This window comes from Sphingomonas sp. Mn802worker, from assembly GCF_000382485.1.
Classification (GTDB): domain Bacteria; phylum Pseudomonadota; class Alphaproteobacteria; order Sphingomonadales; family Sphingomonadaceae; genus Sphingomonas.
The window spans coordinates 1-112,580 of the sequence record NZ_AORY01000004.1; the positions used below are offsets into that span (position 1 = coordinate 1).

Annotated in this window: 106 protein-coding genes, 3 tRNA genes, 2 pseudogenes and 1 riboswitch (1 of these 112 running past the window's edge); of the genes and pseudogenes, 42 read left to right on the forward strand and 69 right to left on the reverse strand. The window is 67.9% G+C overall.

Annotated elements, in window-relative coordinates:
- Window positions 1-326: hypothetical protein (locus SMN802W_RS16295; RefSeq protein WP_037523126.1), on the reverse strand; the 326-nt coding region annotated here is incomplete at its 3' end.
- A gap of 201 nt (window positions 327-527) precedes the next feature.
- Here SMN802W_RS16295 and SMN802W_RS16300 point away from each other — a divergent pair.
- Window positions 528-1,905, forward strand: a pseudogene (locus SMN802W_RS16300) (transposase).
- Between the two features lie 108 nt (window positions 1,906-2,013).
- Here the strand turns inward: SMN802W_RS16300 and SMN802W_RS18950 are convergent.
- The 12 genes and pseudogenes from SMN802W_RS18950 to nusB form a co-directional block, all read right to left on the reverse strand.
- The gene (locus SMN802W_RS18950) at window positions 2,014-2,229 is read right to left on the reverse strand and encodes a malate:quinone oxidoreductase (protein ID WP_443208576.1); all 216 of its coding nucleotides are present in this window, start codon (window positions 2,227-2,229) and stop codon (window positions 2,014-2,016) included.
- A pseudogene (locus SMN802W_RS16305) lies at window positions 2,142-2,993 on the reverse strand (FAD-dependent oxidoreductase). The gene SMN802W_RS18950 and the pseudogene SMN802W_RS16305 overlap by 88 nt, the downstream one beginning before the upstream one ends.
- Before the next feature lie 1,367 nt (window positions 2,994-4,360).
- Window positions 4,361-4,436 (reverse strand) — tRNA-Phe (locus SMN802W_RS0103455).
- A gap of 31 nt (window positions 4,437-4,467) precedes the next feature.
- Window positions 4,468-4,641 carry a DNA gyrase inhibitor YacG gene (locus tag SMN802W_RS17795; protein ID WP_083925580.1) on the reverse strand — a complete coding sequence of 58 codons (174 nt, stop codon included), beginning with the start codon at window positions 4,639-4,641 and terminating at the stop codon, window positions 4,468-4,470.
- Window positions 4,638-5,585 carry a hypothetical protein gene (locus tag SMN802W_RS0103465; RefSeq protein WP_019515498.1) on the reverse strand — a complete coding sequence of 316 codons (948 nt, stop codon included), beginning with the start codon at window positions 5,583-5,585 and terminating at the stop codon, window positions 4,638-4,640. The genes SMN802W_RS17795 and SMN802W_RS0103465 overlap by 4 nt, the downstream gene beginning before the upstream one ends.
- The gene (locus SMN802W_RS0103470; RefSeq protein ID WP_019515499.1) at window positions 5,578-6,144 is read right to left on the reverse strand and encodes a Maf family protein; all 567 of its coding nucleotides are present in this window, start codon (window positions 6,142-6,144) and stop codon (window positions 5,578-5,580) included. Before SMN802W_RS0103470 ends, SMN802W_RS0103465 begins: the two co-directional genes overlap by 8 nt.
- A 32-nt stretch (window positions 6,145-6,176) precedes the next feature.
- Window positions 6,177-6,422 carry a translation initiation factor IF-1 gene (gene infA, locus SMN802W_RS0103475; protein WP_026325702.1) on the reverse strand — a complete coding sequence of 82 codons (246 nt, stop codon included), beginning with the start codon at window positions 6,420-6,422 and terminating at the stop codon, window positions 6,177-6,179.
- A 190-nt stretch (window positions 6,423-6,612) separates the two neighbouring features.
- On the reverse strand, window positions 6,613-8,784 hold the full coding sequence (locus tag SMN802W_RS0103480; protein ID WP_019515501.1) for a sodium-translocating pyrophosphatase: 2,172 nt from the start codon (window positions 8,782-8,784) through the stop codon (window positions 6,613-6,615).
- 85 nt (window positions 8,785-8,869) lie between these two features.
- Window positions 8,870-9,769 carry a thiamine-phosphate kinase gene (gene thiL / locus SMN802W_RS0103485; protein ID WP_019515502.1) on the reverse strand — a complete coding sequence of 300 codons (900 nt, stop codon included), beginning with the start codon at window positions 9,767-9,769 and terminating at the stop codon, window positions 8,870-8,872.
- Window positions 9,770-9,773: 4 nt separating this feature from the next.
- Window positions 9,774-11,312 (reverse strand): cation:proton antiporter, encoded by a 1,539-nt coding sequence (locus tag SMN802W_RS0103490; protein ID WP_019515503.1) that lies wholly within the window; start codon window positions 11,310-11,312, stop codon window positions 9,774-9,776.
- Window positions 11,313-11,369: 57 nt separating this feature from the next.
- Window positions 11,370-11,549 (reverse strand): DUF4169 family protein, encoded by a 180-nt coding sequence (locus SMN802W_RS0103495; protein ID WP_019515504.1) that lies wholly within the window; start codon window positions 11,547-11,549, stop codon window positions 11,370-11,372.
- Window positions 11,550-11,551: 2 nt separating this feature from the next.
- A complete protein-coding gene (gene nusB / locus SMN802W_RS16310) occupies window positions 11,552-12,043 on the reverse strand; it encodes a transcription antitermination factor NusB (RefSeq protein ID WP_051083489.1) in 492 nt (163 codons plus the stop codon).
- Window positions 12,044-12,195: 152 nt separating this feature from the next.
- Here nusB and SMN802W_RS0103505 point away from each other — a divergent pair, with 152 nt between their 5' ends.
- The gene (locus SMN802W_RS0103505; RefSeq protein WP_019515506.1) at window positions 12,196-12,714 is read left to right on the forward strand and encodes a YciE/YciF ferroxidase family protein; all 519 of its coding nucleotides are present in this window, start codon (window positions 12,196-12,198) and stop codon (window positions 12,712-12,714) included.
- A 46-nt stretch (window positions 12,715-12,760) separates the two neighbouring features.
- Here the strand turns inward: SMN802W_RS0103505 and hisD are convergent, their stop codons facing one another.
- A complete protein-coding gene (gene hisD / locus SMN802W_RS0103510) occupies window positions 12,761-14,056 on the reverse strand; it encodes a histidinol dehydrogenase (protein ID WP_019515507.1) in 1,296 nt (431 codons plus the stop codon).
- Window positions 14,053-14,745 (reverse strand): ATP phosphoribosyltransferase, encoded by a 693-nt coding sequence (gene hisG, locus SMN802W_RS0103515; RefSeq protein WP_019515508.1) that lies wholly within the window; start codon window positions 14,743-14,745, stop codon window positions 14,053-14,055. The genes hisD and hisG overlap by 4 nt, the downstream gene beginning before the upstream one ends.
- 59 nt (window positions 14,746-14,804) lie before the next feature.
- Between hisG and SMN802W_RS0103520 the strand changes: the two genes are divergently transcribed.
- Window positions 14,805-15,905, forward strand: coding sequence for a DUF2332 domain-containing protein (locus tag SMN802W_RS0103520; RefSeq protein ID WP_019515509.1), 1,101 nt, complete (start codon window positions 14,805-14,807; stop codon window positions 15,903-15,905).
- A 20-nt stretch (window positions 15,906-15,925) separates the two neighbouring features.
- On the opposite strand, the gene SMN802W_RS17475 is transcribed toward SMN802W_RS0103520, so the two are convergent.
- The 5 genes from SMN802W_RS17475 to SMN802W_RS0103545 form a co-directional block, all read right to left on the reverse strand.
- Entirely contained in the window at window positions 15,926-16,852 is a 927-nt protein-coding gene (locus tag SMN802W_RS17475) for a helix-turn-helix domain-containing protein (protein ID WP_019515510.1), read from the reverse strand.
- 99 nt (window positions 16,853-16,951) lie between these two features.
- Window positions 16,952-17,869 (reverse strand): pirin family protein, encoded by a 918-nt coding sequence (locus tag SMN802W_RS0103530; RefSeq protein ID WP_019515511.1) that lies wholly within the window; start codon window positions 17,867-17,869, stop codon window positions 16,952-16,954.
- Window positions 17,850-18,329: an NUDIX hydrolase gene (locus tag SMN802W_RS0103535; protein ID WP_238560097.1), complete on the reverse strand. Its 480-nt coding sequence runs from the start codon at window positions 18,327-18,329 to the stop codon at window positions 17,850-17,852. Before SMN802W_RS0103535 ends, SMN802W_RS0103530 begins: the two co-directional genes overlap by 20 nt.
- Window positions 18,319-19,020 (reverse strand): glutathione S-transferase, encoded by a 702-nt coding sequence (locus tag SMN802W_RS0103540; RefSeq protein ID WP_019515513.1) that lies wholly within the window; start codon window positions 19,018-19,020, stop codon window positions 18,319-18,321. The genes SMN802W_RS0103535 and SMN802W_RS0103540 overlap by 11 nt, the downstream gene beginning before the upstream one ends.
- A 2-nt stretch (window positions 19,021-19,022) precedes the next feature.
- Entirely contained in the window at window positions 19,023-19,334 is a 312-nt protein-coding gene (locus SMN802W_RS0103545) for a BolA family protein (RefSeq protein WP_026325705.1), read from the reverse strand.
- Window positions 19,335-19,389: 55 nt separating this feature from the next.
- Here SMN802W_RS0103545 and SMN802W_RS0103550 point away from each other — a divergent pair, with 55 nt between their 5' ends.
- A complete protein-coding gene (locus SMN802W_RS0103550; protein WP_238560119.1) occupies window positions 19,390-19,983 on the forward strand; it encodes a J domain-containing protein in 594 nt (197 codons plus the stop codon).
- A gap of 5 nt (window positions 19,984-19,988) precedes the next feature.
- Here the strand turns inward: SMN802W_RS0103550 and SMN802W_RS0103555 are convergent, their stop codons facing one another.
- Window positions 19,989-20,357: a DUF1428 domain-containing protein gene (locus SMN802W_RS0103555; protein ID WP_019515516.1), complete on the reverse strand. Its 369-nt coding sequence runs from the start codon at window positions 20,355-20,357 to the stop codon at window positions 19,989-19,991.
- A 488-nt stretch (window positions 20,358-20,845) separates the two neighbouring features.
- On the opposite strand from SMN802W_RS0103555, the gene cobS reads away from it, so the two are divergent.
- From cobS to argB, 5 genes are all read left to right on the forward strand, one after another.
- A complete protein-coding gene (cobS, locus tag SMN802W_RS0103565) occupies window positions 20,846-21,850 on the forward strand; it encodes a cobaltochelatase subunit CobS (RefSeq protein ID WP_019515518.1) in 1,005 nt (334 codons plus the stop codon).
- A complete protein-coding gene (gene cobT, locus SMN802W_RS0103570) occupies window positions 21,851-23,677 on the forward strand; it encodes a cobaltochelatase subunit CobT (RefSeq protein ID WP_019515519.1) in 1,827 nt (608 codons plus the stop codon).
- A gap of 5 nt (window positions 23,678-23,682) precedes the next feature.
- Complete coding sequence (locus SMN802W_RS0103575; RefSeq protein WP_019515520.1) at window positions 23,683-24,372, forward strand: aspartate/glutamate racemase family protein; 690 nt, start codon at window positions 23,683-23,685, stop codon at window positions 24,370-24,372.
- Window positions 24,369-24,629, forward strand: a complete 261-nt coding sequence (locus SMN802W_RS0103580) for a ribbon-helix-helix domain-containing protein (RefSeq protein WP_019515521.1) — start codon at window positions 24,369-24,371, stop codon at window positions 24,627-24,629. The genes SMN802W_RS0103575 and SMN802W_RS0103580 overlap by 4 nt, the downstream gene beginning before the upstream one ends.
- Window positions 24,630-24,725: 96 nt before the next feature.
- Window positions 24,726-25,625 carry an acetylglutamate kinase gene (gene argB, locus SMN802W_RS0103585; protein WP_026325706.1) on the forward strand — a complete coding sequence of 300 codons (900 nt, stop codon included), beginning with the start codon at window positions 24,726-24,728 and terminating at the stop codon, window positions 25,623-25,625.
- Window positions 25,626-25,638: 13 nt separating this feature from the next.
- On the opposite strand, the gene SMN802W_RS0103590 is transcribed toward argB, so the two are convergent.
- Window positions 25,639-26,064 (reverse strand): hypothetical protein, encoded by a 426-nt coding sequence (locus SMN802W_RS0103590; RefSeq protein WP_238560098.1) that lies wholly within the window; start codon window positions 26,062-26,064, stop codon window positions 25,639-25,641.
- A gap of 97 nt (window positions 26,065-26,161) precedes the next feature.
- On the opposite strand from SMN802W_RS0103590, the gene SMN802W_RS0103595 reads away from it, so the two are divergent.
- The 3 genes from SMN802W_RS0103595 to SMN802W_RS0103605 all read left to right on the forward strand — a co-directional run bounded on the left by SMN802W_RS0103595 (window position 26,162) and on the right by SMN802W_RS0103605 (window position 28,055).
- On the forward strand, window positions 26,162-26,473 hold the full coding sequence (locus SMN802W_RS0103595) for a YggT family protein (protein WP_019515524.1): 312 nt from the start codon (window positions 26,162-26,164) through the stop codon (window positions 26,471-26,473).
- A 66-nt stretch (window positions 26,474-26,539) separates the two neighbouring features.
- On the forward strand, window positions 26,540-27,409 hold the full coding sequence (gene folD, locus SMN802W_RS0103600; RefSeq protein ID WP_019515525.1) for a bifunctional methylenetetrahydrofolate dehydrogenase/methenyltetrahydrofolate cyclohydrolase FolD: 870 nt from the start codon (window positions 26,540-26,542) through the stop codon (window positions 27,407-27,409).
- A 25-nt stretch (window positions 27,410-27,434) separates the two neighbouring features.
- Window positions 27,435-28,055, forward strand: coding sequence for a MarC family protein (locus SMN802W_RS0103605; RefSeq protein ID WP_019515526.1), 621 nt, complete (start codon window positions 27,435-27,437; stop codon window positions 28,053-28,055).
- A 267-nt stretch (window positions 28,056-28,322) separates the two neighbouring features.
- Here the strand turns inward: SMN802W_RS0103605 and SMN802W_RS0103610 are convergent, their stop codons facing one another.
- On the reverse strand, window positions 28,323-30,128 hold the full coding sequence (locus SMN802W_RS0103610; protein ID WP_019515527.1) for a hypothetical protein: 1,806 nt from the start codon (window positions 30,126-30,128) through the stop codon (window positions 28,323-28,325).
- A 76-nt stretch (window positions 30,129-30,204) separates the two neighbouring features.
- On the opposite strand from SMN802W_RS0103610, the gene SMN802W_RS0103615 reads away from it, so the two are divergent.
- The 5 genes from SMN802W_RS0103615 (at window position 30,205) to SMN802W_RS0103635 (ending at window position 35,394) form a co-directional block, all read left to right on the forward strand.
- Window positions 30,205-30,651, forward strand: coding sequence for a GtrA family protein (locus SMN802W_RS0103615; protein WP_338010594.1), 447 nt, complete (start codon window positions 30,205-30,207; stop codon window positions 30,649-30,651).
- Window positions 30,651-31,379, forward strand: coding sequence for a class I SAM-dependent methyltransferase (locus SMN802W_RS0103620; protein ID WP_019515529.1), 729 nt, complete (start codon window positions 30,651-30,653; stop codon window positions 31,377-31,379). Before SMN802W_RS0103615 ends, SMN802W_RS0103620 begins: the two co-directional genes overlap by 1 nt.
- Before the next feature lie 69 nt (window positions 31,380-31,448).
- Window positions 31,449-32,198, forward strand: coding sequence for a trehalose-phosphatase (otsB, locus tag SMN802W_RS0103625; protein WP_019515530.1), 750 nt, complete (start codon window positions 31,449-31,451; stop codon window positions 32,196-32,198).
- Window positions 32,195-33,988: a glycoside hydrolase family 15 protein gene (locus SMN802W_RS0103630; RefSeq protein ID WP_019515531.1), complete on the forward strand. Its 1,794-nt coding sequence runs from the start codon at window positions 32,195-32,197 to the stop codon at window positions 33,986-33,988. Before otsB ends, SMN802W_RS0103630 begins: the two co-directional genes overlap by 4 nt.
- Entirely contained in the window at window positions 33,985-35,394 is a 1,410-nt protein-coding gene (locus SMN802W_RS0103635) for an alpha,alpha-trehalose-phosphate synthase (UDP-forming) (RefSeq protein WP_026325708.1), read from the forward strand. The genes SMN802W_RS0103630 and SMN802W_RS0103635 overlap by 4 nt, the downstream gene beginning before the upstream one ends.
- A 41-nt stretch (window positions 35,395-35,435) precedes the next feature.
- Here the strand turns inward: SMN802W_RS0103635 and SMN802W_RS0103640 are convergent, their stop codons facing one another.
- The 3 genes from SMN802W_RS0103640 to acs all read right to left on the reverse strand — a co-directional run bounded on the left by SMN802W_RS0103640 (window position 35,436) and on the right by acs (window position 40,256).
- The gene (locus SMN802W_RS0103640; protein ID WP_019515533.1) at window positions 35,436-35,990 is read right to left on the reverse strand and encodes an isochorismatase family protein; all 555 of its coding nucleotides are present in this window, start codon (window positions 35,988-35,990) and stop codon (window positions 35,436-35,438) included.
- 193 nt (window positions 35,991-36,183) lie between these two features.
- A complete protein-coding gene (locus SMN802W_RS0103645) occupies window positions 36,184-38,247 on the reverse strand; it encodes a M13 family metallopeptidase (protein WP_083925583.1) in 2,064 nt (687 codons plus the stop codon).
- A gap of 71 nt (window positions 38,248-38,318) precedes the next feature.
- A complete protein-coding gene (acs, locus tag SMN802W_RS0103650; protein WP_019515535.1) occupies window positions 38,319-40,256 on the reverse strand; it encodes an acetate--CoA ligase in 1,938 nt (645 codons plus the stop codon).
- 139 nt (window positions 40,257-40,395) lie between these two features.
- Between acs and SMN802W_RS17480 the strand changes: the two genes are divergently transcribed.
- Window positions 40,396-40,779 carry a PilZ domain-containing protein gene (locus SMN802W_RS17480; RefSeq protein ID WP_156818712.1) on the forward strand — a complete coding sequence of 128 codons (384 nt, stop codon included), beginning with the start codon at window positions 40,396-40,398 and terminating at the stop codon, window positions 40,777-40,779.
- On the opposite strand, the gene SMN802W_RS0103660 is transcribed toward SMN802W_RS17480, so the two are convergent.
- The gene (locus SMN802W_RS0103660) at window positions 40,764-42,152 is read right to left on the reverse strand and encodes a helix-turn-helix domain-containing protein (protein ID WP_019515537.1); all 1,389 of its coding nucleotides are present in this window, start codon (window positions 42,150-42,152) and stop codon (window positions 40,764-40,766) included. The genes SMN802W_RS17480 and SMN802W_RS0103660 overlap by 16 nt on opposite strands.
- Before the next feature lie 100 nt (window positions 42,153-42,252).
- On the opposite strand from SMN802W_RS0103660, the gene SMN802W_RS0103665 reads away from it, so the two are divergent.
- From SMN802W_RS0103665 to SMN802W_RS0103715, 11 genes are all read left to right on the forward strand, one after another.
- On the forward strand, window positions 42,253-43,779 hold the full coding sequence (locus tag SMN802W_RS0103665; protein ID WP_019515538.1) for an acyl-CoA carboxylase subunit beta: 1,527 nt from the start codon (window positions 42,253-42,255) through the stop codon (window positions 43,777-43,779).
- Between the two features lie 58 nt (window positions 43,780-43,837).
- The gene (locus tag SMN802W_RS16325) at window positions 43,838-44,125 is read left to right on the forward strand and encodes a hypothetical protein (RefSeq protein ID WP_019515539.1); all 288 of its coding nucleotides are present in this window, start codon (window positions 43,838-43,840) and stop codon (window positions 44,123-44,125) included.
- Window positions 44,122-44,334 carry a hypothetical protein gene (locus tag SMN802W_RS0103675; RefSeq protein ID WP_019515540.1) on the forward strand — a complete coding sequence of 71 codons (213 nt, stop codon included), beginning with the start codon at window positions 44,122-44,124 and terminating at the stop codon, window positions 44,332-44,334. The genes SMN802W_RS16325 and SMN802W_RS0103675 overlap by 4 nt, the downstream gene beginning before the upstream one ends.
- 8 nt (window positions 44,335-44,342) lie before the next feature.
- Window positions 44,343-44,762 carry a methylmalonyl-CoA epimerase gene (mce, locus tag SMN802W_RS0103680; RefSeq protein WP_019515541.1) on the forward strand — a complete coding sequence of 140 codons (420 nt, stop codon included), beginning with the start codon at window positions 44,343-44,345 and terminating at the stop codon, window positions 44,760-44,762.
- Between the two features lie 14 nt (window positions 44,763-44,776).
- Complete coding sequence (locus tag SMN802W_RS0103685; protein WP_019515542.1) at window positions 44,777-45,565, forward strand: enoyl-CoA hydratase-related protein; 789 nt, start codon at window positions 44,777-44,779, stop codon at window positions 45,563-45,565.
- 101 nt (window positions 45,566-45,666) lie between these two features.
- Window positions 45,667-47,829: a methylmalonyl-CoA mutase gene (scpA, locus tag SMN802W_RS0103690; RefSeq protein WP_026325709.1), complete on the forward strand. Its 2,163-nt coding sequence runs from the start codon at window positions 45,667-45,669 to the stop codon at window positions 47,827-47,829.
- A complete protein-coding gene (locus SMN802W_RS16330; RefSeq protein WP_019515544.1) occupies window positions 47,826-48,203 on the forward strand; it encodes a lysozyme inhibitor LprI family protein in 378 nt (125 codons plus the stop codon). The genes scpA and SMN802W_RS16330 overlap by 4 nt, the downstream gene beginning before the upstream one ends.
- Before the next feature lie 11 nt (window positions 48,204-48,214).
- Window positions 48,215-49,204 carry a biotin synthase BioB gene (gene bioB / locus SMN802W_RS0103700; RefSeq protein ID WP_238560099.1) on the forward strand — a complete coding sequence of 330 codons (990 nt, stop codon included), beginning with the start codon at window positions 48,215-48,217 and terminating at the stop codon, window positions 49,202-49,204.
- Complete coding sequence (locus tag SMN802W_RS16335; RefSeq protein ID WP_238560100.1) at window positions 49,177-49,437, forward strand: DUF4160 domain-containing protein; 261 nt, start codon at window positions 49,177-49,179, stop codon at window positions 49,435-49,437. The genes bioB and SMN802W_RS16335 overlap by 28 nt, the downstream gene beginning before the upstream one ends.
- Before the next feature lies 1 nt (window position 49,438).
- Window positions 49,439-49,681, forward strand: coding sequence for a DUF2442 domain-containing protein (locus SMN802W_RS0103710; RefSeq protein ID WP_019515546.1), 243 nt, complete (start codon window positions 49,439-49,441; stop codon window positions 49,679-49,681).
- Entirely contained in the window at window positions 49,681-51,696 is a 2,016-nt protein-coding gene (locus SMN802W_RS0103715) for an ATP-binding protein (RefSeq protein WP_019515547.1), read from the forward strand. Before SMN802W_RS0103710 ends, SMN802W_RS0103715 begins: the two co-directional genes overlap by 1 nt.
- A 34-nt stretch (window positions 51,697-51,730) precedes the next feature.
- Here SMN802W_RS0103715 and SMN802W_RS0103720 read toward each other — a convergent pair whose 3' ends face one another.
- From SMN802W_RS0103720 to SMN802W_RS16340, 10 genes are all read right to left on the reverse strand, one after another.
- Complete coding sequence (locus SMN802W_RS0103720; RefSeq protein ID WP_019515548.1) at window positions 51,731-52,939, reverse strand: ABC transporter permease; 1,209 nt, start codon at window positions 52,937-52,939, stop codon at window positions 51,731-51,733.
- Complete coding sequence (locus SMN802W_RS0103725) at window positions 52,939-53,748, reverse strand: ABC transporter ATP-binding protein (RefSeq protein WP_238560101.1); 810 nt, start codon at window positions 53,746-53,748, stop codon at window positions 52,939-52,941. Before SMN802W_RS0103725 ends, SMN802W_RS0103720 begins: the two co-directional genes overlap by 1 nt.
- Window positions 53,669-55,072: an efflux RND transporter periplasmic adaptor subunit gene (locus SMN802W_RS0103730; RefSeq protein WP_019515550.1), complete on the reverse strand. Its 1,404-nt coding sequence runs from the start codon at window positions 55,070-55,072 to the stop codon at window positions 53,669-53,671. The genes SMN802W_RS0103725 and SMN802W_RS0103730 overlap by 80 nt, the downstream gene beginning before the upstream one ends.
- On the reverse strand, window positions 55,072-56,568 hold the full coding sequence (locus SMN802W_RS0103735; protein WP_026325712.1) for an efflux transporter outer membrane subunit: 1,497 nt from the start codon (window positions 56,566-56,568) through the stop codon (window positions 55,072-55,074). The genes SMN802W_RS0103730 and SMN802W_RS0103735 overlap by 1 nt, the downstream gene beginning before the upstream one ends.
- A 185-nt stretch (window positions 56,569-56,753) precedes the next feature.
- The gene (locus tag SMN802W_RS0103740; RefSeq protein WP_019515552.1) at window positions 56,754-57,383 is read right to left on the reverse strand and encodes a nucleotidyltransferase family protein; all 630 of its coding nucleotides are present in this window, start codon (window positions 57,381-57,383) and stop codon (window positions 56,754-56,756) included.
- Window positions 57,380-58,351, reverse strand: coding sequence for an XdhC family protein (locus SMN802W_RS0103745; RefSeq protein WP_019515553.1), 972 nt, complete (start codon window positions 58,349-58,351; stop codon window positions 57,380-57,382). The genes SMN802W_RS0103740 and SMN802W_RS0103745 overlap by 4 nt, the downstream gene beginning before the upstream one ends.
- A gap of 20 nt (window positions 58,352-58,371) precedes the next feature.
- On the reverse strand, window positions 58,372-60,576 hold the full coding sequence (locus tag SMN802W_RS0103750) for a xanthine dehydrogenase family protein molybdopterin-binding subunit (protein WP_019515554.1): 2,205 nt from the start codon (window positions 60,574-60,576) through the stop codon (window positions 58,372-58,374).
- An 82-nt stretch (window positions 60,577-60,658) separates the two neighbouring features.
- Entirely contained in the window at window positions 60,659-62,914 is a 2,256-nt protein-coding gene (locus SMN802W_RS0103755; protein ID WP_019515555.1) for a xanthine dehydrogenase family protein molybdopterin-binding subunit, read from the reverse strand.
- Window positions 62,911-63,876: an FAD binding domain-containing protein gene (locus SMN802W_RS0103760; protein ID WP_019515556.1), complete on the reverse strand. Its 966-nt coding sequence runs from the start codon at window positions 63,874-63,876 to the stop codon at window positions 62,911-62,913. Before SMN802W_RS0103760 ends, SMN802W_RS0103755 begins: the two co-directional genes overlap by 4 nt.
- Window positions 63,873-64,436, reverse strand: a complete 564-nt coding sequence (locus tag SMN802W_RS16340) for a 2Fe-2S iron-sulfur cluster-binding protein (RefSeq protein ID WP_019515557.1) — start codon at window positions 64,434-64,436, stop codon at window positions 63,873-63,875. The genes SMN802W_RS0103760 and SMN802W_RS16340 overlap by 4 nt, the downstream gene beginning before the upstream one ends.
- A gap of 115 nt (window positions 64,437-64,551) precedes the next feature.
- On the opposite strand from SMN802W_RS16340, the gene SMN802W_RS0103770 reads away from it, so the two are divergent.
- The gene (locus SMN802W_RS0103770) at window positions 64,552-65,550 is read left to right on the forward strand and encodes a glycerophosphodiester phosphodiesterase (protein WP_037523254.1); all 999 of its coding nucleotides are present in this window, start codon (window positions 64,552-64,554) and stop codon (window positions 65,548-65,550) included.
- Between the two features lie 67 nt (window positions 65,551-65,617).
- Window positions 65,618-65,833: a hypothetical protein gene (locus SMN802W_RS0103775; RefSeq protein WP_238560102.1), complete on the forward strand. Its 216-nt coding sequence runs from the start codon at window positions 65,618-65,620 to the stop codon at window positions 65,831-65,833.
- Between the two features lie 43 nt (window positions 65,834-65,876).
- On the opposite strand, the gene SMN802W_RS16345 is transcribed toward SMN802W_RS0103775, so the two are convergent.
- On the reverse strand, window positions 65,877-66,260 hold the full coding sequence (locus tag SMN802W_RS16345) for a hypothetical protein (RefSeq protein WP_156818713.1): 384 nt from the start codon (window positions 66,258-66,260) through the stop codon (window positions 65,877-65,879).
- A gap of 25 nt (window positions 66,261-66,285) precedes the next feature.
- A complete protein-coding gene (locus SMN802W_RS0103785; protein ID WP_019515560.1) occupies window positions 66,286-67,851 on the reverse strand; it encodes a L,D-transpeptidase family protein in 1,566 nt (521 codons plus the stop codon).
- A 285-nt stretch (window positions 67,852-68,136) separates the two neighbouring features.
- Between SMN802W_RS0103785 and SMN802W_RS0103790 the strand changes: the two genes are divergently transcribed.
- Window positions 68,137-68,210 (forward strand) — tRNA-Gly (locus SMN802W_RS0103790).
- Between the two features lie 22 nt (window positions 68,211-68,232).
- On the opposite strand, the gene SMN802W_RS0103795 is transcribed toward SMN802W_RS0103790, so the two are convergent.
- Complete coding sequence (locus SMN802W_RS0103795) at window positions 68,233-68,610, reverse strand: hypothetical protein (protein WP_019515561.1); 378 nt, start codon at window positions 68,608-68,610, stop codon at window positions 68,233-68,235.
- Between the two features lie 105 nt (window positions 68,611-68,715).
- Between SMN802W_RS0103795 and SMN802W_RS0103800 the strand changes: the two genes are divergently transcribed.
- Window positions 68,716-69,483 (forward strand): SDR family oxidoreductase, encoded by a 768-nt coding sequence (locus SMN802W_RS0103800; protein WP_019515562.1) that lies wholly within the window; start codon window positions 68,716-68,718, stop codon window positions 69,481-69,483.
- The gene (locus tag SMN802W_RS0103805; RefSeq protein ID WP_019515563.1) at window positions 69,480-70,430 is read left to right on the forward strand and encodes a hypothetical protein; all 951 of its coding nucleotides are present in this window, start codon (window positions 69,480-69,482) and stop codon (window positions 70,428-70,430) included. The genes SMN802W_RS0103800 and SMN802W_RS0103805 overlap by 4 nt, the downstream gene beginning before the upstream one ends.
- A gap of 5 nt (window positions 70,431-70,435) precedes the next feature.
- Here SMN802W_RS0103805 and SMN802W_RS16350 read toward each other — a convergent pair whose 3' ends face one another.
- On the reverse strand, window positions 70,436-71,143 hold the full coding sequence (locus SMN802W_RS16350) for a CbtA family protein (protein ID WP_037523138.1): 708 nt from the start codon (window positions 71,141-71,143) through the stop codon (window positions 70,436-70,438).
- 16 nt (window positions 71,144-71,159) lie between these two features.
- A complete protein-coding gene (locus SMN802W_RS0103815) occupies window positions 71,160-71,390 on the reverse strand; it encodes a CbtB domain-containing protein (protein ID WP_019515565.1) in 231 nt (76 codons plus the stop codon).
- Window positions 71,391-71,582: 192 nt separating this feature from the next.
- On the opposite strand from SMN802W_RS0103815, the gene SMN802W_RS0103820 reads away from it, so the two are divergent.
- Entirely contained in the window at window positions 71,583-72,152 is a 570-nt protein-coding gene (locus tag SMN802W_RS0103820) for a histidine phosphatase family protein (protein ID WP_019515566.1), read from the forward strand.
- Here SMN802W_RS0103820 and bluB read toward each other — a convergent pair.
- The 7 genes from bluB to cbiE are packed head-to-tail and all read right to left on the reverse strand — an operon-like array spanning window position 72,149 to window position 77,899.
- Window positions 72,149-72,790: a 5,6-dimethylbenzimidazole synthase gene (gene bluB / locus SMN802W_RS0103825; protein WP_019515567.1), complete on the reverse strand. Its 642-nt coding sequence runs from the start codon at window positions 72,788-72,790 to the stop codon at window positions 72,149-72,151. The two genes, SMN802W_RS0103820 and bluB, sit on opposite strands and share 4 nt — an antisense overlap.
- Window positions 72,787-73,536: a precorrin-6A synthase (deacetylating) gene (cobF, locus tag SMN802W_RS0103830; RefSeq protein ID WP_019515568.1), complete on the reverse strand. Its 750-nt coding sequence runs from the start codon at window positions 73,534-73,536 to the stop codon at window positions 72,787-72,789. Before cobF ends, bluB begins: the two co-directional genes overlap by 4 nt.
- A complete protein-coding gene (gene cobA / locus SMN802W_RS0103835) occupies window positions 73,533-74,252 on the reverse strand; it encodes a uroporphyrinogen-III C-methyltransferase (protein ID WP_019515569.1) in 720 nt (239 codons plus the stop codon). Before cobA ends, cobF begins: the two co-directional genes overlap by 4 nt.
- Window positions 74,249-75,559 carry a cobyrinate a,c-diamide synthase gene (locus tag SMN802W_RS0103840; protein WP_019515570.1) on the reverse strand — a complete coding sequence of 437 codons (1,311 nt, stop codon included), beginning with the start codon at window positions 75,557-75,559 and terminating at the stop codon, window positions 74,249-74,251. Before SMN802W_RS0103840 ends, cobA begins: the two co-directional genes overlap by 4 nt.
- Window positions 75,556-76,341: a precorrin-4 C(11)-methyltransferase gene (cobM, locus tag SMN802W_RS0103845; RefSeq protein ID WP_019515571.1), complete on the reverse strand. Its 786-nt coding sequence runs from the start codon at window positions 76,339-76,341 to the stop codon at window positions 75,556-75,558. Before cobM ends, SMN802W_RS0103840 begins: the two co-directional genes overlap by 4 nt.
- A complete protein-coding gene (locus tag SMN802W_RS0103850; protein ID WP_019515572.1) occupies window positions 76,338-76,703 on the reverse strand; it encodes a cobalamin biosynthesis protein in 366 nt (121 codons plus the stop codon). Before SMN802W_RS0103850 ends, cobM begins: the two co-directional genes overlap by 4 nt.
- Window positions 76,697-77,899 carry a precorrin-6y C5,15-methyltransferase (decarboxylating) subunit CbiE gene (gene cbiE, locus SMN802W_RS0103855; protein ID WP_019515573.1) on the reverse strand — a complete coding sequence of 401 codons (1,203 nt, stop codon included), beginning with the start codon at window positions 77,897-77,899 and terminating at the stop codon, window positions 76,697-76,699. The genes SMN802W_RS0103850 and cbiE overlap by 7 nt, the downstream gene beginning before the upstream one ends.
- Between cbiE and SMN802W_RS0103860 the strand changes: the two genes are divergently transcribed.
- A complete protein-coding gene (locus tag SMN802W_RS0103860; protein WP_019515574.1) occupies window positions 77,898-78,659 on the forward strand; it encodes a cobalt-precorrin-6A reductase in 762 nt (253 codons plus the stop codon). The two genes, cbiE and SMN802W_RS0103860, sit on opposite strands and share 2 nt — an antisense overlap.
- Here the strand turns inward: SMN802W_RS0103860 and cobJ are convergent.
- Genes cobJ through cobW form a run of 6 tightly spaced genes read right to left on the reverse strand, consistent with a single transcriptional unit; the run spans window position 78,623 to window position 86,268 of the window.
- Window positions 78,623-79,387: a precorrin-3B C(17)-methyltransferase gene (cobJ, locus tag SMN802W_RS0103865; protein ID WP_019515575.1), complete on the reverse strand. Its 765-nt coding sequence runs from the start codon at window positions 79,385-79,387 to the stop codon at window positions 78,623-78,625. The two genes, SMN802W_RS0103860 and cobJ, sit on opposite strands and share 37 nt — an antisense overlap.
- Window positions 79,384-80,124 carry a precorrin-2 C(20)-methyltransferase gene (gene cobI / locus SMN802W_RS0103870; protein ID WP_019515576.1) on the reverse strand — a complete coding sequence of 247 codons (741 nt, stop codon included), beginning with the start codon at window positions 80,122-80,124 and terminating at the stop codon, window positions 79,384-79,386. The genes cobJ and cobI overlap by 4 nt, the downstream gene beginning before the upstream one ends.
- Complete coding sequence (locus SMN802W_RS0103875) at window positions 80,121-80,750, reverse strand: precorrin-8X methylmutase (protein WP_019515577.1); 630 nt, start codon at window positions 80,748-80,750, stop codon at window positions 80,121-80,123. The genes cobI and SMN802W_RS0103875 overlap by 4 nt, the downstream gene beginning before the upstream one ends.
- Complete coding sequence (locus tag SMN802W_RS0103880; RefSeq protein WP_051083493.1) at window positions 80,740-81,843, reverse strand: cobalamin biosynthesis protein CobG; 1,104 nt, start codon at window positions 81,841-81,843, stop codon at window positions 80,740-80,742. Before SMN802W_RS0103880 ends, SMN802W_RS0103875 begins: the two co-directional genes overlap by 11 nt.
- Window positions 81,840-85,100 (reverse strand): cobaltochelatase subunit CobN, encoded by a 3,261-nt coding sequence (gene cobN / locus SMN802W_RS0103885; protein ID WP_019515579.1) that lies wholly within the window; start codon window positions 85,098-85,100, stop codon window positions 81,840-81,842. The genes SMN802W_RS0103880 and cobN overlap by 4 nt, the downstream gene beginning before the upstream one ends.
- Window positions 85,101-85,110: 10 nt before the next feature.
- Window positions 85,111-86,268 carry a cobalamin biosynthesis protein CobW gene (gene cobW / locus SMN802W_RS0103890; RefSeq protein WP_019515580.1) on the reverse strand — a complete coding sequence of 386 codons (1,158 nt, stop codon included), beginning with the start codon at window positions 86,266-86,268 and terminating at the stop codon, window positions 85,111-85,113.
- Between the two features lie 84 nt (window positions 86,269-86,352).
- Window positions 86,353-86,583: riboswitch (cobalamin riboswitch) on the reverse strand.
- A gap of 123 nt (window positions 86,584-86,706) precedes the next feature.
- Between cobW and SMN802W_RS18115 the strand changes: the two genes are divergently transcribed.
- Entirely contained in the window at window positions 86,707-87,189 is a 483-nt protein-coding gene (locus SMN802W_RS18115; RefSeq protein WP_156818714.1) for a hypothetical protein, read from the forward strand.
- A gap of 147 nt (window positions 87,190-87,336) precedes the next feature.
- Here SMN802W_RS18115 and SMN802W_RS0103900 read toward each other — a convergent pair whose 3' ends face one another.
- The 7 genes from SMN802W_RS0103900 to SMN802W_RS0103930 all read right to left on the reverse strand — a co-directional run bounded on the left by SMN802W_RS0103900 (window position 87,337) and on the right by SMN802W_RS0103930 (window position 98,523).
- On the reverse strand, window positions 87,337-88,908 hold the full coding sequence (locus tag SMN802W_RS0103900; RefSeq protein WP_156818715.1) for an efflux transporter outer membrane subunit: 1,572 nt from the start codon (window positions 88,906-88,908) through the stop codon (window positions 87,337-87,339).
- A gap of 11 nt (window positions 88,909-88,919) precedes the next feature.
- Complete coding sequence (locus SMN802W_RS0103905) at window positions 88,920-90,494, reverse strand: DHA2 family efflux MFS transporter permease subunit (RefSeq protein WP_019515583.1); 1,575 nt, start codon at window positions 90,492-90,494, stop codon at window positions 88,920-88,922.
- 31 nt (window positions 90,495-90,525) lie between these two features.
- Entirely contained in the window at window positions 90,526-91,827 is a 1,302-nt protein-coding gene (locus SMN802W_RS0103910) for an HlyD family secretion protein (protein ID WP_019515584.1), read from the reverse strand.
- A 124-nt stretch (window positions 91,828-91,951) separates the two neighbouring features.
- A complete protein-coding gene (locus tag SMN802W_RS0103915; protein ID WP_019515585.1) occupies window positions 91,952-93,442 on the reverse strand; it encodes a tryptophan halogenase family protein in 1,491 nt (496 codons plus the stop codon).
- Window positions 93,439-94,470, reverse strand: a complete 1,032-nt coding sequence (locus SMN802W_RS0103920) for a cupin-like domain-containing protein (protein ID WP_019515586.1) — start codon at window positions 94,468-94,470, stop codon at window positions 93,439-93,441. The genes SMN802W_RS0103915 and SMN802W_RS0103920 overlap by 4 nt, the downstream gene beginning before the upstream one ends.
- Window positions 94,463-95,164 (reverse strand): SapC family protein, encoded by a 702-nt coding sequence (locus SMN802W_RS0103925; protein WP_019515587.1) that lies wholly within the window; start codon window positions 95,162-95,164, stop codon window positions 94,463-94,465. Before SMN802W_RS0103925 ends, SMN802W_RS0103920 begins: the two co-directional genes overlap by 8 nt.
- 71 nt (window positions 95,165-95,235) lie before the next feature.
- Window positions 95,236-98,523 carry a TonB-dependent receptor gene (locus tag SMN802W_RS0103930; RefSeq protein ID WP_026325719.1) on the reverse strand — a complete coding sequence of 1,096 codons (3,288 nt, stop codon included), beginning with the start codon at window positions 98,521-98,523 and terminating at the stop codon, window positions 95,236-95,238.
- A gap of 333 nt (window positions 98,524-98,856) precedes the next feature.
- Between SMN802W_RS0103930 and SMN802W_RS0103935 the strand changes: the two genes are divergently transcribed.
- Window positions 98,857-99,876, forward strand: a complete 1,020-nt coding sequence (locus SMN802W_RS0103935; protein WP_026325720.1) for a LacI family DNA-binding transcriptional regulator — start codon at window positions 98,857-98,859, stop codon at window positions 99,874-99,876.
- Here the strand turns inward: SMN802W_RS0103935 and SMN802W_RS16355 are convergent.
- The 5 genes from SMN802W_RS16355 to SMN802W_RS0103960 form a co-directional block, all read right to left on the reverse strand.
- On the reverse strand, window positions 99,839-101,089 hold the full coding sequence (locus tag SMN802W_RS16355) for an MFS transporter (protein ID WP_019515590.1): 1,251 nt from the start codon (window positions 101,087-101,089) through the stop codon (window positions 99,839-99,841). The two genes, SMN802W_RS0103935 and SMN802W_RS16355, sit on opposite strands and share 38 nt — an antisense overlap.
- A complete protein-coding gene (locus SMN802W_RS0103945) occupies window positions 101,079-103,394 on the reverse strand; it encodes a hypothetical protein (RefSeq protein ID WP_019515591.1) in 2,316 nt (771 codons plus the stop codon). Before SMN802W_RS0103945 ends, SMN802W_RS16355 begins: the two co-directional genes overlap by 11 nt.
- Window positions 103,395-103,515: 121 nt before the next feature.
- Window positions 103,516-104,142 (reverse strand): bifunctional nicotinamidase/pyrazinamidase, encoded by a 627-nt coding sequence (pncA, locus tag SMN802W_RS0103950; protein WP_019515592.1) that lies wholly within the window; start codon window positions 104,140-104,142, stop codon window positions 103,516-103,518.
- Complete coding sequence (locus SMN802W_RS0103955) at window positions 104,139-105,119, reverse strand: aldo/keto reductase (protein WP_019515593.1); 981 nt, start codon at window positions 105,117-105,119, stop codon at window positions 104,139-104,141. Before SMN802W_RS0103955 ends, pncA begins: the two co-directional genes overlap by 4 nt.
- A gap of 147 nt (window positions 105,120-105,266) precedes the next feature.
- On the reverse strand, window positions 105,267-107,546 hold the full coding sequence (locus SMN802W_RS0103960) for a beta-glucosidase (protein ID WP_019515594.1): 2,280 nt from the start codon (window positions 107,544-107,546) through the stop codon (window positions 105,267-105,269).
- A 176-nt stretch (window positions 107,547-107,722) separates the two neighbouring features.
- Here SMN802W_RS0103960 and SMN802W_RS0103965 point away from each other — a divergent pair, with 176 nt between their 5' ends.
- Entirely contained in the window at window positions 107,723-109,153 is a 1,431-nt protein-coding gene (locus SMN802W_RS0103965) for a L,D-transpeptidase family protein (protein WP_019515595.1), read from the forward strand.
- A gap of 45 nt (window positions 109,154-109,198) precedes the next feature.
- Here the strand turns inward: SMN802W_RS0103965 and SMN802W_RS18545 are convergent, their stop codons facing one another.
- Window positions 109,199-109,351, reverse strand: coding sequence for a hypothetical protein (locus SMN802W_RS18545; protein WP_019515596.1), 153 nt, complete (start codon window positions 109,349-109,351; stop codon window positions 109,199-109,201).
- 109 nt (window positions 109,352-109,460) lie between these two features.
- Between SMN802W_RS18545 and SMN802W_RS0103975 the strand changes: the two genes are divergently transcribed.
- Window positions 109,461-109,536 (forward strand) — tRNA-Val (locus SMN802W_RS0103975).
- Window positions 109,537-109,663: 127 nt separating this feature from the next.
- Here SMN802W_RS0103975 and SMN802W_RS0103980 read toward each other — a convergent pair.
- Window positions 109,664-110,794 carry an SGNH/GDSL hydrolase family protein gene (locus SMN802W_RS0103980; protein WP_019515597.1) on the reverse strand — a complete coding sequence of 377 codons (1,131 nt, stop codon included), beginning with the start codon at window positions 110,792-110,794 and terminating at the stop codon, window positions 109,664-109,666.
- A gap of 413 nt (window positions 110,795-111,207) precedes the next feature.
- Here SMN802W_RS0103980 and SMN802W_RS18690 point away from each other — a divergent pair, with 413 nt between their 5' ends.
- Both SMN802W_RS18690 and SMN802W_RS0103990 read left to right on the forward strand, forming a co-directional pair.
- On the forward strand, window positions 111,208-112,338 hold the full coding sequence (locus SMN802W_RS18690) for a sialidase family protein (RefSeq protein WP_156818717.1): 1,131 nt from the start codon (window positions 111,208-111,210) through the stop codon (window positions 112,336-112,338).
- A gap of 52 nt (window positions 112,339-112,390) precedes the next feature.
- On the forward strand, window positions 112,391-112,580 hold the 5' portion of the coding sequence (locus SMN802W_RS0103990; protein ID WP_019515599.1) for a hypothetical protein. The gene runs 353 nt beyond the window's last position; the window shows 190 of its 543 coding nt (coding positions 1-190); it begins with the start codon at window positions 112,391-112,393; the stop codon falls past the right edge of the window.

Genomic DNA, 112,580 nt, shown 5'->3' on the forward strand with positions numbered 1-112,580 from the left:
GTCAGATCCTCGTTGATGAGTCCAAGTGACCAGCGACCGACGTGGTCGGAATAGCGTTGTCGCAAGGCAGCTGCCTCAATGCTGAGTTCTTGGAAAAGCGCTGGCCGCTCGTCGACCGGTATACGCCTGATCGGCGCATTGATCTGTATCTCCTCGCTCGCGGGATTGGCGTGCAGCAGTCTCGCCAGTTCCATGCGAACCTGCCCGACAGCGTTGATCGGGGTTGCTGATGCAAGCGCCTGGAGCAGGTCGTTACCACATCGCAGAATGGCGTCGTGTTGCTGCTCGATCGTGAGCGACAATAGATCGGTGACCATGCCCGCCATACCGCCGAACCTTACAAAACACGTAAGAGCGTGGCGCAAGGCTCGGATTGTCGCTCAAGTGCTAAGTTTCGAGTGTCTCATAGCTCTCGGCTTTTGCGACACTCGAATGTCCGCTGTTGGGTGGATTGTGTTGAAAAAGGCCGTCTTGCAGTAGTGTTGCTGGTCTGATTCAATCTTCGCGAGGTGAGCGGAGACGGGCCGATGATGGGCGAGCGGACGGTAGCGCAGGAGGCGCTGTTCTACAGCTTCAGCCTGGAGCGGCATGTGCCGGCAGATCACTTGCTGCGCTCGATCGACCGGTTCGTGGACCTGTCGGGCATCCGCGAGGAGTTGAAGCCCTTCTACAGCGAGACGGGTCGCCCCTCGATCGATCCGGAACTGATGATCCGGATGCTCATCATCGGCTATTGCATGGGCATCCGGTCCGAGCGCCGGCTGTGCGACGAGGTGCATTTGAACCTGGCCTATCGCTGGTTCTGCCGGTTGGGGCTGGACGGCGACGTGCCCGACCACTCGACCTTCTCGAAGAACCGCCACGGGCGCTTCCGCGATAGCGACCTGTTGCGCCCGTTGTTCGAAACGACGGTCGCGCGATGCATGGCCGAGGGGCTGGTAGGTGGCGAAGGGTTTGCGGTCGACGCCAGCCTGATCCGCGCCGACGCCAATCGCCAGACCGGCGGCCCGGCAGCGAGGGCTTGGCACCGGACGATGACAGCCGTGCGGCGCGCGAGTATCTGGCCGTTCTCGACGATGCGGCGTTCGGTGCAGCGACACCGGTGGTGCCCAAGTATCTGGCACCGGTCGATCCGGCATCACGCTGGACCAGCGCGCATCGCGGGCCGGCCTTCTATGCCTATACTCGACCAACTACCTCATCGACCTCGACCACGCCGTCATCATGGACGTGGAAGCGAGCACCGCGGTGCGCCAGGCCGAGGTGACCGCGTGCAAGCGCATGATCGCGCGGGTGCAGGACCGCTTCGGCGTCTGGCCCGAACGGCTGGCCGCCGACACCGCCTATGGCTCGGCGGAGATGCTCGCCTGGCTGGTCCATGAGCGCGACATCCAGCCGCACATCCCTGTGTTCGACAAGTCCGCGCGCCGCGACGGCACGTTCGAGCGCGATGCCTTCACCTACGACCATGACGACGACAGCTACGTCTGCCCTGGCGGCAAGCGCCTGAGGCCCAGGAACCGCAACTTCGCGACCGCCCGGGGCGATGTCGGCCAGGACGGCTTCATCCGCTATCGCGCGCGACAGCAGGACTGCGGCGGCTGTGCCCTGCGGGAACGCTGCACGCCCAACATGCCGGCGCGAAAGGTAACCCGCTCGATCCACGAAGGGGCTCGCGACCTGGCCCGCGATATCGCCACCACTGACGCCTACGTCACATCTCGCCGTCAGCGAAAGAAGGTCGAGATGCTATTCGCGCACCTCAAGCGCATCCTGAAGCTCGACCGATTGCGCCTGCGCGGTCCAAACGGTGCCAGGGACGAGTTCCACATGGCGGCCACCGCCCAGAACCTCCGCAAGATGGCAAAGCTCATCCCAATGCTGGCGCAGCCACTGCCCGCCTGAGCCGGTCAGCCCTATACCGCGCAACTCAGCCGCAACTTGTCGACCGGCCCAACGCCGACTTCTTCAACACAATCGGGCGTGAGCAGACGTAGGCTTGTCGCGAATATGCTAAGTTTCGAGCGTCTCGTATATTCCGCCTTTTGCGACACCGACATGTTCCCTGTTTGGCGTAAGCGGACGTTGCCGTGTTGCGTCAGTGCGGAGTTTTGCGACGGAACGACGCTTATATGGCACTGCTATGAGTCGGCCTTCGGGAATGCCGCTCTTCTGCAGGAGCGGCAGCGACCCACCGCCCGCGCCGACGAACACCCGCCGGGCTCGCACCTCGCCGTGGTCGCCGTCCGCTTCGTGCGGGCGGGTCTCGACCCGCCACAGCCCCTCCGCGCCCCGCCCCGCGTCAGATCCTGCACCTCGGTGTTGTAGAGAACGGCGACGTTAGCACCGTGGTTCAAGTGATCGACCAGTATGCGCGTCAACGTGCCGTAGTCGACGTCGGAGCCGGTCACCATCCGCGTCGCGGCGATCGGCTCCGAGGTGTCGCGTCGGGCCATCAGCAACGGCGCCCAATCGACCAGCACCGCCGGGTCTTCGTTGTACTCCATGCCCTGCCACTTATGCGTCGAAGCCATCGCAGCGTGGCGCTTCTTCAGGAAGGTGACGTTGTCGGCCCCGCTGACGAAGCTCAGGTGCGGGCACGGGCGGATGAAGCATGTCGGATCGGGGATTTTCTCCGACGTGACGAGGTGCGCCCAGAACTGGCGCGACAGGTCGAATTGGACGTTGATCTCCAGCGCCCTCGCAAGATCGATGCCGCCGTCGGCACGCTCGGGCGTGTAGTTCATTTCGCAATTGACGGCGTGTCCGGAAACGGCATTGTTTCAGCCGTCCGAGCTTTCCTGCGCCGGACCGTCCAGCCGCTCGACGATCAGCATTGACGTGTCCGGGTCGAGTTCGGACCACAGAGTGGCGAGCGTCGCACTCATGATGCCCGCGCCGACCAGCACCACGTCGAACCGTTCGCTCTGCGTCACGCCGAAAACTCCCGCGGTCCCGATGAAGGGGATCGCGCGCGCGTCGGGCACGACCACGTAGGCGCGCTGCCACGGTTGATCGTCGAGCAGACGCCATCTGTGCCCCGTCCCGCGAGGGTCCTTTGCGAGCAGGACGTCTCCCGGACGGATTATGGACGCTCGATCCGACCTGACGGTGAACTCGAGCGTTCCCTTCAGCGTCAGGACGAGGCGGGAAACCAGGTTTTCGTGTCAGTCATGGGAGCCACCGGTTCGAGTCTCGCGAAACGAGACGGTACTTGCCGCAAGATCGGGCGTTCACTGATCGGCATCAGCATCGGCGGCCGCGTCGAGCGTGATCATGCCTTCTTCGAAGTCGGAGTTGCCGTCGTTCTCAGTCTACATTCTGACGCACCGAATCATCGCCTGCTCCCTCGTTGGGGAGGTCGCATGCGCGCGCTCGGCGCGACAATGGCTAGAGTGCCAGTTGGCTGTCGTATGACGCCAACGGGCGGGGGCGGATGCAGGCGGCGGTGCCCGCGCGCCGTCGCGGCAGTGTGTAGTCGAGTAGATCGACCGCCGCCCCGACCGACGAAGCCGTACGTGCCGGCCCTGGGCCATGAGACCGCTTCAGTAAGGGTTTGCGGGCCCGTCAGGGTAGTAGGAGTGCCAGACCTTTCTGAGGATTGTAGATAACGTTCCGATCGTGAGGGCGGCGAGCGCATGGTCAGTTACGGGCTTCCAGGCCGACGAGCCTATGCCATGAACGGGTGGCCTCGTTGGCCTATTCCTTTTCGTTCTCTGCGCATCGAGGATGGAGGCGCGACCGAGCCTCAGCGCCTGCTCCGCCGCGACGAGTTTGCTGGCGCGCAACGTCGGGCTGGTCGATGAGGCGCTGGTAGCTGCCTCAAAGCCTAGGGGAAGGCATGAAGGGCGCCCGCTTGCCTCTGCGTCCTGATGGTGGGCGGTCGGCGTGCCAGATAGCCTCTATGGTAGGCCATTCCTCTTCCTGAAAAGCGTCCTTGGTAATTTTATGCCGACGTAATTACGGAACCTCTAGTGCCTGAGACTTTCCGTCAACGGCGAGGCAGCGTCGCTCCGTCCATTAAAACCTGCGGGTTCACGGCCGCAGAGACGATGGGGAGGGCATCAAAGCAGTGGTGATTACTTCGGGTGTGTTAAAGTGCACGATCAACTGCTCCAAGTCATCATAAGGCTGACACTGGGGCACGGCTACGTGGCGAGCACAGATGCGGACGGATGAGCTCACAAAGCCTAAGTCGGCCTGCCACACGCCACAGGCGAGCATTGCCGACACGGCGTCGGAAGGCGTTTTGTCACTCCCGCTCGCTAAACAGCATTACTTGCACCGCTTAAGTGGGTCTAAGAAGCGCGTGAGCGTTTTTCTAAAGCCCTCTAATGGGTGTGCTCATGAAGAGTATCGATGGTGCCCAGGGACGGGATCGAACCGCCGACACTGCGATTTTCAGTCGCATGCTCTACCAACTGAGCTACCTGGGCATGTACCGCTGAGCAGCGGTGAGCGGCGTCCTTAGTCGGGGTTGCGGGGGCTGTCCAGCGCTTCTTCGTCGGCGGCTGGGCCGGGGATGCGATAACCCTCGCCCAGCCATTGCAGCAGGTCGCGGTCCTTGCACCCGCGGCTGCAAAAGGGCGCGTGTTCGGGCATCGCGGGTGCGGAGCAGATCGGGCAGCGGGCAGTCGTCATGCGTCGAATATAGGCGTGCGGCCGGTCCGACGCACGAGTTCGTCGATCCAATGCGAATGCGCGTCGAGGCAGGCGCGGACAGGTGCGGAAAGGCGATGGCGATTGGGCGCGGTCGCGGGAACGCGCTCGATCTGGCGCAGCGCGGCGCGTGTCGATGCGGCGGCGAGGTCGTCGCGAAGCCGTTCGGGCAGCGAGGCGCGGGGGCGCGGACGGACGATCTGCAGGAAACCGAAGCCGTTGACTGCGGTACGCTCGAACGGCGGCGGCAGATGCGCGTCGATCGCGGCGGCGACCGCGTGACGCGCGGCCTTGCCGGTGATCGACGGGGAGTCGATGCCGATCGAGCCGCCGATACCATGCCGGCGGATTGCGCGCGCGACCGCCACGGCGGCGCGCTCCGCCAGTGTATCGAGCGGACCGTCGCCGTCGACGTCGAACAGCGTCATCGCGGGCGTCGGCGACATGCGCAGCGCACCGCCCGAGAAGGCGATCTCGCCAGTCAGCGCCTCGTCGAGGACCTCCGACCAGCCGGCCTGTTCGAGCAGATCGGGCTCGTGCGCACGTACAGTACGGACCGGCATCCCGGTCGCGGTAATGCGGGCGAGCAGATCGGGGCCGGTCGCCGGCGTCGCGTCGCTCAGCCGCGCTCGCGCGCGTTTGGCGCGGCCGGGTTCGGGGATCGCCTCGCGCGTTACCTCGACTGTGATCGCAGAGCCGAGCGTCACGCCTGCCGGACGCCGATCAAGCATCACCTGCTCGCCGGTATCAAGCGTGGCGACCTGAAACTCGGTCAGCCGAGCACGCGCGACGGTGCCGACGCGCAGGCGATCCGGCAACTCGATCCGCGCCGCGACGATGCGGTCGTCGTCGACCAATGCCGCGCGCGCTTCACCGATGCCGTCTTCGTAGAGCCAGTGCAGCCCCGATGAGTGCGGATCAGGCAAGGACGCCGGCAGTAACGAGCAAGGCGCGCGTTTCGAACAACGGCAGGCCGATCACGCCCGAATGGCTGCCCGAGAGGAAGCGGACCCAGCCCTCGGCACGGCCCTGGATCGCATAGCCGCCTGCCTTGCCCAAGCCCTCGCCGCACGCGACGTATGCGTCGATCTCGCGCGCGGTTAGCGGCTTGAAGGCAACGATCGTGTCGGCCAGCCGCGTCCGCTCGGTGCCGCCCGCGTCGATCACGCAGACGGCGGAGAGCGCGTGGTGGCGGCGGCCCGATAGTGCGGACAGGAGCGTGCGCTGCACCTCCTCGGTCGTGGCAGGCGGCAGAATGCGCCGGCCGAGCGCGATCGTGGTGTCGCCGGCGAGCACGACCTCACCCTCCGCCCGGGTGACCGCGCGTGCCTTCTCGACGGCGAGGCGTAGCGCGTAAGCGCGGGGCAGCTCCCCCTTCAGCGGCGCCTCATCGATCTCGGGCGCGGCGACACGGTCAGGCGCGGCGCCCAGGCGCGCGAGCAGGTCACGCCGGCGCGGCGAGGATGAGGCGAGGACGAATGGCATCGGCGAAAACGGGCGAAGGCCGCCCGACGTGATTATTGCGGGCCGGGGCCGCCGCGGCCGGGCATGAAGCGATAGGTAATCCGCCCCTTGGTCAGGTCATACGGGGTCAGTTCGACCAGCACCTCGTCGCCGACGAGCACGCGAATGCGGTTCTTGCGCATCTTGCCCGCGGTGTGACCGAGGATTTCGTGATCATTCTCGAGCCGGACGCGGAACATCGCGTTGGGCAGCAGCTCGACCACCTGGCCGCGCATTTCGAGGAGTTCTTCTTTCGCCAAACGGTGTCTCTTTCGGGATTGGACGTGCGCGCCCTTAGCCGAGGAACGGCCAAAAGGGAAGGAGCGCCGGAAATGCAACAACAACCAGGCCCGCGCGGGGCGGGTACGGTCGACACGCTGGATATGGGCGCTGCGCCATGATCGGGCAAGGTGAGCGGCGACGGGCACCGCGTCCTTGCCCGACGCGTTGTCAGCCCGCGCCACCTGCCAGCGCGGCGAGCAGCAGCAATGCGACAATGTTGGTGATCTTGATCATCGGATTGACCGCAGGCCCAGCGGTGTCCTTGTACGGGTCGCCGACCGTGTCGCCGGTGACCGCGGCCTTGTGCGCGTCCGATCCCTTGCCGCCGTGGTTGCCGTCCTCGATGTATTTCTTGGCATTGTCCCACGCACCGCCGCCGCTTGTCATCGACAGCGCGACGAACAGCCCGGAGACGATCACGCCCAGCAGCATCGCACCGACCGCGGCAAAGGCGCTCGCCTGCCCGTCGACCGCGCGAACGATGAAGTAGAGCGCGATCGGCGACAGCACCGGCAGTAGCGACGGTATGATCATCTCGCGGATCGCGGCGCGGGTGACGAGGTCGACAGTCCGGCCATAGTTCGGACGGCTGGTGCCAGCCATGATGCCGGGATTGTCGCGGAACTGCCCGCGCACCTCCTCCACCACCGCGCCCGCCGCCCGGCCGACCGCGGTCATGCCGAACGCGCCGAACAGATAGGGGAGCAGCGCGCCGAGCAGCAGGCCGACGATCACGTACGGGTTGGACAGGCTGAAATCGACCGTCAGATCGGGGAAGTAGGTCGACAGGTCGGTTGTGTACGCACCGAACAACACCAGCGCGGCAAGCCCGGCCGAGCCGATCGCATAGCCTTTGGTCACCGCCTTGGTCGTGTTGCCGACCGCGTCGAGCGCATCGGTGCGCGCGCGCACCTCCTCCTCCAGCCCAGCCATCTCGGCGATGCCGCCGGCATTGTCGGTCACCGGCCCATAGGCGTCGAGCGCGACGACCATGCCCGCAAGCGCCAGCATCGCGGTCGCGGCGAAGGCGATGCCGATGATACCCGCGAGCTTGTAGGCGGCGATGACCGCAACCACGATGACGATCGTCGGTAGCGCGGTCGCCTCCAGGCTGATCGCCAGACCCTGGATCACGTTGGTGCCGTGGCCCGTCTCCGACGCCTTCGCGATCGACTTGACCGGACGGTAGTTGGTGCCGGTGTAATATTCGGTGATCCACACGATCAGCCCGGTGACCGCAAGGCCGATCAGCATGCACCAGAACAGGTCGTTGCCGGTGAACGACGCGACCGCGCCACCCGCCTGCACGGCCGTGTCCGCGCCCGTCGTCAGATTATCGCCGGCGGGATCAAGGAAGCCCGCGCCGCCGATCACCGCGTTCATGTCGCCGAGTGTCCAGCGCGTCACCGCGTAGATCGCCGGGATCGACAGCAGCGCTGAGGTCCAGAACCCCTTGTAGAGCGCACCCATGATCGAGCCACCACGCCCCAGCCGCACCATGTAGGTGCCGATGATGCTGGTCACGATGCACACCCCGCCGACGATCAGCGGCAGGCTCATCAATCGCAGCAGCTCGGCCGCATCGGCGCGGATCAGCAGCGCGATCGAGATCATCGTCACGCCCAGTGTCACCACGTACGTCTCGAACAGGTCGGCCGCCATGCCCGCGCAGTCGCCGACATTGTCCCCGACGTTGTCGGCGATGACCGCGGGGTTGCGTGGGTCGTCCTCCGGGATGCCGGCCTCGACCTTGCCGACCAGATCGGCACCGACATCGGCCGCCTTCGTAAAGATGCCGCCGCCCAGCCGCGCGAAGATCGAGATCAGCGACGCGCCGAACGCGAGCGCGGTCAGCGCCTCCACGATCGCGCGATCATTGGGTGCGCGTCCGCCCGGCCCGACTAGGTACCAGAAGAACCCCGCGATCGCGAGCAGGCCGAGGCCCGCGACCAGCATCCCCGTCACCGCGCCCGAGCGGAACGCGGTGGTAAGCCCTCCCTGCAGGCTGCCGCGCGCGGCCTCCGCGGTGCGGACATTGGCGCGCACCGAGATGTTCATGCCAACGTAGCCCGCGACGCCCGACAGCAAAGCGCCGATCACGAAGCCGGTGGTGGACAGCAGTCCCAGCGTCGCGAACAGCACGACCGCGACGACGACGCCGACGATCGCGATGGTGGTATATTGCCGCCCGAGATACGCCTTGGCGCCCTCCTGGATCGCGGCGGCGATGTCCTGCATGCGTTCGTTGCCGGGGGATTGTCGCAGCACCTGGCCGCTGGTGAGGATGCCATAAGCCACGGCCACGAGGCCGCAGAGGATGGCGACATAGACGCTCGTCATGCCCGATCTTCCCTCCTAATGTTGGCGGCGCGATGTTGGCTCGCACTCGCCTCGTCCGTGAAGGGGCACCCAACGACACGCGAAGTCAAGCGTTGTGCTGATACCCAAGCTGCGGCGGCAGTGGCACGGGCATGCCCCCCTGCGTCAGCATCACGCCGCAGCCGCCCGCGAACGCGCCGATGCGCGTGGCAGGGACCGGCGGGGTCCAGCCGTCGGGCGCAGCGAACAGCAGCTCGTAATCGTCCCCAGCCGTCGCAGCGGCGAGCGGGGTCAGTTCGTACCGGCGCGCAGGCGCGGACAGCGGCACCGCGGCGAGATCGATCGTGACGCTGAGCCCGCTCGCCTCCGCCATCCGTGCCGCATCGATCAGCAGCCCGTCGGACACGTCCATCATCGCGTGCACGTGCGGCGCGAGCGCACGACCCTCATGAAGCCGCGGCGTCGGCCGGCGATAGCGCGCGAGCAGATACGCCTCGTCGTCGTCCCGCGCGCGTCCGCTGCGCGCGATCGCCAACCCCGCTCCGGCATCGCCGATCGCACCGGTGACCCATAGAGCGTCGCCCTCGCGCGCACCGGTACGAGACGGTGCCGCAGCATCGGCGCCGAACGCGGTCAGTGTCAGCACGCGCGCCGCGCCCGGCGGCAGCGACACGGTATCGCCGCCGATCAACCGCGTGCCGAAATGTGGCAGCGCGGCGGAAAGCCCGTCGAGAAACGCGCCGTCCCACGCCGCGCCCGACAGCGGATAGTTGAGCAACACCCCCTCCACCAACGCGCCCTTGGCGGCGAGATCGGACAGGTTGGTCGCGAGCAGCCGCCATGCGACATCCTCCGCCGGATCGCCGGGGAGGAAGTGCACGCCCTCGACCATCGTGTCGGTGGTGACCACCAGTCCCGCGAGCGTCGCGATGTCGTCGCTCAGGCCACGCGCACCGGCATGCAGCGGCAGGGTGCGCAAACGGTCGATGAAGCGACGCTCGTCCACGCGCTCAATTTTCCTCGATGTGGCGATCCTCATCGCCGGCCACGGTCAACTGACGCCAATCGAGCGCTTCCTGGAGCAGCAGATAGGTGTCGCTGCTGATCGACTGGTCACCGCGCAAAACCTCCAATCGCTTCCGCTGCGCCAGCACCGCGGCGGTGGCGAGGCCGTGGCGACGGTTGAGCGTGTCGGGATCCTTGCCCGACACGCCGTCGCGCAAATCCTCATATTCACGGCGCAACTGCTCGGCCGCTTCGCCTTGTTCACCGTCGAGCCGCGCGAGCGCTGCCTCCGCCAGGTCGACCCGCGCACGGTCGACCTCGTCACGCGCCTCCTGCGCGCGGCCGATCCCCAGCCGTCGGATCAGCGGGTTCAACGTCGCCCCCTGGATCACCACCGTTGCCAGCACCACCGCGAACGCGGCGAGCACCACCGTGTCGCGCTGCGGGAAGCTGGCGGGCAGCGCAAAGGCGGTGGCAAGCGTCACCAGCCCGCGCATCCCCGACCAGCCGAGCAGGAACGTCTCCGCCGGGGTGATCGGCGTCATCTGCCGTCCGTCGCGCATGCGCCACATCACGACTGCACGGTAACCGAATGCGATCAGTAGCCGTGTCGCGACCACGCCCAGCACCACCCACAAGGCGAGCCAGCCGGCATTGACCAGCTCCGCGCCCGTCATCGCCGACACGATGATGCGTGCCTGCTCGCCCATCAGCAGGAACGCGAAGACGTTTAACAGGAACACGACCGTGGTCCACACTGCGTAGGAGTGGACGCGCATCCGCGGCGAGCTGCCGCCGCCCGGCTTGGCCGCGATCGTCATCGCGCTCGCCACCACCGCCAGCACCGCCGACAGGTGCAGATGCTCGGCGATGATCCAGGTGGCGAACGCATGCAGGAACTGCAGCAGCGTGCCGCCGACCGTGTTCTCCACATGCGGCTGCAATCGGCGGACCAGCAGTCCGTATGCGATGCCGAACAGGAGGCCGCCGGGTGCCGCCAGCGCAAAACGCGCGCCTGTGCTCCAGTCGAACGTGCCGCTCATCTGCGCGGCGAGGGCGGCATTGAACAGCAGCAGCGCGGTCGCGTCGTTGAACAGGCTCTCGCCCTTCAGCACCGCCTCGACCCGCTTGGCGACGGGCAGGTTGGTCAGCACCGCAGTCGCCGCGGCTGCGTCCGGCGGCGCGACGATCGCGCCCAGCGTGATGGCGGCGGCGATCGGCAGGCCGACCGTATACCAGCCGATCCACGCGACGAGGCCCGCGGTCACGAGCACCGCCAGCACTGCATAGACGAACAACGGCAACATCAGCCGCCGTGCGGCGCCGACCGGAAAGTCGAACGCCGCGTCGACCAGGATCGGCGCGATGAACAGCGCGAGGGCGGTTGCCGGATCGATCGACAGCACCGGCGCGCCGGGGATTGCCGCGACCGCAACGCCCGCCGCCGCCATCACGGTCGGATAGGGGAGCGAGAAGCGGCGCGCGATCTGCAGCATCGCCACCGCGGCGATCATCAGCGCAAGCAGGCTTTCAAAGAACGTCACAGGCCGACGGTAGCGGCTGCCGGCGCGTTGTCACGCACCTGGATCAAGCGGGAGGGTTCAGTCCGGATCGCGGCGTGCGCCGTCCAGCGTGGCGTCGATCCGGTTGCGGACGGCGGCGTCGCGCTGCTTCTCGGCCTTGGTACGTCCGAAGGCAGCGCGGTTGGTGGCGGCGGTCGCGTGTGCCTCGCCGCGTGCCTTTGCCTTGCGCGCGAGGCGCAGGTTGACGATCACGCCCACCGTCAGTCGCCGGCGGGTTGCTGCACCGGCGCGACGCTTGCTCCGCGTACATCCTTTGCCACCGCGTCGAGGATGCCGTTGACGAAGCCCTTCTCGCGCCGTTCGTAGAAGGCGTCGGCGACGTCGACATATTCGCTGATAGCGGCGCCGACGGGCACGTCGTTGCGCGCAAGCAATTCATAGGTGCCGACGCGCAGGATCGCCTTCATCGGCTTGTCTAGCCGGTCGAAGCTCCACCCCGACGACAGCCGCGCCGCGATCAGCCGGTCGACCTCGGCGAGCCGCGCTTCGGTGCCCGACACCAGATCGTCGAAGAAGGCGATGTCGGCGTCGGCATATTCGACATCCTCGATCGTCGCGCCCAGGCGATGGTGATGGAATTCGGTCAGCAGTTGCGGGATCTTGATCCCCTCCATCTCGTGCTGGTACATCGCCTGAACGGCGGCGAGGCGGGCGGCGGCGCGGGCGCGCGAACGGGCAGCGGTGCGGGACATAAGGGCGGCGATGTAGTCGCGCCGGCGGCGTTCGTCACCCCTGGTCATCGCCGCTCGGTCGCTGAGGGCAATCTAGCGCGAAAAACCTTTAACGCGTGCAACGACTTGGTTGGCCACGCGCTTCAGTCTCCAACACTTATTGGAGAATAATCATGGGCCTGTTCCGCAAGGACATCAAAACCTTCGACGACCTGTTCCTGCACCAGTTGCAGGATGTCTACTATGCCGAGAACCAGATCACCAAGGCGTTGCCAAAGATGATCGAGAAGGCGAGCGACGCGGGGTTGAAGGCGGGCTTCGAGCAGCATCTGAGCGAGACGCGCGGGCAGATCGACCGGCTCGACCGCATCTTCGGCCTGATGGGCGAGAAGGCGACGGGTGTCACCTGCCCAGCGATCGACGGCATCATCAAGGAAGCGAACGAGGTCGCGGGCGAGATCGCCGACAAGGCGGTGCTGGACGCCGCGCTGATCGCGGCGGCGCAGGCGGTCGAGCATTACGAGATAGCGCGCTATGGCACGCTGATCGCCTGGGCCGAGCAGATGGGTCGCGGCGAGATCGCCTCGATCCTCAAGGAGACGCTGGCGGAGGAATATGCCATCGACGACAAGCTGACCGCGATGGCAACGGGCAAGGCCAACCGCGCAGCCGAGATGGCGTCGGCGGGATAGACGAAATACCTTCGTCGCCCCGGATCGGCTCCGGGGCGACGATCAGTTAGCGGTTGGTCCTGATCCTGAGCGCCACTGACTTGGCGTGCGCGGGCAGCCCTTCCGCCTTCGCCAGCGCGATCGTCGCGGGCCCGAGTTCGTTGAGCGCGGTCTCGTCGAGTTGCAGGAAGCTTGTCCGCTTCATGAAGTCGGTGACGCCGAGTCCGCTCGCGAAGCGCGCGCGACGTCCCGTTGGCAGCACGTGGTTCGGCCCCGCGACATAATCGCCGATCGCCTCGGGCGTGTGCCGGCCCAGGAACGCGCTGCCGGCATGGCGCAGGCGATCGAACAGCGCGCGCGGATCGTCACAGGCGAACTCGACATGCTCGGGTGCCAGCCGGTCGACCAGCGGGATCGCATCGGCAAGTGTCGGCACCACGATCACTGCGCCATTGTCTTCCCATGCGATGCGCGCGGTGGCGGCGGTGGGCAGATCGGCAAGCTGGCGCTCAACGGCTTCCCTGACAGCGTGAGCGAAGGCGGCATCGTCGGTCAGCAGAATCGACTGCGTCGTAACATCGTGCTCGGCCTGGCTGAGCAGGTCGGCGGCGATCCAGTCGGGATCGTTCTGCGCGTCGGCGACGACGACGATCTCGCTCGGTCCCGCGACCATGTCGATCCCGACCACGCCGTAGACCTGCCGCTTCGCCTCCGCGACCCAGGCGTTGCCCGGCCCCGTCACGACATCGACGCGCGCGATGCGGTCCGTACCATAGGCGAGCGCCGCGATCGCCTGCGCGCCGCCGATGCGCCAGACCTCGTCCGCGCCGACCAGATGCGCCGCCGCGAGCACGAGCGGGTTGATCGCGCCTTCGGGCGTCGGCGTGACGACAACCAGCCGCTCGACCCCCGCAACGCGCGCAGGGATAGCGTTCATCAGCAGCGTCGATGGATAGGCCGCGCGTCCGCCCGGCACGTAGATGCCGGCCGCATCGACCGCGCGCCAGCGTGCGCCGAGCCGCACGCCCGCCGCGTCGGTGAAGTCGGTGTCCACGGGTCGCTGTTTCTTGTGATAGGCGCGGATGCGCGTGGCGGCGAGTTCGAGCGCGGCGCGCAGTTCGGGCTCCAGCGCGTCGAACGCCGCGGCGCAGTCGGCTGCGTCGATGCGCCAGCCGGTCTCGTTCAGGTCGTGGCGGTCGAGCTTCTGCGTAAAGGCGTGCAGCGCGGCGTCGCCGTCGTCGCGTACCGCGCGGATGATCGTCGACACGTCGCGTGCGACATCGACCGAGGTCTCGCGGCGATCATCGACCAGCGCGTCGAACGCGGCGGCGAAGGTCGCGTCGCTGACGTCGAGCCGGATCACGCCGCCCGGTCCTGCGCCGTCGCCGCACGGCGGAACGCCTCCACCAGCGGAAAGACATGCGCGCGAGTCTTCATCGCGGCGCGGTTGACCACAAGCCGCGCCGACACGTCCATGATCGGCTCGACCTCGACCAGCCCGTTCTCCTTCAATGTCCGGCCCGAAGAGACGAGATCGACGATCCGCGGCGCGAGGCCCAGCAGCGGGGCGAGCTCCATCGCGCCGTTCAGCTTGATGCACTCCGCCTGGACGCCGCGGCGCGCGAAATGCTGTGCGGTCAGATACGGGTATTTGGTTGCGACGCGCACATGGCTCCACCCGCGCGGATCGTCATGGGCGGCAAGGTCCGCCGGCTCGGCGACCGACAACCGGCAGTGCCCGATGCCGAGGTCGACCGGCGCGTAAAGCTCGGGATAGTCGAACTCCGCTAGTACGTCCGATCCGACGATCCCCACCTGCGCCGCACCGTGCGCAACAAAGGTCGCGACATCGAACGCACGCACACGGATCAGCGCAATGCGCGGGTCCTGCGTTGCAAACCGCAGCGCGCGGCTGTTCTCGTCGGAGAAGGCAGGCTCCGGCACGACCCCGGCACGCGCGAGGAGCGGCAACGCCTCGGCGAGGATACGGCCTTTCGGCACCGCGATGACGGTCACGTCCTGCTGGTCGGCTGGCGATTGATCGGCTGGCATGCGCGGGCTTTACGGGGGCGACGAAAGGCGCGCAATGACGCGCAACGAGGAGGCAGGCGATGGCGGGCGAGAACGAGAACCGCGCGGCGTTCGAGGTGCAAGCGGGTTACTGCGATGCGATGGATGCGCCGGTGACCGCGCGTGTGTCGCGCGCGCTCGGCCGCGTGCTGATGCGCGACACAAGGGTCGGGTGCCGCGTGCTCGACTGGGCGGGCGAGCCGGTTGCCGATGCGCTGGTGCTGCGACTGGTCGGCGGGTTGCACGCGCTGCACCGCTCGGGCGGCGACGACGACGTGTCGCGCGTGTTCTCGGGCGAGGTCGGCGACGCGGCGCGCGTCGACCGGCTGCTCGCCGGCGTCGTGGCACGAAATGACGAGACGCTGCTGCCGTGGCTCGACGGCCCGCCGCAGACCAACGAGGCGGCGCGCTCGGCCGGGTTGATGACGGGTCTGCTGCACGTCGCAGGGCGCTTCGGCCTATGCATCGAGGTGCTGGAGATCGGATCGAGCGCGGGGCTCAATCTGCTGATTGGACGGATGGCGTTCGATCTGGGCGGTGTGCGCGTCGGTCCGGCGGGGTCGCCGTTGCTGATCGCCCCCGAGTGGCGCGGGGCACCGCCACCCGCGGTTGAGGTCACGGTCACGCAGGCGCGCGGCGTCGATATCGCGCCCGTCGACGTCGCCGACCCTGAAGCGGCGGCGCGGTTGCAGGGCTATGTCTGGGTCGACGCGGGCGAGCGGCAGGCACGGCTCGACACCGCGATCGCGATGGTGCGCGCACAACCGGTCGATCTGATGCGAGGCGACGCCGCCGACTGGGTCGAGGCACGGTTGGCCGAGCCTCAACCGGCCGGCGTCACGCGCGTGCTGATGCACTCGGTCGTGTGGCAATATGTGTCGCCCGAAGGCCGCGCGCGCATCCGCGCGGCGATGGCCGCTGCAGGCGCGCGGGCGACCGCGGAGCGGCCGGTCGCCTGGGTGATGATGGAGCCGAACCGCGACCTGCACCGCCACGAGGTGCGGGTTCAATGCTGGCCGGGCGAGCAGCCGATGGCCCTGGTCGCGCTCACCCACGCGCACGGCGCCTGGGTCGAGGGGCTGACACCGCCGTATGAAACGCGCGACTATGTGATGCGGCGCGGCGCGTACGAGCGCGACTGACGCCGCCTCGCTGGTTCCGATCAGCGTGGCCGTTCGTGCAGCGCCTGCGTCGCCGGTCCGATCGCGGCCGCGCGCGCGACCATGCTCGCCGCCATGAAGGTCGTATCCTGCGCCATGAACCGCCGCGGCGTGGTGCCGAGAAACGTGTTGGCGTCGCGCAGGAAGTGCGACGCGTCGTAATAGCTGCTGTCGATCAGATCAAAGGCCGTCGTCTCGCCCGCGCCGAGCAGCTTGACGAGGGAGCGCAGAAAACGGGCGCGTCGCAGCAGCAGCTTGGGCGGCATGCCGAACGCGTGCGTCGCGATCCGCCGCAGCGTGGTGGTGGGCAGCGACAGTCGCTCGGCCGCGTCGGCGATCTCGATCACGCCGTCCTCCAGCATCAGCGTGGTGAAACGGCGGATCGCATCCTCGTGCGGATGGCGGTGCGTGAACAGCGGCAAGAGGATCGCGTCGACGGTCGGGGCGATCTGCGTTTCATCGGTGAGCGCCTCCAACTCGCCCAGCAACCGCCGCACGAGGGCGGGGGCGAGCACCTGATCGAGCGGCACGACGCGGTTGAGGAAGGTGGACGCCGGCTGCGGGAACATCCGCACCCAGCCGAGCGCGGTCAGCCCGATGCCGACCTGAACGCCGCCGCTCGTCGTGGCGCGGAACGCGCTGCCGGTCGCACCGTACAGACTGACCGGTGCAGGTGTGAAGCGATGGTTGCGGATCGCGATCCCGACCGGCCCGGCGTCCAACAGCACGCAGATCATCGGTGGCGCGGGCAGGAACCAGTTGACCAGCTCGAAACGATTGCGATCGCCATAGCTGGCATAGCCGCTGACTAACTCATGCAGGTCGGCGGCGGGCAGGTCGTAGCGGACGGAAAACCCAGGCGGCATTGCGAACACCGATGCCGGCACGCCGGGGCGGTTGGTACCGCCGCGCAGGTCTTCCGCTCTCATGCCACCCTCACACACAGGAGGCACACTCACACGATCAGCCCCTTATGCTTGCTGTGATCTTTACGATGACATGGATCAAGAGGCGCGCGCGACTTTACCTTACGGGTAGCTGACCGTTTTCGGGACTTCGGGAAGCGGGATCCGTTCCTTGTCTTCGCCCGGTACGGTCGCGAACTCACCCGCCTTCCATGCGCGGCGTGCCTCGCGGATACGGTCGCGCGACGACGAGACGAAATTCCACCACACATGGCGCGGGGTCGAGAAGGCCGCGCCGCCCGCCAGCATCACGCGTCCGCCCGTCTCCGACCTGAGCGTCGCCTTCGTACCAGGGCGCAGCACGTAGAGCCGTTGCGGTTCCAGCGTCAGGCCGTCGAGCGTCGCCTGTCCGTGCGCGAGGTACACCGCTCGTTCGTCGGTTGAGTGGTCCATCGGTACGCTGCCGCCAGCGTCCAGCGTCACATCGGCGTAGATCGTGTCGGCATAGGTCGTTGTCGGCGCGCGTTCACCCCACAATGATCCCATGATGATGCGCGCCCTCGCACCGGCATAGCCGATTTCGGGCAGCGCATTGGCGGCGACATGCTCGAACGCGGGATCGTGCTCCTCCAGGTGGTCGGGCAGCGCGAGCCAAGTCTGGATGCCGGCGAGTGCAGGCCCATCGGCGCGCACGTCCTGTGGAGAACGCTCCGAGTGGACGATCCCCGATCCTGCGGTCATCAGATTAACCGCGCCGGGCGTGATCCGCACGTCGCTGCCAAGCGAATCGCGGTGCTGGAATGCGCCGTCAAACAGATAGGTGACGGTGGAAAGCCCGATATGCGGATGTGGGCGCACGTCGACGCCGTCGCCGGGCGGCAGGTGCGCCGGGCCAATCTGGTCGAAGAACAGGAACGGGCCGATCATCGTCCGTTCCTTATGCGGCAGCGTGCGATAGACCTTGAACCCGCCCAGATCGTGCGTCGCGGGCGCGAGCGTCTGCAGGATCAGCGCGTCGCCATCATTTGGGGACGTAGACATCGGTTTCCTCCAGCATCGTGAGCAGATCGGCCGGATAGATCACCTCGGGCCAGTCGGCGAGTTCGTCGCGCCCGAACCAGCGCGCCTCCATCATCAATTCGCGTTCCTGATCGGTCAGCGCCGCGCCCGATACGTCATGGGCATCGACATCGACGCGGAACCAGCGTTCGTCCGCGGTCACCTCGATGCGCTCGAACGTCAGGAAATCGACTTCGCGACGTGCGACCTGCGGACCGCAGTCGCGATCCAGTCCCGTTTCCTCCCACAGCTCGCGTCGCGCCGCCGCCTCGTAGCTCTCGCCCGGATCGACCGCGCCGCCGGGCGTGCACCACAAGGGCGCGCGGTCGGCGGGCGCGAAGCGGAACAGCAGCACACGGTTACGCGCGTCGACCAGCAGGATGCGCGCGGCCGGACGCGGCACGCGGGCGGTCACGCCCATCGTCGCTGCCTCACTCGGCATCGAGTTCGGGATAGTGACGGAATATGCCTTCTTCGTTGAACGCGATACGGCGCTCGCTCGCGAGATAGCGCTGGATGCCGGGCAGGCCGCTCACCAGGCCGTGGATGCGCGCAAGCGCGGGATAGCGCGGCGCCAGCGTCGCCATACGGCGCGGGAACATGTAGCGCAGCCCTTCGATCAACTGGAACAGCGACGTGTCGGCATAGGTCCAGCGATGATCGATCATCCACGGTCCCTCATTGCATTCGGCCGCCTGCTCGAAATGATCGAGGTATTTGGGCAGGCGCTCATCGCGGAATTGTGCGGCGGCGCGTGCCGCCTCGGGCTTCTGGTCGTCGTAATAGTCCATTACCCCGACGGGATGGTGGACGTTGTGCGCCTCCGCGACCACGTCGGCGATCGTCAGCTGCAGCTGGTGCACCCAGTAGCGGTCAGCGATCCGGGACGGGGCCAGATCGTGGCGATCGCCGAGATAAAGCAGGATGTTGGCGACCTGCGCGACCACGAAGCCGTCGATGTCGAGGTACGGCGGCGCGAAGGGGGCGCGTGCGCGGTCAGACTCAAGGTCGGCGATCAGCGCGTCGGTGCCGTCGCGGCGCGCGCAATCCTCATAGGCGATGCCTGCCGCTTCCAGTGCCAGACGGATGAACTCGCCGCGGCCCTGGATGTGGGGCCAGTACCATAATTTCATCGTCAACGTGCCTCCAGCGCCGGTGCGCGCGCCTCGATTGCAAGCGCATGAATGTGGTCGGCGAGCAGGTCGGCAAGTGCGCGGTTGACCATGCGTTGCTGTGCGACGCGCGTCTGACCGATGAACGCCGCGCTCTCGATCATGACGCGGAAGTGGCTTTCGCCCGATCCGTCGTCGCCGGTGTGGCCGCGGTGCTGCGCGCTCTCGTTGACGACGCGAAGGTGGGTGGGGGACAAAGCGGCGGTCAGCCGCTCGTTGATCGCGCGTTCGACGGGGCCGGGAGAGGTGACGGGAGCGGTGGCAGGGTCGGTCATCGGTCCCATATAGGCGGTTTTCGCGGGAAAGGCGCCAGGCTCAACCATCGTGTCGATCAGGAAAGACAGACCGCAGACGCGTTTCCACGGTCGCGTCGAGAACAGCCAGCGCGGCTGCGACCATCCCGGCTGTGCGGAGGCGGGCGAGTTCCGCGCGCCACCGCTTGAAGGCCCAGGGGGCGGCGACGCACCGCCGCGCTTCCGCTGGTTCTGCCTCGACCACGTCCGCGCATTCAACGCGGGCTACAATTATTTCGAGGGCATGACCGCTGACGAGATCCACCGTGCACAGAGCCCGACCGCGGGATGGGAGCGCGAGACCCGGGCCTTTGCGCGTGCGGGTCAAGGCGATCAGCCGCCCCGCTGGGCCGATTATGCCGATCCGCTCGACGCGATCGGTGCGCGCTTTCGCCGGACCGCGGCGCCCGAGCGCCACGACGGCAAGCCGCTGTCGGGCGAGGATCGCCGCAGCCTTGACGTGCTCGGGCTGGCACCCGACGCGGACCGAACGAGCTTGCGCAAACGCTATTCCGAGCTGGTGCGCCGCTATCATCCCGATCGCAACGGCGGCGACCGGAGCCACGAGGAGCGGCTCACCAAGGTGATCGCCGCCTATCAGCAACTGCGGCAGGCGCCCGCCTTTGCCTGAGCGGTTCAGCCCGACGTCACGCCGGCGCCAGCGTGAAACACCGTCTCGAAGCCGCCGAAGATCATGCGCGTGCCGTCGAACGGCATCGACAACGTCTGAAACCGCTCGTCGCTGTGCATCGCGGCCTCGCAGCGTTCCGCGGTGTCGCGGTCGGGCCAGAGCACCCAGCTGAACACGACCGCCTCGCCCTCCCGCAACGAGACCGCGCGCGCGAAGTCGGTGCGCTCGCCCGCCGGCACCTTGTCGCCCCAGTTCTCGATCATCTGGAGCGCGCCATATTCGGCGAACAGCGGCCACGCCTCTGCTGCCGCAGCGACATAGGCGTCGCGACCGTCGCCCGGAACCGGTGTCACGAACCCGTTGACGTAGGTCATCTGATCATTCCTTCCTGCCTTGGATTCATCCAGCGGCCCAAACCGCGTTCATGAGCATTGTCTCTGACGCATGGGTGTCAGGGTTCTTGAGTGCGCCGCTGTACATAAACCTGGTCGACGCCCAGATGCATCTTGCATCTGCCCGCCGCGACGGCTTCGGGGCGACGTGATCAACCTCATCCCGGCGGTCAGGCGGCAGGCACCGCAACACCGCGCTGGGAGCGTGCCCAAGGTCGACGATCGGGAAGTTCGCCAAAACCATCCGGGTCACGGTGCGTCCATCGTTCGAGTCGATCCGTGCGGCAGCATGCGCGCGGCGCGGGTAAAAGCAATCACGCGTCGTAGATCGCTGGCAACCCAGACATGGGCGCCGCGTTATTCCTCCCGTTCCATCCGCCGGCCGACGCCGGGCCGATACCTGCCCCGGGTTGACGCGAACGCGATCCCTTCTCACTGGTTGGGACAACTTCAAACAAGCGGCTTGCCTGATGAACGATCTCTCCAACATTCAGCCCGACAGCCGGGACAGCACGATCATGGACGCGCCCGACAGGATGGTCGGCGTGCGCGACCTGTTCGGCATCGACAGCGACATGGAGGTGCCCGCCTTCTCCGAGGCCGACGAGCGCGTACCCGACCTCGACCCCGCTTACGTGTTCGACCCCGACACCACGCTCGCGATCCTGGCGGGGTTCGCGCACAACCGCCGCGTGATGGTGCAGGGCTATCACGGCACCGGCAAGTCGAGCCATATCGAGCAGGTCGCGGCGCGGCTGAAATGGCCGTGCATCCGCATCAACCTCGACGCGCACATCAGCCGCATCGACCTGATCGGGCGCGACGCGATCGTGTTGCGCGACGGGCAGCAGGTGACCGAGTTCCGCGAGGGTCTGCTGCCGTGGGCACTGCAGACGCCGACCGCGCTTGTGTTCGACGAGTACGACGCCGGTCGCCCCGACGTCATGTTCGTGATCCAGCGCGTGTTGGAAACGGAGGGCAAGCTGACCTTGCTCGACCAGAATCGCGTGCTGCGCCCGAACCCGTATTTCCGCCTGTTCGCGACCGCCAACACGGTCGGCCTGGGCGACACCAGCGGGCTGTATCACGGCACGCAGCAGATCAACCAGGGTCAGATGGACCGCTGGAACATCGTCGTCACCTTGAACTATCTGCCGGCCGCGACCGAGGCGAACATCGTGCTTGCCAAGTCGGGCGAGTATGACAAGCCCGAGGGCAAGAAGACGGTCGAGAACATGGTCCGCGTCGCCGACCTGACGCGCAAGGGGTTCATCAACGGCGATATCTCGACCGTGATGAGCCCGCGCACCGTCATCACCTGGGCGCAGAACACGCTGATCTTCAAGGACGTGGGCTTCGCGTTCCGTCTGTCGTTCCTCAACAAGTGCGATGACGCCGAGCGGCCGCTGGTGGCGGAATATTACCAGCGCGTGTTCGGCAAGGACCTGCCCGAGAGCGTGGCCGCGAAGGCGTAAATGGCGAGCGACACGCCCCTCGACCGGTTCAAGGCGGTGCTGGGCGGCACCGCGCGCGCCTTGTCGGACGAGGCAGAGGTGGAGCTTGCCTTCACCGCCGACGCGCCGTCCGCGTCGGGCAAGCACATCCGCGTGCCGATGCCCGCCCGCTCGCTGCCCGCCGATCAGGTGGCGGAGGCGCGCGGGTTCGCCGATGCGTTCGCGCTGCGGCTGAAGCATCACGACACCACGCTCCACGCGCGCGGCGCGCCAAGCGAGGCTGTGGCGCGCGCGGTCTACGACGCGGTCGAGACCGCGCGGGTCGAGGCGCTGGGTAGCCGCGGTTACGCGGGGATCGCCGATAACCTCGCCACCGCGCTCGAGGTACGGCTGCGCGCCGACCCGATCACGCGGGCGCGCCAGCAGAGCGAGGTGCCGCTGTCGACCGCATTGGGGCTGATGGTGCGCGAGGCGCTGACCGGACTGCCGTCGCCGGTGGCGAGCGAGCCGGGGCTGGCGCTGGTGCGCGATTGGGTCGGCGAGCGCGTCGACCTCGACGCGTTGTCGCTGGTGCTTGACGACCAGCGCGCGTTCCAGGGGCTGACGCGCAAGCTGCTCGAGGACCTCGAACTCGTCGAGGGTGAGCAGGTGCCGGAGGAGAGCGACGAGGAAGGCGGCGAAGACGAGGCCGGCGGCGAGGGCGAGGACAGCGACGAAGCCGACGAGGGCGAGGCCGAGGGCAGCGAGGGCGAGGCGCAGACGGAGGCACGCGGCGAGGAGCGCCAGTCGGACGAACAGGACGGCGAGGGACAGGAGACCGACGGCGACGACATGGACGACGTCGACGGTGAGCCGGGCGATGACGGCGAGGAGGGGATGCAGCCCGTCCGTCCCAATCGCCCGCCGTCCGATCACATGCCGCAATTCGACTACAAGGTCTGGTCGACGCAGTTCGACGAGGTGGTCGCGGCGACCGACCTGTGCGACGCCGACGAGCTTGTCCGTCTGCGCGGCTATCTCGACCAGCAGCTTGTCCACCTGCAATCGACCGTGTCGAAACTCGCCAATCGCCTTCAACGACGATTGATGGCGCAGCAGTCGCGCTCGTGGGACTTCGACCAGGAGGAAGGGTTGCTCGATGCCGCGCGGCTGGCGCGCGTGGTGGTCGCGCCCGGCCAGTCGCTGTCCTACAAGATCGAGCGCGATACCGAATTCCGCGACACCGTGGTCACGCTGCTGATCGACAATTCCGGCTCGATGCGCGGGCGTCCGATCTCGATCGCGGCGATTAGCGCCGACATCCTCGCGCGGACGCTGGAACGATGCGGTGTCAAGACCGAGATCCTCGGCTTCACCACGCGCGCGTGGAAGGGCGGGCAGAGCCGCGAGACGTGGCTGTCGGCGGGCCGGCCACCGCAGCCCGGTCGCCTCAACGACGTGCGGCACATCGTCTACAAGAAAGCGGACGAGCCGTGGCGGCGCGCGCGCACTTCGCTCGGCCTGATGATGCGCGAGGGGCTGCTCAAGGAGAATATCGACGGCGAGGCGCTGATGTGGGCACACGCGCGCATGATGGCGCGGCCCGAGGAGCGCCGGATCCTGATGGTCATTTCCGATGGTGCACCGGTCGATGACTCCACGCTCAGTGTCAATTCGGGTAGCTATCTGGAGCGTCATCTGCGTCAGGTGATCGACTGGATCGAGCGCCGCTCGTCGGTCGAGCTTGTCGCGATCGGGATCGGCCACGACGTGACACGCTATTACAGTCGCGCGGTGACGATCATGGATGCCGAGCAACTGGGCGGCACGATCATCGAGCAACTCGCCGCGCTGTTCGACGTGGAATAAGTGCGATGCGCACGATCGGGCTAATCGGCGGTATGAGCTGGGAAAGCTCGGCGCATTACTACCGTATCATCAACCAGGAGGTGCGGCGCAGACTGGGCGGCATGCACTCGGCCAGATGCGTGATGGTATCGGTCGACTTTGGCGAGATCGCCGCGCTCCAGCACGCCGGCGATCGGCCGAGGCTGGGTGACCGCATCGCGCAAGCCGCGCTTGCCGCGCAACGCGGTGGTGCAGAGCTGCTGGCGCTGTGCACCAACACGATGCACTGCGTGGCGGACGCGATCACCGCCGTCGCCGACGTGCCGCTCGTCAATGTCATGAACGTCACGGCGCAGGCGGTGATGCGTGCAGGCTACAACCGCGTCGGGTTGCTCGGCACGGCCTTCACGATGGAGCAGCCTTTCTATGTCGAGCGGCTGCGTGCGCATGGCCTCGACGTGATCGTCCCGGACCCCGCCGATCGCGGTATCGTGCACGATGTGATTTACCGTGAGCTGGTCCAGGGCCTTGTGCTCGACACCTCACGCGCATCGTACCGCGACGTAATCGCCCGACTGGTCGCGCGTGGTGCGGAAGCAGTCATCCTTGGTTGCACCGAGATCATGTTGCTGGTCACGGCGCAGGATAGCGCAGTGCCGTTGTTCGACACGACCGAGCTGCACGCGCTGGCGACCGTCGACGCCGCGCTCGCGTGATCGCAGCGCCGCCCGGCGGGTTCATCGGCCCGGTCAAGCGGTCGATCACGATTGCGGGGCATCAGACCTCGATCAGCCTCGAACCCTTGTTCTGGCACGCGCTCGAGCAGGAGGCGGTCGTGCGCGTGTTGCCGCTTTCCGCGTTGGTGGCGCAGATCGATGCGTTGAGGATCACCGTGAACGATGCGCCCAATCTGGCGAGTGCGCTGCGCACCTGGGTGCTTGCCCAGGCAACGAGGAGAGCAGCGGGATCATAGCGCGTGGTCTTCGATGACCCAGAATTTACCAGCGCGACCTGCGGCCGGATCGCCGACGCTTTCGCAACCGCGTCGCTGGCGCTATCGCGCACGGCCATGACCGATCCCACCTTTACGCCGTCGCTCAAGGCCGAAACGCTGGTCGAGGCGCTGCCGTACCTGCAACGCTATGCGGGCAAGACGTTTGTCGTGAAATACGGCGGCCATGCGATGGGCGACAGCCAGGCGCAGCGCGACTTCGCCGAGGATGTGGTGCTGCTGAAGGCGGTCGGCATCAATCCGGTGGTGGTCCACGGCGGCGGGCCGCAGATCGGGTCGATGCTGAAGCGATTGGGCGTCGAGTCGCGCTTCGTCGACGGGTTGCGCGTGACCGACGCGGAAACCGCGCGGATCGCGGAAATGGTGCTGGCGGGATCGATCAACAAAGAGATCGTCAGCTGGATCGGCCGCGCGGGCGGACGTGCGGTCGGCATCTCGGGCAAGGACGCGGGGCTCGTGCAGGCGGAAAAGGTCGGCGGCAACCGCGACGCCGATCCGCGGCAGGGGATAGAGCGCCACGTCGATCTGGGCTTCGTCGGCGAACCGGTGGCGGTCGACCGCCGCATCGTCGACACTTTGTCGGCCGACGGCATCATTCCGGTGATCGCGCCGATCGGCATCGGCGCGGATGGCCACACGTACAACATCAACGCCGACACGATGGCGGGCGCGATCGCCGCCGCGCTAGGTGCGGCGCGCTTCTTCCTGCTGACCGACGTCGCGGGCGTGCTCGACAAGGGGGGCGACCTGCTGACCGACCTCAACCCGGCACAGGTCAAGGCGCTGCGCGACGACGGCACGATCAGCGGCGGTATGATTCCCAAGCTGGAGACGTGCGTCGCCGCGGTCGAGGCAGGCGTCGACGCGGCGGTCGTACTCGACGGCCGCATCCGCCACGCGATGTTGCTGGAAATCTTCACGAAGCGCGGTGCGGGCACGCTGATCCGGCGGGGATAGATCCCGACGTACGCTACTTAACGGTCAAGTGACGCGCGTCGAAGCCGATTAACGCAGCGGCCGCGACCGTGCAGGGGCGCGCGGGCGGGCAATCGATAGTGGTCATCGCAAGAAGACCCTCGTCGTTCTGCCATGAGGGGAAGCGACCGGCACGTACACCGATCTCGGCGGCGGTGACATGGAGGCGGCCGTGACCGCGCCAATTACCGCGCAGGTCTCGCAACGCGCCAGCCATCGCGGCGCGTCCGCTGTTCGTATCCACCATTCTCGCCAGCAACATCAGTCGCGCACTGGGGATGTAGCCGGGCGTGTTCAGGCCGATAATGACGCCGAGCGCCAGTGCCAGCCCCAAGACCATGCGAAGGGTGAGGTCAAAGGCATCAGGCATGCGCTGATTGGTAGAGGAAGACCGTAAATAGCTGATTGCACCGGCGCACACGTATCTTGGAACCGCCGGGTCCCATTCGCGTAAGGGCGTTCCGTTCCGTGCCCGCATCGGCTAGGACCGGCGCACCCCGTTCGGAGTTGAAGCCCCCGTGTTGATCCTGACCATTATCCAGATCCTGCAGGTCCTGCTCAACGTCGTGTGGTGGGTGATCATCATCCAGTTCGTGCTGTCGCTGCTGATCGTGTTCAACGTCATCAACACGTCGAGCCCGTTCATCCGCTCATTTCACGACGGGCTCGACCGGTTGACCGATCCGCTCTACCGTCCGATCCGGCGCCGGTTGCCGAACACCGGCGGGATCGACTTCGCGCCGATGATCGTGCTGGTGCTGATGGCGATCGCCAACATCATCCTCAACAACGTCGCGGCGAGCACGATGGCGGGCGGCGGCGCACTCTGACCCGGGATTGCGCCGGGTAAATCGCTACGCTGGCGTAGCCGACTGCCGCGCCTTAAGGAGCGCGGCATGAGCGCACGGATCATTGACGGCAAAGATTTCGCGAGTGCATTGCGCGCGCGTGTGGCAACACAGGTAGCGCGCGTCGTCGCCGCGTCGGGGCGCAAGCCCGGCTTGGCGGTCGTGCTGGTCGGCGAGGACCCGGCTTCTTCGGTTTATGTTCGCAGCAAGGGCAAGGCGACGCTTGCTGCCGGCATGGAAAGCTTCGAGCATCGCCTGCCGGTCGATGTGGCAGAGGACGAACTGATCGCGCTGGTCGACCGATTGAACGCCGATCCGGCGGTCGACGGCATTTTGGTGCAACTGCCGCTGCCGCGCCACATCGACGAACGCCGCGTCATCACGCGGATCGATCCCGACAAGGATGTCGACGGCTTTCACCCGGTCAACGCCGGGCGGCTCGCGACCGGTCTGCCGGGGTTCGTGCCGTGCACCCCGCTCGGCTGTTTGATGCTGCTGAAGGACGTGCATTCGAGCTTGGCCGGGCTGGACGCGGTGGTGATCGGACGGTCGAACATCGTCGGCAAGCCGATGGGGCAGTTGCTGCTGGCGGAAAGCTGCACCGTGACGATGACGCACAGCCGCACGCGCGACCTCGCGGCGCATGTCGCACGCGCCGACATCGTCGTCGCCGCGGTCGGCATCCCCGGCTTCGTCAAGGCCGAGTGGATCAAGCCGGGCGCGAGCGTGATCGACGTCGGCATCAACCGTACCGACGCGGGGCTGGTGGGCGACGTCGACCCAGCCGCGGCCGATGTGGCAGGCGCGATCACGCCGGTGCCGGGCGGGGTGGGGCCGATGACGATTGCAGTGCTGATGCGCAACACGTTGGTCTCCGCCGCACGTCGCGAGGGCGTGACGCTGGACGACACGCTGTGAGCATCACCTCGGGCGGGCGCGGCTGATGCTCGAGCTGTTCGTCTCCTCCTTCGTCACCTTCTTCGTGGTGATCGATCCGCCCGGCTGCGCGCCGATCTTTGCCGGGCTGACCGCGGGCGCAACTGCGGCGCACCGCCGCGCGATGGCGGTGCGCGCGGTGATCGTGTCGGCGATCATCCTGCTCGTCTTCGCGCTGATGGGCGAGCCGCTGCTGCACGGCCTCGGCATCGAGCTCGCCAGCTTCCGCATTGCGGGCGGCATCATGCTGTTCCTGATCGCGTTGGAGATGGTGTTCGAGAAGCGCACCCAGCGGCGTGAGGATCGCGCCGCCAAGGTTCAGGCGACCTCTGAGGTCGAGGATGTGTCGATCTTCCCGATGGCGATGCCGATGATCGCGGGGCCGGGATCGATCGCGACCGTTATGCTCCTGATGGCGCGCAACAACGGCATCGAGCGCTCGCTGGTGGTGTTCGGCGCGCTGCTCGCCAACTTGGCGCTGATGCTCGTCGCTTTGCTCGCCGCCGGGCCGCTGATGCGGGTGGTTGGAGCGAAGATCGAGGCGGTGGTGACGCGAATTCTCGGCGTGCTGCTGGCCGCGCTGGCGGTGCAGTTCGTGATCGACGGCGTGATGGAGCAGTTGCGGTAGGCTAGCTCTTACCGAGGGCCGCTGACCAAAACGATCAAGCGATTCAGCAGCCAGCCGATCGTCGAGGTGACCAAGCCGATCACCGCAACGCCCGCGATGAAGCCGAGGACTGTCGCGCCGCACGGGCCATCGACGCTCGCGCACGCCAGACTGCCGCGGACCGCCTCGATCAGTACCAGACAAACAGTGCGGGCAGGGCGATCAGGTCGCGACCATCACGCCCCAGTGTCGCGACGAGCGATCGAGATAGCTCAAGGCGCTACCTTCCTAGCTGATGCGGAACGCGCGGAACGGCGATTTGGCAGGTAGCGGCACCGGTTCGAGCCAGCTGAACGCCTTGCCGTGTGCCAGCTGGTCATAGAAACCGTTCTTTGCCTTGGCGCGGTAATTGGTCGATTCCGCCATGTCGGGGCAGACGAGCAGCAGCGTCGCGCCGTGACGCTTCATGATTGCGCGCGCTTCATCGGGCGAGCGGCTGAAGGCGTGCTGTACGTCGAGGATCGCGTCGCCGTTGCGGTGGTAGGGCCCCGCAATCGCGTCGTGGTGCGTCAGCGTGATGAGCCGAGGGCCGAGGTCGACGAAGGTGAACACGGTCTGCGCAGGGATCGCGTTGAGCGGCTGCATCGCGGGGATCGTCAGGCAGCGCCCGGTGGCGCGATTGACGCGGGTGACATAGGCGCTGGGGCGATCGATCGGCAGGTATCGCACCGCCAGCGCCATGAACCAGCCCGAGACGAGCACATAGGCCATCGCGGCGGCGGCAAGCTTTGCCGGCCACCAGCGTGGGCTCGCGACCCATGGCAGCATCGCCCAGGCGAGCGCGACGGCGCCCGGCACCGCCATTAGCTGCGCCGCAGGGCCGGCGCGCGCCTGCCACAACAGCATCGCGCAGGAGAAGGCGGTGAACAGCGCGACGCAGGTCCAGCCGAGCAGCGCGGGTGTGCGCCGCGCGCGCCAGGTCGCGAACAGCGCGCCGAGAAGCCCGATGATCGGCAGCGCGACGATCGGGGCGGCGCTGCGTAGCGGGTGTTTGTAGATCGGCTTGGCCTCGCGCACGTTGGCGAGCCAGCTGGTGTAGAGCTCGGGCGAGACCTGCTCGGGTCGGCCGAGGCATTGCGGGAAGGCGAGTGCGAAGAACGCCGCGACGATGCCGCCCGCGACCAGCGCGGCGGCGATGCGGATGCTACGCCTGCGCGGTGACCAGAAGGCGAGCGCCAGCAGCAGTGCGGCGGCGACCACCACGGTGGACAGGTACACCGGCGTCAGCGCGTCGCAGCGTAGCACGCGGTTGGCGTAGGAGGCGAACCCGGCAAACCCCGCCGCGGTACCGCCGCCGAGCGACAGCGCGTAGGCGGCGAGCCGCCGCCGCTCGCCCGCGTCCCACATCCAGCGAAGCGCGATGATCGCGCCCGCCATTGCGGCAAAGGGCAGCAGCTCAAGCCCGATTGACAGCGAATAGGCGCTGGCGAGGCCGACGACCACGCCGCCGCGCGCATCCTCCGGATCGCATAGCCCCGCGACCGTCAGGCACAGCATCGCGAGCTGCCAGCCGTGGTGATCGATCCGGTCGGGCATGTACATGCCCAGCGCGACGTTGGTGACGAGCACCACCGCGATCCCGAGCGGCCAGGCGATCGGCGACACGAGGCGGCGCACCGTCGCACCCAGTCCCAGCAGCGCGAGCGACAGCGGGAGCAGCGGCGCGATGCCGCACGCCAGCCGCTCCGCCTCGGCATTGCCGGTGAAGGGTCGAAAGACGAGGATCAGCGCGGCGATCGGCAGGTCGACCAGCCGGCTCCAGTGGATATTGAAGCCGGTCGGCGGATCGAGGCGATAGTTGGTCAGGTCGAACCAGCCCTGCCCGGCGAGTAACGCCCGGACTTGCATCAACCGCATGTTGTCGTCGGTGTCGCCCAGGCTCAGCCACTGGATTGCGTTCCAGCGCTGTATGACGAAGCAGGCGGTGATGATCGCCCAGGCAATGAGCGTGCGGTTGATCCAGCGGCGATCGAGCGCCTCCGCGGTGCGTTCCAGTGCGTCGCGCCCAAAGATCGAGCGGAGAAGATCGGTCAAAACGCTTCCTTCATCGCGTGCGAGCTAGTACGCCCCCGCCGCGCTCCTGACGCGGGGCAGCGCAAAGGGCAAGATGGTGGCGGCGGGCATCGATCGGTTAAACAAGGCTGTGGACGAACGTGGCGCGCGCCAGCGGGAAGCGTTCTGGCAGCTGGTCCGGTTCGGCATCGCCGGTGGCGTCTCGACGCTGATCTACTCGGCCGTGTACCTGCCGCTGACCGCGTGGGTGCTGCCACGGGCGCAGGCCGTGTGGGCGGTGCCGCCGTCGTTCCTGGTCGCGGTCACCTGTGGGTTTTTCCTCCACAGCCGCTGGAGCTTCAAGGGGCAGGGGGCGCATTCATCGGGTCCGGCGCAGCAGCTGAAATTCGTCGGCGTGCAGGCGAGCGGCATGGCGTTGAATGCGCTGGTCACCTGGATCGGCACCGCGCAGCTGGGGCTGGCGCCGTGGGTGCCGTTGTTGCCGGCCGTCGCGCTGGCGACGATCGTCACCTTTCTTCTTAACAAATATCTGGTGTTCGTCTGATGGATCGTCGCGTTTACGACCGTATGGCGGAGCATGACTCCACGCACTGGTGGTACCGTGCGCGCCGCGATATTCTGTCGGACTACGTGACGCGCGAGGGGCATCTGCCCACGGACGCGCGCATCCTGGAGATCGGCTGCGGTACCGGGCACAATCTGCCGATGCTGTCGCAGTTCGGCCGCGTCGAGGCGATCGAGATCGATCCGGCCGCGCGTAACATCGCCAGCGCACGGCTGGGCAAGCCGGTCGGCGATGCGCCGCTGCCGATGCTGCCGGGCGTCGAGCGTGGCGGCTACGACATGGTCGCGGTGCTTGACGTGGTGGAGCATATTGCCGACGATGTGGGCGCGCTCAAGGCGATGCGCGAATGTCTCGCGCCCGGTGGCAAGATCCTGATCGCGGTGCCCGCGCACCAGTGGATGTGGAGCGCGCACGATGTCGTGAACCATCACGAGCGGCGTTATTCCAAGAAGACGCTGGTGGCGGCGATCCACGCGGCGGGGCTGCGTCCGCGCAAGCTTGGTTACTTCAACTCGGTCCTGTTCCCGCTTGCCGCCGCGGCGCGCGTGGCGGGGCGGCTGACGGGGCGTGACGACAGCGACGATTCGCCGCCTGCCGCGCCGGTCAACGCGCTGTTCGAACGGGTCTTCCGTGTCGAGCGCCATCTGGTCGGGCGCGTGCCGATGCCGATCGGGCTGTCGATCCTGTGCTTCGCGGAGCCGGTCTGACCTGATCGGCCGGGTGACGGCTCACGAGGCGGGTTGCGCCGCCGGTGCGAAGCCGTCACGGCGCGGCGCATGTCCGACATCCTGCTGCCGCCGCCGCCTGCCGACCTGCTGACCAACGCCAGCCTGTTCCTCGATTTCGACGGCACGCTGGTCGAGATCGCCGCGACCCCCGACGCGGTGAGCGTGTCGGATGTGCTCAGGCAGCTGTTGCGCGATTTGCAGGCACGGATGGACGGGCGCGTCGCGATCGTCAGCGGGCGCTCGGTCGCGGAAATCGCCGCGCTGCTCGATCCGGTCGCGTTGACGATTGCGGGCAGCCACGGGCTCGAGATCGCGACGGCGGATGGGTCGGTGGAAACGCCGGAGCGGACCGCAGGGATCGACACGGCGCTCGCCACCCTCCAGGACTTTGCCAGCAGCCGGCCGGGCGTGCTGGTCGAGGACAAGCCGTTCGGCGTCGGACTCCACTATCGGCTGGCGCCCGATCAGGAGGCGGACGCGCGGGCGCTGGCTGCCGCGCTTGCCGATGAGCATGGCCTGCATCTGCAATTGGGCAAGATGGTCGCCGAATTGCGCCTGCCGGGCGGCGACAAGGGTAGCGCGTTGAAAGCGTTGATGGCGGAACCCGGACGCGTCGCCACGCGTCCTGTGTTCATGGGGGACGACGTAACCGACGAGGCGGCGTTCGCCGCCGCATGTGAACTGGGTGGTGCAGGCATCCTGATCGGGCCGGCGCGTCACACTCACGCTCTTTATCGCTTGGATGACGTGCCCGCCGCGCTTGGGTGGCTGCGCCGTTGCGCGGAGGCGCTGGCATGAGCGATCTCGATCTCTGGCCGATCGGCAATTGCCAGGTCAGCGCGCTGGTCGATCGCGCCGGACGCTTCGTCTGGGGCTGCGTGCCGCGTGTCGACGGCGATCCGCTATTCTCCGCGCTGCTCGGCGGAGAGGCGCCGGAGGGCGGGTTCTGGGAGATCGCGGTCGAGGACTCCGTGTCGGTCGAGCAGCATTACGTCCGCAACACCCCCGTGCTCGTATCGCGCCACACCGACGCGCACGGCGGTGTGATCGAGGTGACCGATTTCTGCCCGCGCTTCGAGCGTAACGGACGCACCTACCGCCCGGTCGCCTTCGCGCGGATCGTCCGCCCGATTTCTGGCAGCCCGCGGCTCAAGATGCGGCTGCGTCCCACCTGCGGCTGGGGCGGTACCTGCCGCGAGCAGGTCGGCGGATCGAACCACGTCCGCTTCCTGCTTGATGCGCTCGCGATGCGGCTGACCACCAACGCGCCGATCGGCATGGTGCAGCAGGAGCGCTCGTTCCGGGTCGAGCGACCGCTGCACTTCTTCCTGGGCCCGGACGAAAGTTTTGCGGGCAATTTCGCCAGCGCGCTCGACCTGATGCTGCACGACACGGTGGCGGAGTGGCAGCAATGGGTCCGCGGGCTCGCCGTGCCGCTCGAATGGCAGGAAGTGGTGATCCGCTGCGCGATCACGCTGAAATTGTGCCAGCATGAGGAAACCGGCGCGATCGTTGCGGCGCTTACCACCTCGGTGCCGGAGCATGCGGGATCGGAGCGCAACTGGGACTATCGTTACTGCTGGATCCGCGACGCTTATTACACCGTGCAGGCACTCAACCGGCTCGGCGCGCTCGACGTGCTCGAGGGCTATCTCGGCTACCTGCGCAACATCGTCGATGCGGCGGGTGATGGTGACGACGACGGGCACATCCAGCCCTTGTATGGCGTGCTGGGCGAGCCGCATCTGCCCGAGCATGTCGCGCCGCTGTTGCCGGGCTATCGCGGCATGGGTCCGGTTCGGGTCGGCAATCAGGCGGCCGAGCAGATCCAGCACGATGCCTATGGGCAGATCGTGCTGTGCAGCGTCCACGCTTTCTTTGACCACCGCCTGTTCCGCCCTGCCGACTCGGCCGATTTCGAGCGGCTGGAGCATGTCGGCGAACGCGCGTGGAAATACTACGATCAGCCCGACGCCGGATTGTGGGAGCTGCGCACCCGCCAAAGCGTCCACACTTATTCCTCTGCGATGTGCTGGGCGGCATGCGACCGGCTGGCGAATGCGGCCGAGCGGCTCGGGCTTGCCGACCGGCGCGCTTTGTGGGCCGGACGTGCCGACACGATCCGCGACGTGATCGAGCGATCGGCGTGGCGTGAGGACACGCGGCGGATGTCCGCGACCTTCTCGGGTGACGACCTGGACGCCAGCGTGCTGCAATTGCTCGACCTGCGCTTCTTCGAGGCGGACGATCCCCGCTTCGTTGACACGCTGCAGGCGATCGAGAAGGGGCTGAGGCGCGGCTCCACCATGCTGCGCTACGATACCGAGGACGATTTTGGCCTGCCTGAAACGGCGTTCAACGTCTGCACCTTCTGGCTGATCGAGGCGCTGTACCTGACCGGGCGGCATGACGAGGCGCGCAGCCTGTTCGAAGAAATGCTGTCGCGCTGTACCGCGGCGGGGCTGCTGTCTGAGGACATCGATCCAACCAGCGGGGAGCTGTGGGGCAATTACCCGCAGACCTACTCGCTGGTCGGCATGATCAACTGCGCGGGGATGCTCAGCAAGCCGTGGAGTGCGATCCGATGAGCCGGTCGGGCGACGGCAGGCTCATCGTCATCTCCAACCGGGTCAGCGCGCCCAAGGGGTCGACGTCGGGGGCGCAAGGCGGCCTCGCCGTCGCGCTCGCCGCCGCACTGCGCGAAAACGGCGGCATCTGGTTCGGTTGGTCGGGCGAAGTAACCGAGCATTACACCGGGCAGATCGATTTTCAGCGTAACCAGGGCGTCACTACCGCGGTCGTCGACCTGGAGGAACAGGACGTCGAGGAATATTACGAGGGTTACGCCAACCGGACCTTGTGGCCGCTGTTCCACTACCGGATCGACCTGGCCGAATATGAGCGCGACTTCGCCGGCGGCTATCAGCGCACCAACGAGCGCTTCGCCAACACGGTGCGCCCGCTGATCGAACCCGACGACCTGATCTGGATTCAGGATTACCACATGTTCCCGCTCGGCGCCGAGTTGCGCAAACTCGCGTGCCAGAACCGGATCGGCTTTTTCCTCCACATTCCGTGGCCGCCGCGCCGGCTGCTCGGCACGTTGCCGGGCGCGAAGGCGCTGGTCGAGGCGATGTTCGACTACGACCTGCTCGGCTTCCACACGCAGGAATGGCTCGACTCGTTCTGCGACTTCGCGATCCATGACATGGGCGCGACCGTCGAGGGTGACCTGATCACCTACGGGGATCGCTGCGTGCGCTTGCTGGCCGATCCGATCGGGATCGATGCCAAGGAGTTCGCGCAAGCCTCGGCCGGAGTGCAGTCGCGGCTCGCGTTCCGCCGCATGCGCGACTCGGCCGACGGGCGCGATATGATCGTCGGCGTCGACCGGCTGGATTACTCCAAAGGGCTGGAAGAGCGGTTCGCGGGCTACGAACGCTTCCTGATCGAGCATCCGGAGGAGCGCAAGGAAGTGTTCCTGCTCCAGATCGCACCGCCCAGTCGTGTCTCGGTCGAAACCTATCGCCGCATCCGCAACTCGCTGGAAGGATTGTCGGGGCGGATCAACGGCGCGTATGCCGACGTCGACTGGGTGCCGATCCGCTACGTCAACCAGGGCTATCCGCGCGACGTGCTGGCGGGCATCTACCGTGCGGCTAAGATCGGGCTGGTGACGCCGCTTCGCGACGGCATGAACCTTGTTGCGAAGGAATATGTTGCGGCGCAGAACCCGGAAGACCCGGGCGTGCTGATCCTGTCAAAGTTCGCGGGCGCCGCCGAACAGATGACCGAGGCGCTGCTGATCAACCCGTACAGTGCGGAGGAGATGTCGGACGCGATCCACCAGGCGCTGCGGATGCCGAAGGAGGAGCGCATCCAGCGCTGGCAGGCATTGATGGACGGCGTGCAGAAGGAGGACGTGACGTGGTGGGCGGCGCGCTTCCTCGACTCACTCAGGCAGGCGCGGCCGATGGTGGCTGAGCAGGCTTAAGCGGCGGCTGCGTCGAGCGCGGCGCAGGTGTCAGCGCTAGGTCAGTTGTTTAACGTCACCGCGTCCGCCTTGGTCAGACGTGAAATCTGCGGCAGGATGTTGGTAATCGCGAAGTCGTGCAGCTCGGCCGACCGCGACGTGCACGCATCCTCCACCACGACGACATCATAGCTCAGCTCCCACGCACTGCGCACGGTCGATTCGACGCCGAAATTGGTCGCGATACCCGCAAGCACGATCGTGCGCACGCCGCGACGGCGCAATTGCAGGTCGAGGTCGGTGCCGGTGAACGCGCCCCAATGATGCTTGAGCACGACGATGTCGCCATCTTGATGTAACCCCTCGACCAGCGTCTCGAACCCCGGCGGGGACCGTTCGGGCAGGCTGGGCCTGTCGACCTGGCGGCTGGGTGCGTCGCCGGGCGCGAAGGCGACGTGGACGAGGACCACCGGCGCGCCTGCGGCGCGGAAGCGATCGGCGAGCGACTTGGCGGTCGTGACCACTTCCGCGCCGGAGCGAGGGCCCTTGTCGCCGGCGACGATGCCTTGCTGAAGGTCGATCAGGACGAGTGCGGTGGTGCGGGGGTCGAGGTGCATGTGCGCCGAACCTGCGGCGACGGGGAGGGTTCCGGTAGTCGGTGCTGCTGCGGTTTCGGTTGTGATCCGGCTGGCCACGGCGCGGGAGTTGATCCTGCGCCGTCGAACGTGGCGCTGGTTGCGCCACGTCGGCCGAGCGTTCGTGTTCGCTGGCGCGAAGAAGCGCGTAACCTAGGCTAAGCGCCTCACTCGGCTACCAGATCTTCACGCGCTGGTCGGGCGCGAGGTACAGCTTGTCGCCGGGCTTCACGTTGAACGCATTGTACCAGGCATCGACGTTGCGGACGACGCCGTTGACGCGGTTGTACGCCGGCGAGTGCGGATCGGTGAGCAGGCGGCTGCGCAGCGCGTCTTCGCGCACCTTCGACTGCCACGCCTGCGCGTAGGCGAGGAAGAAGCGCTGGTCGCCGGTCAGCCCGCCGATCACCGGTGCCTTGCCGTGCGTCTGCTGGTACTTCTGATACGCGGTATACGCCGCCTCGACACCGCCGAGATCGCCGATGTTCTCGCCCAGCGTCAGCTGACCCTTGATGTGCGTGCCGGGGATAGGTTCATAGGCATCGTACTGCGTGACGAGTTGTCCCGTCCGCTTGGCAAAGGCCGCGCGCGTCTCAGGCGTCCACCAGTTCTCGAACTTGCCGGTCGGGCCGAACTGGCTGCCCTGATCGTCGAAGCCGTGGCCCATCTCGTGGCCGATCACCGCACCGATCGCGCCGTAATTGACCGCCGCATCCGCCTTCGGATCGAAGTACGGCGGCTGCAGGATCGCGGCCGGGAAGGTGATCTGATTCGACAGCGGGTTGTAATAGGCGTTCACCGTTTGCGGCGTCATGCCCCAAAGCGTGCGGTCAACCGGTTTGCCGAGGTACGACAGGTCGAGCTGGTGCTGGAATTCGCCCGCGCGCATGTTGTTGCCGAGCGGATCGCCGCGGACGACCTTGAAGTTCGAATAGTCGATGTACTTGACCGGATGGCCGACGCGCGGATCGAACGCCGCCAGCTTGGCAAGCGCCGCCTGCTTGGTCTTGGCATCCATCCAGGTGTTGGCGCTGATCCGCTCGTTGTAGCCGGCGCGCAGGTTGTCGATCAGCTCGCCCATCTTCGCCTCGGACTCGGGCGGGTAGTGGCGTGCGACATACACCTGGCCGACCGCCTCGCCCATCGCCCCGTTGACGAGCGCGATGCCGCGCTTCCAGCGCGCGCGCTGCTCCTGCTGGCCCGACAGCGTCTTGCCGTAGAAGTCGAAGCTGGCGGTGTCGAACGCCTTCGGCAGCACCGATGCGTTGTTGCTGGCGAAGCGGAACTTCATCCAGTCCTGCCACGTCGCGACCGGCGTTCCGGCGTAGATCTTGCCGAGCGCGGTCAGTGCGGTCGAGGTGCCCATAATGACGACCGGGAAGCGCTCGTACCCCGCGGTCTTGAGCATCAGCGGCCAGTTGAATTCGGGCGCCAGCGCCTTGCGTTGCGCGGTGTCCATCGGCTTCAGCATCGCCTGAAGATCGCGCTGCTGGACCGGGGTCCATTGGACCTTCGCCATCGCGGTCTCGAGCGCGACGATACGGTCAGCCTTGGCGGAAGCGTCGGCGATGCCTGACAGCGTCAGCACCTGCTCGACATACTTGCGATAAGCAGCGCGATAGGCGTCGTACTTGGCGCCCGGCAGCAGGAAGTAATCCTGCGGCATGCCGAGCGAGCCTTGGCTGGCGATCGCGGTGTATTGCGTGGGATCGGCGGGATTGGGCAGCTGACCTACCTCGACCGGCGAGGCGTAGCCGACGCTGGCGAACAATGTCTGGAGCTTGGTCTTGTCGTTGGCGGCGTCGATCTTCGCGAAATAGGGCTTCAGGGGCGCGGTGCCCGCACGCTCGATCGCGGCCTCGTCCATGAAGCTGCCGTACAGATCGCCGATCTGCTTGCCGCCGGCGCCGACCGCGGCGGGATCGCGCGCGGCGTCGGTCAGGATGTCGCGCACCTGCCCCTCGGCCTCATCAGCCAGGATGACGCCCGCGCCCGCGCTGGTGCGATCGGCGGCGATCGGCGTGCGCTTGTCCCAGCTACCGTTGGCGTAGGTCCAGAAATCGTCGCCCGGCTTCACCGACTTGTCCTCGGCGGTCAGGTCGATCCCGAACGTGCCGTAGCGCGGGCCGGTCTTGGTCGCCGCAGCGGGTGCCGGCGCGGCCGTCTGCGCGAGCGTGGGCGCGGCGATGGCGAGTGTGGCAGCACCCAATGACAGGCGCGCGAATACAGAGAGTTGCATTGATCCCCTTCCCCTACAACAGTGTGTCAGAGGCTTAAGTCAGTGCCGTAACCGATGCAACCATTCGTCGCTCAGCCGACGCGGTTGGCGACGAGGTCGTCGACCACCGCCGGGTCGGCGAGCGTCGACGTGTCGCCGAGCGAGCCCGTGTCGCCCTCCGCGATCTTGCGCAGGATGCGGCGCATGATCTTGCCAGAACGGGTCTTGGGCAGGCCGGGCGCGAATTGCAGCGCATCGGGTGTGGCGATCGGCCCGATCTCCTTCCTGACCCACCCCTTCAACTCGGCGGCGAGCGTGTCGGAGGGTTCGACGCCGGCTTTCAACGTGACATAGGCGTAGATGCCCTGACCCTTTACGTCGTGCGGCATGCCGACGACCGCGGCCTCGGCGACCTGCGGGTTCAGCACCAATGCGCTCTCGACCTCGGCGGTGCCCATGCGGTGGCCCGATACGTTGATGACATCGTCGACGCGGCCGGTGATCCAGTAATAGCCGTCCTCGTCGCGGCGGCAGCCGTCGCCGGTAAAATACTTGCCGGGATAGGTGGTGAAATAGGTTTGAAAGAAGCGGTCGTGATCGCCCCAGACGGTGCGCATCTGCCCCGGCCATGACGCGGTGATGCACAGGTTCCCGCTGGTCGCACCGTCGAGCACCTGCCCGGTCTCGTCCACCAGTTGCGGCTGGACACCGGGAAGCGGTCTGGTGGCGGAGCCGGGTTTCAGCTCGGTCGCGCCGGGCAGGGGTGCGATCATCGCGCCGCCGGTCTCGGTCTGCCACCAAGTGTCGATGATCGGCGATCGCCCCTCGCCGACGACATCGTGGTACCAGCGCCACGCCTCGGGGTTGATCGGTTCGCCGACCGTGCCGAGCAGCTTGAGCGAGGCGCGGCTGGTGGCGTGAACGGGCACGTCGCCTTCCTTCATCAGCGCGCGAAGCGCGGTCGGCGCAGTGAACAGCGTGTGCACCTGATGCCGGTCGACCACCTGCCAGATGCGGCTGGCGTCGGGCCAGGTTGGCAGCCCCTCGTACATCAACGTCGTCGCGCCGTTCGCGAGCGGGCCATAGACGATATAGGTGTGCCCGGTGACCCAGCCGATGTCGGCCGCGCACCAGTAAACGTTCGGCGCGCGGTAATCGAACACGAGGCCGTGGGTGTAGGCGGCCCAGAGCAGGTACCCCCCGGTGGAGTGGAGCACGCCCTTCGGTTTTCCGGTCGAGCCGGAGGTGTATAGGATGAACAGCGGATCCTCGGCGTTCATCGGCTCCGGCGCGCAGTCGTCGGCCACGTCGGCGACAGCATCATGGTACCAGGTGTCCCGCGCACCCATCGCCACATCCTCGCCGGTTGCGCGGATGACGAGCACGCGCTCGAGCGTCGGGGCGTGTTCGGCGGCGGCGTCGACGTTTGCCTTGAGCGGGATCGTCTTGCCGCCGCGACGGCCGTAGTCGGCGGTGACGACGATCTTTGAGCCGCAATCCTCGATCCTCCCGGCGAGCGCGTCGGGGGAGAAGCCGCCGAACACGACCGAGTGGATCGCACCGATCCGCGCGCAGGCGAGCAGCGCGAACGCGGCCTCGGGGATCATCGGCAGGTAGATCGTGACGCGGTCGCCTTTCGCGACGCCCTGCGCCTTCAGCACATTGGCGAAGCGGCACACCTCCCGGTGCAACTCGGCGTAGGTGATCCGGCGCGGTTCCTCGGTCGGGGTGTCTGGTTCCCAGATGATCGCGACTTGCTCGGCGCGGTCGGCCAGGTGGCGGTCGATGCAGTTGACGCTAACGTTGAGTTGTCCGTCAGCGAACCAGCGGATGTGGAAGTCGTCGGCGTCGAACGACCAGTCGCCGGCGGTCGAAGGCGGCACGGTCCACTCGAGTTGCCCGGCCTGTTCAAGCCAGAAGGCGTCTGGTTGCGCGACACTCTGCGCATAGATCGCACGGTAGCCGGCGGCATCGACGCGTGCGTCGCTCGCCCAAGCCGCGGGAACGGGGAACAGGTCGTGGTCGGGCACGGGGGCAGGCTCCTATCCTTTTGGCGTGCTGCATGCGCTGCGTGGCGGGCAAGGGCAAGCAGCGCGCGGTCCCGGTTCACGCTTGATCGCGGTTCGTTATAACTTTGGTAACGCTTTCGTCGTTAAGGCGCGAAGCGCCATGCAGCCGATCTCTTCCGTCACCGCCGATGTTTCCGCCGCGCGCGATCCCCGCACCAGCGTGATGTTGAGTGCGGATGTGGTGCGCAGCGAAGGATCGCAGCCGACGCAGCACCGCGTGCTGAACGTGTCGAGACTGGGCGTGTGCATCGCCAAGCCGGTCGGCCTGGTGGCCGACATGCCGGTGCTGGTCTCGATCGGTCGCGTCGATCATGTCGGCGCGCGGGTGAAGTGGGTGCGCGGAGAGCGCGCGGGACTGCGCTTCGACGAGGCGATCGATCTCGACGCCGCGCGGCAGCGTCGCGTCGGTACCGCTGCACCGCCGCCGACCTCCGGCTGGATGGCGGCCGCGAACGAGCGCTTTCGCCGTCAGACTACGCTGTAAGGCACGACGCCGCGCCTCGCCGGATCGACGCGGATCGCGCGATCGGTCGGCGGAAAGGCGCGCTGGTCGCAGTCGCTGCGCGGGCACAAGCGGCACGAGATGCCGATCGGGGTCGGCGCGGCGGCCTGGCCGTGCGAAACCCCGACCGCATCGGCGTAGACGAAGTCGGCGGCGTGCACCGCCTCACACCCCAGCACCACCGCATAGCGGCGCGGCGCACGCGCGAAGCGGCCCGACGGCTTCACCAATCCTTTCGCCATCGACACGTAGCGAACACTGTCGGGCGTCTCGGCGTGCTGGACGAGGATGCGGTCGGGGATCGCCGCCGCCTCATGGACGTGCCACAGCGGACACGCGCCGCCGAAGCGCGCGAACTGCAACCGCGTGGCGGAATGTCGCTTGGTGATGTTGCCGGCCATGTCGACGCGGCAGAAATAGAACGGCACGCCCTCCGCGCCCAGGCGCTGCAGCGTCGATAGGCGATGACACGCCTGCTCGAAGCTGACGCCGAAGCGACGCGACAGCCGGTCAATGTCGTGCCGCACCGCCTTCGCCTCCGCCCGGAATGCCGCATAAGGCATCACCAGCGCACCGGCGGCGTAATTGGCGAGCCCGATGCTGAGCAGCCGGCGCGCCTCGTCGGTTGCGAGCGGTGCAGCGGCGACGATCGCGGCGATCGGATCGGCGAGGGCGATGGCGGCGAGGCGGTGCGCGACGAGGAACCGGCGCGTCTCGGCCGGCGCGGCGGCGGCGAGCGTCAGGACACTCCCATCGAAGCGCGCGAGCGGTGCGGCATCGTCGGGATCGACCGCCAGCGTCACGTCATGCTGCGCGATCTGCCGCTCCAGGGCCTCGCCCGTACCTGCCAGCGCCTCGCCCGCGCGGTCGAGCGCGTCGACGTAATTGCCGGCGTCGTGAAACCAATCGCGTACCGCCTCCCATGGGAGGCGCGCGCCGGCGCCGGCGAGATCGGTGCCCGTCGTCATCGCTTCCTCGGCCAGCGCGGCGCGTTCCTCGGCCGCGCGCTTGGCGGCGTGCAGTGCGATGAAACGGTCGGCCACGTCGGGACGCTCGTCCGCCAATCGTCCGATGCTCTCCGCATCGATCGGCGCAACCGATGGGTCCGCAAGCGCGGCGGCAAGCAATGACAAACGCCGCGCAGGCGCCTCGCCCTCGATGTCCGCGAGGGCAGCGGGAAAGTGACGCGCGAGCGCCGCGCTGACCGCGGCGGTGAGCGGGCGCTCGCCACCCTCTAGCTGCGACAGGTAGCTGACCGACAGTCCGAGCCGCGCCGCCATCGCACGCTGGTTGAGCCCGATGGCCCGGCGCAGGTCGCGCAGGCGTTCGCCGGCGTAGAGGCGGGTCCGAGGCATCGCTCCGGCTTAATTTGCAAGGTTGCCCTTCGCAACTTCGCAACTTCGCATTTGCGCCTGACGCTATCAGCGCGCAGGAGAGGCATCAGAGGAGATCAGGATGTCATCGACGCTCGCCGAACTCGAGAAAAAGCGCGCCGCGGCGAAGCTGGGCGGCGGGCAGAAGCGGATCGATGCGCAACACGCCAAGGGCAAGCTTACCGCGCGCGAGCGGCTCGACGTGCTCTTGGACGAGGGGTCGTTCGAGGAGCTCGACATGTACGTCGAGCATAATTGTGTCGACTTCGGCATGCCTGCGCAGGTGATCCCCGGCGACGGTGTGGTGACCGGATCGGGGACGATCAACGGCCGGCTGGTGTTCGTGTTCAGCCAGGACTTCACCGTCTTCGGCGGCTCGCTGTCCGAGCGGCATGCGCAGAAGATCTGCAAGATCATGGACATGGCGATGAAGGTCGGCGCGCCGGTCATCGGCCTGAACGATTCGGGCGGCGCGCGCATCCAAGAGGGTGTCGCCTCGCTCGGCGGCTATGCCGAGGTGTTCCAGCGCAACGTGCTCGCGTCCGGCGTGGTGCCGCAGATCAGCCTCATCATGGGGCCGTGCGCGGGCGGCGCGGTGTACTCGCCGGCGATGACCGACTTCATCTTCATGGTGAAGGATTCGTCCTATATGTTCGTGACCGGCCCCGACGTGGTGAAGACGGTGACGAACGAGGTCGTGACACAGGAGGCGCTGGGCGGCGCAGTGACGCACACCACCAAGACCAGCGTCGCCGACAATGCGTTCGACGACGACATCGAGGTGCTGCTCGCCACGCGCGACTTTTTCGACTTCTTGCCGGGATCGAACCGCCAGCCGGTGCCCGAGCGGCCGAGCGACGATCCCTGGGACCGATTGGAGCCGAGTCTCGACACGCTGATCCCGGCATCCGCCAACCAGCCGTACGACATGCACGAGCTGATCCGTAAGACGGTGGACGAGGGCGACTTCTTCGAGATTCAGCCGGGGCACGCAGGCAACATCATCTGCGGCTTCGGACGCGTCGAGGGGCGCACCGTCGGTGTCGTCGCCAACCAGCCGATGGTGCTGGCGGGCGTGCTCGACATCAATTCGTCGAAGAAGGCGGCGCGCTTTGTCCGCTTCTGCGACGCGTTCGACATCCCGATCGTCACCTTCGTCGACGTGCCCGGCTTCTTGCCTGGTACCGCGCAGGAGCATAACGGCATCATCAAGCATGGCGCGAAGCTGCTGTTCGCCTATGCCGAGGCGACCGTGCCCAAGATCACTGTCATCACCCGGAAAGCCTATGGCGGCGCGTACGACGTGATGGCGTCGAAGCATCTGCGCGGCGACCTCAACTACGCCTGGCCGACCGCCGAGATCGCGGTGATGGGCGCCAAGGGTGCGGTGGAGATCATCTTCCGCGGGAGGACGCCTGAGGAGATCGCCGAACGCACCGCCGAGTACGAGGCACGATTCGCCAACCCGTTCGTCGCCGCGTCCAAGGGGTTCATCGACGAGGTGATCATGCCGCACTCCACCCGCCGCCGCATCGCGCTGGGCCTGCGCAAGCTCGCGGGCAAGGCGCTGGAGAACCCGTGGAAGAAGCATGACAACATCCCGCTGTGAGGGTCGTTGTCGCGCGGTGATCGGCACATTATCATGTCCATGATAAAGGAGACATGATGTGCAGACCGAACGTGTGACCTTTCTGACCACGCCCGACCAAAAGGCCGCGCTCGACGCCTATGCCGCGTCGAACGGCAAGTCGGTGGGCCATGTCGTGCGCGAGGCAACGAGTCATTACATCGCGCCGCCGTCCGCATCAGGTGATGAGGGGGAGGACGAACTCGACGCTATCGTGCCGATGGTCGAGGATGCGGTGCAGGAGATGACGGCGGCGATTGCCGCAATGCGCGCCGATATCGCGCGCACCTGTGCCCGTGTTGATGCGATCCTAGGTGGCGAGGCATGAGCGCGGGCGAGCGCGCGTTAAATGCGATCAAGACGATCTTCACGCTCAAGGAGCAGGTCGACGGGCTCGGGCGCGACATTGCCGCGATGAACACGCGCGTGTCGCGACTTGCCGAGGCACATGGCGAGCTTCGTGACCGGGTCAGCCGGCTGGAAGGCATCATCGAGGGCGCGGCGATGGCGGCGCGGCAGCGGAGGATCGAGGAATGACAGCCGGCATGACACTGGGTCGCCTCAACCATGTGGGGGTCGCGACGCCGTCGATCGAGCGATCGGTCGCGACCTATCGCGCGCTGCTGGGGGCCGAGGCGATCGGCGAGCCGTTCGACCTGCCCGCGCAGGGCGTGCGCGTCTGCTTCGTCGACGCGCCCAACACGCAGATCGAGCTGATCGAACCGTTCGATGACCAGTCGCCGATCGCCGGATTTCTGCGCAAGAACCCGGCTGGCGGGCAGCACCACGTCTGCTTCGAGGTGCCCGATATCGACACCGCGGTGGCGCACCTGAAGGCGGAGGGCGCGACCGTGCTGGGCGAACCGCGCATCGGCGCGCACGGCACGCCGATCGTGTTCGTCCACCCGAAGGACTTCGGCGGCCTGCTGGTCGAGTTGATGGAAGCGCCCGCGGGCGAGCATTGAGCGAAAGGGCTGGCATGACCGAATACCGGACGATCATCACCGAGCGACGAGGCGACGTGCTGGTCGTGACGCTCAACCGGCCCGAGCGGCTGAACGCGGCATCGCTTGACCTCGCGCAGGAGTTGGGCGGCGCATTGTATGACCTGCAGGGCGCGCGTGCGGTGCTACTGACAGGGGCGGGGCGGGCGTTCTGCTCGGGCGCGGACTTGCAAGCACGCGGCGAGCGCTCGGCGGTAGCGGGCGGTGATGCCAGCCATCACGCGCTTATGAACGTCTACAATCCGGTCGTGAGCCAGTTGCTTCGCTTGCCGGTGCCGGTCGTGACCGCGGTCAACGGCGCAGCGGCGGGGATCGGTTGTTCGATCGCGTTAGCGGGCGATTTCGTACTGGCGGGCAGGAGCGCCTATTTCCTCCAGGCGTTCGTCAACATCGGTTTGGTACCCGATGGCGGCTCATCTTGGCTGCTCGCGCGCGCGATCGGGCGGGCACGTGCGACTCAGATGGTGATGTTGGGTGAGCGGATCGGGGCAGACCAGGCGGCGGACTGGGGCTTGATCTACCGTACGGTCGATGACGCAGCGTTGATGGACGAGGCGCTGGCGCTCGCCACCCGGCTGGCGGCGGGGCCAACGGTCGCGCTTGCGGCGATGCGGCGTAATCTGATGACCGCGCTCGACGGATCGTTCGACGAGACGCTGCGTGCCGAGGCCGAGGGGCAGCGGACGGCCGGCAATTCGCACGACGCGCGCGAAGGCACGGCGAGCTTCGCCGAGAAACGCAAACCCGTGTTCAAGGGCGCGTGAGCGCGAGCGGCCGAGGGAGCGACATGACCGAACCCACCCCCTACTCCATCATCGAGCAGAACACCGGCGAGGACGCGGGCAGCACGCCCAAGCCCCAGGCCATGCCGACCGAGGTCGCGGCACCCCCCTCCGCGCCGACACTCGACACCTGGGCCAAGGCGGCGGCTAAGGAGGTCAAGGGCAAGGATCTGACCTGGGCGACGCCCGAGGAAATCGACGTCAAGCCGCTCTACACCGCCGACGATGTCGCGGGCTGGGAACCCGGCCTGCCCGGCTTCGCGCCGTTCACCCGGGGCGTTCGCGCGTCGATGTACGCGGGCCGCCCGTGGACGATCCGGCAGTACGCCGGCTTCTCGACCGCGAAGGCATCCAACGCCTTCTACCACCGCAACCTGAAAGCGGGGCAGAAGGGACTCTCGGTCGCGTTCGACCTAGCGACGCATCGCGGCTACGACAGCGACCACCCGCGCGTGACGGGCGATGTCGGCAAGGCGGGGGTCGCGATCGACTCGGTCGAGGACATGAAGATCCTGTTCGACGGCATCCCGCTCGATCAGATGAGCGTCAGCATGACGATGAACGGTGCGGTGATCCCGATCCTCGCCTTCTTCATCGTCGCGGGCGAGGAGCAGGGGGTCGAGCGGCGGCTGCTCGACGGGACGATCCAGAACGACATCCTCAAGGAGTTCATGGTCCGCAACACCTACATCTACCCGCCCGAGCCGAGCATGCGGATCATCTCGGACATCTTCGGCTACACCAGCCGCGAGATGCCGAAGTTCAACTCGATCTCGATCTCCGGCTATCACATGCAGGAAGCGGGCGCGACGCAGGTGCAGGAGCTCGCCTTCACCATCGCGGACGGCATGGAGTACGTGAAATACGGTGTCGCGAGCGGACTCGACATCGACAAGTTCGCAGGACGCCTGTCGTTCTTCTTCGCGATCGGCATGAACTTCTTCATGGAGATCGCCAAGCTGCGCGCTGCGCGCGTGCTGTGGCACCGCGTAATGACCAGCCTGGGGGCGCGCGACGAGCGGTCGAAGATGCTGCGCACGCACTGCCAGACCAGCGGCGTGTCGCTGACCGAGCAGGACCCGTACAACAACATCGTGCGCACATGCGTGGAGGCGATGGCGGCGATGCTGGGCGGCACGCAGTCGCTCCACACCAACGCGCTCGACGAGGCGATCGCGCTCCCCACCGACTTCTCCGCCCGGATCGCGCGCAACACGCAGCTGGTGATCCAGGAGGAGACCGGCATGACGAACGTGGTCGATCCGCTCGGCGGCAGCTATTACGTCGAGGCGCTGACCAAGGACCTCGTCGACCGCGCCTGGGCGATCATCGAGCGTGTCGAGGCTGAGGGCGGGATGGCCAAGGCGGTCGCGGCGGGCTGGCCCAAGGCGATGATCGAGGAAGCCTCGGCCGCGCGCGCCGCGCGCGTCGATCGGGGTGAGGACGTGATCGTCGGCGTCAACAAATACCGCAAGGAGAACGAGGACGAGATCGAGATTCTCGATGTCGACAATCACGCGGTGCGCGAGGCGCAGGTGCGCCGCATCAACGAGATGAAGGCGAAGCGCGACGAGGCGGCGTGCCGGTCGGCGCTCGATGCGTTACGCGAAGGTGCGCGCGGGGACGGCAATTTGCTCGAACTCGCGGTGACCTGTGCGCGTGCGCGCGCGACGCTGGGCGAGATTTCCTCGGCGATGGAGGACGTGTTCGGCCGTTTTGGTACGCAGCCGACGCCGGTCAAGGGCATCTATGGCGGCGCGTATGACGGCGACGCCGCCTGGGCGCGGCTGGAGGAGGGTGTCGCCGCGACCGAGCGGCGGCTGGGGCGCAAACCCCGGATGCTCGTCGCCAAGATGGGGCAGGACGGCCACGACCGCGGCGCCAATCTCGTGTCCTCGATGTTCGGCGATCTGGGCTTCGAGATCGTGCCAGGTCCCTTGTTCCAGACGCCCAAGGAAGCGAGCGAGCTGGCGCTGGAGAAGGACGTCGATGTCGTCGGCGCCTCCAGCCTCGCGGCGGGACACAAGACGCTGATCCCCGAACTGATCGGCCACCTGCGTGACGCAGGTCGGCCCGACATCAAGGTTATCGCGGGCGGGGTCATCCCGGCGCAGGATTACCAGGCGCTGCGCGACGCGGGCGTCCAGGCGATCTTCGGTCCCGGTACCAATCTGATTGCGGCGGCGCAGGAAGTGCTCCGCCTGCTCGGCCACAACATGCCACCTGAAAGCGAGGCAGTGGAATGAAGACACTGATTCTGGTTGCGGGCGCTATGCTCGCCATCCCCGCCGCGGCGCAGTCCGCCAGCGACTATCACGCCGCCGACGCGCAGCTGAACGCGACCTATCGCAGCGTGATGACGCGGATGCAGCAGCTCGACCGCGGCACCAAGCCGTCCGATCTGCCGCCGGCGGAGCGAGCCGGGCCGACCTACGCGCAGGCGCTGCTTAACAGCCAGCGCGCGTGGCTCGCCTATCGCGACGCGAACTGTCGCGCGTTCTCCTACGAATATCGTGGCGGATCGGCGCAGGGGTTGTCAGACCGCGTCTGTCTGACGCGCGTGACGCGCGCGCGCACCGCGGAATTGCGGCTGCTGCAATCGGTGTTCGCGCCCAAATGATCGAGGCTGCCATGTCCCGAACCGATTGGACGCGCGAAGAGATCAGCGCGCTGTTCGATCTGCCATTCACCGAACTCGTCTTCCGCGCCGCCGAGGTGCACCGCGCACATCACGACGCCGGTGCGGTGCAATTGTCGACGCTGTTGTCGATCAAGACCGGCGGCTGTCCGGAGGATTGCGGCTATTGCTCGCAGTCGGTCGCGGCCGACAGCGGGGTCAAGGCGACCAAGCTGATGGACGTGCGTGCAGTGCTGCAATCCGCCGCGCAGGCGAAGGACGCGGGCTCGACGCGCTTCTGCATGGGTGCTGCTTGGCGCAACCCCAAGGACCGTGACATGCCCGCGGTGCTGGAAATGGTGCGCGGCGTCCGCGCGATGGGGCTGGAGACGTGCATGACGCTCGGCATGTTAACGCCTACGCAGGCCGCGATGCTGGGTGAGGCCGGGCTCGATTACTACAACCACAACATCGACACCTCGCCCGAGCGCTACGGCGAGGTCATCACCACGCGCACCTTCGACGAGCGGCTCGACACGCTGGCGCATGTTCGAGACGCGGGTATCAACGTCTGCTGCGGCGGGATCGTCGGCATGGGCGAGACGCGCGCGGATCGCGTCGGCTTCGTCCACGCGCTTGCCACCTTGCCGGAGCATCCCGGCAGCGTGCCGATCAACGCGCTGGTGCCGGTCAAGGGCACGGTGCTCGGCGACATGCTCGCCGACACGCCGATGGCTAGACTCGACGACATCGAGTTCGTCCGCACTGTCGCGGTGGCGCGCATCACCATGCCGGCGAGCATGGTGCGCCTGTCCGCCGGACGCGAGAGCATGTCAGAGGCGACGCAGGCGCTCTGCTTCATGGCGGGCGCGAACTCGATCTTCACCGGCGACAAGCTGCTGACCGCCGCCAACGCCGGCGACGACCGCGACGCGGCGCTGTTCGACAAGCTCGGGCTGCGTCCGATGCCGGCGGAGTGCCGGGTGATGGAAGCGGCGGAGTAGAGGCCGATGGTGCTGCGGATCGGAGGGGCCGGCTCTACCTCTACAGGCACGAACCCAATGAGCCGCTGCACGTCCACATCGATCGCGGCGATGCGACGATCAGGGTGTGGCTGGAGCCCGTGGAAGTCGCAAAGAGCCGCGGCTTTCGGGCTCACGAAATCAATAAACGGCTCGCGTTGGTGGGCGAACATCGCGAGCGGTTGCTGGAGGCGTGGCATGAATATTTCGGCTAGGGTGACCGACGAACGCGTGCTCGACGTGCGCTTCGATGACGCTAGCCTGATCGTCGACCTGATGGACGGACGCACGATCTCGGCGCCGCTCGCCTGGTATCCGCGGCTTTTGCACGCGACCGCCGCGCAGCGTGTGCGGTGGGAGAAGGCTGGCGTGGGCTACGGCATCCACTGGCCCGAAATCGACGAGGATTTGAGTACCGAAGGGCTGTTGCGCGGCGCACCCGCAGTGAGGACGCATTGATGTTCAAGAAGATACTGGTCGCCAACCGTGGCGAGATCGCGTGCCGGGTGTTCCGGACCGCGAAGAAGATGGGGATTGCGACCGTCGCGGTCTACTCGGACGCCGACGCGCTCAGCCCGCACGTGTTGATGGCGGACGAGGCGGTGCGGCTCGGGCCGGCGCCCGCCGCCGAGAGCTATCTCAAGGCCGATCTGATCCTGCTTGCCGCCAAGGAAACGGGCGCAGACTGCATTCATCCGGGTTACGGTTTCCTGTCCGAGCGCGAGAGCTTCGCGCGCGCCTGCGACGAGGCCGGCATCGCCTTCGTCGGACCGCCGCCAAACGCGATCGCGGCGATGGGCGACAAGATCGAGTCGAAGAAGCTGGCGAAGGAAGCCGGCGTCAACGTCGTGCCCGGCTTTTTGGGTGAGATCGCCGATACCGACGAGGCGGTCCGCATCGCGGGCGACATCGGTTATCCCGTGATGATGAAGGCCTCGGCGGGCGGTGGCGGCAAGGGCATGCGGCTGGCGTACAGCGAGCAGGACGTGCGCGAGGGGTTCGAGGCGACGAAGCGCGAGGGCCTCGCATCGTTCGGCGACGACCGCGTGTTCATCGAAAAGTTCATCGAAAGCCCGCGCCACATCGAGATTCAGGTGCTGGGTGACCAGCACGGCAACGTCGTTTACCTGAACGAGCGCGAATGCTCGGTGCAGCGCCGCCACCAGAAGGTGGTCGAGGAAGCGCCGTCGCCGTTCGTCAGCCCTGAGATGCGCCGCGCAATGGGCGAGCAGGCGGTCGCGCTGGCCAGGGCGGTCGGCTACTATAGTGCGGGCACGGTCGAGTTGATCGTCTCGGGCGCGGACAAGACCGGGCAGGGGTTCTACTTCCTCGAGATGAACACCCGCCTCCAGGTCGAGCATCCGGTCACCGAGGAGATCACCGGGCTTGATCTGGTCGAGCAGATGATCCGCGTTGCGGCGGGCGAGCCGCTGTCGTTCGGGCAGGGCGACGTGAAGATCAATGGCTGGTCGGTCGAGAACCGCGTCTATGCCGAGGACCCGTACCGCGGCTTTTTGCCCTCCATCGGGCGGCTGGTCCGCTATCGCACTCCTGCCGCCGATCAGCGCCAGGCGCCATTCGGCGACGACGAGGGCGCACCGGGCGTGCGCGTCGACGACGGCGTGCGCGAGGGTGGCGAGGTCAGCATGTTCTACGACCCCATGATCGCGAAGCTGGTCACCTGGGCGCCGACGCGCGCGGAGGCGATCGACAAGCAGGTCGCGGCACTCGACGCGTTCGAGATTGAGGGGCCGGGCACCAACCTCGATTTCCTGTCCGCGCTGATGCAGCATCCGCGGTTCCGCTCGGGCGAGATCACGACCGGGTTCATCGCGGAGGAGTATCCGGACGGGTTCCACGGTGCGCCGACGGGTAAGAACATCGCCCGCGCGCTTGCCGCGGTGGCGGGGTTCGCGGCGACTGCGGAAGCCGACCGTGCGCGGCAAATCGACGGGCAATTGGGCCATCAGCTCGACGCGCCGACCGACTGGGTCGTCCGTGTGGGCAAGGGCGATCACCGCGTCCACGTCGGTGACGATCAGGTCAGCGTCGACGGCACGCCGCTGCCGGGCGGGGTGTATTACGATGCGGGTGCCCGCGTCGCGCGGGTCGGCGGCGACGCTCCGCTGTCGGTCAAGCTGAAGCGCACGCGCACCGGTTTCACGCTCAACGCGCATGGGGCGACGCATAAGGTACGCGTGCTTCCCGCGCACGTCGCCGATTACGCGAAGCATTTGATCGAGAAGGTGCCGCCCGATCTTTCCAAGTTCCTGATCGCGCCGATGCCGGGGCTGCTCGTGCGGCTGGACGTACAGGCCGGCGACCGCGTCGAGGCAGGTCAGCCGCTGGCGGTGGTCGAGGCGATGAAGATGGAGAACATCCTGCGCGCGGAGAAATCGGCGGTGGTGAAGACCGTCAACGCCGCCGCGGGCGAGAGCCTGCAGGTCGATCAGGTGATCCTGGAACTGGAATAAGCGGGAGCGCGGGCCGGCGTGTTTCCGGTCCGCGCTATTCGTGGCGAAGCGCGTCGATCGGGTTGAGCGCCGCTGCACGCCGTGCCGGAAAATAGCCGAAGACGACGCCGATCACCGCCGAGATGCCGAACGCGATCGCGTTGATCTCGGGCACGAACAGGTACGGCAGACCGCCCAGCGCCGACAGTGCGCCGATCGCGAGCTGCGCGAGCAGCAGGCCGATGACACCGCCCAGCATCGACAGTACCACCGCCTCGACGAGGAATTGCAGCAGCACCTCGCTCGCCACCGCGCCGATCGCGAGCCGAATGCCGATCTCGCGCGTCCGCTCGGTCACCGACACCAGCATGATGTTCATGATGCCGATGCCGCCGACGACCAGGCTGATGCCGGCGACCGCGGTGACGATGCGGGTGAGAAGGGTGGTGGTGCTCGAAAGCGTATCGCTAATCTGCTTGGTGTCGAAAATGTTGAAATCGTCGTCCTTGCCCGCGGTGATGGTGCGGCGTTCGCGCAGCAGGTCGGTGATCCCGGCCTGTACGGTCGCAGTCGAATAGGCCTGATCGACGCCGACCAGCATCAGGCGGATGTCACGCGTGCCGGTGAAGCGGCGCTGCACCGTCTTGATCGGCATGATGACGACATCGTCCTGATCGCCACCAAATCCCGCCTGACCACGCGTTGAAAGCACGCCGATGACGTCGCAGCTGACGTTGCCGATGCGGAACCGCTGACCGACCGCGTCGCCGGTCCTGAACAGATTTTGTTTGACGGTGTTGCCGATGATGCACACCGCCTTGCCGGCCGATTCCTCTTGGCGGGTCCACATCCGGCCCGCGGCGAGCGGCCACGGCTGGACTTGGAAATAAGCCGCGGTGGTCCCGTTGATCGTCGTCGACCAGTTCGCGCCGTCGTAGATCGCGGTCGCGGTCGATTGCGCCTGCGGTGCCACCGCGGAGACGCCGGCGATCTGGTTGGCGATTGCGGACACATCCTCTGGCTTGAAGTCGGGCGGGCGCGGGCCGCCGCCACCGCGGCCGAAACCTTGGCCTGGGCGAACTTGAAGGATGTTGGTGCCGAGCGACGAGATGTTCTGCTGCACCTGCGCAGTGGTCGCCTTGCCGAGCGTCACCATCGTGACGACGGCGGCAACGCCGATGATGATGCCGAGCGTCGTCAGGAACGAGCGCAGCAGGTGCCGCCGGATCGAGCGCAGCGCGAGAACGAAGGTGGTGCCGAGCATCAGGCCTCCACCGCCTCGCCCTGATGGTGGTTGCGCTCGACGCGTTCCACCAACCCGTCCTTGAAATGGATCACCGTGCGCGCGAACGCCGCCATGTCGGGTTCGTGCGTCACCATCAGCACGGTGATGCCGCCGCGATTGAGATCAGTGAGCAATTCCATGATCTCGACCGAGCGTTCGGAATCGAGGTTGCCGGTCGGCTCGTCGGCGAGCAGCACGTCGGGCTGGGTGACGATCGCGCGCGCGATCGCGACGCGCTGCTGCTGCCCGCCCGACAATTCGGCAGGGGTGTGATCCCACCAGCGATCGAGCCCGACCTTCTCCAGCGCCGCCATCGACAGATCGCGCCGCGCCTTCTTCTCGTCGCCGCGGTAAAGGAGCGGCAACTCGACATTCTCGAGCGCAGTCGTGCGGCTGAGCAGGTTGAAGCCCTGAAACACGAAACCAAGGTACCGCCGCCGGAGCAGTGCGCGCTGATCGCGGTCGAGTGTCTCGACATGGTGGCCGCGGAAAAGGAAGGTGCCGCCCGAGGGCACGTCGAGGCAGCCGAGGATGTTCATCGTCGTCGACTTGCCCGAGCCAGACGGCCCCATGACCGCGATGAAGTCGCCGGCCGCGATGTCGAGGTCGACGCCCTTCAATGCCTGAAACGCGGTGCCGCCCTCGCCGTAGCTCTTGGTGACACCGCGCAGCTGGATCAACGGCGCGGTGAAGAGTGAGGGGGCGGCGTTACTGGCCACCGCCGCCACCCCCGCGCCGGCCCCCGCCACCGCTACCGCCACGACGCGATCCGCCGCCGCTGCTCGCATCGCCGCTGCCTGCGAGCTGCCCGGTGATAACCTGCATGCCGGGCTTGAGCGGGCCCGACAGCACCTCGGTCATCGTGCCGTTGGTGTCGCCGGTCGTCACTTGGATCGGCTTGGGCTGGCCATTCTCGCCCTTGACGTAGAGCGTCTGCGTCGCGCCGCGCCCGACCGTCGCGGTCCGCTCCGGCCGGTCACGGCTGCGACGGAAGGTGAGCGAGCCCGCGATGCCGCCGCCGTCGTCCTTCGCACCCGCCACCTGCGGCTTGAAGCGGAAGGCGGCGTTGGGAACGAGCAACGCATTGCCCTTGTCCGAGGTGATGATGTCGGCGGTGGCCGTCATGCCCGGGCGCAGTTCGAGCGACGGGTTCTCGACTGTCAGGTCGGCGGCGTAGGAGACGACCTGCCCGGTCGTGCTGCCGGTCGAGGCAGTCGACGACGATGACGAGGCGGTCGCGTTGCTGACCGTCAGGTTGGAGCCGAGATCGACGCGCGTGATCGTCGCGGGGAAGGTCTTGCCCGGAAAGGCATCGACAGTGAAGCTCGCCTTCTGCCCGACCTTGACCGAGCCGACGTCCGCCTCGTCGATCGCGACCTCGAGCTTCATCTTGCTCAGATCCTCCGCGATCACGAACAGCGTCGGCGTGTTGAACGACGCAGCGACGGTTTGGCCCGGATCGACCTGTCGCGCGAGCACGACGCCGTTGACGGGCGAGCGGATGATCGCGCGCGCACGCTGCGTCTGGCTCTGCGCCAGCGTCGCCTGCGCTGCGGTGACGTTCGCCTGCGCGACCTTCAACGCCGCAACCGCGCGCTGGTAATCGGCGCGACCGGTCTGGAGTTCGGTCGCCGACGGCACGCGCCCGTTCGACAGGCGGTATACTTCCTCCAGCCGCGCGCGCTGTGCCTGCGATTCCGCGACGGTCGCCTGCGCTTGGCGTACCTGTGCCTGGTTGGCGGCGATCTGCGCCTGTTGCTGGCGGATCTGATCCTCGATCTGCTCAGGATCGATCAGCGCGAGCGGCTGTCCGGCGCTGACGCGGTCGTTAACGTCGACCACGACCTTGGTGACGAGACCCGACAGCTGCGAGCCGACGGTCACCTGATTGGTTGGGGCGAGCTTGCCCGTCGCCGAGACGCTGACGGTCAGATTGCCGCGCTCGACTGGCGCGGTCGCGTAATCGGCCGCCTTCGCCGATCCGAAGACGAGCCGCTGGACGAGCAATGCCAGCAGCACGACGCCGAGCGCGACAAGACCCCATTTCAGCCACGTGCGCCATTTCGGCTGCGGCTTCTGCCCCAGAAATTCGTCGAGGTTCTGGTCGGCCATCAGCGGGTCTCTCGGGCAGGTGCAGGCGCTTGAGTTGCGGAGTCGGATGCGGTCGGGATCACGTCGGGGTTCCAGCCGCCGCCAAGCGCGCCGAACAGCTGGATCAGCGCGGTTGCCTGGTCGGCGCGCGCCTGCGCCTCGCTGTTGCGCGCCGATAGCAGGTTCGCCTCCTGCTGCGACAGAGTGGTGAAATCGGTCAGCCCGCTGCGATATTGCGTGCGCGACAGCAGCGCGGCGTTGTTGGCGGCATCGAATTGCACAGTGAACTCGCGCGCGCGACGCTGAGCGGTGTCGAGCGCGACGACCGCATTCTCGACATCCTCCAACGCGACCAGCACGCTGCCCTTGTAGGCGGCGAGCGCGGCATCGGCGGCGGCCTCATTGCTGCGCACTTGAGCGGACAGGCGACCGCCGTTGAAGATCGCCTGCGTCAACCCGGCGAACAGCCCGCCGGTGATCGTACCGAGTAGCCCGCCGACGTTGCCCGCGTTGGTGTTGATGTTCCCGCTGATCGCGAGGGCTGGATAGAGCGCGGCCTTGGCGACGCCGATCTGCGCGGTGGCGGCGGCGAGCGTGCGTTCGGCCGCGCGCACGTCGGGGCGCTGGCGCAGCACGTCGGCGGGGATGCTTGCGCCGACGACACGTGGGCCGGTCGGGATCGGGCGCACAGTGCCGAGCAGCGGCTTGAGCGCGCCCGGCGCCTGCGCGATCAACACGCCCAGACGCGAGACGGCGGCGTTATACTGCTGCTCGAAGGCCGGGATCGTCGCCGCGGTGGCCGCGCGCTGGCTGCGGGCCTGCTCCTGGTCGAGGCTGGAGACGAGGCCCGCCTGAACGCGGAAGCCCGCGATCTCGAGATTGTCGTCCTGTAGTGCGAGGCTGGCGCGCGCGTTGGCGAGTTGCGCCTGATAGAGCCGCGCAAGGACGTAGTTGCGCGCGACCTCCTGCTGCACCGACAGCAGCGTGGTCGCATAGTCGAAGCCCGACGCCTCGTATTGTGCGCGGCTCGCCTCGACGGTGCGGCGCACCTCGCCGAACAGCCCGAGCTGATACTGCGCGTCAAGCCCGAGCGAGAAGTTCGAGCCGCCGCCACCGCCGACGTTCTGGACGGTGCCGTCGGGCAGCGTCACCGACTGCCCGCCGCCGCGGAACGTCTCCGACCGGCTGTAACCGCCCGAGCCGTTCAGTGTGGGGAGCAGGCTGGCGCGGCTCTGCACCAGCGACTCGCGCGCCTGCCTGAGCCGGGCGAGCCCCTGCGCCACCTCGGTGTTGGCGGCGCTTGCCTGCTCTACCAGTCGGCCGAGGACGGGATCGTCGAAGCGTGTCCACCAGTGCGTCAGATCTTCGCGCGTCGGCGCGGCGGTTACCGAATAACGATCAGGCACCCCGAGTTGGGCGGCCGAGCGCGGGGCGTAATCGGGCCCTACCGTGCAGCCGGCCAGAGCGACGGGAAGGGCAGCGAGGCCGGAGAGAAGCGAAAGGCGCAAACGCGTCATGGTGGTGGAGATGGACAACACACCGCGCCGCGTCCAGCGCTTTTATGTCGCGAAGTGTACCAGCCGGTGCGAGCGCGCCCCGCTGGCGCGCGGTGCCAGAGCACGCACCGGCTCGGCCGGCAGCGTGCACGCGCTGTCCGATGACGCGGGATCAACTTCCGCGTCGCGCACGCCGTCAGTGCGCCTCAGCCCCCATACCGCCGCGTGCCCGGCAGCGTCAGCGCCTCCGGCGCGTGGACGAGTTCGCGCAGGCGTTCGAGTTCCTCCGCCGTGTCGACGTCGATCAGCTCGGCCGCGTTGGTGACGACGTGACGGCCGGCGCGGATCAGGTCGCGCGCGCCACGGTCGCCGGTCAGCGCAAGCAAGGTGTCGAAGTGCGCGCGCGCGAACAGCGCGGGCGGCTTGGGCGAGACACCGTCGCTAGAGGCGACCACCGCGTCACTCGCATCCGCGGCGTCGAGCAGGCGGTGTATGTGCGCCGCAGTGACGCGCGGCATGTCGGCGAGTGCCAATAGCACCGCGCTTGCTCCATGTTCCTGCGCGCAGGCCACGCCCAATCGCACCGAGGACGCCATGTCGCCGACCGGATCGTCGTTACTGACCACCTGAAAACTGTGCGGCGCGAAGTCGATCGTGCAACGCGGCGAGGTGATCGCGACACGGTGCTGGAACGGCACGGCTTCGAGCGCGACCGCGACGTGGAGGCCGAGCGGGCGGGCGAGGAACGGTTCGTTCAGCTTGCTGCCGACATCGCCGAAGCGCGCCGACTTGCCCGCGGCGAGCAGGACGAGAACGGTGTCCTCCGCCGCAATCACGCGAGCACGGCTTCGGCGGCGCAGTCCACGCCCACGTCGGAGGCCGGTGCGGACAGGTGGAAGGCGTGCACCATCGCCGCGGCGATCGACAACGCGATCTCGGCCGGGCCGATCGCGCCGATGTCGATACCGACCGGTCCGTCAATACGGTCGATCTGCGCCTCGCTCAGCCCCGCCGCCGCGAGCCGTTCGCGGCGCGCGGCGTGGCTCTTGCGGCTGCCGAGCGCGCCGACATAAGCGGCGTTGGTCCTGAGTGCGGCGATCAGCGCGGGGTCGTCGATCTTGGTGTCGTGGCTGAGCGTCACCACCGCGGTCGACGGACCGGGGCGATACGCCTCGACCGCCTCGTCAGGCCAGCGATCGTCGAGCGTGACGTTGGGAAAACGCTCCTCGGTCAGGAAACGCCCGCGCGGGTCGATCACCACCACCTTGATCCCGAGTGTCGTGGCGAGCGCGGCCAGGCTCTGTGCGATCTGGACCGCGCCGACGATCAGCAGCCGGCGCGGCGGGGCGTAGCGGTTGGCGAATAACTCACCCGTCTCGACTGGACGCAGGTCGCTGTGCCCGGTTGCGAGGTCGGTCGTGACGGTCACGCCCTGTCCATGATCGCGCGCCTCGGCGATGCGGTCGAACAATTCGGGGTCGAACCCTTCGGCGGAGACGGGCTGGACCATGACGCTGATCTGCCCGCCGCACGGCAGCCCGACCTCCCACGCGCTGTCATCGGCGACGCCGTAGGTCTTGACCTGAAAGGGTGCGCCCGCGATCACCTGCGCGGCGGTGTCGAGGATGTCGCCCTCGACGCAGCCGCCCGACACGGAGCCCTCAAACCGGCCATCGGCGTGGACCAGCATGTGGCTGCCCTTTGGCCTTGGTGCGGAGCCCCAGGTCGAGACCACGGTGGCAAGCGCCAGCGGCTTGCCCTTCCAGGCGGCGGCGGCGGCGAGGACGGAATCGTTATCGGTCATGATCGGTTCTCGTGTGAGGCTCAGACCGGCGGCAGGCCGGCGAGCAGGGTGTCGAGCGTTGCGGGCACGTCGCGCACACGCACGCCGGTCGCGTTGTGGATCGCGTTGATGACCGCGGCGCCCGCGCCCGAGATGCCGAGCTCGCCGACCCCCTTCGCGCCGACCTGATTGGCGGCGTCGTCGATCTCTTCGATGAAATGGACGTCGATCTGTGGCACGTCGGCGTTCACCGCGACGTGATACTCGCCGAAGTCGGGATTGACGAAGCGGCCGCTGCGGGTGTCGACGACCGCCGCTTCGCCGAGCGCGTAGCTGACGCCCCACACCATGCCGCCGATGATCTGGTTGGCCGCGGTTTTTGCGTTGAGCACGCGGCCGACGTCGAACACGCCGAGCATTCGGCGCACGCGCACCTCGCCGGTGACCGCGTTGACCGCAACTTCGCAAAAGTGCGCGCCGTGGCTCGCCTGGCTGGTGCGCTTGGCCTGTTGTCCGGGCGACGACTTGCCGCGCCCCTCGATGGGTTCGCCGCGCACGAGATCGGCGAGCGGCACCTCACGCCCGCCCGCCGCGACGCAGCCGTCATGCAACACCAGTTCAGCCGGCGCGGCGTTCATCCTGAGTGCAAGTTCGGCGAGCACGTCCTCGCACGCCAGCACCACTGCCGCGCATGCGCTGCCCGCGCCGAACGACCCGCCCGAGCCGGCGCTCTTGGGATAGTTGGTGTCGCCGATCCGCACGTCGACCTGGGATGCATCGACGCCCAGCACCTCGCCCGCGGTCTGCGCGAGAATAGTGTAGGTGCCGGTGCCGATATCGGTCATGTCGGTTTCGACCGTGACGCGCCCGTTCGGCTCCACCCGCACGTTCGCCGCCGCGGTGACGGTGAAGTTGCCGCGCAGCGCCGCCGCCATGCCGATGCCGATCAGCCACTCGCCCTCCAGCGTGGTGCCCGGATCGGGCACGCGCTCGGGCCAGCCGAAGCGGCGCGCGCCTTGCGTGTAGCAGTCGAGCAGGCGACGGGTGGAGAAGGGCTTGGAAGAGGTCGGATCGAACGCCGGCTCGTTGCGGCGGCGCAGCTCGATCGGATCGAGCCCGAGCTGCTCGGCGAGCTCGTCCATCGCACACTCTATCGCGAAGGTGCCGATCGCCTCGCCCGGCGCGCGCACCGCGCCGGTCGGCGGCAGGTCGACGCGCGCGAGCGCGGTCCGGAACACGCGCGTGTCGCCGCTGTAGAGTGGGATCGAGCCGAACGGGATCGGTTCCAGGAACGCAGCATCGTCGTTCTGATAGGCGACGCCCTCGTGCGCAATCGCGCTGATGCGGCCGTCGTGGTCGCAGGCGATGCGGATGCGCTGGCGCGTCTCGCTGCGATGGTGGACGAGGTAGGCGGTCTCGCGTCGGGGGAGCGCGACCTTGACCGGGCGACCGAGCTTCTCCGCCGCGATCGCCGCGAGGATCACCTCGGGGCCGACGCCCGTCTTGCCGCCGAAGCCGCCGCCGACGTAAGGCGCCAGGACGCGCACGTGATCGTCGGCGATGCCGAGCGCCTTGGCGATCGTGCCCTTGGCCGCGCCGATCACCTGATTGCTCGAGCGGACGGTCAGCCGATCGCCTTCCCACCAGGCGGTGGTGGCGTGCGGCTCCAGCGCGGCGGGGAAGTGCGCGGGGGTGGTGTAGGTCGCGTCAAAGGTGACGGGAGCGTCGCGCATCGCGCCGTCGAGGTCGCCCTTGCTGATCGGGGACAGGAAGCCGATCTCGGGCTTATCCTCAACCGGTTCGACCGAGAAATCATAGCGGCCCTCGCGTGCGTCGAACGAGACGCGCACCAGTGATGCCGCCTCGCGTGCAACTGCCTGGCTTTCAGCCACGACCGCGGCGACGGGTTGCCCGGCGTAGAAGATGTGACGTTTGCCCTGCTCAGCCAAGCGGCTGGAATTACCTTCGCCCGCCATGATCCGGGGATCGTCGTGGATCACCGCGAGGACGCCAGGCAGTGCCTCGGCCGCGCTCGCGTCGATGCCGGTCACCTCGCCCGCGCCGACGGGTGCGCCGACGATCGCGAGATAAGCGGTGCCTTCCGACGCATCCTCGAACGCGTAGGTCGCCGTGCCAGTGACCTTCAGCGGCCCCTCGATCCGCGGCAGCGGAGCACCGAGCAGCCCTTGCACGGCGCGCTGCAGCCCGCCCGGTCGCTCGGCCGTGTCGATCGCCTGTTCGGTCACCGTGACGCTCCCCGCTTGAACCCGTCCAATCTAGGAAGCGCGCCGCGCCCGCGCCAGCCATGGCAGACGCGATGCGACCGGTTTACACGTCGAATGGCAGCTGCTCGATGATCTTGTCACAGGTGATCGGAAAATCACGCACGCGCACGCCCGTTGCATTGTAGATCGCGTTGGCGACCGCCGCGCCCGCGCCCGAGATGCCAAGTTCACCGATCCCCTTGGCGTGGATTGGATTGACGTGCACGTCGCGCTCTTCGAGGAAGTGCACCTCGAGATGCGGCACATCGGCGTGCGAGGGCACGTGATATTCCGCCATGTCGCGGTTGACGACCTTGCCGTTGCGCTCGTCGTGGATCATCTCCTCGGTCATCGCAGAGCCGATGCCGAACGTCATGCCGCCCAGACACTGCGACCGCGCGGTCTTCTCGTTGAGGATGCGCCCGGCGGCGAACACCCCCAGCATCCGCTCGACGCGCACCTCGCCGGTCACGACATTGACCTTCACCGCGCAGAAATGCGCGCCGTAGCCGGCCTGGTGGAACTTCTTCTCCTGCTTGCCGGGCTCGATCTGGCCGATCACGCCCATATTCTCTTCGATCAGGTCGGTGATCGCGACCGAGCGGTTGTCGCCGATCGCGCGCCCGTCCTTGAGCGTCATGTCCGCAACCGCGACGCCCATCGACTTGGCGAGCTTCTCACGAATTTTCTCGCAGGCGAGATAGACAGATGACCCGGCCGAGCCCGCGCCCCACGATCCACCCGATCCTGATGAGGGCGGTGCCTTGCCGTCGCCCAGATGCACAACGACCTTATCGATCGGCAGCCCGAGCGTCTCGGCGGTGATCTGCGCCAGGATGGTGTAGGTGCCGGTGCCGATATCGGTCATGTCGGTGTCGACGACCGCGCGGCCGTCGGTGGTCAGCGTGACCTTCGCCGCCGATTTCATCAGCTGGTTTGATCGCACCGCGGACGACACGCCCATGCCGTGGAGCCACTCGCCGCGGCGATCGCTGCCCGCCTTCTTGCGCTGCGACCAACCGAACAATTGCGCGCCCTTCTCCAGCGCGGGGATCAGGTTGCGGCTGGAGAAGGGGATCTGCTTTTCCGGTTCCTGCGCGGGTTCGTTGCGGCGGCGCAGCTCGATCGGATCAATCCCGAGCTTCTCGGCAAGCTCGTCCATCGCGCATTCGAGGCCCATCATGCCGACCGCCTCGCCCGGCGCGCGCATCGAGCCCGCGGCGTTCAGGTTGAGCGCGACGAGGTCATGATTGATCTCGCGGTTTTCACCGCCGTAGAGGAAGTGCGTGCCGACCGCGACCGGCTCCCAATATTGCTCGTACGGGGTGTTGGTGACGAGCGAATTGTGGCTCAGCGCGTCGATCTTGCCGTTCGCATCGGTACCCAGCCGGATACGCTGCTCTGTGTTCGAACGGCGCACCGTCGCGTCATAGACCTGCTGTCGTGCAAGCACGATCTTGACCGGGCGGCCGAGCTTCTTCGCCGCGACCGCGGCCGCGACGCTCTCGGGCGCGATGCCGAGCTTCGAGCCGAAGCCGCCGCCGACGAAGCGCGCGATGATCCGCACCTTGTCCGCCGGTACACCCAATGCCTTCGCAAGTTGCTGCTGGTCGCTCGCCACCATCTGATAGGCGCCGTGCAGGATCAGCGTGCCATCGCGCCATTCCGCGATCGAGGCGTGCGGCTCCATCGCGGTCGAGTTCTGACTTGGCGTGGTGTAGGTGACATCGAGCTGGACCGGCGCCTCGTTGAACGCCTTCTCGAAATTGCCCTGCTTGCTGTGGCCGGGGATTTGGTCTTCCTTCGGCTCCTTGCCCTGATCCTTGTGCGCGGCGAAGACGTAACTGGCGTCCTTCGTCTCATGCTCGATCCGGACCGCGGCGGCGCCGTCGCGTGCGGCCTCGAACGTTTCCGCGACGACGACGGCGACCGGCTCGCCGAAATAATGCACCTCCTGCACGCCCTGCGGCGGCGCGGTGGTCGCACCGCCCTGACCGGGGCTGCGGATGAACGTGTCGTAATCGGCGATGACGTCAATCACGCCGGGCAGGGCGCGCGCGGCGCTGTCGTCTATCTTGGTGATCTTGCCCGCACCGAAGGTCGCGCGCACCAGCACGCCGTAGCTCAGTCGCTCGGCGGGATATTCCGCCGCATAGGGCGCGCGGCCGGTCACCTTCAACGGCCCCTCGACGCGGTTGATCGGCTTCCCGATCACGTCCTGCGCGCCATGGTCGAGGAAGCTGTTCGGACGCGGCTCGTCCATCACCAGTGCGTTGGTTTCCGCATCATCGGAGCCGAACAATTTGCCAAGAATGCTCATGCGGTCAAATCCCTGAGGGTCGCGATCAGCGTGCGCCGTACGAGCGGTATCTTGAAGTCGTTCGAGCCGTAGCCCTTGGCGTCGGCGAGCAGCGCGTCGGCGGCGGCCTCGAACGCCTCGGTCGACGGTGCGCGGCCGACAACCGCAGCCTCGACCGCCGGATTGCGCCACGGCATTGGCCCGAGACCGCCGAACGCGAGCGCGGCGGAGGCGATGACACCATTCTTCACCTCGACCACGCCTGCGACCGAGACGAGCGCAAAGGCGTAGGAGGCCCGGTCGCGCACCTTGCGGTAGACCTGCTTGCCCGCCGGCGGGGAGGGCAGCTCGACGTGGGTGATAAGTTCGCCGGCCTCCAGCACGGTCTCGATCTGCGGTGTCTCGCCGGGAAGACGGTAGAAATCGTGGATTGGAATGCGACGCTTGTCGCCGTCAGCCTTCTGCGTAACGATCACGGCATCGAGCGCGCGCATCGCCACCGCCATGTCGCTCGGGTGCGTCGCAATGCACTGTTCGCTGGTACCGAGCACTGCCAGAATGCGGTTGAAGCCGCCGACCGCGTCGCATCCCGAGCCGGGCTGACGCTTGTTGCAGCGTGAGGCCGTGTCGTAGAAATAATAACAGCGCGTCCGCTGGAGCAGATTGCCCCCGGTCGACGCCTTGTTGCGCAACTGCCCCGACGCACCAGCGAGCAACGCGCGGCTGAGCACCTCGTACTTCTCGACGACGCGCGGGTCGGCGGCGAGATCGCTGTTGGGAACGAGCGCGCCGATCGTCAGGCCGCCGTCATCGCGCTCCTCGATCGTGTTCAGGTCCAACCGGCTAATGTCGACCAGCCGCTCGGGCGTCTCGACCTGCAGCTTCATCAGGTCGAGCAGATTGGTGCCGCCCGCGATGAAGCGCCCGTTCGCGCGCGTCGCCGCCTCGATCGTATTGGCGCGTTGGTAGTCGAAGGTCTTCATGCCGACACCTTCTCTTGTGCGGGTTGCTCGGCGGCAGCACGCGGCGCGGGCTTGATCGCCTGCTCGCCCGACTGACCTGCGACCTCGCGGATCGCGTCGACGATGTTGGGATAGGCGGCGCAACGGCAGATGTTGCCGCTCATACGCTCGCTGATCTCCGCGTCGGTGAGCGACACCTGATCGAGGTCGCCGGTGACGTGGCTGGCCCAGCCCTTCTTCACCTCGTCGAGCATCCCGACCGCCGAGCAGATCTGCCCAGGCGTGCAGTAACCGCACTGGTAACCGTCATGCGACACGAACGCGGCCTGCATCGGGTGCAGGTTCTCGACCGTGCCAAGCCCCTCGATCGTTACGATCTCGTCATCCTGGTGCATCACGGCTAGCGAGAGGCAGGCGTTGATGCGCCGTCCATTCACCAACATCGTGCACGCGCCGCACTGGCCATGGTCGCAACCCTTCTTGCTGCCGGTCAGCCCGAGGTGCTCGCGACACAGGTCGAGGAGCGAAGTGCGGACATCGACATCCGCTTCGTAGGTCTTTTGATTGATGGTGAAGCGCATGGTCCGCCTTTTCGCTGCTCATCCCATAACGTGCGTTATGCGCTTCATATCCCTGCGAATCATTCTCACAGCCTTGTCGCTGGCGTCCGCGTCGGCGAGCGCGCAGGATACGCGGATGAACGCTGATCTCGCCCGCACGCGCCTGTCCTCGCCGCTGCTCGTGATCGCGCATCGCGGTGCCAGCGGCGAGCGGCCCGAGCATACGCTGGCGAGCTACAGTCGCGCGATCGAGCAGGGCGCAGACGTGATCGAACCCGATCTGGTGCCAACGAAGGACGACGTGCTGGTCGCGCGGCACGAGAACGAGATTTCAGAGACGACCGATGTCGCCGACCACCCCGAATTCGCCGCGCGGCGTGCGACCAGGACGATCGACGGGCAAACGCTGACCGGCTGGTTCACTGAGGATTTCACGCTCGCCGAGTTGAAGACGCTGCGCGCCAAGGAGCGGTTGCCCAAGCTGCGCCCGTGCAACACCGTGTGGGACGGGCAGGAGACGATCCCGACGCTGGCCGAGATCATCGCGCTCGCCAAGGCGCACGGCGTCGCGATCTATCCCGAGACCAAGCACCCCAGCTACTTCGCGTCGATCGGGCATCCGACCGACCGCCTGCTGGTCGACCAGCTACATGCGGCGGGGTGGGACAGCGCCGAGGCGCCAGTGTTCATCCAGTCGTTTGAAGTCGAGAACCTGAAGCGGTTGCACGCGATGACGCGCATCCGCCTGATCCAGCTTGTCGCCTCGAGCGGCGCGCCCGCCGATGGTGCCGCGACCAGCTACGCCGCGATGATGACGCCGGCGGGACTGGCGGAGGTCGCGCGCTACGCCTGGGGTATCGGACCCGACAAGGCGATGCTGTGGCAGGGGGATGCGCCAAGCGCGCTCGTCGCCGATGCGCATGCCGCGGGCTTGCGCGTTCACCCGTGGACTTATCGCGCCGAGAACGCCTTCGTTCGCGCGCGCTTCCGTGCCGGCGATGATCAGGCCGCGCACGGCGACGTGTCGGGCGAGATCGCCGCCGCGCTGCGCCAAGGCGTTGACGGGTTCTTCACCGACTTTCCTGCTATCGGGGTCGCGACACGCGACGCGTCCGTCGCCGGGGAGAAGAAGTGATGCGTCCGATCGTGCTGGCCCTGGCCGCTCTGCCGCTGTTCGCGACCGGCGGGTGCGTGAGGACCGCTTGGAACGTCGCCACCATGCCGGTGCGCGCGGTGGGGAAGGGGTCGACCTTGCCACGACCAGCCCGCGCGAACGCGACGAGAAATATGTTCGGCAGCAGCGCAAGCAGGCCGAGCGCGAGGAACGCGAGCGGCGCGATTATGAGCGCGCCTGCCGCAAGCAGCACGGCGACTGCCCCCCGTATAACGGCTATGTCGCGGGGCAGCGCGACCGCTGACTGGCCGCCGGCCGCGCCCGTCGAAGCATGACCGACGATCGGCTTACTCGCCGGTTAAGTTGCCGTCGGTCGCGGGCTCGTCCCCACTCGACTGATCGCGCGTCGGCGCAGCAGCCGTGTCACGCGACTGCCCGCGCGTGCTGCGCGCGGTCATGCCGGTCGCGAAGGCATCGTCGTTCATCTGCTCGTCGACCGACCGCTCGGCGGGAGGGGGCAGCGCCTCGCTGGTCGCGTTCAGGTCGGTCGCAGGCAGCGTCTCGGGCGCCGCGCTTTCCGTCGGCACCGGCATCGGCTCCGGCTCGGACTGGTAATTGTCCGAAATCTCGTTGTCGGGCAGCGGCGCCTGCTCGTCCGCCGAGCGCGAGCAGCCGGCAAGCGACAGGATAAGGATGCCGGCAAGCGCGGCAGCGGTTTTCGTCTTCTTCATCATTCCATCCGTTCCCTTTTGCCCGTTACAGCGACGCGAGCGTCTGCTTCGCCTGCCGCGCCTCGACCTTGCTCGCCAGATCGCTGTCCCAATTGTACGGATCGTCGCGGAAGCCGACCTGGCCTGAGGGACTCGCGAACGCGGTCCAGTAGAGCAGGTAGACCGCCACCGGCTGTGCCATCTGTGCGCGCACCGTCTTGCCGGCGGCGACCGTCTGATCGATCTGGGCGGGCTGCCACTGCGGGGTCGTCTTCATCAGCAGCTTGGCGAGCGCCTCGGGCTTCTCCAGCCGGACGCAACCGTGGCTGGCGAGCCGGTCGAAGCGCGAGAAGCCGGCCTGCGCGGGCGTGTCGTGCAGGTAGACCGCGAAATCGTTGGGGAAGTCGAACTTGTAGCGGCCGAGCGCGCTCTTTTCCGACGATTGCTGCAGCCGCTTGCCGCCGCCGCCGGTGTCGATCACGCGAAAGCCGTTGCGCTTCAGGTAGCCCGGATTGGCGCGTTCCTTGGGCCACAATTCCTTGTCGGCGATCGAACTCGGCACGTTCCACGGCGGATTGAGCACGACCGAGTGGATCGAGGAGACGAGCATCGGCGTCTCGTTGCCCGGACGCCCCGTCACCGCCTTCATCGACATGACCGGCGCGTCACCGTCGAACACGGTCAGCACCGCGGCGGCGACATTCACCTGGACGCGGTTCTGCTCCAGCTGCGCCGGCAGCCAGCGCCAGCGCTCCATGTTGGCCGCGATCTGCCGCATTCGCGCCGCAACCGGCACGTTCAGCGCCGCCAGCGTCTGCGCGCCGACGTCGCCCGCAGGGTTCAGGCCGTAGCGCCGCTGCGCGCGGCGCACCGCGGACAGCAGGTCGGCGTCGAACTTGTCGCTACTCGCTGACACCTGCGAATCCTCCGCCGCGAGCCGCTTGCGCAAGGCAGCGACCGCAGGGCCCGAGCGGCCGTACTTCAACTCGGGCGAGGCAGGGACCGTGCCCCAACCGCCATCAGCCGCGATCTGGCGATAGCGCGCCAGCCCGACGACCAGCGCATCATAGCCGGCATAAGGCGGCGGCAGCGAGGCAACCCAGGCGGCGAGCCGGTCGCGCTCCACCGCGTCGACGAAGCCGGGCAGCGGATCATAGGCCTGCGGGCGGATGCCCCAGTCGCGCTCGAAATCGCTCGCGTCGAGCCGTCCGGCATGCACCGCGCGTGCGTGGTCGAGCGCGGCGCGGACCAGCGCGTCGCCGGTCTTGTCGCTCATGTCGCGCGGACTGCCCTGGCGCAGCCCCTGCCGGACTTCGTCCTGCGCGATCAGCTTCGCCAACTCGCGCGACTGCGCGTCGGACAGGCGCGGCAGCGGCTGTGCGATCATCCGTGCGGCAGGGGACGTTGCCGCAGGCGTCGCAGGCGCAGGCGTCGCGGTAGCCGGCGAGGTGACGGGCTGGACGGGCGGGGGAATGATCTGCGCCGACGCATGGCTCGCGATCAGGGCCAGAACGGCGGTGCTCGCGCCACCGATGACGCGAGTCAGTGGCGTGTTCCGTGCATTCGCACGCTTTTCATCAATCCAAGCGCCGAACGCGTTCAACGTTTCCATCACCTTCTATCCTCAACTCACGGCCGTGCCGCGTCATAGCGTGCGCATCATGCGCCACGATGAACGCCAGCGAAATACGTGAACGCCGCGTTGGATGCACGGAGGCAAACAACGTTTCGTCGTACCTGCGCACTCGGTTCAACGATGGCGGACCGGCTAAGTTTTTAATCCTGCCCGCATTTCTTACCGCTTGATGGCGTGCTGCGCCGCCGTCAAACGTCCCGCTTGCACGCGTGCGGGTTCTCGAATAATCGATGGCTTCAAGGCCGCGCGGAAACGCGCCGGGCGGGTATAGCACAATGGTAGTGCAGCAGCCTTCCAAGCTGAATACACGGGTTCGATTCCCGTTACCCGCTCCATCCATCTTCCTGTTGATGGACGCTATGGCTTAGCTGCGGATGTCGCTTGCGACTTGGGGACAGCCTTGGGCGCGGCGTCGGCAAGGTCGGACACGCTCGATTTCGCCTCCAGTGCCTGAACACGCTGTGTCAGCAGGTCGAGGTCGATCTTCTCCGGCGTGACCTCAAGCGCGCCGACCCGTTTCTCCAAATCCTCGACGCGGCGGGTCAGCGTGTCGCGCGTCACCCGGTCCTCGACTGCCGCAATGTCGTTCTTCATCGCCGCCACGTCGTTCGCCGCCGGATTGCTCGGTACATCCTGCGTCGCGGAGCTCGGCTGACCGCACGAGGCAACCAGCAGCGAGAGGACGAGGGCACGTGCTGGGTGGTGCGTTCGTGAAGGCGGCGAAGGGTCGGTCATGCCTGGTGGATAGGGCAGCCGCGATGGTTGCGCCACCGTCGTGCGCGCGCGTGCAGCCGATCGGGGTTGCCGTGAGTTAAGCGCATAACATCGGTGGAGGAAAGTATGACGGCGCGGACGATTGTCGTGACAGGGGCGGAATCGGGCATCGGTGCAGCCTGTGCCGAGGCGTTCGGCGCGGCCGGTGAGCGTGTCTGCGTGATCTATTTCTCGGATGCCGCGGCGGCGGAGAAGACAGTGGCGGCGGTCACCGCGCGGGGCGGCGAAGCGATCGCCGTGCAGGCCGATGTCGCGAACGAGCAATCGGTCGAAGCCGCCTTCGCTGCGGTTGAGGCGAAATGGGGTGCGGCCGACGTGCTGGTCAACTCGGCCGGGCTGAACATGACCGGCGTCACCGTGCGCGCGATGACGCTGGCACAGTGGCAGCGGTTGTTGGGCACCGACCTGACCGGCGCGTTCATCGTCTCGCGCCGCTTCCTGTCGGGACGCGGTGAGGCGAAGGCGGATGCGTCGATCATCCACATTTCGTCGATTCACGCGTATGCCGTGCGCGCGGGCGGTGCGGATTATTGCGCGGCGAAGGGCGGCCTCTCAAACCTGGTCGAGACGCTGGCGATCGAGGAAGCGCCGCGTGGTATCCGCGTTAACGCGATCGAGCCGGGCATGATCCTGACGCCGATGAACGCGCGGGCGCAGGCCGATCCGGTCTACCGCCGCACGCTGGAGCAGAACATCCCGATGGGTCGCGCCGGCGATCCGGCGGAGGTCGCAGACCTCGCGGTGTTTCTCGCCTCGGACAAGGCCCGCTACATCACCGGCGCGCGGATCGTCATCGACGGCGGTCTGTCGCTGATGCAGGCGCTCGGCGCATGAGCGACGCGTCCGTTGCCGATCCGCACCGCAAGGACGCGGTCGCCCCCGCCGAGATCGCGCTCGACTTCAACGTAAAGCGGATCGAGGTCGTGCAGGTCGACGGGCCGCCCGCGCTGATGGCGCGAGACCTGATGAGCCCGTATGTCTGGCAGGAGCCGGATGGTCGCTTCGGCATCATGGTGCGCGCGGTCTGCCGCCCGGGCGAGGTGATGACCGACACGGGACAGATCTGGAGCGGGTGGAGCGACGACGGCGTCCGTTTCACGATGCTGCCCGCGCCGTCGATCGTGCCCGGTCCGGACGCGCACGACGCGGGCGGGGTCGAGGACCCGACGGTGGTGCGCACCGATGACGGCTATCTGGTCTATTACTCGGGCGTGCTCGCCGACCACGCGCACGGCGAACTGTCCTACGCCAGCGGTCTGTCGCTCGACCGGCTGACCAAGAGCGGCGTCGCGCTCGCCTCGTCCAAGTCGGAGGGGAATACCAAGGAAGCGACGGTTAACCGCACAAAGGACGGGCGCTGGCGGTTGTTCTACGAATATGCCGCGGACGAAGCCTCGCGCGTCGGCCTAGCGGTCGGTCCGGCCGCGGCGGGGCCGTGGGAGGAGCAGCCGACACCGTTCATGCCGCGTGAGAACAGTTGGGACGACTGGCATCTGTCGACCGGCCCGCTGCTGATCGACGATCCCGACATGCCGGTGATGTTCTACAATGGCGCGACGCGCGACGCGCGCTGGCGGATCGGCTGGATCGCGTTCGATGCCGATCTGACCCGCGTCGTCGCACGCGGGATCGAGCCGCTGCTCACCCCGCCGCCGGTCGACGATCGCACTGCGACCGACATCGCCTTTGCCGCCTCGGTCGTGGTCGATCGTGGCGCGATCTGGCTATACTACTCGCTGGAGGATCGCCGCCTGTCGCGCGCGCTGATCCGTCGCAGCTGATCGGTTCAGGCGGGGCGTGCCAGCTCACGCTCCGCCGCGCGGCCGAACAGGTCGGCGGTGGCGAGCCAGAACACGCCTTGCGTGCCGATCGACGCGAGGCGGAACTGCCACAACAAGCTGGCGGGGAAGTCGGCCGGTACTTCGTCGATCACCGGCAGCAGCAGCTGTCCGATCGCGACAACAGCGACGAACACGCCGGATGCGGCAAGCAGGCGGTCGACGCTAGTGAGCCTGTGCGTGCGCCGGACCGTCCATCCTGCGGCGATCGCCGCCAGCACCGATAGTGCCAGCATCGCGAAATAAGCCGCAGTGCGGATGCGCACCGTCTCGTGCAGTCCAACCGCGGGCGGGGTCGGCGGATATTTGATCGCGGGCACCACCACGACGACGACGAAAGCGGCGAGTGCCAGCAATAGCGATAGCTCGCGCGCACCCAACCGCGACACGCGACCATGGAGCGCGGCGAACAGGATCGCGAACAGCCCGCCCAGTGCCGTGCCGTACAGGCCCATCGCGGTGAACAGCCCCCACGTCTTCTGCGTCGCGCGCGATACGAGCTCGGGCTCCGCCGCCATGCCGGGCATGACGTGGCGCGCCTCGAGTGCGATCGCGGCATCGATCTGCGGCTCGGCAAACAGCAAGGCGAAGGTGGCGGCGATCAACGCGCCGACGAGCCCGGCGAGCAACCCTCGCCAGAGCAATGACCTGGTCATGACGGCGTCCGCCGGATCAGTGGCAGGGAAAGCCGAGCAGGTGACGCCCGTCGTGGACGTATTCGTGGACGTACATGCCGTTGAAGAGCGCGAAGGCGCCCTGTTCGGTGCTGACGAAGTACAACAGGATCAGTGCGACGACGAAGGCGAACACTGCCCAGGGCGCGATGTCGGCGAGCGGAATCGGCCGTGCGGCGGGAGCAGCAGCGGCGAAGGGGCTGGGACGGGTGGCGGTGCGGGTCGTCATCGTGTCGCTCCTGTCCGGGTGAACGCGCCCGGCATGGGTGATGGTGTCGGGCGGGGTCTGGCTTCCGGTCGGGCAAGCCCGCCGATCACAGTGGCGCGACCGCGCCGGTTTTCGCACCGGCTTCCCGCCCGGCTTCGATCCCGCCGGTGTGGCGGCTGGACGTTGGCGCGTCAACCGGCCAGAGCGTTCTGCGTGACCAGCGCCGCCGCCACCCGCCTGACCCTGCTGTGCGCCGGGGCGACGCGCGGCTTGCGCGAGGGGCGCTTTCCCGATCCGGCCGAACCGCTCGATGACGGCGGACGCGCGAAGGTGCGTGCGGCGGCGCGTGACTGGTCGGGCTTCGATCGCTGCTTCGTCAGCCCGGCCGCTTCCGCGATCGGGACGGCCGCGCTGCTGGGCATCAAGGCGGCGCGGGAGCCGGCGCTCCGCGACGCGGACGCGGGTGATTGGGCCGGGCGCGGTATGGATGAGATCGGGGAGGCTGCATTCGCGCGCTGGCTTGCCGCGCCCGAGCAGGGAGCGCCGGGCGGCGAGTCGATGGCGACGGTGCGCGCGCGTGTCGGGGCGTGGCTCGATGCGCTGGACGCGGGACGCGTGCTGGTGATGACGCACGCGGCGGTGATCCGCGCCGGGCTGGCGCATGCGCTGGCGGTGCCCGATTCAAGCGTGCTGGCGATCGACGTCGCGCCGCTCACCCGTGTCATCCTGTCGCGACACGGCCGCTGGCGGTTGCAGGCGCTCGTTCCGCCGCGCGAGGGCTAGCGCATCAGGATAGTCAGGGGATGACGTGCCTGCCATCCGCGACGCTCCAGCTCCGGCGTGTCGGTTTCATGCTCGGGATAGCCAAGGCATAGCAATGCGACGAGTGACCAGCCCGGCGGCGCGTCGAGCAGCGCGGTGACGAAGGCGGGATCGAGGATCGACACCCAGCCGAGCGCCACGCCGCGCACGCGTGCGGCGAGCCACAGGTGGTCGATCGCGAGCACGGTCGAGTAGCGCAGCGTTTCGCGCATCGTCGCGCGCCCCAGGCGGTGTCCGGCGGCGGGATCGTCGTCGCTGAACACCGCGACGATCTCGGGTGCCTCGCGAAGGCCATGCAGCTTCAGTCGCGCATAGGAGGCGGCGCGCTCGGGATCGGTGATCGCTGTTGCGGCAGCGGCGCTTTGCTGGTCGACGTGGCTCGCCAATCGCTCGCGCAGATCGTCCGAGCAGCACCGCACGAAACGCCACGGCTGGCTGTTGCCAACCGATGGCGCCAGCCGCGCCGTGTCGAGGATCGCGTCGAGCTCGCCCGCGGGAAGCTCCTCATGCCGGAAATGGCGCACGTCGCGCCGCCAGCGCAGCAGCGCGTCGAACCGCTCGCGGAATGCGGCATCGAACAGCGGCGGAGTCGCCGTCATGCGCGACGCAACAGATAGATGTCCATGATCCAGCCGTGCTCGGTCCGCAGCGCCGCTCGGCGCGTGCGAACATCGGCGGCAATCTCGCTCAGCGGACCCGCCGCGAGCGCCTGCTGCGACATACCGAGATACGCGCCCCACCACATCGTCACCCCCGCCGGATCGACCGTGTCGAAGGCGCACTGACCGTCGAGCATCACTGCCAGCGTGTCGACGCCTGCGGGCCAGCCGTCGTCCGCCAAGCGCCGACCGGTGGTGATCGTCACCGGCGCGCCCAGCGTATTGAGCGGGATCGCATGCGCTGCGGTCAGCGCCTGCAGGCTGGTGATCCCGGGTGTGACCGTCACGTTCAGCACCATCCCGCGTGCGCGCAGCCGGTCGGTGATGCGCAGCGTCGAATCGTACAGCGACGGATCTCCCCAGACGAGCAGCGCGAGCCGCCCGCCGCCGGGCAGGTGCCGCGCGATCGCCTTGGCCCAGGCATCCGCGATCGCATCGTGCCATGTCCCGATCGTCGCCAGATACGGTGCGGCGGCATCGCGCGCGGGCAGGTCGAAGATCGCGACCCGCCCCCGCTCTCCCACTACCGCGTCGCACAGCGCCAGCCGCACGTCGAGCAGATCGGCGGTATCCGCACGCTTGCGCGGCAGCAGGATCACGTCGGCCGCGCGCATCGCAGCCTCGCCCGCGCGGGTCAGGTGGTCGGGGCTCCCGGTACCGATCCCAATCAGGTGGAGGTCGATCATGCCTCGGCCGCCAGCGGGCCATAGAGGATCAGCGCGGTCGCATCCGACACGCCCGTTCGCAGTTGCCGGGCGAGCGCCGCGATCGTGGTGCGCGTCAGCCGCTGCTCGAGATGGCCGACCGCCTCGGCGAGCAGCGCGGGCGTGTCGCCGGGCAGGCCATGCGCGGCGAGATCGTCGGCGAGCGCCGGAAACGTGCGCTTGGGCATGAACACGACCGTGGTCGCGTCCGGGTCGGCGAGCGCCGCCATGTTGCGCTGCTCGGGCAGTCCGCCGGTCGCATCGTGGCCGGTGACGAACTGCACCCGGCGCGCCTCGGCCCGGCGGGTCAAGGGGATCGCGGCGGCGGCAGCAGCGGCTTGCGCGGCGCTGATGCCGGGCACGATCTCGAAAGCCACGCCGGCGGCGCGCAGCGCGGTGATCTCCTCCTCCAGTCGGCCGAAGATGCCGGGGTCGCCCGCCTTCAACCGCACCACGCGCGCGCCGCTCAGCGCATGCTCGACCAGCAGCGCGGAAACGTGGCGTTGGCTGGGTGAGGGGCGTCCGGCGCGTTTGCCGACCGCGACCAGATCGGCGCCTGCGCGGACGTGGCGCAGCACTGGGCCGGCGGACAGGTCGTCGAACAGCACCACATCGGCACGCGCCAGCCGGTCGACCGCCTTAAGCGTCAGCAGCTCAGGGTCACCCGGCCCCGCGCCGACGAAGCTGACCCGCGTCACGCTGCGTTGCCTGCGATCAGGTGGAAGAACGTGCCCGACACGCGCCCGCGGTACGATCCGGTGTCGGCGACCCCGTTGTCGTCGGCGTCGCTGACCCGCGCCAGTGCCGCGTCGGGCTGTTCGAGGATGGTGGAATAATGAAATTCGTGCCCCGCCAGCGCGCTGCCGGCCGCGATCGCACCGATCGGCGCTTCCAATACGGCGCGGCGATAGCCCAAGTGCATCCGGCGTTGCGCGTAGCTGGTGACGAGCCCGAGCAGCCCTGCCATGCGGTGCCTGACCCCATCAGCGTCGATCAACGCCTCGCCGAGCGCCATATAGCCGCCGCACTCGCCGTGGATCGGGCGGGTCGCGGCGTGTGCGACGAGTCCTGCGCGGAACCGCTCGGCAGCGGCGAGGCGGCCGGCATGGAGCTCGGGATAGCCGCCGGGCAGCCAGACGAGATCGGCGGACGGATCGGGTGCCTCGTCAGCAAGTGGGGAGAAAGGGATGATTTCCGCGCCCGCCCCCTGCCACGCGTCCAGCAGGTGCGGGTAGGTGAACGAGAAGGCGGCATCGCGCGCCAGCGCGATCCGTTGCGCGGGCGGCGTGACAGGCTCGGTCCGAGCCAGGGCGAGCGGATGGGCGGCGGCGGCGGCGCGCAGGGCATCGAGGTCGACATGCTCGGCGAGGAAGGCGGCATAGGCGGCGACTGCGGCGTCCAGGTCGGGGTGCTCGACCGCCTGCACCAGCCCCAGGTGGCGCTCGGGCAATTTCAGGTCGCCGCGTCTCGGCAGGCTGCCGAACACGGGCAGGCCGACTGCCGCCATGCCGGCGCGCGCCAGCCGGTCGTGGCGCGGGCTGGCGACCCGGTTAAGGATCACGCCCGCGACGCGCACGTCCGGATCGTAGCGCGCGAAGCCGAGTGCGGTGGCTGCGGCCGACTGCGCCTGCCCCGACACGTCGATGACGAGCACGACCGGCCAGCCGCGCCGCCGCGCGATGTCGGCGCTGGCGCCGTTGCCGGCCGCACCCGGCTTCGCCACACCGTCGAACAGCCCCATCGATCCCTCGGCGAGGATCAGGTCGGCGTCGTCGCCGTGCGCGGCGAGCGCGTCTAGCAGTGCCGGCCGCATCGACCAGCTGTCGAGGTTGAACGACGCGCGCCCGCTCGCCGCGCGGTGGAAGGCGGGGTCGATGTAATCGGGGCCGCACTTGAACGGCTGCACCGCGACGCCGCGGTCGGCCAGCGCGCGCAGCAGCCCGAGCATGACGGTGGTCTTGCCGGTGCCAGACGCAGGTGCGGCGATCATCAGCCCGGCGGTCATTTGCTCTCTCCGGCAAAGCGCGAGGCGACGGATCGCGGGCGGAAGCGGCGGTCGTAGTCTGGGGCGTAGAGGCTGCTCTCGGCGAAGTCCTGCGCGCCCAGCACGCGTCCGACCAGGATCAGCGCAGTGCGTTCCGGCCCGCCCGCAGCGACCGCCTCGATCGTCGCCAGCGTGCCGCGCACGATGCGCTGGTCGGGCCAGCTCGCACGCCACACGATCGCGACCGGGCAATTAGCGCCGTGGCTCGGCGTCAGCGCGGCGACGATCTCGGGCAGGCGGTGGATCGACAGATGGATCGCGAGCGTCGCGCCGGTGGCGGCGAATGCCTTCATTGTCTCGGCCGCGGGCATCGCACTGGCACGGCCGGGCGTGCGCGTCAGGACGAGCGACTGCGCAATGCCCGGCAGCGTCAGCTCGGCCTCCAGCGCGGCGGCGGCGGCGGCGAAGGCGGGAACGCCGGGCGTCACGTCGAACGGGATGCCGAGCGCGCGCAGGCGGCGCAACTGCTCGCCCATCGCCGACCAGATCGACAGGTCGCCCGAGTGGAGTCGCGCGACGTCATGGCCGACCGTGTGCGCGCGCGCGATCTCATCGACGATCTCGTCGAGCGACATGGGAGCGGTGTTGATGATCCGCGCGCCCGGCGGGCAATGGTCGAGCAGCGCGGCGGGGACGAGCGAGCCGGCGTAGAGACACACCGGCGCGGCGGCGATCAGATCGCGTGCGCGTAAGGTGATCAGGTCGGCGGCGCCGGGACCTGCGCCGATGAAGTGGACGGTCATGCGAGGGTTCCTGAAACGGCGATCGCGCAGGTGACGCTGCGATCGGGCGAGATGCGGCGCGTGACGGTGACGCGCGCGCCCGCGCCGGCGGCGACCAGCGCGGCGGCCTCCGCGACGCTGCCGGTGCCGCGCGCGGCGAGGCTGGTGAGGGAACGGGTCGGCGTGGCGATACCGCTCAGCTTATCGGGTGAGATGACCACGAGTGGAACGCCGTGTTCGTGCGCAAATGGTTTGAGCAGCGTGGCGCGATCTTCGGGCACGGCGAAGCGATCGACGCGGGACGTGCCGGTCGCCGCCAGCGCCGCGGCGAAGGCATCGGTTGATGCGCCGGCGCGGCAGCCGAACCCGGCGACGATCACCATGTCACGCTCCACTGCACCAGCGGATAGGCGCTACGCCACCCGCGGCGCGCGCCGATCGGCGCGGCCTCGGCGAGCTCTATGCGTAGCAGCGATCCGCCACGCCGCGCGTGCCACTGGCTGAGCAGTGCCTCGGACTCGAGCGTCACCGCGTTGACGACGACGCGCGTGCCCGCGGACAGATGCGCGGCGAGCCAGTCGAGCAGCGCGCTCGACAATCCTCCGCCGACGAACACCGCCGTTGGCGTGGGCTGGTCGATGAGGACCGCGGGTACGGCGCCCTCTACGACAGCCAGATGGTCGACGCCGAGTGCGGCCGCGTTGGTACGCGCACGTGCGGCGCGGACCGGGTCGCGCTCGAACGCGATTGCGCGGGTCGACGGATGCGCGAGCAGCCATTCGATCGCGATCGAGCCGGAGCCTGTGCCGATGTCCCACAACAACTCGCCGGCGCGTGGGGCGAGCGCGGACAAGGTGAGCGCGCGCGCCGGGCGCTTGGTGATCTGTCCGTCATGGTCGAACCATGCGTCGGGGAGTCCGGCGGCGAGCGGCAGCGTGTCGCCGCTACCCGCCACCTCGATCGCGACCGCGATGGGATGCGCGATGTCGGTAAAGGGTGCGGCCTCTGCCGCTGTCGTACGCACGCGCTCGCGCGGACCGCCCAGCGACTCGAGCATCGTCACCGCCGATGCGCCGAAACCCTGCTGCGCGATATAGTCGATCAGCGCACGCGCGCCCGCGCCATCGCGCACCAGCGCGACGATACGCGCACCGGGTGCGAGGTGTGGGCGCAGCCGCGTCACCGGCGCGGCGTGGAGGCCGAGGCAGATCGTTTCCTCCACGCGCCAGCCGAGCCGCGCTGCCGCGAGCGCGAAGGTGGAAGGCGCGGGATAAGCGACCCACTCGGCGCGTGACAGGTGACGCGACAGCGTCGCGCCCGCGCCGAACCAGAACGGGTCGCCCGAAGCGAGCATCACCACGCGGCGCCCGCGCTGCTTGAGCAGGTCGGCGATGCCGGCCTCAAACGGTACTGGCCAAGTGCGCGTCTCCGACGTCAGGTCAGGCAGCAACGACAGGTGTCGGGCCGCACCGAACACCAGTTCGGCCTGCGCAAGTGCGGCACGGCTTGCCGCCGACAGCCCGTCCGGTCCATCCTCGCCGATCCCGACAATCGTCAGCCAAGGCCCGCGCTCATCCATGACCAAGCTCCTGATCCTGGGCGGCACGACCGAGGCGAGCGCATTCGCCGGTGCGTGTGCGCTCAGAGGGGTGGACGCGATGCTGAGCTATGCCGGGCGTACCGCAGCCCCGGCGGCGCAGGCGTCGCCGGTACGCGTCGGCGGGTTCGGCGGGGTGGCGGGGCTCGCCACCTATCTGCGGGACGAGCGCGTCACGCACCTGGTCGACGCGACACATCCCTTCGCCGCGCAGATGAGCGCGCACGCGGTCGCCGCCGCCGGCCATGCGGGCGTGCCGCTGATCGCGCTGACGCGTCCCGCCTGGACGTCGGTCGCGGGCGACCGCTGGACGCGCGTCGCCGATGTGACGGGCGCGGTGGCCGCACTCGCAGGACCGGCGCGACGCGTCATGCTCGCGCTCGGGCGGATGCACGTCGCCGCCTTCGCTGCGCAGCCGCAGCATCATTACCTGCTGCGCTTCGTCGACGAGCCAGACACGCTGCCGCCGTTGCCGCACCACGATCTCGTGATCGAGCGCGGACCGTTCGACGAAGATAGCGATCGACGATTGATGTTCGATCACCGCATCGATCTCGTCGTCGCGAAGAACGCCGGCGGCAGCGGCGCGTCGGCGAAGATCGCAGCGGCTCGCGCGCTTGGCCTTGGCGTGGTGATGATCGACCGACCCGCGATGCCGCCGCGCATCGAGGTGCATGACGTGGCGGCGGTGTTCGACTGGATCGCTCACGGCGTTCCCTCAGGCATCCAGCGCGGCGTGTAGAGGATCGGCGTGCCCACACGCTCGATCACGCGGGTGCGGCTCGATCCGACGATCACCATCGTGCGCATGTCGGCCATCTCGCCGTGTGCGTCGGGCAGCGGCACGATGCGCAGCGTCTCGTCGGTCGTCGTGACCGCGCGGGCGAACAGCACCGGGCGCGCGTCGCCGCACGCCGCGCGCAGTACTGCGAAGGCGCGGTCGAGCCCGTCTGGTCGCGCGCGTGAGCGCGGATTGTAGAAGGCGATCGCGAAATCCGCTTCGGCTGCCAGCGCGACGCGACGCTCGACCACGCTCCAGGGTTTCAGATTGTCCGACAGGTTGATCGCGCAGAAATCGTGGCCGAGCGGTGCGCCGGCGCGCGCCGCCGCCGCCAGCATCGCGGTGATGCCGGGCAGCACGCGAATGTCGAGTAAGCGCCATGCAGCCTCGCCCGCCTCCAGCGCCTCGAACACCGCCGCCGCCATCGCGAACACGCCGGGATCGCCCGACGAGACCACCACGACGCGCCGCCCGCGTGCCGCCAGATCGAGCGCCAGCGTCGCACGGTCGAGCTCGACGCGGTTGTCCGACGCGTGCAGCACCAGCCCGTCGCGCGGCGCCACGCGCGCGACATAGGGGATGTAACCGATCACGTCGGTCGCCTGCGCCAGCGCGTCGCGGACCTCCGGCGTGACCAGCGCCTCGTCGCCCGGCCCCAGCCCCGCGATCACGAGCCAGCCCGCGCTCACGGTCGGCGTCCCTGGCCGTGGATCAGCAGGATCGAGAAATAGGGCACCGCGTCGTCGTCGCCGACCTCCGCCAGCTGGCGAACGCGCTGCTCGGGCATGGCGGCATATTCGACCAGCCACGCCTCGTCGCCGCGCCCTGCGGCCTGCACCGCGCGGCGCAGCTTGGGCAGGTGGCGCCCGATCTTCATCACCACCAGTGCGTCGGTGTCGGCAACGCGGCGGGTAAGCTCTTCCTCGGGCAGCGTCGCGGTCGCGACCGTCAGCACGTCCTCGCCCCAGGTGATCGGCACGCCGCTTGCGGTCCACGCACCCGACATGCCGGTGATACCGGGCACGACGCTCACGGGCACCTGCTCCAACAAGCGCGCGTGCAGGTGCATGAACGAACCGTAGAAGAACGGGTCGCCCTCGCACAGCACCACCACGTCCTCGCCCGCCAGCGCCAGCCGCGCGAGATGTTCGGTGCACGCGGCGTAGAAGCGCGACAGGCAGTCGTTATAGGCGGGGCCGACCGGGATCTCGGTCGTGACCGGATAGTCCATCGCGAACTCGACCGCGTCGGCACGCAGCATCCCCTCGACCAGCCGCCGCGCGCGTCCAGCGCGCCCCGCCTTGCGGAAATAGGCGACGTGACGTGCCGCGCGCACCAGCCGGTCGGCGCGCACGCTCATCAGGTCGGCGGCACCGGGGCCGAGACCGACGCCGTGGATCGTACCAATGGACGGGTGGATGCTCACTCGGCGCGGCTCGCCAGCGCGTTGATCGCGGCAACGGTGATCGCGCTGCCGCCCAGCCGCCCCTCGACGATCGCGCACGGCACCGGCTGCGCGGCCCACAGCGCTGCCTTCGATTCCATCGCGCCGACAAAGCCGACCGGGCAGCCGATGATCGCGGCCGGGCGCGGGCAGGCGGGGTCCTCCAGCATGTCGAGCAGGTGGAACAGCGCAGTCGGCGCATTGCCGATCGCGACCAGGGCCCCGGCCAGATGCGGCCGCCACAGCTCCAGCGCCGCGGCCGAGCGCGTCGTCGCCATCTGCGCGGCGAGCGCGGGGACGCTCGCGTCGTGCAAGGGGCAGATCACCCGATTGTCGGCCGGCAGCCGCGCGCGCGTGATCCCCTCGCTCACCATTCGCGCGTCGCACAGGATCGGCGCGCCTGCCGCAAGGGCTGCGCGAGCGACCTGGGCGAAACCGGGCGAGAAGCGGATAAAAGGCGCGAGCTCCACCAGTCCGGCGGCGTGGATCATCCGCACCGCGACCGGCTCCTCCTCGGCGGAGAAGCCCTGGAGCTCGGCCTCGGCACGGATGATCGCGAACGATTGCCGGTAGATCGCGGCGCCGTCGGTTTCGTAGCTATGCGGCACGAGTGAGACCCTTGAAGTGAGCGAGCACCTGCTCGTGGGTGAGGCCGCGCACAATCGGCGGCGCGCCGGCGCGCGCATCGATCGCCAGGTCGAACCGACCCTCGCGACCGGTCAGCACCACATCGGCACGGTTGCGGCGCGCGCAGCCTTTGTCGCAACCCGATACGTGGAGCGTTCCGATGACCAAAGGTGCGAGCGCGGTGGCGAGCGGGCGCGTCGCGACGCTCCCCTGCGGGCAGGCAGGCGCGCCGATGCAGGCGTCGACGTGGCGCAGATCGCTCCAGTCTGACCTCGGCGCGGTCGCGCCTTCAAGCAGCAGCGCGCGCCATGGTGTCAGCCGCAGCGCGGTTACGCCGCTTTGGTCGGTCAGCGCCTTCAACACATCGGCAGCGATCCGGCCGAAGGGCAGGGGGTAGGCGCGCGGATCGTCGGCAAGTGGGCCTTCCGACCGGCGAGGGCGCAGGTTACCCGTCGCCCAGACGGGCAGGGGAGCGGCGTGACGCGCCATCCGCCCCGCTGCTGTGCCGCCGGTGGCGACGAACCATTTCGCCAGCGCAAGGATCGCGTCGACCTCTTCGCCGGTCGGGACGGCGATCCCGCCCGCACGTCCGTCCGCGCGCAGCATCAGCGCGCCGGTGTCTGCACGCTCGACCCGCAGGTCGGCGGAGGCATCGCCCAGCACGCACGCCGGACCGGCATCGATCGCGATCCCGAACTTTGCCGGCAATTGCGGCAACTCGGCCAGCCGCACCGACAACGCGGTCGCGATGCGGAGCGTGTCGTCGCCGTCGCGCCAATCGGGTGCGACCATGATTGAACGAGCGTCACGCACCGGATCGGCGTCGACCAGTCCGGCGTCGACGAGCATGTCGAGTGCAACGCGCCATCCCGCCTCGCCCAGCCCGCGCAGTTGCAGCGCGGCGCGGTTGGTCAGGTCGATCGCGCCGTTGCCGTGGCGCGCGGCGACATCGGCGATCAGCCGGGCCTGATCCGCGGTGATGCGCCCCAGGGGCGGGCGGACGCGCAGCAGCAGGCCGTCGCCTGCCGCCATCGGCCGCCACGCGGTCGGGCACCAGCCGCGACGCACGCTCATGCGGCCGACCCCAGCGTCGCCAGGATCGAATTGCGCCTGGTCGGCCACAGCCCCGACCGGTGAAGCGCCGCGAAGCGCGCCTCCATCGCGGCGAGCGCGGCGGGGTTTGCCGCGGCAAGAAACGCGCGCACCTCATCGCGCCCGATCGTGGCGTCATGGTACAGGTCGATCAGCTCGGGCGTTACCACGTTCGCCAGATGCGCGAAGCTGCCAAGATGGTCCAGCGTCGCCGCAATCTCCGCCGCACCGCGGTAGCCGTGTCGCATCATGCCGGCGATCCACCTATGGTCTGCCGCACGCCCGCGCACGACGCGCGCCACCTCCTCGCGCAAGGGTCGCGCCCGCGGACGATCGGGATCGCGCGCGTCGAGGTGGTAGAGCGCCGCTTGCCCGCCGACGACACCCTGCGCCGCGGCGAAGCCTGCCTCGTGCCCGGCGTAATCGGTGGCGAGCAGCAAGTCAGTCTCGGGCAGGTCCTGTATGTGGACGAATGCGTCGGCGGCGGCGACGCGCGCGGCGATGCCGGCGGGATCGGCGACATCGCCGGCGTCGAAACTGTACGACGACGCGGTGAGCCACGCCTCGCCAGCGGCAGTGCGCGCGGCATCGGTGTAGGTATCGGCGGCATCGCCAATGCCGAGGCCGTAGCTGCCGGGTGCCGGACCGTAGACGCGCGCGGCTGCCTTCCCGTCGCCGGTCTGGCCGACAAAAGGGTTCCACTGGGGCGTCTCGTCGCGCGCGGCGAGGGCGCGTACTGCCTGCCCGAACAGCGCGCACAATTGCGCGAACGTGTCGCGGAACAGGCCCGAGACACGCAACGTCACGTCGACCCGCGGACGGTCTAGCATCGCGAGCGGCAGGATTTCGACGCCGGTCACGCGGTCCGACCCTGCGTCCCACACCGGCTGCGCGCCGAGCAGGTGGAGCGCCATCGCGAACTCCTCGCCCGCGGTGCGCATCGTCGCCGACCCCCATAGGTCGACCACCAAGGCGCGCGGATAATCGCCCTCATCCTGCAGGTGGCGGCGGACCAGCTCGTCGGCCAATCGCTTGCCCTGCGCGTGCGCCGAGCGTGAGGGCACGCCGCGCGGATCGACCGCATACAGGTTGCGCCCGGTCGGCAGCACGTCCGTGCGCCCGCGATAGGGCGAGCCGGCGGGGCCGGGCGCCACGCGCCGTCCCGACAGCGCAGCGTGCAGCCCCTCACGCTCCGCCGCGCCGCACGCGCCTTGCCCGAAGACGTGGAGACCGTCGCCGAAGCGCGTGTCCTTTACGTCGCACACGAAGGTGTCGATCCGCGTGATCGCCTCCGCCGCGCTGCCCGCCTCTGCCAACCCCAGTTCGGCCGACAAGCCGATTGCTTCCGCCTCGTCGGCGATATCGCGCTGCAACCGGTCGCGGCGGGCGGGGTCGAGCCCGTCGGCATTGGAGAATTCGTCGAGAAGCGTCTCCAGCCGCCCGAGGCTCGCGCCGCCGGCATCACCTGCAACCAGCGGCGGCGGCAAATGGCCGAGCGTTACCGCACCCAGCCGCCGCTTCGCCTGCGCCGCCTCGCCCGGATCGTTGACGATGAACGGGTAGATGACCGGCAGCGCGCCCGTCAGCGCCTCGGGCCAGCAATCGTCGGACAACGCGACCGCCTTGCCCGGTAGCCATTCGAGCGTGCCGTGCGCGCCGACGTGGACCAGCGCGTCGATTTCCTGCTCGTGCAGCCACAGGTAGAAGGCGACATAGCCGTGCCGCGGCACGCGCGACAAATCGTGATACTCGCCTGCGCGGTCGCGTAGCTCCCCGCGCTCGGGCTGCAATGCCACTAGCGTGTTGCCGCGGCGCACGGCGGGGAAGGCGAAGGCTCCGTCCTCAACCGCCGGATCGGCCTCGACCTCTCCCCATGCCGCGGACAGGTCATCGCGCAGGCGCTGCGGCAGGCGCGCAAGAGCGGCATGATACGCAGCAGCCGGCCAGCGCAACGTCTCGCTATGCAGCGCATCTGCGAGCGATCCGCCGGTCGGTTCACCCAGATCGGCGAGAATGACCTCGGCGGAGGCGAGCGCATCGAGGCCGACCGCGTGCGCCATCTGGTGCGTCTTGCCGGGATAGGTCGACAGCACCAGTGCGACGCGGCGCTCGCTCACCGGCGTGTAACGCAGCCGAACCCACGCGGCGGCGCGGTCGGCGATCGCCTCGATCCGCTCGGCCGAGGCGCGGTGCGCGCGGCGGGCGTGCTGCAACGCGGGATCGCGCACCGCCTCCTCCTTGAAGCTCGCCACCCCGGCGAAGACGCGACCGTCGACCTCGGGCAGGACGACGTGCATCGCCAGGTCGGCAGGCGAGAGGCCGCGCGTCGCCTCCGCCCACGCTCGCTGTCCTGAGGTGGCGAGCGCGACCTGGAACACGGGCGCGTCGCTGGTGTCGAGCGGCGAGGAGTCCTCATCACCCCCGCGCGCGGAGAAGGCGGTCGCGTTGACGATCGCCACGGGGTCGAACGCCGCCACGCAGCGCGCCATCCAGCCACGCGCGGCGCCGTCCTTCAGCGACGGCACGAACAGCGGCACCACGTCGAACCCGCGCGCCGACAGTGCGGCATGGAGCGCGGCGACGGGCTCGAGATCGGCGGCGGCGAGGTAGGAGCGGTAAAAGGTCAGCAGCACGCGCGGCCGAGCATTCGGCGCAAACAGCACCGCGGCCGGGCAGGCCGGAGCGCTCGCCGGCAGCCACGTACCGACCTGCCCCAAAGCCGCCGCGCCCCGAACCGGGGCCGCGCCGAGCCCGGCCGCGAGCGCCAGTTGCGCGAGCGCCGCCTGCGCCGCCACTGCGCCGCCGCTGTCGCAGAGTGCCGCGAGCCGATCGAGCGTCGAGGCCGGCAGCGTCGAGGCCGCGCGCAGCCGATCGTCCTCGCGTCCATCGGCGGCGAGGACGGCGAGCGCGATGCCCTTCGCGCGCGCCAGCGCCTCGACCTGCGCGAGGCCGTAGCTCCAGTATGATCGCCCGCCGATCAACCGGATCAGGATGCCGCGTGCACCCGACAAGGTGCGCTCGACATAGGTGTCGACCGAAAGCGGATGCGTCAGTTCGGCGAGGTTGGCGAGCCGAAGCGTCGGCAGCGCACCGGGCGCGGCCGCGTGCCACCCGGCCGCGAACGCGCCCAGGTCGCTGTCGGAGAAGGACAGCACCACCAGCTCGGCCGGATCCTGCGCGAGGTCGCGCGGGGCGTCGGCTTCCTCCAGCCCGTGCTGCTCGCGAAAGACGACGTGCACCGCGGGTGCCTCAGCCGTTCAGCGCGGCCTCGATGCGCGCCTGATCGATGCGGTCATGCTCGGCGATCACGACCAGCCGCGTCTGCCGCTGCTCGCCGGCGCCCCACGGGCGATCGTACTGCGTCCGCACGCGCGCGCCGACCGCCTGGACCAGCAACCGCATCGGCTTGCCCTTCACTGCGGCATAGCCCTTGACGCGCAGCACGTCCTGCTCGCGCGCCAGCGTTTCGATCCGCGCGATCAGCGTCGCGGGATCGTCGACCTCCGCCCCGTCGAACACCATGCTGTCGAAATCGTCGTGCTCGTGGTCGTCCTCGCCGTCATGGTGCGAGGGACGCGCGGCGAGATCGTCCTCGGCCTTGGCGTCCAGCCCCAGAATCACCGCAGGATCGATCACGCCGTCGACCAGCTCGACCACCGGCGTCGGGCGCGGTGCCTCGGCGGCGATCACCGCGCGCGCGGCGGCGACACCCTCCGCGCCTGCCAGATCGGCCTTGGTCAGGAGCACGATGTCGGCGCAGGCGAGCTGGTCCTCGAACACCTCGGATAAGGGCGTCTCGTGGTCGATGCCGGGATCGGCGGCGCGCTGCGCGTCGAGCGCGGCGACATCGGGGGCGAAGCGACCCGCGGCGACCGCCTCCGCGTCGGCAAGCGCCACGACGCCATCGACCGTGATGCGCGATCGGATCGCGGGCCAGTCGAACGCCTTCAACAACGGCTTGGGGAGGGCGAGTCCCGAGGTCTCGATCAGGATGTGGTCGGGGCGCGGCTCTAGCGCCAGCAATTGCTCGACCGTGGGGATGAAATCGTCCGCCACGGTGCAGCAGATGCACCCGTTGGCGAGTTCGACGACATTCTCCGCTGGGCAGTCGGGGATCGCGCAGCCCTTCAGGATGTCGCCATCGACGCCGAGCGTGCCGAATTCGTTGACGACCACCGCCAGCCGGCGGCCATTGGCATTGCGGATCAGGTGGCTGATCAGCGTCGTCTTGCCCGCGCCCAGGAAGCCGGTGACGATGGTCACGGGCACTTTGGCGAGATCGCGCGCGGCGGTGTTGGTCGATGAAGTGTGGGTGGTCACGGGTAGTTCCTTCGCGAGCGCAGACGGCGACGACGCGGGTGGGGCGGATCGGTACCGATGCGCGCGACGGACGGCTCGCGTGCCCATGGCGCATCGGTGCGGCCCCACGCCGCGCATTGCTTCGTCGCTCAGACGGAACACCGTGCCCCGGCCATCCCCTGGACCGACGCAAGAGCGACCAGAACGCTGGCAGGTTTCCTGGCTCGCGGGTCGACGCTCCGGTGCACAGCCTTCCCGGCGCGAGTGCATGAACCCGCCTCCAGTGGCCGCCTTTCGTGGAGAAAGGCCCGTGCCCGTCGCTCACCGCTCACAGTTGCAGGGACAGCCGCGGATTGGAGCCTAAGCCCTTCACCGCATTCCCGTTTACGCCCCGCGAAGGGCACCAGCGCGATCTGCGAACCGCACCGCGATCCGCCGCGCCGCTGTAGCGTGGCGAGGGCTTGTTGCCAATGTTCGTGTGGGCGGCGGGAACCGGTACATGGGCAGGTGCCTTTACGCCAGTCGAGGACGACGGATGGTGTGGGCATGCTTGCAACGATGGTAATCGGTCTGCTGCTTCAGGCAGGCGCGACGGGCGGCGCGGGTGCTGGCGCGTCCGGTGGGAGTAGCGCGGCATCGGCCTCGCGGACGGGCAGCTCGGGCGCGAGTGGGCGGGTGTCGCAGCCGCCGATGAACTCGGCGATGCGTCGCGCAGGTAGCGGCAGCATGGCCGGTTGGGCGCAGACATCCTCGACCGGTGCGGGCAACGCCACACCGACCAACGCGATGACGCTGACCAGTGGCGGCATAAACGGCGGTCCGGCGAGCGGGAGCATGTCGTCGGTGCGCAGCCAGCAATCCGGTAACGGCGGGCAGAACGGCGGCGCCATGAGCGGTAATGGAACGAGCGGAAGCGGGATGACGACGGGCGCGTCGGGACAGCGCAACGGTAACGCTGCCGGCTCAGGTGGCTCGCAGACCAGCTACGATGCCACCGGTATCAGGCAGCAGGGGAGCGGTCCACGCTGACCTGCCCGCGGGTATGTCAACGTAAGTCATAACAAGAGGGACTTGCGGCGTTGCACCTGACCGCTCGCATCGCGAAGCGCATTGATCTTCCAGCTACAACGCTCGGCCAGCACTGGACCGCAACGCTCCCGTCGGCGCAGCGATGGCTTACCTCTTCGCCGCCTTCGCCTGCGTGTACGCCGATCCGACATCACCTGGTGCCGGTACGGCCAGTGGCAGCTCTTCCCACCCACCGCCCAGCGCCTTGTAGAGCGACAGCAGGTCACGGCGCAGATTGCCGTTGCTCTCCGCCACCTGATCCTCCGCCGACAGCACCGACTGCCGCGCGGCGAGCACGTCGCCGAAATCGGTCAGCCCGGCACGCCAGCGCGCCTCGACCGAGCCGACCGCGCGCCGCGCGTCGGTCAGGCCGGCGACGAGCACCGTACGCCGGTCCTGTTCCGTGCGGATGCGGATGAGCGCATCCTCGGTGTCGCGCAGCGCCAGCAGCACCGTGCGACGGTACTGCGCATAGGCCTCGTCGGCGGCAGCCTGCCGGATCGCGACTTGCCCTTTGCGCCGGCCGAAATCGAGCACGGGGAACGTCGCGTTGGCCGCCCCCGTCAGTTGCAAACTGTCGCCGGTGAACAGGTTGGAGAGCGCGGTCGAGATCAGCTGCGCCATGCCGGTCAGGCTGAACTTCGGGTAGAGGTCGGCGACCGCGACGCCGATGTCGGCGGTGGCCGCGGCCAGATTGCGCTCGGCCGCGCGCACGTCGGGGCGGCGGCGCAGCAGCTCGCTCGGCAACCCCGGCGGCACCGCGGGCGGCACCGACAACGCCGGGCGCGGCCGAGACAATTCGACGATCAGCGCGTCGGGTGTCTGCCCGGTCAGCACCGCGATAGCGTGCATCTGCGCCTTGCCCTCGGCGACGATCGGCCCGATCGCCGCCTGCGCGCTGGCAAGTTCGGCGCGCTGGCGTACGTAGTCGCCCTCCGCGATCAACCCCGCCCTGCTGGTGTCGGCGGCGATCTTCAGATTGCCTTCCTGCCGCGCGACCTCGTTCCGCGCGATCGCCTCGCGCTCCTGCAAGCTACGCAGTTGCAGATAAGCGTCGGCGGTTTCGGCGACGAGCGACAGTTGCGCGTCGCGCGCGTTCCACACCGCCGCTTCCGTCCGCGCGCGCGACCCCTCGACCTGGCGCGTCACCCCGCCGAATAGGTCGAGTTCCCAGCTGGCGTCGAAGCCGGCGGAATAGGTCTGGATCGAGCTGCCGGGCGAGCTGATCCCGCCGCCCGAGCTACCTGACCCGCCGCTGCCAGAACCGCCGCCACTCGCACCGCCGCCGGCACCGCCACCCGATCCGCCGCCAAACAGGCTGGCGAGCGAGGCGAGGCCGGCGTTCTTGCTGAAGCGTTGATAGGTGGTGCCCGCGGTCGCATTGACCTGCGGCAGATAGGCGGCGCGTGCGACGCGTTCCTGCGCGCGCGCCTGCTGGATGCGCGCCACCGCGACGGCGATGTCGGGGCTCTGCGCCAGCGCGGTTGCGACCAGTCGGTCGAGCTCGGGATCGCGGTACTGGTGCCACCAGCCCGACAGCACCGGTGCGGGCTGCGTGTCGGTCACCGCCTCGCCGAAGCGGGCGGGGGCGCTCGCCTCGGGCGGGCGGTAATTGGGGCCGACGGTGCACCCGGTCAGCGTCATCGCGGCCATCGCCGCCAGCAGCGCCGGCGCCCTCATCCTCGCTCGCGTCACGCGGCGCCCTCCTTTGCCTTGCCCTGCCGCAGGAAGATCGCGAGCGGCGTCACCAGCAGCACGAAGATCATGAAGCCGTGGAACACATCGATGTACGAGAGTACCTGCGCCTGCTCGCGCACCTGCTGCATCAATGCCGACAACGTCGTCATGCTCTGGTCCCCGCCCGGGCCGCCCACGGTGCGCGAGAGTTGGTTGACGCCCTCGACATAGCTGGGATTCAGCGGGCTCAGCCCCTCGACGATGCGATCCTGATGGTATTGCCCGCGCGAGATCAGAATCGCTTGCGCGACGCCGATCCCGATGCTGCCGCCGAGGTTACGCGCGACGTTCAGCAGCGCCGACGCGTCGCTGGTCTGGTTAGGCTTCAACCCGACATAGGCGGCGGTGTTGATCGGCACGAACAGGAACGGCAGCCCGACCGCGGAGATCAGCCGCGCGGTAGAGGCTTGCCCGAACGTCAGCTCGCTGTTCCAGCCCGACATGTACCACAAGGACGCCGCCTGGAGCAGCAGTGCCGGCATCAGCAGGAATCGCGTGTCGACCTTGCCCGTCAGCGTGCCGACCACCGGCATCGCGACCAGCGTCGCGATCCCGCCGACCGTCAGCGCGAGGCCGGCGCTGGTCGCGTCATAGTTGAACACCTCCTGCAACATCTGCGGGATCAGCGTGGTGGTGCCGAACAGCACCGCGCCCGTCGTTGTCATGAACAGCAGGGTAATCGCGAAATTGCGGTTGGCGAGCAGCTTCAGATTGACGATCGGATCCTTGCGCGCGAGCTCCCACCAGACAAGGAAGCCGAGCGAGACGATCACGGTCACTGCCAACCCGAGGATGAAGGTGCTCTCCAGCCACGCATCGCGCTCGCCGCGGTCGAGGATCAGCTCGAGCCCGCCCAGCCCTAGCACGACCAGCGCGAAGCCGATGTAATCGACGCGCAGGCCGCGCCGCAGCCGCTGGCGGCGTTCCTTTTGCAGGATCTCGGGCTCGATCACGAACGTGTTCACCAGCAAGAGCGACATGATTCCGATCGGCACGTTGATCAGGAAGATCCAGTGCCATGAGATATTGTCGGTGATGATCCCGCCCAGCGTCGGGCCGAGCACTGGGCCGACAACGACAACGACGCCGTAGGCGGCGAAGGCGGCGCCGCGTTTTTCCGGCGGGAATGTATCTGCCAGGAAGCTCTGTTCGGACGGGGCAAGTCCGCCACCGCCGATCCCCTGCAACACACGCGCGATGATCAGGAACGGCAGGTTGGGCGCGAACCCGCACATCAGCGACGACAGCGTGAACAGCGCCACCGAGATCATGTAATAACGCTTTCGCCCGATCACGTCGGACAACCAGCCCGAGATCGGGATTACGATCGCGTTGGAGACGAGGTAGCTCGTCAGCACCCACGTCGCCTCGTCTCGGCTGGCGGCGAGCCCGCCCGCGATATGATCGAGGCTGACGTTCGCGATCGAGGTGTCGAGCACCTCCATGAAGGTCGCCAGGCTGATGACGCCGACGATCAGCCACGGATTGCGCTTCCCTGCGGCCGAGCGTTCGTTGCTCCATCCGCTCATCGCGCGCGCGTGTCCTGCACCGTCCGCCGGATCACGGGCGCACGGTCACGCGCGGCACGACCGACATGCCCGGCCCGATCGCGTAATGCTGCCAATCGTTGTTGTTGAAGCGGATGCGCACCGGCACGCGCTGCACGACCTTGACGTAATTGCCCGTCGCGTTCTGCGGCGGCAGCAGCGCGAACGCCTGCCCCGCGCCGCGCTGGATCGAATCGACATGGCCGGCGAAGTCATGGCCGGGAAAGGCGTCGATGCGGATGCGGACGGGCAGGCCGGCGCGCATCAGCGTCAGCTGCGTTTCCTTGAAATTGGCGGTGACCCACAGGTCGTCGGGGACGATCGCCATCAACTGCTGCCCCGGCGCGACATAGCTGCCCAGGTTGACCGAACGGTTGACGACCTGTCCGCTGATCGGTGCGCGGATGACGAGGTGGCGCACGGTGACATCGCTCTGCGCGACGCGCGCTTCGGCCGCGCGGCGCTGCGCGCGTGCCGCCTCGACCCGCTTGCGCGCGGTCAGCACGTCGGCCTCCGCCGAGCCGATCTGCTGGCGTGCGGCGCGGACCTGCGCCAGCGCGCTGTCGGCCTGCGCGCGCGCCTGATCGATCTGCGTCGGGGCGGCGGCGAGCGGATCGAGGCGGCGCAAGTCCGCGTAGCGCTGGTAGTCGCCGGTTGCGCGGCGCGCCTCGGCAAGCGGCACGGTTGCCTGCGCGCGTGCCTGTCGCACGCTGGCGAGCGCGGCGAGCACGCCGGCCTGGGCCTGGCGGATCTGCGCGTCGGCCTCCGAAATGCCCGCGACTGCCTCGGCGCGAGTCGCCTGCGCGGAGCCGGGCTCGATCACCGCGAGCAACTGGCCGGCACGAACGTGGCTGTTGTCGCCGCGGTAGACCTGCGTCAGCTGCCCGCTTTCCTGCGCCGCGATGCGGACGATATGCGCGTCGATGAAGGCGTCGTCGGTCGATTGGAAGCGGCGTGCGTGCAGCCAGTAAAGTACGCCGCCGATGATGAGCACGGCCGCCACGACCGCAACCACGATCCAGAAGATCGGACGCTTGTAAAGCGGCGGCTTGCCGTCGTCGTCCTCATCGTCGCTGTTATCCTCATCGTCGGATGAGTCTTCATCGTCCGACTTGTCGTTGTCCGTGTCGCTTTGATCGTCTTTGTCGGCTTGATCGCCCTTGCCGCGGCGATCCTTCTTCGTATCGCCGTTCTCGTCCGAACCCTTCGTTTCGTTGTAGTCGTTTTCCGAGGCGTCGTTGCCGCGCGCTTCCCGCTCGTCCTTGCCTTCGTTCGTCGCGCCGCCGTTGGCTGCGTCGTTGTCGTCTCCGTTCAAGCAAGCCCCCTGGATGCGCGCCAACAAGCCTGCGCGACACGGTGACGGGCAGAACCTGATCTGTGTTGGTCGCTGAACGCCCGTATGTCGCGGACGTTCCTGACCTGTAACGTTCCGTTGCGCGTCAGGCGGGGCAGTATCGCTGCAGGAATTGCTGATGCGGCGGCAGCGTCTGTACGGTGGCCGCGATCGAGCGGGTGAGGTCGCCGAGCGAGCCCTTCAACGCATCCGCGCCGAGTAGGCTGGCGACGCGGTGATGCGCGCGCGGAGTGATGCCCTGACCCAGCATCACCGCAGCCCATGAATCGATCCGGAACAGGTCGTCCTGCCCCTGCCAAGCGGCCGCACTCTCGGCAAACAGTGCGATCCGCTCCGCCAGCGTGTCGGGGATCGCCATCGCGCGCCGCTCGCGCCAGAACGGCGTGTCGTCGCGCTCGGTCACGACATAGTGCAGGATGATGAAGTCGCGCACGTGCTCCCACTCGTGCCGCGACTGCGCATTGAAGCGGGTGGCGAGCGCGCTCCAATCGTCGCCACGGAACGGGAACAGTTGGATCAGCCGGATCGCGGCGTTCATGATCAGGTGGATGCTGGTCGATTCGAGCGGCTCGATGAACCCGCCGGCGAGGCCCAGCGCGATGCAATTGCGGTTCCAGCTGCGGCGGCGCATGCCCGCAGTGAAGCGCAGCGGGCGCGGCTCGAACAAGGGCGCACCGTCCAGCCCGGCGAGCAGCGTCGCACGTGCCTCGTCGTCGCTCATGTGCGCGCTCGAATAAACGATGCCGTTGCCGACGCGCGATTGCAGCGGGATCTGCCAGCGCCAGCCCGCATCGTGCGCGATCGCGCGGGTGTAGGGAACGGGGGCGCGCACCGTTTCGGTCTGCACCGCCAGCGCGCGGTCCGTTGCGAGCCACTCGCTCCAATCGTCGTAGCCGGTCTTGAGCGCGCCTTCGATCAACAGCGCACGAAAGCCGGTGCAGTCGATGAACAGGTCGCCCTCGATCCGCGCGCCCGATGCCAGCACCAACGCGGCGATGTCGCCGTCCTCGCCGATTTCGACCTGCTCGATCCGTCCCTCGACGCGGGTCGCCCCCGCACCCTCCGCCACGCCGCGCAGGAACCGGGCATAGTCGGTCGCGTTGAGGTGATAAGCGTAAGCGAGCGATCCTTGTGCATCGAGCCCGAATCGGCCCGCGGCTGCGGCCTGCTGCTCGAGCGAATAGTCGCCGTACGCGCCTGCGATGCCGTGCGCGCGGGCCTGCAGCCAGAAATGCTGAAAGTCGGCGATCGCGACCGAGCGGCCGACCTGTCCGAACGGATGGAAATAGGCGTCGCCCTGCCGGCGCCAGTTCTCGAACGAGATGCCGAGTTTGAACGTCGCCTGCGTGTCGCGCATGAACGCGGCCTCATCGACGCCGATGAAGGCGTGGAAGCCGCGCGCGGTCGGGATCGTCGACTCACCGACGCCGACGGTGCCGATCTCGTCCGACTCGACCAGCGTCACCTCGATCAGCGACCCCAGCTGCCGCGTGAGTGCAGCGGCGGCGATCCACCCCGCGGTGCCGCCGCCGGCGATCACGACGCGGGTAGGCTGCGGCGTGTCGGTGTCGGTCATCGGTTCAATCGTCCGAGCAAATAGGCGCGCAGCTGCCGCGCCATGCCTTCGTTCATCGGCGCAAGCGGCCCGCGTGCGCCCGCGGGCAGGTGCGCCGCGACTTCAGCCGTGTCGCCGAAGATGTAATGGTCGAACATCGCGCGCCATGCTGCCTTTTCCTGCGCCGGCCGGTCGCGCAGCGAGAGAAACGCGTGGAGCATCGTGTCCATCGGCGTGTCCATGAACGCAGGGACGACGTTCCACCAGTAGTTCACCAGCACGTTGAACGCGTCGAGCGCCTCGACATGGTGCCACCAGAGCGCGGGGTAGACGAGCACGTCGCCGGGTGCGAGTTCAGCCACCTGTCCCGCTGCGACCGCGTCGGCGAAGCGAGGAAAACGTGTGAAGTCGGGCGCGGCGAAATCGACCATGCTAACGACCTGTCCGCCGGGCGTCGGCGCGAGCGGCCCGGCGTAGAGGTTGGCGATCTGCTCGGGCGGGAACAAGGTGAAGCGACGGTGCCCGACCGCGCACACGGCGGCGTTGTTTGACTGATCGTAATGCGCCGAGGCGATCGTGCGGTTGCCGATCCAAATGCTGGCGAGCGGGGCGTGGCGCGCGAACGTGTCACCTACGGTCGCCAGTTCGTTCTCGCGCCGGAAGTCGGGCAGGTAGGTGTCGAGGTCGGTCGAGCCGAGATACAGCGACGGCGCGTCATCGCCCGTCTGTGTCAGCACCCGATCAAGGAACCTCGCCAGCGTCATCTGCTCGGCGGCGAAGTTCATCGCGGTGGCCGTATCGTCGTAATGGAAGCGGCCGTGGATCGCGGGCGCGCCGACGTAACCGGTCACGCTACGTCCCGCGTCGAACCGCCGCAGATAGTCCGCCGCCTGCATGGGTGACGTGAGCCCCGCTTGAACCAGCGGCCAGTCGGCGGCGTACCCGCGAACGATCACGGGCTCGTTCAGCACAATCAGTGCGTCGAGGTCGAGCCGCTCGCCCGCCTCAACCTCGCGCACCGCGCGCGTCACGCGCAAGGCATCACCCATCACGCTCGGCGATCAGCTTGCGGTCAATCAGATGCCGTATGTTGCCAAGCGACGAGGCGACCCAAATCGCGGTCCGCAGATGATCGCGCGCGTGCAGACGTTGCAGCGTCGCGCCGTCGAGCGCTGCCAGCCGCTCGCCGTCGATTGTCCAGTGATCAGGCAGATTGTAGCGTCGACCCTCCGCCACCTCAAGCTGCAGCGTCGCCGGTGTCAGCAACCCGGCATCCGACCATGCGGCGTATAGCGCCTGTTCGTCCTGCAACCCGGTGTAGATGCGCTGGAGCATTGCCGAAACGTGATCGAGCAATGGCGCATTGCCGCCATGTTCGCGGAAGACCGGCATTCCGCCTGCATCGATGCGCGGATGATCGTCCTCGACATGGATCATCGGTTCGCCGCTCGCGTCGACACCGATCGAGAAGGGGCCGCGCGCGCGTGTCGCTGGGACATAGCGTGCATCCCAGCGCTCGCCGTCAAGGAACAGGTTTTCGTCCGCATCGAGCCCGAGCAGCACGGTGGCGAGGAACTGCCCGGCATCGTCGCGACGCAGCAGGATGGCATAATCGCGTTGCAGTTCCTCGAACTCGGCCGGGAACACGCGGGTCTGGTTGATCGCATCGCCGTAGCGCGCGTGGTGACCGACCGCGACGCGCAGGTCGCGGTGGTCGACATTGTTAAGCAGAACGGCGGGCATGATGCTTCTTATCCGATCGCCATCCGACTGAACAAGGCCGCCGGTGTCAGCGGCCTTGTCCGTAGTCGCGATCAGAAGCGGTAGCGCGCGCCGACCAGGTAACGCGCGGAGCCTTCCGCGAGGTACCAGACGTTGCTCTCGTCACGACCGTAGCTGCGTACGCCTTCCTCGTTCAGGTTGATCGCCTCGAATCCGAGCGAGAAGCGCGGCGTCAGATCGAAGTTCATCGACAGGTCGAGCTGGCCGTACGGCGCCACGAACACCGGGTTGCGATCGTTGCCGCCGCGGTTGATGTCCGACAGGAACTTGTCGCGCCAATTGTACGATACGCGGATCGACACGCCGTTCTTGTCGTAGATTAGCGTCGCGTTCGCGGTGTCGGACAGGCCGACCAGCGCGAAGGTGTTCGCCGTCGGCGGTGCCGCCACGTCGATCCCGACGTTGCCGCGCACCAGCGTGTAGCTCGCCGCGATACCGAAGCCGGTATTGCCGAGGAAGTACTGGCCGGCGAATTCGGCACCGTAGATGTGCGCGTCGCGGTTGTTGATCGGCGTGTTGACCGCGAAGTTGAACAGGGGATCCTGCGCATTCGCAATAACGTCATACTGACCCAAGACCTGGTCGACGAAGCCCTGGTTCAACGAACGGCTGGCGGCATTGTAGTTCGCCGCGAACTGCGCGTTGGTGGCCGCGATGTTCCCGTTATTGGCCTGCAACAGCGCGGTGTAGGTGAACAGGTTGACGTCGGTGATGTCGGCCTTGAACGTGTTGTTCAGCTGGTCGCGCGCGGTACCCGAACGCGTTCCTGCCGCACCCGAGGTCGGGTCGCGCAGGCCGAACAGGTTGCGGTTGACCACCGTGTTGCCGATGAAGTCATGGACGCGCTTGTCGAAGAAGCCCGCCGACAGGAAGATGTCCTTGCGCGGATACCATTCAACCGACACGTCGATATTGTCCGACGACAGCGGCAGCAGGTTGGTGTTGTTGGCGTTGCCGGTCGCGACGCCGCCGATCGCGGTCGGACGACCCGGCGCACCGACGCCGGTCGAGGCGAACAGGTTGCCGTACGGCGCACGCGAGATCGTCTTGCTGTACGATGCACGCGCGAACAGATTGTCGACCACCTCGATCTTGGCGTCGACCGCCGGCAGCCAGTTGTCGTAGCTCCCGCGATCGCTGATCGGCTGCTGATCGTTCGAATAGCTGATGCGGAAATCGTTGTCCGAGGTCCAGATGATCGCCTGCGGCACCACCTGAAGCGAGGTCGCGCGCACCTTGGTATTCTCGTAGCGAACCCCCGCCACGACGTTCGCATTACGCCCGAAGACCTGGCCGCTCCACGAACCTTGAATATAACCCGACCAGATGCTCTCGCGAACGCGGTTGTCGTTGTTCGCTTCGATGTTGTTGGTGTGGTTCACGCCATCGTTGGTGATCCCGCTGTAGTAATTGTACAGCGAGTTATACAGCTTGGTGGCGTCTTCGGTCCGGAACGCGACCAGCGAGCTGCCGGTGACACCGGGATTGTGATTCTCGAACTTGCACACGCCGCAGAACTGGAACACCTGACCGGGTGCCAGACGCTCGATATCGGGCGGCAGCGAGTTGCCCCAGTCGCCCAGCGTCTGGTTGGTGTTGAACTGCGTCTGGCGCGTGTTGGTCACACGGTAATCGCCACCGGCGTCGAAGCGGAACTGGTCGTTGAGCTCCCATCCGGCATCGGCGCGCAGTTCCTTGATTCGCTGCGTCTGCGCCGAGTTGAACTGGCGCTGCACCGCGCTCGACAGGTCGCCCGCGTCGATCACGCCGTTGTTGTTACCCTTGATGAAGGGAACGCCTGCCGGGGTAACGCTGCGCACGCCGTCGTTGATCGTGATCGACTGCGTCGGGAAGCCCTTGTCGCTGAGCGTCAGCGACTGTGCCGCGACGACCGGCGCGTTGAACGCGACGGTGGTCGAGGTCTGTCCATTCGGATTGTCGGGCAGGCTGTCCGCCTTGCCGATGTGACCGTCGATCGCGAAGGTGAAGCGATCGGTCGGCTTCCACTCGATGTTGCCGCCGAAATCGTACAGCTTGTTCTTCTGCGCGCGGTACGCCTGCTCGAACGCCGCGTCCTTCACGCCGTTGATCGTCTCGGCGAGAAAGGTCGTCGTCGCGACGCCGTTGCTGGCGTCGTCGAAGGTCACGTTGCTGAACGGACGGTTGAACCAGTTCGACTGGGTCGAGCGACGCTCCGACTGCTTCAACTGCGCATAGAGACCGTCGGCGGTGAAGGTCAGCGTGTCGGTCGGGCGGAACTGCAGGATTCCCTGCCCGTTGATGCGCTCACGGCTCGCCTCCGAGAAGTGGTAGCGCGAGTCGTTCGGCACCGAGACGAGCGGGTTGCCGGTCGGCAGGTTGTTGTACTTCGTCGCCGCGTTGACGAAGCCGTTGGCGGGGTTGAGGAAGTCGCTGAGCGTGCGGATGTTCCAATTGTCCGGCGCGACGCTGGCGAAGCTGAAATTGCGCTTCTGATAGCTGCCGAACAGCGACACGCCGAAGCGTTGCTCGGGGTCGGACCAGGACGCGGTGCCGGTGACTTCCGGGGTCACGCGCGCGCCGCAGTCGAGGCAGTCGGACGAACTGTTGTCGTAGCTCCCCTTTGCGCCGATCGAGCCGAGGAAGCCCGAATCCTTGGTGTCGAGCGGGCGACGGCTGACGACGTTGATCGTCGCGCCGATCCCGCCCGAGGGGATCGCGGCGCGACCGGTCTTGTAGACCTCAAGCGTCTTCACGCCTTCCGACGCCAGGTTGGAGAAGTCGAACGAACGGCCGAACCCGCCCGCGCCGTCACCGCCCTGGTCGCCGCCGACCGCAACGATGTTCGAGGTGGCGAGCTGACGCCCGTTCAGCGTGACGAGGTTGTACTGTGCACCAAAACCGCGGACGGTGACCGTCGAGCCTTCGCCGTTGCGGCGGTCGATCGACACGCCGGTGATGCGCTGGAGCGACTCCGCGAGGTTGGTGTTCGCGAACTTGCCGATGTCCTCGGCGCTGATCGCATCGACGACGCCGTTTGAATCGCGCTTGATCGCGATCGAGCGTTCCAGCGACGCGCGGATGCCGGTGACGACGATGTCGCCATCGGTCGAGCTGTCGGGTACCGGATTGGTCGGGCTCGCCTCGCCGGGCGTGGCCGCCTGGCTGGTGGTGTCGGCCTGCGGCGTGCCCTGCTGCGGGTCGGCGGGGGCGGCGGGATTGGTCGCCTGCGCGTCGGTCGGTGCCTGCGCGTTCGCGGCGCTGGCCATCATCAGGCCGGCGGCGAGGCCGATCATCGAGGTTGAGCGCACGAGTGCGCACGACAGCTTCATCGCTTTCATCATCCTTCCCCTTTGAACCCGGTGGCCGTCCCTCGGCCGTCGATCCGGGCGCAATCTTTGTTACGTACTGTGTCGCGTCGTATCGAAGCCGACATCGATGTCAACGTACGACCAAAGGCGTGCTTGTTTTGCGCGCGATTGTGACAAAAATGCACTTGGCTTTGCTTCTCGCGCTGAAAGGGCGGCGACTCACCAGAGCTATGATCCGTGCCTTGACCTCGCACACACTTTGCCCGACATCGATGTCAACGAGCGCGAACGATAGGGGCGCGTTTGCATGAACGTGGCGCGGGTGACAGCATCGACGTTCGCGAGGTCGACGAGCTGCCAATCATGAAGCCGATCACGATCAAGGATGTCGCCGAGCGCGCGGGCGTGTCGCCGAAGACGGTGTCGCGCGTCATCAACGGCGAGGCGCACGTCCGGCCCGAAATACGGGAAAAGGTGGCGCGGGTGGTGGCGGAGATGAACTATCGCCCGAACGCCTTCGCGCGCGGATTGTCGAGTTCACGGTCGTATCTGGTCGGTTTGTTCTTCGATGATCCGGCGTCGGGCTATGCCGCGACGATCCAGCGCGGCGCGATCGAGCAGGCGCGCGCGCTTGGCCGGCACATCGTGATCGAGGCGATCACGTTCAAACGCTCAGACTGGCGCGAGCGGCTGATCGACAGCCTTACCGCGCTTCGGCTGGGCGGTGCGATCCTCACCTCGCCGATCTGCGACCGCGCCGATCTGCTCGACATCTTCGAGCAGCACGACGTGCCGGTGGTGCGGATCGCGCCGGGAACCGAGCTGGATCGAACGCCGCAGGTGCGGATGGACGACCGCGACGCCGCGCGCGTGATGACCGAGCATCTGCTGTCGCTCGGCCACCGCGACATAGCGTTCGTCTGCGGCAACCCGACGCACAGCGCGTCGCAGCGGCGCTGGGAGGGGTTCAGCGATGCGATGCGCGCCGCCGGGCTGACGCCGCCGCCAGGGCGGGTCGTTCAGGGTGACTTTCGCTTCCGATCCGGGTTCGACGTGGCCGAGGCGTTGTTCGATCGCGGCGCGCGGCCGAGCGCGGTCTTCGCCAGCAATGACGAGATGGCGCTCGGCGTGATGGTGGCAGGGATGAGCCGGCAGATCGCGGTGCCGCGGGCGGTCTCGATCGTCGGGTTCGACGATGCCGAGATCGCGCGCATGGCGTGGCCGCAGCTGACCACGATCCGCCAGCCCAATCACGCAATGGGTGCCGGTGCGGTCGACCTCGTCATCCATCAGCAGGACGCGGGCGGCGCGGTCGAGCCATGCCGTATCCTGCCTTACGAACTCGTCATCCGCGGTAGCTCGGCGCCGTTCGCGACGGGCTGAACGGGGCGGCGACGAACGCGGGCAGCAGGGCGGCGGCGAGCGTCAGCGCCGCGAATACGCCGAACAATGTCGTGAAATCGTTCGCGGTGACCGACAGCGCCAGCAGCGGCGCGACGACCTGCGGCAGCGTGTTGGCGAGGTTGAGCACGCCAAGGCTCCGCCCTGCACCCGAGCTCGTCGGCAGCAGCAGCATGGCATGGCCGATGTTGAGCGCCTGGAAGATCGACACGCCGGTCGCGAAGACGACGTAGCACGCCGCCGCCCCGATCCAGCCGCCCGGTATCCAGCCGATCGATGTGCCGCGACCCAGCACCGCCATGCCGACCAGACCCGCCGTGGCGACGATCGCGGTGGCGGCGAGGAAGCGCTCGCGGTGGCCAACACGGTCGGACCAGCGGCCGAGCATGAGCGCGAGCGGCACGGGCACCATTGTGGCGATGACCAGCAATCGCGCGACGATCGCGGGCGCATCGCCGGCGCTGCCGATCACGCGTGCGAGGTATAGGAACAGGCACAGCCCGACGCCGCTGTTGGCGATCTGCACCAGCAGCCGTGTCGTCCACGCGACCGCCAGCGCGAGGGGCGCGTGGGTGGCATCCGGCTCAGCCGATGTCGCCGACGCGATCCGATCCGGCGACCTGAACAACAGCGGCGCGACGCCTGCCGTCATCAATCCGGCGACGAGCGCCAGCCGCGCCCCCTCGTGTTCGGCCACACTCACGACCAGCGCCGAAGCCGCTGCGGCGAGCGGCGCGCCGAGCGTCAACAGCGCCGCCGCGGTGTTCTTCTGCGTCGATGGCACCTCCTCCGCGATCAGCGCGGAGACCTGCGCCAGCAGCATGTTGAGCGCGACCTGAAACGCGATCACCGCGGTGACAATCGCTGCTCCGCTGTGCGCGACCGCGATGCCGGCGAACGACGCCGCGGTGGCGAGCAGCCCGGCGATCATCCATCCGCGCCGGCCGCCACCCAGCGCAACCGAACGGTCGCCGAGCCAGCCGAAGGCGATGTTGGCGAACCCCGCCGCCAGCGCGCCCGCAACGCTGCACCAGGCGAGCAGCGCGTAGCGCGCATCGGGTGCGAAGGCGGTAAGCTTCAGCGGCAGCAGCAGCGTGAGGAGGGGAGTGTAGCCGATGATGCCGCCCGTCGAGGCGAGCGCATAGCGAAGCAGCGCGGGCGTATCGAGCCGAGCCGAGGCCGGCTCAGCGCGCATCGGTCAGGTCGATCGTCGCCTCCGTCGCGGGATTGTCGCGCAACACCAGTGTCGCGGTCGCGGCGTGTGGCACGGAGAGTGATGCGCCGGTGAAGCCATCGGGAACGTCATGACCGCCTGCCGACCGCAGCAGGAACAGCGACGTGCCCGTGATCGTGCAGGTTGCTTCCCTACACGACACGCCCGTGAGCGCCGGCAAACGCACCAGCGTGCCGAGCGCCTGCCAGTCGCCCACCACTTCGTCCCGTACGATGCGGTAGCGTAGCGGCCCATGCGCGTCTCGGCCGAGCGCGGCAGGATTGAGCACCGCGACGGCGACATGGTCGTCCTGCAATTGCACCGGCAGCCGGACGCTGTCGTTGGCCGATGCGACCTCGATCATGTCATGGTCGCGAAACACGGTGCCTGCGTCGGCGCGCAGCGAAAAGGTCAGGCGAGCGTCGGACGCGATCGCCGCGCCACCGTTCAACCGGATCGGGACGGCGCGCGGGCTGATCGGGGTGCTCGATCGGTCGAGCAACGTCGCCGCCGGTCGCGCCGCCGCGACCTTCACCGCGACGGCAACGCTGCGTCCGTCGGACAGCGTCGCGCGAGCAGCGGGCGTCTGCCCGACCGTCAGCGCCGTCGTAGCCGGTGCGCTCAGCACCAAGTGGTCGCTCGTGCCTGAACGCGTCAGCACTCCGGGCTGGAAGACGGTGTCGCCGACCGTCAGGCTCGAGACCTGATCGAGCCGCGTTCCCGTCATGACGCCGTCGCGGTCGCCGGCGTGCAGCGTTAAGCGATCGATCCGGCTCGCCTCGGCATAAGCGCGTAACTTGACCGACTTGGGCGCGGTGGCACCGTAGCTTTGGACCTGAAGCGTCAGCATGCCCGGCTTCACATCGGTAAGCGGCACCTTCAGGTGCAGCGCATCGCCTGCCACCTCGAACGGCACCGCACGCTCCAGCCCGTCGCGTGTCACGCGCACCGACGATACGCACGCCGCCGCGCCACCGATCAGCGTCAGCGGTGCGTCACGTCCGACGACCAGCGTCGCGTCGCCCGCGCTCCATCCTGTCGCGGTCGGCGCGACGAGCCGGAACTCGGGGCCGTCGAAGCTCGCAAAGCCCCATAGGCCGTGCAATGTGCCCGTTGCCGCCGCAGCGGACGCCAGCTTGCTGCGATCACCGACCACAAAGCCGCCGCGCGCCGGATCGGCGCTGAGCGGCACGTCGACGGGGCCAGCTTCCCCGGTGACACGCAGCCGCATATTATGGGCATAATCGGTCGAGTAGACGAGCGGCGCGCCCGCGACCGGCAGCACCAGATCGGGCTGCGCGATGCACAGGGCGGCGGTCGTACCCGCCTCAAGCGGCGGACGCGCAGGCGCGGCAACGGTCGGCAGCGCGGCGACCAGCACCGACTGCGGCTTGCGGAACGACGGCACGGTGTTGAGCAGTAGGTCAGTGCGTGCGCCATGCTGGACGTTCAGCGCCGGAATGAACTGCAACTGCGCGGACTGGAACGCGCCCAGCATCCGCGCCAGATCGCGGAACACGCCGATATAGGCGCTGTAGTAACCGTACCCCGCCTGCGGGGTGGCGGCGAGTTGCAGCGCGATGTTGGCGGGCGCGCCGGCAAGCGTCTGCGCAATCGAGCTGGTCTGCCCGTCCGCCAGCACCGCCGCGCTCTGCCCCGGCGTCAGACAGGCGGCGCGCGGGTCCTCGCCCGGTTGCAGGCAGGCGGGGTCGAGCTTCACCGCCAGGCTCTTCGCCAATACCGGCGATCGTTCCGCTACCTCCGCGGCGGAATGCCCGCGCAACTGCGCTACGAACATTTCGAGCCGCGTGCGATCGAGCATCGCCTGGTTGAGGTCCTGCGACGCGCGCACGAACGCACCGGGACGCTGGCGCACGGCCGAGCGCACCGCCGCGAACGCGCCGCCGGTATCGGGCACAAGGAAGACAAGCGCCTGCTGCGCGCCTGCGGGCACCGCCACGTCGATCACCGCTTCCTTCGGTTTCCACGTCCGTGCCTGGCTGAGCCATTGCTCCGGCGGCGGGTTGGTCGCGCCGCGCAGGAAGGCGAGCACCATCCGATAGTGCGCGCCCTGGTCGCTCGGCAGCACCGCCGCGACGCGCAGCCGGTCGCCGGTGGCGAGATTGGGCACCTGCGACAGCGGAAGCGTCGTCTCTCCGCCGGCGCCGTGATGCGTGACGCTGACCTGCAACGCCGGGCCGGTCAGGTCGAACGCACCGCCTTGCGCGCGTGCGCTTGGCGAGCCGAGCAGCAGCGACGCAGCCGCGATAGCCGGCACGCCACGCATGCGAGGGGAGGAGAACGCCACCGCTTCGCTTTACCGCGCCCCGCCGCCCGCGCAATCGCGCACGGTCATCATGCGCGGGGGTCTGGCCCACGATCGAAGACCGATGCGGCGGTTGTGAGCTCTACAGATTAAGGTGCACGCCCTCCGTGCGGAAGCGTTGCTCGATCGCGTCGACGCTGCTGCTCTGCGGTGCCGGCATCGCAATCGCGCGGGCGAGCTCTTTCAGCACCACCGCCTCGAACCCTTCGGCGCGCGCATCAAGCGCGGACCAGCCGACGCAGAAATCATAGGCCAGTCCGACGAAGACGCAGCGCGTCACCCGGCGGTCACGCAACGCGCCGGCAAGGCCGGTGCGCGTCGCATGGTCATTCTCGAAAAAGGCGGAATAGCTATCGACCGCCGGGTTCGTACCCTTGCGCACGATCAGGTCGGCGCGCGCCACCGCCGGCAGGATCGCGGGGTGGAACTCCGCGCCGGCCGTACCCTGAACGCAATGATCGGGCCACAGCACCTGCTCGCCATATGGCATCGCGATCACCTCGAACGGCTGCGTGCCGGGATGGCTGCTCGCGAACGAGGAATGACCGGCGGGATGCCAGTCCTGCGTCACCACGACGTGCGCGAACCGTTCGGCGAGCGCAGCGATCGGCGCCATCACCGCGTCACCGTCCGCCACCGCCAGCCGCCCGCCGGGGCAGAAGTCGATCTGCGGATCGACGATAACCAGGGCGTCGGTTGCCGCGATCACTGGAAGCCGACCACCGCGTGCGGCACGTATGGCGCTTCCAGCCGCGCGATCTCGCCCGTGGTCAGCCCGAGTTGGAGGGCGGCGATCGCGTCATCCAGATGCCCTGGCTTCGATGCGCCGATGATTGGGGCAGACACCGCTGATTTGGCGAGTACCCAGGCGAGCGCGACCTGCGCGCGCGGTATGCTGCGCTCGGCCGCGATCTTCGCCACTTCCTCCATGACGCGCCGATCAGCGTCGGCGGTATGCGCGTAGAGCGTCTTGCCGAATTCGTCGGTCTGCGACCGCTCGGTTGTTTCGTCCCAGTCGCGCGTTAGCCGCCCGCGCGCGAGCGGGCTCCACGGGATCACGCCGATGCCCTCCGCCTCGCACAACGGCAGCATCTCGCGTTCCTCTTCACGGTAGAGCAGGTTCACATAGTTCTGCATCGTCGCGAACCGCGTCCAGCCGTTCGTCTCGGCGACGTGGAGCATCGTCGCGAATTGCCACGCGTACATCGACGACGCGCCGATGTAGCGCGCCTTCCCCGCCTTCACCACATCGTGCAGCGCTTCCAGCGTTTCCTCGATTTCGACGTCATGGTCGAAGCGGTGGATCTGGTAGAGGTCGACGTAATCGGTGCCGAGGCGCGTCAAGCTCGCGTCGATCTCGGCCATGATCGCCTTGCGGCTGAGACCGGCGCCGTTCGGGCCGGGACGCATCCGGCCGTGGACCTTGGTCGCGATCACCACCTCCTCGCGCCGGGTGAAGTCCTTCAGCGCGCGCCCGACGATCTCCTCCGAGGTGCCGTCCGAATACACATTGGCGGTGTCGAAGAAGTTGATTCCGGCCTCGACCGCCTGACGCAGGATCGGGCGGCTCGCCTCCTCATTTAGCGTCCAGGCGTGATTGCCGCGATCGGGCACGCCGTAGGTCATGCAGCCGAGGCACAGCCGCGACACGTCGAGGCCAGTGGTGCCGAGCTTGGTATATTCCATGGTCGTTCTCGCCTGATCGTTGAATTTCGGCAGCCGCTCAGGTGAGCGACTGCCGATCAGGGAACCCAACGTCTGGCATCACCAAGTGGTTCGCGTGCGCCGTCGATCAGCAGCAGCGGGCAGTGCGGACGCCGCCCGCCAGGCCGGTCAGGGCTTCATCGTGGCGGCATCGAGCGTCGCGCTCGACACCATCGTGCGGTCGCTCGCATCACGCGCGAGGGCGACACGGTAGGTGCCGGCACGCACGCGCCAGCCGGGCAGCTTGGTGTCATAGTCGGCGATGATGCGCGGCTCTGCGGTCAAGGTGACGCGCCGCGTCTCGCCGGGTTTCAGCATCACGCGGGTGAAGCCCGCCAGCCGCATCGGCTGGTTGGCGCCATCACGCGACACGTACATCTGCGGCACGTCGGCGCCCTCGGTGCGGCCGGTGTTGACCACGTCGAACGTAATCGACAGCCGCTTGCCGCCGCTCACCACCGGATTGCGGTAGGCGAAGTTGGTGTAGCTCAGCCCGAGGCCGAACGCGAACATGGGCTTCATGCCCTTCTTCTCGTACCAGCGATAGCCGACGTCCGACCCTTCTACGTAATCGACCGGAAAGCTCGGCAGCACGGCGTTGCTCGCGGTACCCGGATCGGCCGCGGCCTGCGCCTCGATCGAGCTCAGCCGGTCGAGCCCGACCGGCGCGGCACGCGGCGGCTGCGCGGCGGAGGCGGGGAAGGTGATCGGCAGGCGGCCCGACGGATTGACGCGGCCGGTCAGCACGTTCGCGATCGCCTCGCCGCCGCGCTGTCCGGGATACCATGCCTGTACGACCGCGGGCACCTGATCCAGCCACGGCATCAGCACAGGGCCGCCCGTCTCCATCACCGCGACGGTCTTCGGCTGCACCGCGGCGACGCGCGCGATCAACGCGTCCTGGTTGTCGGGCAGGCGCAGGTCGGCGACATCCTGCGCCTCGGTCGTCCACTGCGTCGCGAAGAAGATTGCCATGTCGGCGTTCTTCGCGGCCTCCAGCGTCGCGTTCAGGTTGCGCCCGTCGACGTAGCTGATCTGTGCGCCCGGCAGCGCCTTGCGTAATGCTAGCAGCGGCGAGGAGGCGTGATAGGTGATGCGCGCGAACGACGATGCGCCGCCGCTCGAGAGCGGGATCTCAATCGGTGCGCCACCGACCGAGCGGACCTGGCTCGACCCGCCGCCCGACAGGACGCCGACATCGGCCGACCCGCCGATCAGCACGATCCGCTTCGCGGTGCGCGCCAGCGGCAGCAGATTGCCGTCGTTCTTCAGCAACACGATGCCCGCTTCCGCCGCACGCTGTGCGACTTCAGCGTGCTGCGCATAGGGCGGCGTCTGCGCCGCGGACGGCACCGGCGCGTCATAGGCGCCGGTCTCGATCAGCCCGGTCAGGTAACGGACCACCATGTCGTTCAACCGCTGCACCGGCACCTGACCCGCCTGGACCGCCTGCTTCAGCGCAGGGCCGAAGAAAACTGCCTTGTCGAGTTCCTGCCCCGATTGCTGGTCGAGCCCCGCGTTCGCCGCCTTGACGGTCGAGTGCACCGCGCCCCAGTCGCTCATCACCCAGCCGCGATAACCCCAGTCGCGCTTCAGCACGCGGTTGAGCAGGAAGTCGTTCTCGCAGGCCCAGTCGCCGTTGACCTTGTTGTAGGCGCACATCACCGATCCGGGATTGCCGCGCTCGATCGCAAGTTCGAACGCCAGCAGGTCGCTTTCGCGCAGTGCCTGCTCGCCGATCCGCGCGTCCGCGACGGTGCGGCCGGTCTCCTGCGAGTTGAGCGCGAAATGCTTGACGGTCGACACGATCCGGTTCGACTGCACGCCCGCGATATGCGCGCCCGCCAGCTCGCCCGCGAGCAGCGGGTCTTCGCCCAGATATTCAAAGTTGCGCCCGTTCCACGCATCGCGCGTCAGGTTGACGCCGCCCGCCAGCAGCACGTTGAACCGCTTCGATCGCGCCTCGCTGCCGATCATCGCGCCGCCTGCGCGCGCGATTTCGGGGTCGAAGCTCGACGCGGTGGCGAGGCCGGAGGGCAGCGCGGTCGCGACGTCGCCGCGGCGCTGCTCGACCTGGTTGGCGACGCCCAGCGAGGCATCGCTTTCACGCACCAGCGGCACGCCGAGACGCGGAATGCCGTCGGTATGGCCGGCCGAGGGGATCAGCTCGTTGGTGGTCTTGCCCGCTGCCATCGGCGGGAACAGGCTGTGGACCAACGCGATCTTCTCATCAAGCGTCATGCGCGCGACGATCCCCTGCGCGCGGGTGCGTGCCGCGGTGTTGTCGGCACGCGCGGCGCTGGCGGGTGTCGCTGCGCCGCGCTGCTGTGCCTGCTGCGCCGTGGCTGCGCTTGCGCCCGCCAGCCCGAGCATCGATGCGCCGATCAGCGCCGCGTTCAACCGTGTCATCCTCTTGCCCCTGTTGGTGCCGCGCGATCGCCGCGGGCGTGTGATGGATGCGCACACACCATAAGTCCCGCGCCGGCTCAAGCCGCCGCCAGTCGTAGGTGGCCGATTTGCGCTTGTGATCGCGGGAGCAGACCCACCCGGCGTGCGTTCTGACTCCGAAACAAAGGGAGTGTCGCGTGCAGACGAAATGGGGACAGGTGTCAGCGCTCGCAGTGCTGCTGGCGGGATGCAGCGTGTCGGTCGCACCCGACAACCAGACAGCGGCCGCGAACGCGAGCGAGCCCGCAGGGCCGGCCGCGTGGAGCAACAGCACGCGCACGCAATTGCGTGAGGCGATCGACGGACGCGCCGCGCACGGGCTCGACCAGATGAACTTCGCCGGCGATGCGAGCGACGAGGCCGCGCTGACGAAGCAGGCGCTCGCCTATGCCGCCGCACTGGCGCGCGGTGCGACCGACCCGACCAAGCTGTACGACGTCTACACTGTGCCGCGCCCGAACCCCGACCTTCAGGCCGGTCTGGCCGATGCGCTGCGCAAGGGTGACGTGAAGGGCTGGCTTGCCAGCCTCGCGCCCGCCGATGACAATTACCAGCGTCTGTCGAAGGCGTATCTGGCGCTTCGCAACCAACCGAGCGCGCCCGCAACCAACATCCCGGTGAACGGCGAAGCGATCAAGCCCGGTGCGACCGATGCGCGCGTGCCGGTCATCGCACGACAGCTCGTCATCCTCGATTACCTCGATCCGAAAGCGGCGCATGGGCAGCAATATACGCCCGCGATGGTCAATGCCGTGCGCGGGATGCAGGCCGACTATGGCATGAAGCCCGACGGGGTGATCGGCAGCGAGGCGCTGGCGATCCTCAACATGTCCGACATCGACCGCGCGCGCGCGGTCGCGATCGCGATGGAGCGGCTGCGCTGGCTTGAACGCACCCTGCCTGCGACGCGGATCGACGTCAATCTGGCGGCGGCACGGCTGACCTATTGGCGCGACGGCAAGATCGCCGACAGCCGCAAGGTGGTGGTGGGAGAGCCCGATCGTGAGACGCCGCAGCTTGGCTCGCCAATTTTCCGGCTTGTCGCCAATCCGACCTGGACGATCCCGCGTTCGATCGAGGGTGAGACGGCGGCGAAGGGCGCGGCCTATCTGAAGGCCAACAATATCGCGCGCAAGGACGGCTGGCTGGTGCAGCAGCCGGGGCCGAAGAACTCGCTCGGCCTCGTCAAATTCGACATGCAGAACGATCACGCGATCTACCTGCACGACACGCCCGCCAAGCAGCTGTTCCAGATGATCCAGCGCCAACGCAGCCACGGCTGCGTCCGCGTCGACGATGCGCTGGGCTTTGCCGAGATCATCGCGCATGACGAAGGCGTGACCGATCAATGGCACCAGGCGCGCAGCACCGGCAAGGAGACGTTCGTCAAATTGCCCCGGCAAATCCCGGTGCGGATGCTCTATCAGACGGTGCTATTCGACGACTCGGGCGAGCCGATCGTGCGCAACGATCCTTACGGCTGGGACGACCGCGTCGGCGCGGCATTGGGCTTCAAGGCGGGCAAGGCGCTGCGGGTTGAGACGCACGCGAGCGACGAGGGGCCGTGATCCATCGGACACGACCGGGCGAACGCGCGCCCGGTCGTGCGGCCGTTACAGCAGCGAAGACTTTCGCGGGATCGTCTCCTCGCTCGGCTGATCCTTGTCGAGCCTGTCGCTCGGACGCCGTGCACCACCGTCGCGCTGATGCTCGGTCGACAGATTGGGGCGTTCGGTCTGCTTTGTCGGCTTGATCGCGTCGTCCATGGCGTCTCTCCTATGTATGCCAGGTAACGGTTGCGCGATCGGTCGCGTTCCGGCTCTTGCGAACGCCGCCGCCGCGGCCTAGAGGCAGCGCCCACGTCGCCGATGCGACGGGCGCTTAGCTCAGCTGGTAGAGCGGCTCGTTTACACCGAGTAGGTCGGCGGTTCGAACCCGTCAGCGCCCACCATCACGCAGCAGTGAGACGCGGCGCGCACGCTGCAAGCACGGCCAATGCAGGCGAAACGTGCGAGAAAGGTGCATCGGAGGATGATCGCGGGCGCGACCGCCGATCCGGCAACACGCGTGACTGTTGCTCAGCGGAACAGCGACAGTGGGATCGCCTCGGCCATCTTCGTTTCACCCGCATCATTGGGGTGAAGGTCGTCGCCGAACTGCAGCGCCCTTGCCAGTCGCTTGGGATCGGCAGGGTCTGCGACGGTTTTCTCAAGGTCAAATATCGCGTCGAAGGCCCCGCCGGTCATGATCCAGCGGTTGACCGCGACGCGCACCGCCTCGCTCGCCTCGGTGTACCGCCCCGAGCACCGGTAGGGCAGGATGGTGAAGCCGACGACCTTGATGCCGTGTTCGTGCGCGCGCACGATCAGCTGGCGGAACGCGCCGATCAGCTGCTCCGCCGTGACGAGCGGCTCACTGGGCTTCGCCAGCGCGATGGTGCCGATGTCGTTGATCCCTTCCAGGATCGCCACGTGCGTGACGCCCGGCACGCTCAGCACGTCGCGGTCGAACCGCATCAGCGCGCTCGGCCCGGCACCCGGTGCGAGCAGGCGATTGCCGCCGATCGCCTGAGTGATCACCACCTCGGGCCGGCCGGCAGCGGCAAACCGCCGGCCGAGCGCGTCGCCCCAGCGGCAGATGAGGGGGGCATCGTTAGCGCAGTCGTTATTGTCGGTGATCGAGTCGCCATATGCGACGATGATCGGGCGCGGTCGGGCCGACTGTACGTCCAGCCCGGCGATGAGCGGACGAAAGGTGCTGCGTTGCGCCTCGGTGAAGCGCGCCGCGCGCGTGAAGTCTCCGGCTTGCGAGATCAGCGTCGGCGTGCCGCCGGCCTGATGCGCGGTGGTGAGCGCGGTTCTGTTCTTCACGAACAGCGAGACATCGACCAGTTCGAACGCCTTAACCGGCAGTCGGACGGGATCGCTGACCAGGGGCGCACCGATCTCGATCCGCGCCTCGCGCTTGCCGGCAAAGGTGACAGGAACGAACGCGCCGTCGGGTCCGCGGATCGTCGCGGCGTCGATACGCACGACCTCGCTGCCGTGTTCGTTCGACAGCCGCAATCTCAGCGACGAGCCCGCGGCGCCGACCCGCACCGTGGCACGCAACGTCGCATTCTCGATCGTCACGATCTTGTCGGGCGGCGACGGGAGCGGACTGGCGGTCCAGGCGCGCACCCAATGCCCACCGGTCTGCGCAGATGCCATCGGCGCGCCGACACATGAGAGAAGCGCCCATAGCGGCAACCAACGGGTCAATAGGTGTAAGCGCGACATCGTGTCTCCCCGGATGATCGGTTCATAGGAGGGCGGATCGCCCATCTGCTCCTGTGCAAGCAGCCGGCGGCAAGGATGACGGCCAGACCGTGAGGTGACGGCGGAGCAGGCCCGCAGCAGTCTGCCACGTGATGCCGCCCAGGTGCGATCCAGCCAGCCGCTTCATCGGTTCATCCGCTCCCTCGCGCACGCGTCGGAACCGTTCGGTCCGACGGACGCCCTCTTCCTTGTCACTTACATCACAATCGACGCGACACGATCAACATTTAATAATATTATTCCTACCGACTCGATTGCTCCGGCGGGAGCGAGACGATGGTCGCATAAAATGAGGAGAGGGAATGATGAAAAGGCAGCATCTGCATCGCGCCGCATTGCGGCGGATCACTCGGACGATTGCAGGCGCGACGCTGCTGACGGCATCGCTGCTGGCCGCGCAAGCCGCATCGGCGCAGTCGCAGCTGAACACGACCTCCGCGCTGTATGCGCGCGTACGAACGATGCCAAACGGTGAGCTGGTCTCCACGGTCACGTCCTTTGACGGCGGTGCGCACATCGACGTCTACGCCAGCAGCAACGCCGGCGGGTCGTTCGCGAAGGTCGGGCAGATCAACGACGCCGAATTCTCGAGCGGGCTGTGCTGCGGCAACATCTACGTATTGCCGCGCGCGATCGGATCGATGGCGGCGGGCACGATGATCTGGGCCGGATCGGTCGGGCAGAGCGCGACCAATCGCCGCATGAAGATCAAGCTGTACCACAGCACCGACAACGGACGGACGTGGCGTTACATCACCAATCCGGTCGTCTCGCCGAACACGGGCGGTTTGTGGGAGCCGGAGTTCATCGTCGCGAACGACGGCGCGCTGGTGATGTTCTATTCGGACGAAACCGACGGCGTGCACAGCCAGCGATTGCTGATGAAGCGCAGCTACAACGGCACCAGCTGGGTCGACCAGACCGACGTGGTGGTCAGCACGATCAACGCGGACCGGCCCGGCATGGCGGTGATCGGCCGGCTGGCAAGCGGTACGCGGTACATGACCTACGAGATGTGCGGGCCAGCGGCGTGCACGACCTTTTATCGCACGTCGACGGACGGTTGGAACTGGGGCAGCGCGAGCAACGTCGGCACCGCGCTTCGACTGTCCGATGGACGCTATTTCGCGCACGCGCCCTATAATGCGGTGATGGCGAACGGCGCGATCCTGGTCGTCGGGCAGGTGCTGCGCAACGCCGACAACACGACGGCGGCGGGTAGCGGCTCCACGCTGTTCAAGAGCGCCAGCGGCGACCCCGCAGGACCATGGGTTGCGGTCTCCGCACCGGTCAGCGTGCCGAACCCCGATGGGACGAACCCGTGCCCGAACTATTCGGCGCCGCTGCTGTCGGTTGCGGGCGGGCAGGTGCTGGAGATTGCAGGTCGGCTGCAAGGCTCGACCTGCATTCAATATTACGCGCGCAGCGGCTTCTGATCGGATCAAGCGCGACCGGCTGCGACACGCGGCTGGTCGCGGGGGAGGCGGAATGCAGAAATTCGTCATGGCGGCGGCAGCAGCCGGCGTCGCGCTGTGCGGCGCGCTCGGCTGGTGGGTAAGCCAGTCGCCCGAGCCACGGACGCCGGGGTTGATCGTGGTGCAGCGTTCGCCGGAAGAGCCCGTCATGGCGGACCCTCGTCCGCTGGCGGCGGTAGCGCCAGTGACCCAGAAGCGTGTCG

What these genes read in the sequence shown, in the direction of transcription:
- SMN802W_RS17795 (WP_083925580.1), bottom strand. Translation starts at nt 4,641, where the DNA reads ATGACGACTGCCCGCTGCCCGATCTGCTCCGCACCCGCGATGCCCGAA.
- SMN802W_RS0103470 (WP_019515499.1), bottom strand. Translation starts at nt 6,144, where the DNA reads ATGCCATTCGTCCTCGCCTCATCCTCGCCGCGCCGGCGTGACCTGCTC.
- SMN802W_RS0103480 (WP_019515501.1), bottom strand. Translation starts at nt 8,784, where the DNA reads ATGACGAGCGTCTATGTCGCCATCCTCTGCGGCCTCGTGGCCGTGGCT.
- nusB (WP_051083489.1), bottom strand. Translation starts at nt 12,043, where the DNA reads ATGTCCCGCACCGCTGCCCGTTCGCGCGCCCGCGCCGCCGCCCGCCTC.
- SMN802W_RS0103505 (WP_019515506.1), top strand. Translation starts at nt 12,196, where the DNA reads ATGGGCCTGTTCCGCAAGGACATCAAAACCTTCGACGACCTGTTCCTG.
- hisG (WP_019515508.1), bottom strand. Translation starts at nt 14,745, where the DNA reads ATGCCAGCCGATCAATCGCCAGCCGACCAGCAGGACGTGACCGTCATC.
- SMN802W_RS0103520 (WP_019515509.1), top strand. Translation starts at nt 14,805, where the DNA reads ATGGCGGGCGAGAACGAGAACCGCGCGGCGTTCGAGGTGCAAGCGGGT.
- SMN802W_RS17475 (WP_019515510.1), bottom strand. Translation starts at nt 16,852, where the DNA reads ATGAGAGCGGAAGACCTGCGCGGCGGTACCAACCGCCCCGGCGTGCCG.
- SMN802W_RS0103530 (WP_019515511.1), bottom strand. Translation starts at nt 17,869, where the DNA reads ATGTCTACGTCCCCAAATGATGGCGACGCGCTGATCCTGCAGACGCTC.
- SMN802W_RS0103535 (WP_238560097.1), bottom strand. Translation starts at nt 18,329, where the DNA reads ATGCCGAGTGAGGCAGCGACGATGGGCGTGACCGCCCGCGTGCCGCGT.
- SMN802W_RS0103540 (WP_019515513.1), bottom strand. Translation starts at nt 19,020, where the DNA reads ATGAAATTATGGTACTGGCCCCACATCCAGGGCCGCGGCGAGTTCATC.
- SMN802W_RS0103545 (WP_026325705.1), bottom strand. Translation starts at nt 19,334, where the DNA reads ATGACCGACCCTGCCACCGCTCCCGTCACCTCTCCCGGCCCCGTCGAA.
- SMN802W_RS0103555 (WP_019515516.1), bottom strand. Translation starts at nt 20,357, where the DNA reads ATGACCTACGTCAACGGGTTCGTGACACCGGTTCCGGGCGACGGTCGC.
- cobS (WP_019515518.1), top strand. Translation starts at nt 20,846, where the DNA reads ATGAACGATCTCTCCAACATTCAGCCCGACAGCCGGGACAGCACGATC.
- cobT (WP_019515519.1), top strand. Translation starts at nt 21,851, where the DNA reads ATGGCGAGCGACACGCCCCTCGACCGGTTCAAGGCGGTGCTGGGCGGC.
- SMN802W_RS0103575 (WP_019515520.1), top strand. Translation starts at nt 23,683, where the DNA reads ATGCGCACGATCGGGCTAATCGGCGGTATGAGCTGGGAAAGCTCGGCG.
- argB (WP_026325706.1), top strand. Translation starts at nt 24,726, where the DNA reads ATGACCGATCCCACCTTTACGCCGTCGCTCAAGGCCGAAACGCTGGTC.
- folD (WP_019515525.1), top strand. Translation starts at nt 26,540, where the DNA reads ATGAGCGCACGGATCATTGACGGCAAAGATTTCGCGAGTGCATTGCGC.
- SMN802W_RS0103605 (WP_019515526.1), top strand. Translation starts at nt 27,435, where the DNA reads ATGCTCGAGCTGTTCGTCTCCTCCTTCGTCACCTTCTTCGTGGTGATC.
- SMN802W_RS0103620 (WP_019515529.1), top strand. Translation starts at nt 30,651, where the DNA reads ATGGATCGTCGCGTTTACGACCGTATGGCGGAGCATGACTCCACGCAC.
- otsB (WP_019515530.1), top strand. Translation starts at nt 31,449, where the DNA reads ATGTCCGACATCCTGCTGCCGCCGCCGCCTGCCGACCTGCTGACCAAC.
- SMN802W_RS0103630 (WP_019515531.1), top strand. Translation starts at nt 32,195, where the DNA reads ATGAGCGATCTCGATCTCTGGCCGATCGGCAATTGCCAGGTCAGCGCG.
- SMN802W_RS0103635 (WP_026325708.1), top strand. Translation starts at nt 33,985, where the DNA reads ATGAGCCGGTCGGGCGACGGCAGGCTCATCGTCATCTCCAACCGGGTC.
- SMN802W_RS0103640 (WP_019515533.1), bottom strand. Translation starts at nt 35,990, where the DNA reads ATGCACCTCGACCCCCGCACCACCGCACTCGTCCTGATCGACCTTCAG.
- SMN802W_RS0103645 (WP_083925583.1), bottom strand. Translation starts at nt 38,247, where the DNA reads ATGCAACTCTCTGTATTCGCGCGCCTGTCATTGGGTGCTGCCACACTC.
- SMN802W_RS17480 (WP_156818712.1), top strand. Translation starts at nt 40,396, where the DNA reads ATGCAGCCGATCTCTTCCGTCACCGCCGATGTTTCCGCCGCGCGCGAT.
- SMN802W_RS0103660 (WP_019515537.1), bottom strand. Translation starts at nt 42,152, where the DNA reads ATGCCTCGGACCCGCCTCTACGCCGGCGAACGCCTGCGCGACCTGCGC.
- SMN802W_RS0103665 (WP_019515538.1), top strand. Translation starts at nt 42,253, where the DNA reads ATGTCATCGACGCTCGCCGAACTCGAGAAAAAGCGCGCCGCGGCGAAG.
- SMN802W_RS0103675 (WP_019515540.1), top strand. Translation starts at nt 44,122, where the DNA reads ATGAGCGCGGGCGAGCGCGCGTTAAATGCGATCAAGACGATCTTCACG.
- mce (WP_019515541.1), top strand. Translation starts at nt 44,343, where the DNA reads ATGACACTGGGTCGCCTCAACCATGTGGGGGTCGCGACGCCGTCGATC.
- SMN802W_RS0103685 (WP_019515542.1), top strand. Translation starts at nt 44,777, where the DNA reads ATGACCGAATACCGGACGATCATCACCGAGCGACGAGGCGACGTGCTG.
- scpA (WP_026325709.1), top strand. Translation starts at nt 45,667, where the DNA reads ATGCCGACCGAGGTCGCGGCACCCCCCTCCGCGCCGACACTCGACACC.
- SMN802W_RS16330 (WP_019515544.1), top strand. Translation starts at nt 47,826, where the DNA reads ATGAAGACACTGATTCTGGTTGCGGGCGCTATGCTCGCCATCCCCGCC.
- bioB (WP_238560099.1), top strand. Translation starts at nt 48,215, where the DNA reads ATGTCCCGAACCGATTGGACGCGCGAAGAGATCAGCGCGCTGTTCGAT.
- SMN802W_RS0103715 (WP_019515547.1), top strand. Translation starts at nt 49,681, where the DNA reads ATGTTCAAGAAGATACTGGTCGCCAACCGTGGCGAGATCGCGTGCCGG.
- SMN802W_RS0103720 (WP_019515548.1), bottom strand. Translation starts at nt 52,939, where the DNA reads ATGCTCGGCACCACCTTCGTTCTCGCGCTGCGCTCGATCCGGCGGCAC.
- SMN802W_RS0103725 (WP_238560101.1), bottom strand. Translation starts at nt 53,748, where the DNA reads ATGCGAGCAGCGGCGGCGGATCGCGTCGTGGCGGTAGCGGTGGCGGGG.
- SMN802W_RS0103730 (WP_019515550.1), bottom strand. Translation starts at nt 55,072, where the DNA reads ATGGCCGACCAGAACCTCGACGAATTTCTGGGGCAGAAGCCGCAGCCG.
- SMN802W_RS0103735 (WP_026325712.1), bottom strand. Translation starts at nt 56,568, where the DNA reads ATGACGCGTTTGCGCCTTTCGCTTCTCTCCGGCCTCGCTGCCCTTCCC.
- SMN802W_RS0103745 (WP_019515553.1), bottom strand. Translation starts at nt 58,351, where the DNA reads ATGACCGATAACGATTCCGTCCTCGCCGCCGCCGCCGCCTGGAAGGGC.
- SMN802W_RS0103755 (WP_019515555.1), bottom strand. Translation starts at nt 62,914, where the DNA reads ATGAGCATTCTTGGCAAATTGTTCGGCTCCGATGATGCGGAAACCAAC.
- SMN802W_RS0103760 (WP_019515556.1), bottom strand. Translation starts at nt 63,876, where the DNA reads ATGAAGACCTTCGACTACCAACGCGCCAATACGATCGAGGCGGCGACG.
- SMN802W_RS16340 (WP_019515557.1), bottom strand. Translation starts at nt 64,436, where the DNA reads ATGCGCTTCACCATCAATCAAAAGACCTACGAAGCGGATGTCGATGTC.
- SMN802W_RS0103770 (WP_037523254.1), top strand. Translation starts at nt 64,552, where the DNA reads ATGAACGCTGATCTCGCCCGCACGCGCCTGTCCTCGCCGCTGCTCGTG.
- SMN802W_RS16345 (WP_156818713.1), bottom strand. Translation starts at nt 66,260, where the DNA reads ATGAAGAAGACGAAAACCGCTGCCGCGCTTGCCGGCATCCTTATCCTG.
- SMN802W_RS0103785 (WP_019515560.1), bottom strand. Translation starts at nt 67,851, where the DNA reads ATGGAAACGTTGAACGCGTTCGGCGCTTGGATTGATGAAAAGCGTGCG.
- SMN802W_RS0103795 (WP_019515561.1), bottom strand. Translation starts at nt 68,610, where the DNA reads ATGACCGACCCTTCGCCGCCTTCACGAACGCACCACCCAGCACGTGCC.
- SMN802W_RS0103800 (WP_019515562.1), top strand. Translation starts at nt 68,716, where the DNA reads ATGACGGCGCGGACGATTGTCGTGACAGGGGCGGAATCGGGCATCGGT.
- SMN802W_RS0103805 (WP_019515563.1), top strand. Translation starts at nt 69,480, where the DNA reads ATGAGCGACGCGTCCGTTGCCGATCCGCACCGCAAGGACGCGGTCGCC.
- SMN802W_RS16350 (WP_037523138.1), bottom strand. Translation starts at nt 71,143, where the DNA reads ATGACCAGGTCATTGCTCTGGCGAGGGTTGCTCGCCGGGCTCGTCGGC.
- SMN802W_RS0103815 (WP_019515565.1), bottom strand. Translation starts at nt 71,390, where the DNA reads ATGACGACCCGCACCGCCACCCGTCCCAGCCCCTTCGCCGCTGCTGCT.
- bluB (WP_019515567.1), bottom strand. Translation starts at nt 72,790, where the DNA reads ATGACGGCGACTCCGCCGCTGTTCGATGCCGCATTCCGCGAGCGGTTC.
- cobF (WP_019515568.1), bottom strand. Translation starts at nt 73,536, where the DNA reads ATGATCGACCTCCACCTGATTGGGATCGGTACCGGGAGCCCCGACCAC.
- SMN802W_RS0103840 (WP_019515570.1), bottom strand. Translation starts at nt 75,559, where the DNA reads ATGACCGCCGGGCTGATGATCGCCGCACCTGCGTCTGGCACCGGCAAG.
- cobM (WP_019515571.1), bottom strand. Translation starts at nt 76,341, where the DNA reads ATGACCGTCCACTTCATCGGCGCAGGTCCCGGCGCCGCCGACCTGATC.
- SMN802W_RS0103850 (WP_019515572.1), bottom strand. Translation starts at nt 76,703, where the DNA reads ATGGTGATCGTCGCCGGGTTCGGCTGCCGCGCCGGCGCATCAACCGAT.
- SMN802W_RS0103860 (WP_019515574.1), top strand. Translation starts at nt 77,898, where the DNA reads ATGACCAAGCTCCTGATCCTGGGCGGCACGACCGAGGCGAGCGCATTC.
- cbiE (WP_019515573.1), bottom strand. Translation starts at nt 77,899, where the DNA reads ATGGATGAGCGCGGGCCTTGGCTGACGATTGTCGGGATCGGCGAGGAT.
- SMN802W_RS0103880 (WP_051083493.1), bottom strand. Translation starts at nt 81,843, where the DNA reads ATGAGCGTGCGTCGCGGCTGGTGCCCGACCGCGTGGCGGCCGATGGCG.
- cobW (WP_019515580.1), bottom strand. Translation starts at nt 86,268, where the DNA reads ATGGGCACGCGAGCCGTCCGTCGCGCGCATCGGTACCGATCCGCCCCA.
- SMN802W_RS18115 (WP_156818714.1), top strand. Translation starts at nt 86,707, where the DNA reads ATGCTTGCAACGATGGTAATCGGTCTGCTGCTTCAGGCAGGCGCGACG.
- SMN802W_RS0103900 (WP_156818715.1), bottom strand. Translation starts at nt 88,908, where the DNA reads ATGAGGGCGCCGGCGCTGCTGGCGGCGATGGCCGCGATGACGCTGACC.
- SMN802W_RS0103905 (WP_019515583.1), bottom strand. Translation starts at nt 90,494, where the DNA reads ATGAGCGGATGGAGCAACGAACGCTCGGCCGCAGGGAAGCGCAATCCG.
- SMN802W_RS0103915 (WP_019515585.1), bottom strand. Translation starts at nt 93,442, where the DNA reads ATGACCGACACCGACACGCCGCAGCCTACCCGCGTCGTGATCGCCGGC.
- SMN802W_RS0103920 (WP_019515586.1), bottom strand. Translation starts at nt 94,470, where the DNA reads ATGGGTGATGCCTTGCGCGTGACGCGCGCGGTGCGCGAGGTTGAGGCG.
- SMN802W_RS0103925 (WP_019515587.1), bottom strand. Translation starts at nt 95,164, where the DNA reads ATGCCCGCCGTTCTGCTTAACAATGTCGACCACCGCGACCTGCGCGTC.
- SMN802W_RS0103930 (WP_026325719.1), bottom strand. Translation starts at nt 98,523, where the DNA reads ATGAAAGCGATGAAGCTGTCGTGCGCACTCGTGCGCTCAACCTCGATG.
- SMN802W_RS0103935 (WP_026325720.1), top strand. Translation starts at nt 98,857, where the DNA reads ATGAAGCCGATCACGATCAAGGATGTCGCCGAGCGCGCGGGCGTGTCG.
- SMN802W_RS16355 (WP_019515590.1), bottom strand. Translation starts at nt 101,089, where the DNA reads ATGCGCGCTGAGCCGGCCTCGGCTCGGCTCGATACGCCCGCGCTGCTT.
- SMN802W_RS0103945 (WP_019515591.1), bottom strand. Translation starts at nt 103,394, where the DNA reads ATGCGTGGCGTGCCGGCTATCGCGGCTGCGTCGCTGCTGCTCGGCTCG.
- SMN802W_RS0103955 (WP_019515593.1), bottom strand. Translation starts at nt 105,119, where the DNA reads ATGGAATATACCAAGCTCGGCACCACTGGCCTCGACGTGTCGCGGCTG.
- SMN802W_RS0103960 (WP_019515594.1), bottom strand. Translation starts at nt 107,546, where the DNA reads ATGACACGGTTGAACGCGGCGCTGATCGGCGCATCGATGCTCGGGCTG.
- SMN802W_RS18545 (WP_019515596.1), bottom strand. Translation starts at nt 109,351, where the DNA reads ATGGACGACGCGATCAAGCCGACAAAGCAGACCGAACGCCCCAATCTG.
- SMN802W_RS0103980 (WP_019515597.1), bottom strand. Translation starts at nt 110,794, where the DNA reads ATGGCATCTGCGCAGACCGGTGGGCATTGGGTGCGCGCCTGGACCGCC.
- SMN802W_RS18690 (WP_156818717.1), top strand. Translation starts at nt 111,208, where the DNA reads ATGAAAAGGCAGCATCTGCATCGCGCCGCATTGCGGCGGATCACTCGG.